Source organism: Streptomyces sp. NPDC001933, assembly GCF_042890955.1.
In the GTDB taxonomy this organism is placed as follows: domain Bacteria; phylum Actinomycetota; class Actinomycetes; order Streptomycetales; family Streptomycetaceae; genus Streptomyces.
This window is the reverse complement of sequence record NZ_JBIASS010000012.1, coordinates 56,622-169,509: the sequence shown is the minus strand read 5'-3', so window position 1 is coordinate 169,509 and position 112,888 is coordinate 56,622. Positions and strand designations below refer to the sequence as shown.

The window sequence follows — 112,888 nt, the reverse complement described above, 5'->3', positions numbered from 1 at the left end:
GGCCGACCTCACCCATCTGGCCGAACTGGCCGAGCAGGGCATCGTCTCGGTCCATGTGGAGCGGGTCTTCCCACTGGAACAGGCGGCGGACGCCTACCGGCTCAGCGAGCAGGGGCACACCCGCGGAAAGATCGTCGTCACCGTCCCCTGGGAGGTCCCGGACCTCTGACGGCCCCCTGCCCGCTCCCTGCGACCGGTCCTCAGAACAGCATGGCCGCGGCGAACACCGCGAGCGCCACCGTGCACGCCGCCGCCGTCAGCGCACCGCGCGCCGACAGCGGTCGCGGCCGGGCCGTGCCCATCCCGAGCACCCGCAGATGCGCCACCCGCAGGAAGCCCAGCCAGGCCAGCGCGCTCAGCGACACCGCCACGACCGCGGCCGGGCCCACCCCGCCGTGCAGCGCCTGCTTGACCGCCAGCAGCGCCACCACCGTGCACGACAGCGTCGTACGCCGCCAGGCCAGCCGGGTCCGCTCGGGCTGAAGGCCGGGATCACGGTCCACGGAGGTCACCGGCCCTCCCAGCCGAAGAGGACCACCACCACCATCGCCACGGCGACGACCCCGACCGCCAGTGCGAGCAGCGTCGGGAACCGCGAGACCGGCAGGTCCTCGCCGCGCCGCATCGCCCGCTCGCACCGCACCCAGTGGTTGACCGCCCGCAGCGCGCAGAGCACACCGGCCGCCAGCAGCGCGAGCGCCAGACCGGCGCGGATCCCCCACGCCAGTTCCGGCAGGAACTGGTCGACCGCGAACCCGCCGCCGATCAGCGCCAGAGCCGTCCGGATCCAGGCGAGGAAGGTGCGCTCGTTGGCGAGCGAGAACCGGTAGTCGGGGGTGTCGCCCTCTTCGCGGATCCGCTGCGGCGCGAACCACAGCCGCAGGCTCTGTACGAATTCGTTCACGTGTGAACCTTATCTGCCGCGTCGCTGCTCCACCGGTGTCCGCCGTCCGGCTCAGGAAGCGGCCGCCCCGCCCGCCCGGAAGGCGCGCAGCCGGTGGTACGCCTCCACGCCGTCCGGCACCCACTCCCAGTCGCCGATCCGCCGCGCCAGCTCGTCATCGGTGAGGAATGCGTACCAGTCGACCTCCTCCACCTGCGGGTCCACCGGCAGCTCGCACCGTACCTGGTAGACGTACGACCACCAGGAGTGCTCGGGGGTCTCGTACAGGAACTTGAAGAGCGGCTCCGGCCGGGGAAGCCCGGACACCCCCAGCTCCTCCTCGGCCTCCCGCAGCGCCGCCTCGTCGTACGACTCACCGGCGCCGACCACCCCGCCGACGAACATGTCGTAGTGGGACGGGAAGACCAGCTTGCCCGGGGTCCTGCGGTGGACGAAGAGCCGGCCCTCCGCGTCCCGGACCTCGATGAAGGCACAGCGATGGCGAAGGCCCCGCGCGGTGGCCTCACCGCGCGGGGCCTGCCCCACGACCACGTCGTTCTCGTCGACGATGTCCAGGATCTCGTCAGAAGGAGTCATGCCCCTCATCCAACAGCAGACCCGCTGTGGATGATCACTGACCCATGACGTACTTGACGGTCGGGCCGGTGGTCCAGCCGCCGTCCACGGCCAGCTCGGCACCGGTGATGTACGAGGCGGCGTCCGAGAGCAGGAAGGCGACCGCCTCCGCGATCTCCGAGGCCTCGCCGACCCGGCCCATCGGGGTGTTCGGGTAGTTGCCCTCGCCCTGCTGGATGCCGACGGACGCGGTCATCGGCGTGTAGACCATGCCCGGGTGCACCGAGTTCACCCGGATCCTCGCCGTGCCCAGCTCCACGGCGCCGACCTTCGTCAGACCGCGCACGCCCCACTTCGAGGCGCCGTAGCTGGAGGTCAGGGCGAGGCCCATCAGACCGGCGGCCGAGGAGATGTTGACGATCGAACCGCCACCGTTCTCCTTCATCACCGGGATCACCGTCTTCATGCCGATGAAGACGGCCGTCAGGTTGATGTCGATGACCTTGCGGAAGTGCTCGACGCTCTCGCTCTCCAGCATCTGGCCGGTGGATACGCCGGCGTTGTTGACCAGGCCGTCGATCCGCCCGAACTCGGCGACGGCGAACTCCGCGACCTGCTGCCAGCCCTCCTCGGAGGTCACGTCGTGGTGCATGAAGCGGGCCTTCGCCCCCAGCTCCGCGGCGGTGGCGGCGCCCTCCTCGTCGAGCACGTCGGTGATCACCACATTGGCGCCGCCGGCCACCGCGAGACGGGCGGCCTCGGCGCCCAGGCCCCGGGCGCCGCCGGTGATGATGACGGTCTTGTCGGTGAGGTTGCTCTTGTCGGTCATGTCGCTTCCTTCGTGCGGTACAGATGCCAAGTGGTGCGGTTGGTCACGCGTTGCCCGGCGCGGGGGCGCACAGGAACGCGGTGGTGGTCTCGACGAGATCGGCGAGGAAGAGCTCGTCGCCGGTCAGCGATTCGATGCCGTCGAGACGCTGGTGGGCGCGGTCGGCCAGTGCCGCGCCGATCAAGGTGAGCGCCAGATCGAGGCGCTCCAGGCGCACGGGGCCGGGCAGTTCTTCCAGTCGCTCCCCCATGCGGCCGATCAGCCGTCCGTAGGCGGTGCCGTCCAGGGCGGGGTGCAGCCGGCCGGTCCGCAGCCCGGTCTCATGGGTGAGCTGGGCCGAGATCCGCAGGCAGCGGCGGCCCCGGTCGTCGGCGAGCAGGCTCGCCTCGGCCGCGATCAGCGCGGCGAGCAGCTCCCGTACGCCGCAGTCCTCGCCCAGCTCGTCGAGCAGGGGGGCCAGCACCTGTTCGGTACGGGCCTGGCGGCCCGCCATCACCGCGTCGAGCAGCCCGGCCCGGGAACCGAAGTGGTACTGGACCGCGGAAGGGTTGTTCTGCCCGGCCAGCCGGACGATGTCCCGCAGCTGGGCGCCGTCGGTGCCCTGCGCCGCGAAGACCTCCTCGGCCGCGCGGATCAGCTTCTCCCTGGTCTCCTGACCGGATGTTCGCGCCATGGCGCCATCCTAATGCTGGGCATTATTAAAAACCAGTGGAGGGTGCCGCCGACCGGCCGGACCTCGCTCAGTTCGGCTGCAGGCTCTTCTCGCGGCGCCCGCCCACCGGCCCCTCCGGCATCGCCGGATGCAGCCCGAGCAGCACGATCCCGACGACGATCGCCACCAGGCCGACCGCCTGCCAGGCCAGCGCGGCGGCGTCGGTACGCAGCTGGTCGCCGAGGAACCCGACCCCGCAGGCGATCCCGGCCAGTGGCTGGGCGGCGGTCAGCGGCGGCAGCGAGACCCGGAGCGGGCCCGTCTCGAAGGCGCTCTGCACCAGCAGCAGCCCGGTCACCCCCAGCGCCACCACCGCGTACGGCTGCCACCCCGTCACCAGCGTCGCCAATCCCTCGTCGGACAGCCGCTGGCCGCTGACCCGGGTGAGCGCGTCCTGCAGTCCGTACAGCAGCCCGGCCGCCACCGCGAGCAGTGCGGGGGCGGCCCCGGACTCGGAGCGTCTGGCGAAGGCGGTGAGCAGCAGTGCGGTGCCCACGACGACGCCGATCACCAGCCAGTGCCGCAGTGGGCTGGTCACCGCCTGGCCGCCCTGCGGCTGGCCCGCCAGCAGGAAGGCGGTGACCCCGCCGGCCAGCAGCCAGAGACCGGCCCAGCCCTGATGGCCGAGCCGCTGACCGGTGCGATGGCGGGACAGGACCATCGCGAAGAACAGATTGGTCGCGAGGAGGGGTTCGACGACGGACACCTCGCCCTTGCCCAGGGCCAGGGCGCCCAGCACCATGCCGCAGACCATCAGCCCGATCCCGGCCAGCCAGCTCGGCACCCGCATCAGGTCCAGCAGCAGCCGGGGCGAGAGGTAGTCGCTCCGCGGGGCGTGCGAGGCGGCGGCCTGCTGCAGGACGAAGCCGAATCCCAGGCAGCAGGCGGCGCTCACGGCGAGAACGAGGACCAGCACCGACACGCTTCTACCTCAAGTCAGGCCAGAAGTGGGTGATTTGTCTCGACCATAACGCCTCGGTCCCAGGGGTGCGGCCGGAGCGCCGCCGACCGGGCGGTTGACGCCGCAGCGGCAGGTGCCGAAGATCTGACGCACGAGTAACTTCAGGCGCCGCGACGGTGCCGGAGCCGGACCCGTTGCCGTGACCGGATCGCCCCGACAAGGATGGAACCCATGGCGTACGACGCTGATGTGATCGTGATCGGGGCAGGGCTCGCCGGCCTGGTGGCCACCGCCGAGCTGGTCGACGCGGGCCGCTCGGTGATCCTGCTCGACCAGGAGCCCGAGCAGTCGATCGGCGGCCAGGCGCACTGGTCCTTCGGCGGCCTCTTCCTCGTCGACTCGCCCGAGCAGCGCCGGATGCGGGTCAAGGACAGCCATGAGCTGGCCCTCCAGGACTGGCTCGGCACGGCGGGTTTCGACCGCGAGGAGGACCACTGGCCGCGGAAGTGGGCCGAGGCGTACGTCGACTTCGCGGCCGGTGAGAAGCGCTCCTGGCTGCACGCCCAGGGACTGCGGATCTTCCCCGTCGTCGGCTGGGCCGAGCGCGGCGGCTACGACGCGAACGGCCACGGCAACTCCGTACCCCGTTTCCACATCACCTGGGGCACCGGTCCCGGCATCGTCGCCCCCTTCGAGCGCCGGGTCCGCGCGGGCGTCGCCAAGGGCCTCGTGCGGTTCTGCTTCCGCCACCGGGTCACCGGCCTCGGTCGCACCGCGGGCGCCGTCGACACCGTGACCGGTGAGGTGCTGGAGCCGAGCGCGGCGGCCCGGGGCACCGCGAGCAGCCGGGTGGCCACCGGCACGTTCGAGCTGCGGGCCCAGGCGGTGATCGTCACCTCCGGCGGCATCGGCGGCAACCACGACCTCGTGCGCAAGCAGTGGCCCGCACGGCTGGGCACCCCGCCCGCGAAGATGCTCTCCGGCGTCCCCGCCCATGTCGACGGGCTGATGCTCGGCATCGCCGAGGAGGCCGGTGCCCACCACATCAACCGCGACCGGATGTGGCACTACACCGAGGGCATCGAGAACTGGAACCCGATCTGGGCCAGGCACGGCATCCGGATCCTGCCCGGACCGTCCTCGCTCTGGCTGGACGCCACCGGCAAGCGCCTCCCGGTCCCGCTCTTCCCGGGCTTCGACACCCTGGGCACCCTCGAACACATCATGAGGTCCGGCCACGACCACACCTGGTTCGTCCTCGACAAGAAGATCATCGGCAAGGAGTTCGCGCTCTCCGGCTCCGAGCAGAACCCGGACCTCACCGGAAAGTCGATCCGCGACGTCATAGGCCGGGCCCGCGCCGACGTACCGGCCCCGGTGAAGGCGTTCATGGACAACGGCGCGGACTTCGTCGTCGAGAGGGACCTCTCCGCACTCGTCCGGGGCATGAACGCGCTCACCGGCGAACCGCTGATCGACGAGGCCGAACTGCGCCGCGAGATCACCGCACGCGACCGCGAGGTCGCCAACCCCTTCACCAAGGACCTCCAGATCACCGCGATCCACGGGGCCCGCGCCTACCTCGGCGACAAACTGATCCGCACCGCCGCGCCGCACCGCATCCTCGACCCCAAGGCCGGCCCGCTGATCGCCGTACGGCTGAACATCCTGACCCGCAAGTCGCTCGGCGGCCTGGAGACGGACCTGTCCTCCCGGGTGCTGACCGAGGACGGCACCCCGCTGGACGGTGTGTACGCGGCGGGGGAGGCGGCCGGCTTCGGCGGCGGCGGGGTGCACGGCTACCGGTCGCTGGAAGGGACCTTCCTCGGCGGCTGCATCTTCTCCGGCCGCGCGGCCGGCCGCGCGGCGGCGAAGGCCGTCGGCTAGGGAGGCGGTCGGCTGGAAGGGCGGCCGGCCGGAGGGCCTACCGCTCCTCCGCCCCCACGACGGGGTCCAGCAGCTCGACGACCCGGAACCGTTCGGCGACCACCATGGTGTCGTCGTCGACGGTGAAATCCGGGTCGCCGAGCGCCTCCCGCATCTCCTCGCCGTGCCAGAACCTCTCGTGCCCCGCACGCCACTGGGCGACCGAGGTGTCGCCCTCGCCCTCGTCGATCACATGCTGGAGGTCGACGTCTCCCAGACGCAGCACCCGTACCTCCGTCACCTCCAGCACCGCGGTCTCCCGGCCGTCCGAGTCGATCAGCGCGGAGCGCTCACCCACCGGAGGCAGCTCCTCCTTCTCCGCCTCGTACTCCGCGAGCAGCCCGGTCGTCGAGACCTTCGTACCGGCGAGCACCGCCCCCACCAGCTGATCGCGCAGCGGTCCGGGGAAGGCGAGCAGGAAGGGCTTGAGGGGTTCACGGTTCGACATGGCGACAAGTCTGACATGCCCCCGGAGCGCGGCGCCGGGCCGAGCGCCGGGCCGGGTCGGCCAACTCCGCCCCGGTCGGCCTGAGTTGGCAGCAGCTCCCGGCGGGCGGCACCCCGCCTCTGGCGACCGGCGGCCGCAACTGGTCGAATGGCCGGGTGAACAGTCGCCCTCCCGACGCCGAAGGCGCCCCCGTGGGCCGCCGTCTGGTCCTGGCCATGCTCGGCCTGGGCGCCGCCGGAGTCGTAGCGGCGCCCGCGCTGCAACGCACGCTGGAATCCGGTCTCGGCGCGGTCGCTGACAAGGACCCCACCGGCCTGACCGGGCTGCTGCCCAACGGCGGCGGCTTCCGCTACTACTCCGTCACCTCCTCCGTGCCGGAGAAGAGCGCGGACGACTACCGGCTGACCGTGGACGGTCTGGTCGACCGCCCGGCCACGTACACCCTGGACGGCCTGAAGGCCCTGCCGCAGACCCGCATGGTCCGTGACGTCCAGTGCGTCACCGGCTGGCGGGTGCCCGGGACGCCCTTCGAAGGGGTCCGGCTCTCCGCGCTGCTGGACGCGGCGGGGGTACGGCCCGGGGCGAAGGCCGTCCGCTTCACCTGCTTCGACGGCGCCTACAGCGAGAGCCTCACCCTCGCCCAGGCCCGCCGCGCCGACGTACTGGTCGCGCTGCGCCTGCGGGACAGCCCGCTGACCCACGCGCACGGCGGGCCGGTCCGGCTCTACGTGGCCCCGATGTACTTCTACAAGTCGGCGAAATGGCTCTCCGGGATCACCGTCACCGACTCCGTGCGACCCGGCTACTGGGAGGAGCTCGGCTATGACGTCGATGCCTGGGTCGGCCGGTCCAACGGCCGCGACGACGCCCCCACCGTCTGACCGCGTCCAGCGCTTCACCCGTGCGGAGCGCTGGGTGCACCGGACCACGGCGGCGCTGATGCTGGTGTGCGTGGCGGGCGCGGCCTGTCTGTACGTGCCCCAGCTCGCCGAGCTCGTCGGCCGCCGCCGTCTCGTGGTCACCGTGCACGAGTGGTCCGGGGTGCTGACCCCGGTGCCCGTCCTGGCCGGCCTGCTGTCCCGGGCTCTGCGGGCCGACCTGTCCCGGCTCAACCGCTTCGGGCCGCACGACCGGCAGTGGCTGCGGGCGGTGCGCCGCCGCGATCACCGGCCGGAATCCCGGCCGGCCGGGAAGTTCAACGCCGGACAGAAGCTGTACGCGGCATGGATCGCGGGCGCGACGCTGGTGATGGCCGGCACCGGCGTACTGATGTGGTTCACCGGCCTCGCCCCTCTGCCGTGGCGCACCGGCGCGACCTTCGTCCACGACTGGCTGGCGCTCGCGGTCGGCATCGTGCTGGCCGGACACATGGCAATGGCGCTCGCCGACCCGGAGGCACGCCGTGGCATGCGCACCGGGTCGGTCGAGCGCCATTGGGCACGGTCACAGCATGCGCTGTGGGGGGAGGACCGTGCGGGCGGCCGCGCGCTAGAGGACTAGCGACAGCAGCAGGATGAAGGCCAGCGAGACCACGGAGATGATCGTCTCCATCACCGACCAGGTCTTCACCGTCTGTCCGACGTCCATGCCGAAGTATTCCTTCACCAGCCAGAATCCGGCGTCATTGACATGGCTGAAGAAGAGCGAGCCCGCGCCGACGGCGAGGACCAGCAGGGCGGCGTGGGACGTCGACATGTCGGCGGCCAGCGGGGCGACCAGACCGGCCGCCGAGATGGTGGCCACGGTCGCCGAACCGGTCGCCAGCCGGATCGCGACGGCGATCAGCCAGCCCAGCAGCAGCGCCGGTATCGACCAGTCCTCGGAGAAGTCCAGGATCATCTGGCCCACACCGGCGTCGATCAGGGTCTGCTTGAAACCGCCGCCCGCGCCCACGATCAGCAGCACACCGGCGATCGGGGCCAGGGACTTCTCGACGGTGGTGGAGAGCCGGCCCTTGGAGAACCCGGCCGCCCGGCCCAGCGTGAACATGCCGACTATGACGGCCGCGAGCAGCGCGATCAGCGGCGAGCCGATCACATCGGTGACCTTCTGCAGGCCCTGCTCGGGGTCGTCCACCACGATGTCGACCAGGGCCTTGACCAGCATCAGTACGACCGGCAGCAGGATCGTCGCCAGAGTGGCGCCGAAGCTGGGACGACGGTCCAGGTCCTCCGAAGGACGCTGCGGAATCATCTTCTCCGGAGCCTTGATGTCCACCCAGCGCGCGGCGTAGCGGGAGAAGACCGGCCCGGCGATGATCACGGTCGGGATCGCGACCAGCACACCCAGCGCCAGCGTGACCCCGAGGTTGGCGCCGAGGGCGTCGATCGCCACCAGCGGGCCGGGGTGCGGCGGGATCAGGCCGTGCATCACGGAGAGGCCGGCCAGCGCCGGGATACCGATCCGCATCAGGGAGAAGTTGCCGCGCTTGGCGACGAGCAGCACCACCGGGATCAGCAGCACGATGCCGACCTCGAAGAAGAGCGGCAGACCGATGATCGAGGCGATCAGGACCATCGCCCACGGCATGGAGCGCCTGCTCGCCTTGGCCAGGATGGTGTCGACGATCTGGTCGGCGCCGCCGGAGTCGGCCAGCAGCTTGCCCAGGATCGCGCCGAGTGCGATCAGCACACCGACGCCCGCGACGGTCGAGCCGAGGCCGGCGGTGAAGCTGGCGATCGTCTTGGCCGGAGCGGCACCGGCGAACGAGCCGAGTGCCAGCGAGCCGATGGTCAGCGCGAGGAACGCATGCATCTTGAACTTGGTGATGAGCAGAACGATGACGGCGATGCCCGCCAGAACGGCGACGCCCAGCTGCGCGTTGCCTGCCGAAGTGATCGGTTCGACGGCGTCCGCTGCCAACATCTCGACGCTGAGACTGGTCACGGTGGTGATCCTTAGCTATCGAGCCGGCGCAACGCGGCGACGGCTCGTTCGGTGATTTCTTCAGGGGTGCCGGACACGTCGACCGAGACACCGGCCTCGTCCTCCTGCAGCGGCTGCAGGGTGGCGAACTGCGAGTCGAGCAGCGCGGTGGGCATGAAGTGCCCCTTGCGCTCCGCCATGCGCTGCTCGATCAGAGCCCGGTCGCCGGTCAGGTGGAGGAAGACCGCACCGGGGGCCTCGGCGCGCAGCCGGTCGCGGTAGGCCCGCTTGAGCGCCGAGCTGCTCACCACTCCGCCGAGCCCGGCCCGGCTGTGCGCCCACTGGCCGATCGCGTCGAGCCAGGGCCATCGGTCGGAGTCGTCCAGCGGGATGCCGGCCGACATCTTGGCGATGTTCGCCGCGGGATGGAAGTCATCGCCCTCTGCGTACGGAACGCCGAGTCCGGCGGCGAGCAGGGGGCCGATCGTGGTCTTGCCGGTCCCTGCTACGCCCATCACCACGACGACGTGGGGGGTGCTCATTGGTGGTGCCTCGCAGTCTTGTTCGACGTCTTCCTCGACATCGGTCCGTCGCGCTACTGAAACCCATACGTACGACTTATTCAAGATTCTGTGACGTAAACGTCGTACTTTTTGTTCCTGAGGGGCGCCCCGTAGGCTGTGCTCATGACCACACAGGGCGCCGGGCTGCATACACATGTGCTGGACACCCTGGGTCTGGAGATCGCCGCCGGGGTGCACCCGCCGGGACAGGTGCTGCGCACCGACGAGCTGGCCCAGCGCTTCGACGTCTCGCGCACCGTCGTACGGGAAGTGATCCGCGTCCTGGAGTCCATGCACCTGGTCGAGTCCCGGCGCCGGGTCGGCGTGACGGTGCGGCCGACCGAGGCGTGGAACGTCTACGATCCGCAGGTCATCCGGTGGCGGCTGGCCGGTGCCGACCGCCCGCGCCAGCTGCGTTCCCTGACCGTGCTGCGTTCGGCGATCGAACCGGTCGCGGCCGGCCTCGCCGCCCGCAACGCCACCCCGGAGCAGTGCGCGGCCCTCACCGAGTGCGCGCTCGGCATGGTCGCCACCTCGCGCGGCCAGCAGTTGGAGGGCTATCTGGAGCACGACATCGCGTTCCACCGGATCGTGCTCAACGCCTCCGGCAACGAGATGTTCGCGCGACTCGGCGACGTCGTCGCCGAGGTCCTGGCGGGCCGCACCCATCACCAGGTGATGTTCGAGGACCCCGACCCGGCCGCGGTCACCCTCCACGTCCGGCTCGCCGAGGCGGTGCGCGAGGGCGACGCCGTGGAGGCGGAGCGGCTCACGAAGGAGATCGCGGTGGGCGCCCTGCACGAGCTGGACGTACTCGCCCCCTGAGCCACGGCTCCCCGGACGCACGGCGGCCCCGCGTCCCCGGGCACACGGCGGCCCCCGCGGAGCGATTCCGCGGGGGCCGCCGGTTCAGCCGGTACGCGTGGTCAGCCGCTGTGTCCGTGGTGGCCGCCGTGCCCGGCGCCGTGGTCGAACTTCACCGCCTCGGGCGGCATCACGACGAACGGCCGCATCATGCCCATGTCCTCGTGCTCCAGCAGATGGCAGTGGTACATGAACCGCCCGTACGCCCCGTCGAACTTCCCGAGCACCTTCACCAACTGCCCGGCAGGCACCCGGAAGACGTCCTTCCAGCCCTGCTCGTTCGGTGCAGTCGGGATCGCGGTGCCATGGTCGAACGCCACGGGGGAGCGGGTTCCGCCGAGCGCCGGGTCGAAGCCGTCGAGCTCGTACGCCTCCCGGCCCATCACCTGGAAGTCCGCCAGATGGATGTGCATGGGATGCGTCGGACCGCCCAGGTTGAGGAACGACCACTGCTCGAAGGCGCCTTCGCCCACCGTGAAGCCGAGCCCGTCGTTGAAGGTCCGCGCGATCCTGCGGTACGTACGCACCGTGCCGTCCTCGCCCCGGACCTGGATGACACCGTCCGAGGGCACCTGCACCTCGGCGGCGTCCTCGACCTCCGCCATCTCCCAGATCTCCGGGTGACCGCCGCCGCCGACCGTGCCGGGCACCGTCAGCACCACGAGCCGGTGCCCGTGTTCCACCTGGCCGTGCTCGTACCGCCGGAAGGAACCGGACAGCACCTCGGGCAGCTCGAAACCGTCCCGCTGCCCCGTCTCCCGTACCCGGAACTCCATCACCTGCGGGTACGGCACGTTCGTGGCCGGGTCCGGCACCCCCGGCGCGAGCCTGCCCCGGTTGACCAGCCGGACCCGGCGGCCGGCCAGCGCCGAGAAGTCGATCAGCAGATCCATCCGCTCGGCCGGGGCGATCGTCAGCTGCGGCAGCACCTCGTCGAAGTCGACCGGCACCGGGCGCGGCAACAGCCCGCCGTCACTGCCGATCTGCCGGATCACGCCCGGGACCGGGTTGTTGTCCTCGTCGACCAGCACCAGGTCGTAGATCCGCGCGTTGGACGCGTTGACCAGCCGGAAGCGGTACCACGCGTCGTCCACGTCCAGATGGGGCCAGATCCGGCCGTTGACCGTCGTGTACGGACCGAAGAACGGCAGCGACACCGGCTTCCCGGTCTCCGGATCGGCCTCCACGAGCACCGTCGTCTTGTGCAGCAGCCGCCCGTTGAGCCGGCCGTCCTCGTCGGTGTCCAGATTGCGGTCGGCCAGGATCAGCGGCAACTCCCGGTCGCCGGACGGCAGACCGAGCGCGTCCTCCTCGTCGTCCCTGATCAGATAGGTGCCGACGAGCCCGGCGTACACGTTCCACCGGGTGATGTTCATGGCATGGTCGTGGTACCACCACTGGGCGGCCTGGTGGTCGTTCGGGTACTCCGAGAGCTGCGCGTCGCCGAAGCCGACCGCGTTGTCCGCCCAGCCGTCGTTGCCGCCGCCGGTCTGCGCGCCGTGCAGATGCGTCACGGTCCAGGCGGGCAGCGCGGCGACATCCGGGTTCGGCTCGACGCCGTCGCGTCCGGGCCGGTTGTGCGGCGCCGGTTCGCCCTGCTTGACCGGGCCGACCTCCACCGCCGTGACCGGGTACTCGCTGCCCTTGGGGATGCGGTTGGTCCAGGCGATCCTGACCCGCTCCCCGCGCCGCACCTCGATGGTCGGTCCCGGCACCGTGCCGTTGTACCCCCACATCAGGGTCGGCGGCAGCTGCGAGTGCAGCCGCACCCAGGTGGGCGACAGGGCGATCTCCGTCTCGCGGAGCACGTCACCGGTCTGCGGGCGCAGCACCGGCGGGACGGGCAACGCGTCGGTGTACGGCACGAGTCCGCCGACCGGCGCCACGGGCGCCGCCGCTCCGGAAACCCGTCCCGGTCCGTCGGTGCGCCGGCCTGTCTGCCCCGTCTTCTCAGTGATCTCGGCGAGCTCGGCGAGTTCGGCGAATTCGGCGATTTCCGTCAAGGTACTTCCCCCATGATCAGTGATTCCACTGCTGGTGGACCGCACGACCCCTGCCCCCGCAGGTACTGATTCGGCGGCCCCTGTGTATCGAAGGACCGCCCGGAAAGCACGCCAGTTCAGTGATATGCGTAATCTGACCGAAACCGGTACGGCCCGCAGGGCGGTCGGCAGTCGTTTCCCGCCAACGCGGCGCGCCGCCGTGACACCCTCGCGGGGCGTACGGTTGTTCGCGATCGATCTTCGCAAAGAGACGGAAACAGGGAGACCACGGTATGTCGCAGCAGGTGCAAGGGGTCATCGCACCGGGGAAGAACGAGCCGGTACGGATCGAGACGATCGTGATCCCGGACCCGGGCCCCGGCGAGGCCGTGGTGAAGATCCAGGCGTGCGGCGTCTGCCACACCGACCTCCACTACAAGCAGGGCGCAATCAACGACGACTTCCCCTTCCTGCTCGGCCACGAGGCCGCGGGCGTGGTGGAGTCCGTCGGCGAGGGCGTCACGGACGTCGCCCCCGGCGACTTCGTCATCCTCAACTGGCGTGCCGTGTGCGGCCAGTGCCGCGCCTGTCTGCGCGGCCGCCCCTGGTACTGCTTCGACACCCACAACGCGAAGCAGAAGATGACCCTGCTCGACGGTACGGAGCTGTCGCCGGCCCTCGGCATCGGCGCGTTCGCCGAGAAGACCCTGGTCGCCGCCGGTCAGTGCACCAAGGTCGACCCGGAGGTCTCCCCGGCCGTCGCCGGTCTGCTCGGCTGCGGCGTGATGGCGGGCATCGGAGCCGCCATCAACACCGGACAGGTCGGCCGCGGCGACTCGGTCGCCGTCATCGGCTGCGGCGGTGTCGGTGACGCGGCGATCGCCGGCGCCCGGCTGGCCGGCGCGGCGAAGATCATCGCCGTGGACATCGACGACCGCAAGCTGGAGACGGCGAAGACGATGGGCGCCACGCACACCGTCAACTCCCGCTCCACCGACCCGGTCGAGGCGATCCGCTCGCTGACCGGCGGCAACGGCGCGGACGTCGTCATCGAGGCGGTCGGCCGCCCGGAGACGTACAAGCAGGCCTTCTACGCCCGCGACCTCGCCGGCACCGTGGTCCTGGTCGGCGTCCCCACGCCGGAGATGCAGCTGGAGCTGCCGCTGATCGACGTCTTCGGGCGCGGCGGCTCGCTCAAGTCCTCCTGGTACGGCGACTGCCTGCCCTCGCGCGACTTCCCGATGCTCATCGACCTGCACCAGCAGGGCCGGATCGACCTCGGCGCGTTCGTCACCGAGACCATCGGACTCGGCGACGTCGAGCAGGCATTCGCCCGGATGCACGACGGCGACGTGCTGCGCTCGGTGGTGGTCTTCTGATGGCCGCCCGCATCGACCACCTCGTCACCTCCGGCACCTTCGCCCTCGACGGCGGGGAGTGGGACGTCGACAACAATGTCTGGATCGTCGGCGACGACACCGAGGCGATCGTCATCGACGCCGCCCATGACGCCGCTGCCATCGAGGCCGCGCTGAACGGCCGTACGCTGCGCGCCATCGTCTGCACGCACGCGCACAACGACCACATCGACGCCGCCCCGGCCCTCGCCGAAGCGACCGGAGCGCCGGTCCTGCTGCACCCCGACGACCTGCCGCTGTGGAAGCAGACCCATCCGGACCGCCTCCCGGACGGCGAACTGGCCGACGGCCAGGAGCTGGAGATCGCCGGAACGGTGCTCAAGGTCCTGCACACCCCCGGTCACGCCCCGGGCGCCGTCTGCCTCCACGCCCCCGGGCTGTCCACCGTCTTCACCGGGGACACGCTCTTCCAGGGCGGGCCCGGAGCCACCGGACGGTCCTTCTCCCACTTCCCGACCATCGTCGAGTCGATCAGGGACCGGCTGCTCACCCTCCCGCCGGAGACCACCGTCCGTACCGGACACGGCGAGTCCACCACCATCGGCGCGGAGGCCCCGCAGCTGGACGAGTGGATCGCCCGCGGCCACTGAGGACCGCGGTCATCGAGAACCGCGGTCACTGACAACCGCGGCCACCGAGAAATCGCGCACGCTCACCGGTCCGGCCACGCGGAGAGCCGCAGCCCGCTCTCGAAGCGGCGCGGTTCGCCCGTGACCGGATCGGTGAACTCCAGCACCCGGGCCAGGAGTTGGAGCGGATGCGCGAAGTCGTCCGGTGCCCCTTCCGCCTCGACCACCGGATAGACCGGGTCGTGGACGATCGGCAGCCCCAGGCTGTTCATATGGACCCGCAGCTGATGGGTCCGCCCGGTGGCGGGCAGCAGCCGGTAGCGGCCAAGACCCGCCCGGTGCTCCAGCAGCTCGATCCGGCTCTCGCTGTTCGGCTCACCCGGCTCCTCGCGGGCGGCGATGACCCCGCGCTCCTTCACGATCCGGCTGCGCACGGTGCGGGGGAAGGCCCGCTCGGGGTCGTACGGCGCCACCGCCTCGTACTCCTTGCGCACCAGACGGTCCCGGAACATCGTCTGGTACGCGCCCCGCTCCCCGGGCCGTACGACGAACAGCACGAGACCCGCGGTCAGCCGGTCCAGCCGGTGCGCCGGCTGGAGCGAGGGCAGGTCCAGTTCGCGGCGCAGCCGGGCCACCGCGGTCTCGGTGATGTGCCGGCCGCGCGGCGTCGTCGCCAGGAAGTGCGGCTTGTCGGCGACGACGAGATGCTCGTCGCGGTGGACGACCCCGACCGGGAACGGCACCGGTTCCTCCGGCGCGAAATCCCGGTGGAACCAGATGTACCGGCCCGTCTCGTACGGCTCGTCGGCGGACACCGGTCCCCGCACCGAGACGAACCGGCCCTCGGCGAACATGGCGTCCACCCGCCGCACCCCGATCGCGTCCGAGAACCGCGCCAGCAGGTGATCACGCACCGTCGGCCACGCCCCGTCCGGATCCTCCGGGAGCCGCAGCCGGACCGGATCGATCCCGTCCCGCTGCGGCAGCGGCGCCGCCGGGGGCTTCGCACGCCCCCTCATCGGGGAACGCCGACCACTACGGCGGTGCTCATGGTGCCGGCTCCTCGCTCCGTAGCCCGGGATGTCCGCACATTATCGCCGGTCACCGGGCCGGCGCCCTCAGGCGCCCGGCAGCGTCACCTTCTCCGGACCGCAGCCGATGAGCTCGGCCCCGTCGAGCCGGCCGTACAGCGCACCCAGCACCGGTTCGGGATGCGGCCGGTACACATGAGCGGGTCCAGCGGGGCGTCGGCCACACAACGCGAAAGAGCCGATCAGGATTGCTCCTGATCGGCTCTTTCGCATTGTGTCCGAGGGGGGACTTGAACCCCCACGCCCGATAAAGGGCACTAGCACCTCAAGCTAGCGCGTCTGCCATTCCGCCACCCGGACTAGGTGTCTGTCTCGCGGGCTCCCGCCCGTTCCGACGTGGAAAACAATAGCAAACATTCGGGGGTGCTCGATCACGCCCTGGGACCGTGTGAAGGGCGCATGACGAGGGGCGGGTGCCCTTGGGCGTGCGGGCCGGGCGCGGGAGGATGAGGGGGAGCACCACAGCGACGGTGGAAGGAAGCAGCGTGAGCGAGACCAGCACGGCTCGGACCGGCTCCGGCGAGGACGAGGTCGTGGACCTCTGTCGTGAGCTGATCCAGATCGACACCAGCAACTACGGAGACCATTCGGGACCGGGGGAGCGGGGCGCGGCCGAGTACGTCGCGGAGAAGCTCGCCGAGGTCGGGCTGGAGCCCCAGATCTTCGAGTCCCACAAGGGCCGCGCCTCGACCGTGGCCCGGATCGAGGGCGAGGACCCTTCCAGGCCCGCGCTGCTCATCCACGGTCACACCGACGTGGTTCCGGCCAATGCCCACGACTGGACCCACCACCCGTTCTCCGGCGAGGTCGCGGACGGCTGCGTGTGGGGCCGGGGCGCGGTCGACATGAAGGACATGGACGCGATGACCCTCGCGGTCGTCCGCGACCGGATGCGCAGCGGCCGCAAGCCCCCGCGCGACATCGTGCTGGCCTTCGTCGCGGACGAGGAGGCGGGCGGCACGTACGGCGCGCGGTACCTCGTGGACAAGCACCCCGGCCTCTTCGAGGGGGTCACCGAGGCGATCGGCGAGGTCGGCGGCTTCTCCTTCACGGTGAACGAGAAGCTGCGGCTCTACCTCGTCGAGACGGCCCAGAAGGGCATGCACTGGATGCGGCTCACCGTGGACGGCACCGCCGGCCACGGCTCGATGACCAACGACGACAACGCGATCACCGAGCTCTGCGAGGCGGTCGGACGGCTCGGGCGGCACAAGTGGCCGGTCCGGGTGACCAAGACCGTGCGGTCCTTCCTCGACGAGCTGTCCGACGCGCTCGGCACCCCGCTCGACCCGGAGGACATGGAGGCCACGCTCGCCAAGCTGGGCGGCATCGCCAAGATGGTCGGCGCCACGCTCCGCAACTCCGCGGCCCCCACCATGCTGGGTGCCGGCTACAAGGTGAACGTCATCCCCGGCCAGGCCATCGCCCATGTCGACGGCCGGTTCCTGCCCGGTTACGAGGAGGAGTTCCTGGCCGATCTGGACCGGATCCTCGGCCCGCGCGTGAAGCGCGAGGACGTGCACGGCGACAAGGCGCTGGAGACCAGCTTCGACGGCTCGCTCGTCGACGCGATGCAGGTCGCCCTGAAGGCGGAGGACCCGATCGCCCGTGCCGTGCCGTACATGCTCTCCGGCGGCACCGACGCCAAGTCCTTCGACGACCTGGGCATCCGCTGCTTCGGATTCGCCCCGCTGAAGCTGCCCCCGGAGCTCGACTTCGCGGGCATGTTCCACGGTGTTGACGAGCGCGTGCCGGTGGACGGTCTGAAGTTCGGCGTGCGGGTGCTCGACCGTTTCATCGACAACTGCTGACGCCTTGCCGGTGTTTCGCCGACTTCCCGCACCAACAATCGCCAGCGTGTGCGTATTTGACCGGAACGGGTGAAAGGGGGTGCACGCTCGTAGCCCGATTACCTCTTCCTCGTTACAGGTGATGCGGTCCGCGGCTGGGACCGCATTGCCAACTAGGAGGAATAATGATCAAGAAGGTCGTCGCTGCTGCGGCTGTCACTGGTGGTCTGGTGCTCGCTGGTGCGGGCATGGCCGTCGCGGACTCCGGTGCCCAGGGCGCCGCAGTCGGCAGCCCCGGCGTGATCTCGGGCAACAACATCCAGGTGCCCGTCCACGTGCCGGTGAACGTGTGCGGCAACACGATCTCCGTGATCGGGCTGCTGAACCCCGCCTTTGGCAACACCTGCGTCAACGCCTGACGTCGTGCGTCAACCCGTAAGGGTTTGAATCCGGTCGGCCCCGGAGTGCACACCATGCACTCCGGGGCCGCTGGGTACTCCGCCCCCGCACGAACGAGTCCGGGGGTTTTCCGGAAGGTAGAAGGCAGGAAACAATCTATGCGACAGGTCACGCGCAAAGGCCTGATCACCATGGCGGCGGCGGGCGGGGCGCTCGCGCTGAGTGGCGGTTACGCGCACGCGGACGCGGGAGCGTCCGGCGAAGCGACGAATTCCCCGGGGGTGCTGTCTGGGAATTCGGTACAGATCCCGGTCCATGTACCGGTCAACGTGTGCGGCAACTCCGTGGACGTCGTGGCACTGCTCAACCCGGCGTTCGGAAACACCTGCGGAAACGGTTCGCAGGACGACTCCCAGGGCAGGCACGTCTCCGGCAGCCGCGTCTCCGGCGACCTCGCCCAGGCGAGTCGGCCCGGCACGGGCAAGCACCGGGCCCCGATCGGCGTCGCGCCGACGGCCAAGGGAGGGGCGACGGCCCAGGGCGTCACGACGGGCTCGCCGGGGGTGCTGTCCGGCAACAACATCCAGGCGCCCATCGACATCCCCGTGAACGCCTGCGGGAACAGCATCACCATCGGCGGTCTGCTCAACCCCACCCTCGGCAACGACTGCGAGAACGGCCCGGACGCCGTCACGCCGCCCATCGGCACCCCGCCCCCGGTCACCCCGGTCACCGAACCTCCGGCTCCCGGACCGCGGACCGTGCCGAACGCGCCCGGGACCCGGAACGTCGCAAACGTCGCGCAGCTCGCACACACCGGATCGGGCGGGCTCGACCTGCTGATCCCGGCGAGTGCGGGCCTGCTGCTGGCAGGTGCGGGCACGGTGCTCTACCGCCGCGCCCGGACGTCCGCGTAACGGACCGGGACGGCGAGCGAGCAGAACGAAAGGAGCGGGCCCCGCGGATGCCGGGCCCGCTCCGGCTTACCAGGTGGCCCGGAGCTGGCGGATGATCCGCCGCCGCAGGCGCACCCTTCGGCTGCCGTCGCGACGCAGCGTCAGCCGGTCCAACTCCCAGTGACCGTACTCGGCATGGTCGGTCAGCAGGCGGGCTGTCTCCTTCCGGGAAACCCCGCGCGGCACGTACACATCGACAAATTCGTATTCCGGCATCGCATCTATTGTGCGGGCAGAGCCCGTGTACGGATAGCGTCTGCACTATGTCTGATGCTGCGCAGCCCACTGCTGCCGAGGTACGCGCCGCCGCCGAGGCGGTCAAAGCCGCGCTCGACCACCACCTCGCGGCCGTCGAACGCCGGACCGGGGACGACGACGTGGCCGTCTATGACGCGTTCAACGCACTGGCCGCTGCCGCCGAGTTCTACGACGAGTTGCTCTACGACCGGTACGACGAAGTCACTCCTTTCGAGATCCCGGGTGCGGAGGATTCGCTGCCTCCGTACACCGGCCCCGAGGAGCCGAACGCACTCAGTGTGCTGATCCGGCGCGACTACGCGGTGGTGGAGCCGCCGAGGCTGCTCGCACAGGCGCAGCGGATCGCCGACCTCGACCAGGACGAGCGCAGCGGGAGTGCCGCGGTGGTCGGCTCCAGCGTCCACGCGGCGCTCGGCGTGCTCTTCGGGGAGTACGAACCCGACGAGATCGCCTCCCGGCACACGGAGTTCGGGCTGGAGGAGGGGGACTCCACGCTCTGGGTCACGGCTGCCGAGGAGCTCCCCGAGGCGGGGGAGTGGCTCGGTGCGCCCTTCGACGACGCGGATCCACAACTGGTGGTCTGCCGCTTCGACGTCAGCGCCGTCTTCGACGAGGACGAACCGGACGAGGAACCGGCCCGCCTGGACCCCGTCTGACCCTGCCGTCGGGCGGCGGGCCTGCTGATCCGTCGGCCGGACGGGCTCTGCGTCGAGCCCGTCCGGCCCTGTCGTCCCCGACGGGACCCGGTCAGCGGGCCGGGGTCTCCAGCAGGGTGCGCAGCCGCGTCGTGCGGTCCTGGGCCGGGGGCTGGGCGACCGCGCGCGGCAGCGCCTGATCCACCCCGTGCACCACGGACAGATGGCGCTCGCCGCGGCTGAAGGCGGTGTACACCCAGGAGCGGCTCAGTCCCTGCGCCGCGTCGCCCGGCAGCACGACGACCACCGCGGGCCACCGCATCCCGGCCGCCTGGTGGGCGCTGAGGGCCCAGCCGTGGCGTACGGAGGACTCCACCCGCTCCTGGGCCACGACGACCTCCGTGCCCGCACAGTCCAGATGCAGGCCCTCGGCGTCCGCCGAGACGACCACCCCCGGTTCGGCCCTGCCCGGTGCCGGGACGTGGACGACCCGGTCTCCCGGGTCGAAGCCGCCGAACCGGCCGGGCCCGGGGTTGAGCCGCTGCTTCAGCGCCGCGTTCAGCGCCCGGGTGCCCGCCGAGCCGCCGTGGCCGACGGTGATCACCTGGGTGTCGGACGACGGTACGCCGATGGCGCGCGGCACCGAGTCGGCCACCAACTGCACGGTGCGGTGCACCGCCTCGCCCGCATCGCGCACGGGGACGATCACCACCTCCTTGCCGGGCGCCTCGACCTGGTTCAGCTCGCCGATGCCGATGCCGGAGACCAGCTCGCCGATGGGGCCCGGATCCGGCGTACGGGAGACGATCTGCGGGCACGCGCGGGCCGCCAGCACATCCGCGAACACCCGCCCCGCACCGGCCGATCCCAGCACCCCGGGATCGCCGCTGAACACCAGGCGGGTGCCGTCGGCCAGCGACTCGACCAGGATCGCGGCGGTCTCCACGTCCAGCTGCGGGGCGTCCAGCACGACGAGCAGGTCGACGGAGACGGCGCCTTCCTCGTCGCGCCCCGGGCCCTGCTCGCCGGAGAGCAGACCGGCGAGGGTGACGGCCGTCTCCGGGTCACCGGTCGCCGCGGCCAGCCGGCGCCTGCCGTCGGTGCTGTGCGTGGCGCCCAGGGCGCGCAGCCCGAGAGCGCGGGCCGCGGTGATCAGGGCGGCGGGCTCGGCCCTGGCGGCCTCGCCCCCGGTGTGTGCCACCAGGCCGTGGGCCGCGACCGCGCGGATCAGCTCGGCCGCCGACGGGGAGCTCGCGGCCGAGGCCGCCTCCGTCCAGTCGGCGTCCTTCTCGCAGGCGTTGACCAGCCGGGCCAGGCCGTCGGCGAGGCTCTCCTCGGCGAGTGCGTAGCGGTCGAGGCCGAGCAGCACCTGCACCGGCTCCTGCCCGGCCCGCTCGGCGCCCGCGCCGGGTTCCTCGCCGGATTCCGCAGGTGCCCCGGCCCCCTGCCCGTCGTGGTCCTGCCCGTCCTGTCCGTCGTCCTGGAAGACCAGGACGACGCCCTCGGCGACGGCGTGCTGCACGGCAGCGTCGGGATCGGTCACCGAACGCTCGGCGAGCGCGGCCCGTACCTCCGACGCGTCCAGCGCCGTGTGGCCCCGGAGCGCGGCCCGCTCCAGCAGCCAGCCGACGAGGGCGGCGGTCCGCCGCTCGTCGTCCGGACCGCACTCGGCACCGAGCAGGGCCCGCGCGAACCCGTCCGCCTGCTCGGGCCTGACCCCCGGCACGGCCAGCAGCTGCCAGGGGTCCACGCGCAGGGCGTCGGCCGCCTGCGCCCCGAGGGCCTCGGTCGCCGGTCCCGCCAGCGCCGCCGGAGCCCCGCCCTCGGCCAGCACGGCGGCGGTCGCGGCGACGGCCTCCGGCGAGGCGCTCTGCGGCGCCCGTGCCGGTTCGGGGGCGCGGGGGCGGGCCGGAGCGGGCTCGGGTGCGGTCCGGCGGGGAGCGGCGGGTGCGGGCGAGTCGAAGAACGAGGTGGCCGACTGCTCGCCGCTCTCCACCGCGCGCACGGCCGCCAGCAGGTCCGCCGCCTTTCCGCTCAGCTTCCCCCCGGCGGCGATGGGGCCCGCCTTCTCGGCCTTGCGCTTCTCGATCCGCTCCCTGAGCTCACGCTGGGCGGCGAGCTCGGCCTCGGCCTCGGAGAGCTGCGCGGGTCCGGCGTCCGCCCCGTCCCCGGCGCCGTCGGCCGTGTCCTCCGCGGCCTCGGCCGGCTCGGCCGGTCCGTCGTCCGTCGTCCCGTCCGCGGAGCCGTCGGGGTCGTCGGAGTCGTCGGCCCCGGACGGCCCGTCGTCCCTCGCGCCGTTCGCGGCTCCGGCCGGTTCGCCGTCCGCCGCATCGTCGGTTCCGCCGTTCGTCGCTTCGGCCGGTCCGCCGGTGCCGGGGGCCGGCTCCGTGTCGCCCGCCCCGGTGGGCCCGGGGGCACCGCCCTCCGTCTCCGCCCCGTCCCCGGCGGACGGGGCGGGCACGTCGGCGGAGGGGGGCGCGACGACGACGGCGTCGTCGTCGGCCGGGGAGCCGGGGGTTTCCCCCCGGGGAAGCGCAGTCACAGCGTGCTCCAGTCCTGGTCGGGATAGCGGTGCACGGGCGCCGACACATCGTCGAGCGCCTGGCAGATCTCGTCAGGAAGACTAAGCGCCTCCACTGACAACGCCTCCGTGAGCTGCTGCGCATTGCGCGCGCCGACGATCGGGGCCACCACGCCGGGCCGGTCCCGCACCCAGGCGAGAGCCACCTGGAGCGGCGTCGTGGCCAGCCCGTCCGCCGCCGTCGCCACCGCGTCCACCACGCGGCTCGCGGCCTCGTCGAGATACGGCTCGACGAACGGGGCCAGCAGCTCCGAGGCACCGCGCGAGTCGGCGGGAGTGCCCGACCGGTACTTCCCGGTGAGGACCCCGCGGCCCAGCGGGGAGGAGGGCAGCAGCCCGACACCGAGATCGAGGGCGGCGGGCAGCACCTCCCGCTCCACCCCCCGCTGCAACAGCGAGTACTCCATCTGTGTGCTCGCCAGCCGGGTGCGCACCCCGGGCGAGGCGAGCTGCCAGGTCGCCGCCTTGGCCAGCTGCCAGCCGCAGAAGTTCGACACCCCCGCGTACCGGGCACGCCCGCTGGACACCGCCAGGTCCACTGCCTGAAGGGTCTCCTCCAGCGGGGTCCCCGGGTCGAAGGCGTGGATCTGCCACAGATCCACGTGGTCCGTGCCGAGCCGTTCCAGGGAGGCGTCCAGCGCGGCTAGCAGATGCCCGCGCGATCCGTCGAACCTGCGGTAGGGATCGGCCACGCTGCCGGCCTTCGTCGCGATGACCAGATCGTGCCGTGGCACCAGGCCCCCGACGAGCTGCCCGAGCAGATACTCGGCCTCCCCACCGCCGTACACATCGGCCGTGTCGACCAGCGTGCCGCCCGCCTCCCAGAAGGCCTTCAGCTGTTCGGCGGCGTCGTGCTCATCGGTGTCCCGGCCCCAGGTGAGGGTGCCGAGCCCGATCCGGGACACTCGAAGGCCGGTGCGGCCGAGATGCCTCTGCTCCATGGGCGCTGAGATTACTGGCCAGAACCCGACTCGGCGGAAGCCTGTGGACAACGCGGCGTCAAGTCGCCCCTGCCGGATCGCGCCGCCGCGCGCTAGAGTCCGGAGCTCAGAGACGTTACTGATCGGTAAGGGGAGCGGCTATGCGGCTCGGCATCAATCTCGGTTACTGGGGCGCGGGAATGGACGGCGACAATCTCGCCGTCGCCCAGGAGGCCGACCGGCTCGGATACGACGTCTGCTGGGCGGCCGAGGCGTACGGCTCCGACGCGCCGACCGTGCTCTCCTGGGTCGCCGCCCGGACCGAGTCCATCGACGTCGGCTCCGCGATCATGCAGATCCCGGCCCGCCAGCCGGCCATGACGGCGATGACCGCCGCCACCCTCGACTCGCTCTCCGGCGGCCGCTTCCGGCTCGGCCTCGGCGTGTCGGGACCGCAGGTCTCCGAGGGCTGGTACGGCGTCAAGTTCGACAAGCCGCTGGCCCGCACCCGGGAGTACGTCGAGATCGTCCGCAGGGCCATGTCCCGCGAGCGGCTCTCCTACGAGGGACAGCACTGGACGCTGCCGCTGCCGGACGGTCCGGGCAAGCCCATCAAGCTGACCGTCCACCCGCAGCGCGAGCACATCCCGCTCTACATCGCCGCGATCGGCCCGAAGAACCTGGAACAGACCGGCGAGATCGCCGACGGTGCGCTGCTGATCTTCCCCTCCGCCGAGCACCTGGAGGACACGGCGCTGAAGTACCTGCGGGCGGGCCGGGAGAAGGCCGGTCTGACCATGGAGGGCTTCGACGTCTGCCCGACCCTGCCGCTCGCCGTCGGCGACGACGTCAACGGCCTCGCGGACATGTTCCGTCCGTACACCGCCCTGTACGTGGGCGGCATGGGCAGCCGGAAGCAGAACTTCTACAACCAGCTCGCGCAGCGCATGGGCTACGAGAAGGAAGCCGCCGAGATCCAGGACAAGTACCTGTCCGGCGACAAGAGCGGCGCCGCCGCCGCCGTACCGCACCAGCTGATCGACCAGACCACGCTGCTCGGTCCGGTCGAGCGGATCGCCGAGCGGATGCAGGCCTACGCCGCCGCGGGTGTCACGACACTGACCCTCGCCCCGGCCGGATTCACGCTGGAGGAGCGGCTCACGGCCCTGCGGGCCGGTACGGACGCGCTGGAGCGCTCCGGGCTCGCGTAGAGCGTCCGGCAGTAGGCAGCGCGACGCCGCGGAGGTCTGCTGCTGGACGCTCCAAGGCCCCGGAAGGCAGCACTACGGCCGTGGTGGGGGCTCGGGGGCTCCCCGCCACGGCCGTTACGCATATCAACGCGCGCACGGCAGTGCGGTTACGCCGGGCCGCACACCCATCCGGCGTAGCCGGGGCTCGTTCCTGTTGCCCGCGTGGGTGTGCCGCACTTGACTGTCGCTCGGTGGATGCGGCACGGAGGTGGCAGCGATGCTTTCGGCAAGGAACCTGTTCCAGGAGATTCTCGACGACGACGAGTCGTTCCGGCTGTTCTGTTCCATCGCGGCCGGCGGGGAGGCCCAGGGCGGCTGGGAGAACGGCCGTATCGCCGCCCTGGTGCCCGAGAGCCAGCGCGCCCTGGCGCCCAAGATCGCACGGCACGGTGCCGACGAGGACAAGCACGGCCGGATCTTCAACGCGCTGCTGAAGAGGCGCGGGCTCCAGCCGTCGGAGGTCCCGCCCGAGACCGACTACACGATGCTGCTGGAGAAGCACGGCATCGGCCTCGCCCACGAGCAGCTGCGGGGCGAGGAACGGCTCTCCGAGCGCGACATCATCACCTACCTCGCCCACAGCCGGGTCACCGAGCAGCGCGCCTCCGAGCAGATGGCCCTGCTGCGCAAGTACTTCGCCGACCACCCCGACCTCGGCCGCGCCGTGAAAATGATCTCGAACGACGAGGACAACCACCTGGCGTACTGCCACGAGGAACTGCTCCGCCTCGCACGGGCCGGACACGGCCGCACCATCCAGCGCACCCTGCGCGAGTGCGCGCTCGCCGAGATCCGGGTCTACCGCGACGTCAGCCTCGCCGTGATGGACCACATGGGCCGCATCCTGGGCTGGCCCCGGGGCAGGTCGGCGGTGCTGGCCGCCGGCATCCATGCCGTCTACGCGTACGAACGGCTCGTCGGGTGGCGGCGCATGGTGAGCCTGGAACAGCCCGAGCGGCGCGACGCGCTGGGCGGTCCCGCCACGCCGGAGCCCGAATTCGTCTGAACCGGGCGGGGCGTCCGCCCGTGCGTCAGAGCCAGCCGCGGCGCTTGAACTGCCGGTACAGCCCGAAGACCACGGCGGCCATCAGCGCGATCACCGCCGGATAGGCCCACACCCAGCGGAGTTCCGGCATGTGGTCGAAGTTCATGCCGTAGATCCCCGCCACCATCGTCGGCACGGCGGCCATCGCCGCCCAGGCCGAGATCTTGCGCATGTCGTCGTTCTGCCGCACGCCCACCTGGGCCAGATGGGCCGAGAGGATGTCGGAGAGCAGCCGGTCCATCCCCTCCACGTACTCGTTGGCGCGCGTCAGATGGTCGCTGACGTCCCGGAAGAACGGCTGCGAGTGTTCGTGGACGAACGGCACGTCCGCGCTCGCCAGCCGGGCCATGGGGGAGCTCAGCGGTCCGGCCGCCCGGCGGAACTCCAGGATCTGCCGCTTGAAGGTGTAGATGCGGGAGGCGGTGCTCTTGGTGTCACCGACGCCGGTCGGCGCGAACACCTCGGCCTCCAGCTCCTCCAGGTCGACCTGGAGCTCGCCCGCGACCTCTATGTAGTGGTCGACGACGGCGTCGCTGATCGCGTACAGCACCGCCGTCGGCCCGTGCTTGAGCACCTCCGGCTCGGCCTCCAGACGGCGGCGCACCGCGGCGAGCGGCGCGCCCTCCCCGTGCCGGACCGTCACGACGAACGAATCGCCGATGAAGGCCATCAGCTCGTCGGTGGTGACGGTGTCGCTGCTCTGCTCGTACACCACCGGCTTGATGACCGCGAAGAGCGAGTCGTCGTACACCTCCAGCTTGGGGCGCTGGTGTGCGCTCAGGGCGTCCTCCACCGCCAGCGGATGCAGGCCGAACTCGCTGCTGACGAGGTCGAACTCCTTCTCCGTCGGCTCGTGCAGCCCGATCCAGAGGAACGCGTCGCCGGTGGCCCGTGCCTCTTCGAGGGCATCGGAGAGGTCGGCGGGGCCGTCGGTGCGGCGCCCGTCCCGGTAGATGGCACAGTCCACGATCACGGCGCGCATTCTTCCCTGCCGCGGTCCTGGGCGCACCTCATCGGCATCGGCGGCCTGAGGGCAGCCCTTAGGCTGGCCCGTATGCCGACCCTGATCCTCGTACGCCACGGACGCTCCACCGCCAACACCGCCGGGGTGCTCGCGGGCCGCACCCCCGGGGTCGCGCTCGACGAGCGCGGTGCCGAGCAGGCCGCGGCGCTTCCCGGACGGCTCGCCGGGCTGCCCCTGGCCGCCGCCGTCAGCAGCCCGCTCCAGCGCTGCCGGGAGACCCTGCGGCCGCTGCTCGCCGCCCGTCCGGAGCTGGAGCTGCACACCGAGGACCGGATCAGTGAGTGCGACTACGGCGACTGGTCGGGGCGCAAGCTCGCGGAACTCGCCGACGAACCCCTGATGGGTGTAGTGCAGCAGCACCCGTCGGCCGCGGCGTTCCCCGGCGGTGAGTCGATGCGCGGCATGCAGGCGCGCGCGGTCGACGCCGTACGGGACTGGAACGCCCGCATCGAAGCCGGGCACGGCGACGACGCGATGTACGTGATGTGTTCGCACGGCGACATCATCAAGGCCCTGGTGGCCGATGCGCTCGGCATGCATCTCGACCTCTTCCAGCGGATCCACGCAGACCCCTGCTCGGTCACCGCGATCCGCTACACCAGGCTGCGGCCCTTCCTGCTGAGACTCGGCGACACCGGGGATCTGGCGTCGCTGGCGCCGCGCGAACACCCGCGCGCGGCGGACTCGGACTCGGACGCGGCGGTCGGGGGCGGCGCTGGGGCACCGTGATCGCTTCGCGCAGTAGGGTGGACGCTCCGTAGGCGCCTTGCCCGGGGAATGTCCCGGGCCCCGGCCGCCCCTCAACCACCGTCGAGTTCAAGGGAGACAGGACGTGTCCCGTCAGGTGTTCCTCTACGACCCCCCGGACCGCTTCGTGGCCGGTACGGTCGGGTTGCCTGGACGTCGTACGTTCTTCCTGCAGGCATCCTCAGGCGGACGTGTCACCAGCGTGGCCCTGGAGAAGACCCAGGTCGCCGCGCTCGCCGAGCGGATCGACGAACTGCTCGACGAGGTGGTGCGGCGGACCGGCGGGAATTCCCCGGTGCCCGCCGTGGCGCCGATGGACGTCACCGACACCGCGCCCCTGGACGTCCCCGTCGAGGAGGAGTTCCGGGTCGGCACGATGGCGCTCGCCTGGGACGGCGAGGAACAGCGCATGATCGTCGAGGCGCAGGCGCTGGTCGAACTGGACGTGGAATCCGACGAGGATCTCGCCGAGGCCGAGGAACGGCTGCTCCAGGACGAGGAGAACGGACCGCCGATGCTCCGGGTCCGTCTCAGCGGCGCGCAGGCACGGGCCTTCGCCAAGCGCGCCCTGGACGTCGTGAACGCCGGACGTCCGCCGTGCCCGCTGTGCAGCCTGCCGCTCGACCCGGAAGGACACGTATGCCCGCGCCAGAACGGATACCGTCGCGGAGCCTGACCGGCACCGAACTGGTCGATCTGCTCACCGAGGGCGAGCTCACCGTTCTCGGACAGATCCGCGGCGCTTCCAACGCGGTGCTCTATTGCACGGTCGCGCGCGACGGCGAGGAAGCGGCCTGCGTCTACAAGCCGGTGGCCGGCGAGCAGCCCCTGTGGGACTTCCCGGACGGCACGCTCGCCGCGCGCGAGGTGGCCGCGTACGAGATCTCCGAGGCGACCGGCTGGGGCCTGGTGCCGCCCACCGTGCTGCGGGACGGCCCGTACGGCGAGGGCATGTGCCAGCTGTGGATCGACGCGGCACCCCAGCGCGACGAGAACGGCGCGGACGGCGCGGACGGCGAGGCGGGCGAGCCGCCGCTGCTGGCGCTCGTCGAGGACGAGGAGCCGGGGGAGGGCTGGAAGGCCGTCGCCCACGCCGAGGTCGGTGAGGGCAGGACGGCCCTGCTGGTCCACGCGGACGACGCCCGGCTGCGGCGGCTGGCCGTCCTCGACGCGGTGATCAACAACGGCGACCGCAAGGGCGGCCATCTGCTGCCCGCACCCGGCGGCCGGCTCTACGGCATAGACCACGGTGTGACATTCAACGCCGACGACAAGTTGCGCACGCTGCTCTGGGGCTGGGCGGGGGAGCCGCTGACGGCTGAGGCCGTCGAGGTCGTGGAACGGCTGGGCGCGGAACTCGCGCCGGGAACCCCGCTCGTCACCCGGCTGGCCGAGCTGATCACCGAGGTCGAGATCGAGGCGTTGCGGGGCCGTGTGGCGGGGCTCAGGGCGACCGGCAGGCACCCGGAGCCGAGCGGGCAGTGGCCGTCGATACCCTGGCCTCCGGTCTGAGCGGAGCAGCGGAAACGGGGTGGCGGGGCGCGGACCGGGGTGACCGGGCCGTCTCCCGAAGCAGATGGAACCGCCCGGCGCAAGAGTGCCTCTTCGGTCAAGATCCGGCATCCGGTTCGTATCCGGAACATGCATCCGGTTACGCTCGTGACATGCATGCCTGGCCCGCTTCTGAGGTCCCCGCCCTGCCTGGCAAGGGCCGCGACCTTCGGATCCACGACACCGCGACCGGCGGACGGATCACCCTTGACCCCGGTCCCGTCGCCCGCATCTACGTCTGCGGCATCACGCCGTACGACGCGACCCACATGGGTCATGCGGCGACCTACAACGCGTTCGACCTCGTTCAGCGCGTGTGGCTCGACACCAAGCGGCAGGTTCACTATGTCCAGAACGTGACCGACGTGGACGACCCGCTCCTGGAGCGGGCCGTGCGCGACGGCCAGGACTGGACCGAGCTCGCCGAGCGCGAGACGGCCCTGTTCCGCGAGGACATGACCGCCCTGCGCATGCTTCCGCCGAAGCACTACATCGGTGCCGTGGAGGCGATACCCGGCATCGTCCCGCTGGTGGAACGGCTCCGCGACGCCGGCGCCGCCTACGAACTCGACGGCGACGTGTACTTCTCCGTCGAGACCGACCCGCACTTCGGCGAGGTCTCCAACCTCGACGCCGAGGCGATGCGGCTGCTCTCCGCCGAACGCGGCGGCGACCCGGAGCGCCCCGGAAAGAAGAACCCGCTCGACCCGATGCTCTGGATGGCCGCCCGCGAGGGCGAGCCGAGCTGGGACGGTGGCTCGCTCGGCCCCGGCCGGCCCGGCTGGCACATCGAGTGCGTCGCCATCGCCCTGGACCACCTCGGCATGGGCTTCGACGTCCAGGGCGGCGGGTCCGACCTCGCCTTCCCGCACCACGAGATGGGCGCCTCGCACGCCCAGGTGCTCACCGGTGAGCACCCCTTCGCCCAGGCCTATGTGCACGCCGGAATGGTCGGCCTGGACGGCGAGAAGATGTCAAAGTCCAGGGGCAACCTGGTCTTCGTCTCGCAGCTGCGCCGCGACGGCGTGGACCCGGCAGCGATCCGGCTGGCGCTGCTGTCGCACCACTACCGGTCCGACTGGGAGTGGACGGACCAGGTGCTCGCCGACGCGGTGGCGCGGCTGGCCCGGTGGCGGGCCGCCGTCTCCCGGCCCGACGGACTGTCAGCCGATGCCCTGGTCGAGGAGGTCCGCGAGGCCCTCGCCGACGACCTGGACGCGCCGGCCGCGCTGGCCGCCGTGGACCGCTGGGCCGAGCGGCAGAACGCCGAGGGCGGTACGGACGAGGGCGCGCCCGGCCTCGTCTCGCGCACCGTCGACGCACTGCTGGGTGTCGCTCTGTAGCGCCGCGCAGGGTGGCAACCCGCTGATATCCACCGGACGTTCCGGACGAACCGGCCTTGGACTTCTCGACGAAGTTCAGGGCCGGTTCCGTTTTGTCCGTGGTCAAATGCTCGATGCTGCGCTAAAAGCGCTCTATGCAATCATCAACGCGCATCAGAACGGCGGCAGTTGCAGCCTTGCTGGGGTTGCTCGCCGTCCTCTCGGGACCAGGTGCGGCCCAGGCCGGTGCCGCCGAGCCGGACACCACGGTCGGCGACCTCACCGGGTTCTCCGCCGACGGATCCGTCTACCACCTGAAGGCCGGAGCCGCCGAGGCCCGGGTCAGCTTCGTCTCCGACGAGACCTTCCGCATCGAACTCGCCCCGGACGGCACGTTCTCGGACCCGACGGGCGACGACATCGTCCTGCGGCAGGGCACCCCGCCGCACACCCGGTGGAAGGAGCGGAGCGACCGCTACGAACTCTCCACCTCCGACGTCACCCTGAGGGCCTACAAATCTCCCCTGCGCTTCGCCCTGTACCGGGCGGACGGCAGCCAGGTCTGGTCCGAGGCCAAGGGGCTGAGCTGGAACGACGGGAAGACCACCCAGACGCTGGCCCGCGGCGCGGACGAGCAGTTCTACGGCGCCGGCATGCAGAACGGCCGGGGCAACACCTCGCACCGCGGCAAGACCGTCGAGGTCGGCGTCGACTACAACTGGAACGACGGCGGCCACCCCAACTCGGTGCCGTTCTACCTCTCCTCGGCCGGCTACGGCGTCTTCCGCAACACCTACGCGCCGAACACCTACGCCTTCAACGACCCGGTGACCACCAGCGCGAAGGAGCAGCGCTTCGACGCGTACTACTTCGCGGGCGACAGCGCCAAGGACGTCATCGGGCAGTACACGAAGCTCACCGGCAAGCCCTTCCTGCCGCCGGTGTACGGGATGGAGATCGGCGACGCCGACTGCTACCTCCACAACGCCAACCGCGGTGAGCGCCACACCCTGGACGCCCTGAAGGTCGCCGACGGCTACGTCGAGAACGACATGCCGAACGGCTGGATGCTCGTCAACGACGGCTACGGCTGCGGTCACGAGGACCTCGCCGAGACCGCGAAGGGCCTCCAGGACCGCGACATGCAGCTCGGCCTGTGGACCCAGGACGGCATCGAGAAGATCTCCGAGCAGGTGAAGGCCGGTCAGCGGGTCGCCAAGCTGGACGTCGCCTGGATCGGCGCCGGCTACAAGTTCGCCCTGGACGGCTGCAAGGACGCGTACAAGGGCATCGAGGACAACAGCGACGCCCGCGGCTTCACCTACGCCCCCGAGAGCTGGTCGGGCGCGCAGCGCTGCGGTGTGCAGTGGTCCGGCGACCAGTCCGGCACCTGGGACTACATCCGCTGGCAGATCCCGACCTACGCGGGCGCCACGATGTCCGGTCTCGCCTACACCACCGGCGACGTCGACGGCATCTTCGGCGGCAGCGCCAAGACGTACACCCGTGACCTCCAGTGGAAGATGTTCCTGGGGACCACGATGACGATGGACGGCTGGGCGGCCAGCGACAAGCAGCCCTTCCGGTACGGGGAGCCGTACACCACCATCAACCGCGACTACCTCAAGCTCAAGGAGTCGCTGCTGCCCTACCAGTACTCCTACGCCCACGAGGCGACGAAGACCGGCGTCGGCATGGTCCGCCCGCTCGTCCTCGAATACCCGGACGACCCCAAGGCGGCGACGGACGCGGCGAAGTACGAGTTCATGTCCGGCGAGGACTTCCTCGTCGCCCCGGTCTACCAGGACAGCACCGAACGCGACGGCATCTACCTGCCGAAGGGTACCTGGACCGACTACTGGAGCGGCCGGACCTACGAGGGGCCGGTCACCCTCGACGACTACAGCGCCCCGCTCGACACCCTGCCGCTGTTCGTCAAGGGCGGTGCCAGCGTGCCGATGTGGCCCGGAATCCGCTCGTACAAGGACCGCACCGCCGGCTCCCCGCTCGCCTGGGACATCTACCCGCAGGGCAAGTCGTCCTTCACGCTGTACGAGGACGACGGCGTCACCCGGCAGCACCGCGACGGCAAGTACGCCACCCAGCGGGCCGACGTGGACGCGCCGGTCCGGGGCGCGGGCGACGTGACCGTGCGGATCGGCGCGAGCAAGGGGGAGTTCAGCGGCAAGCAGGGCAAGCGCCCGTACGAGTTCAGCGTGCACACCGGTTCCGCCCCGAGCGCGGTCGAGCTCGGCGGGAAGCTGCCCCGGCTGGACTCCGCCGCCGCGTACAAGGCCGCGAAGCAGGGCTGGTGGTACGACCGGGACGACCGCGGCGGCGTCGTGAAGATCAAGACCGCGCCGCTCTCCACCGCCGGGGCGTTCTCCGTGAAGCTGAAGCACACCAGCGCGGTCGGCGGGCGGACCGCCGCGGCGAACGCCGTGGTCTCCGCGCCGCCCGGCCAGGAGGTCGGCGCCGGGGCCGAGGGCACCGTCACCGTCGACGTCACCGCGGGCACGGCCGATGTGACGGACGCCCAGGTCGGTCTGGACGTCCCGGAGGGCTGGCAGGTCGCGGGGCCCGCGAAGGTGGACCGGATCCCGGCGGGCACCACCCGGCGGGTCGAGGTCTCCGTCACCCCCGCGAAGGACGCCACGGCGGGAGAGGCACGGATCACCGCCCTCGTCCGCTACCGGTCGGCCGGTGAATCCCGCACCGCCACCCAGCGGTTCGCCGCCGGAGTGATGCCACCGCCGCCCACCGGTGAGGCCTGGGCGAGCGATCTGGTGTGGCTGAAGTCCACCAACGGCTACGGACCGGCCGAACGCGACCGCAGCAACGGCGAGTCGGGCGCCACCGACGGGCACCCGCTGACCCTCGCCGGGAAGACGTACGAGAAGGGGATCGGCACCCACGCCGACTCCCACATCGAGGTCTATCTCGGCGGGCGCTGCACCGCGTTCACCGCGGACGCGGGGATCGACGACGAGATCAACGGCTACGGCGAAGTGGCCTTCTCCGTCGAGGCGGACGGCAAGGTGCTGTGGACCTCCCCGAAGGTGACCGGGGCCTCGGCGACCGTGCCGGTCGACGTGAAGCTCGACGGTGCGCGCCATGTGCACCTGAAGGTCACGGACACCAACGGCTCCAAGACCGGTGACCACGGGGACTGGGCCGGAGCCCGGTTCACCTGTTCCTGAATGGACCGGACAGCACGGGAGCGCCGGGCGGTCACGTACCCGCCCGGCGCTCCACCGGTCCCGTCAGTCCTCCGGGGAGTCCTCCGGCGGACCCTGCGGCCCCTCGCCGTCTCCGCCGTCACCCTCCCGGCCGGCCGGTGGCTGCCGGCCGGGTCCGTCCGCGGGCGGCGCGCCGGGGCCCGTGTCGCCCCCGGTCTCGGGGCGGACCGGCTTCGGCGGCCGGGTGCGGCCGCTGGAGGTGTCGCGCAGGTACGAGGTGTCGCCGCTCTCCGTCGCGTGCCCGCCCGGTGCCTGGCCCGGACCGATGTCCCTGCGGCGCAGATACCGCTCGAACTCCCGGGCGATGGCCTCGCCGCTCGCCTCGGGCAGCTCGGCGGTGTCCCGGGCCTCCTCCAGCGTCTGCACGTACTCGGCCACTTCGCTGTCCTCGGCGGCCAGCTGGTCGACGCCGAGCTGCCAGGCGCGCGCGTCCTCGGGCAGTTCGCCCAGCGGGATGCGCAGACCGATGAGGTCCTCCAGCCGGTTCAGCAGCGCGAGCGTGGCCTTCGGGTTGGGCGGCTGCGACACGTAGTGAGGCACCGCCGCCCACAGGCTCACCGCGGGCACGCCCGCGTGCGTGCAGGCCTCCTGGAGGATGCCGACGATGCCCGTCGGCCCCTCGTACTTGGTCTCCTCCAGGTCCATGGTCCGCGCCAGGTCCGGGTCGGAGGTGACTCCGCTGACCGGCACCGGCCGGGTGTGCGGGGTGTCGCCGAGCAGGGCGCCCAGGATCACCACCATCTCCACTCCCAGCTCATGGGCGAAACCCAGGATCTCGTTGCAGAACGAGCGCCAGCGCATGGATGGTTCGATACCCCGGACCAGGACGAGATCGCGGGGCTTGTCCCCGCCGACGCGGACCACGGAGAGCCGGGTGGTCGGCCAGGTGATCTTGCGTACCCCGCCGTCCAGCCAGAGCGTCGGCCGGTTGACCTGGAAGTCGTAGTAGTCCTCGGCGTCCAGCGCCGCGAACACCTCGCCCTTCCACTCCCGGTCCAGGTGTGCGACCGCCGTGGAGGCGGCGTCCCCTGCGTCGTTCCAACCCTCGAACGCGGCCACCATGACCGGGTCGATCAGCTCGGGAACCCCCTCGAGCTCGATCACCCAGGCCTCCTTCCGAAGTTCCCTTGTGTACCCATCAACCTTACGGCTTCCGGCCACTTGCGCCGCAGCCTGAGCACACAGCCGGGCGAACCCGGCCCGCACGGGCGTATCACCGGTCGAATCGGGGCATCAGACCCGGGATACATCCGAGCTGTGATGGGCAGATTTCGTTCAGGCGCTGGACGTTGAGGTCTTCGTGGCGCTATACATCGGATGACCAGAACAGAGGTCCGATGTTATTCCCCTGGGGGCGCACATGAGTCAGACCGTCACGGATTTCGAGGTCCACGACATCCGTTTTCCGACCTCGGAACAACTGGACGGCTCGGACGCCATGAACCCCGATCCCGACTACTCGGCTGCCTACGTCGTACTGCACACCGATGTCCAGGACCGCACGGGCGGACCGGACAGCGGCAGCGGCGGCATCGAGGGACATGGCTTCTGTTTCACCATCGGGCGCGGCAACGAGGTGATGGCCGCCGCCATCGACACGCTGCGCCCCTATCTGGTGGGGCGCCCGGTGCCCCGCACCGCGGCCGATCTCGCCGCACTGCACCGCGAGCTCACCCATGACTCGCAACTGCGCTGGCTCGGCCCGGAGAAGGGCGTGATGCACATGGCGGCCGGCGCGGTCGTCAACGCCGCCTGGGACCTGGCCGCCAAACTCGCGGGCAGGCCGGTCTGGGAGTTCCTCGCCGGGATGACGCCCGAGGAGCTCGTCTCCCTCGTCGACTTCCGCTACCTCACCGACGCCCTCACCCCCGACGAGGCCCTGGAGATCCTGCGGGCCGCCGAACCCGGCCGGGCCGAGCGCGCCGAGCGGCTGCGCGCCGAGGGGTACCCGGCGTACACCACCTCGCCCGGCTGGCTGGGCTACAGCGACGACAAGCTGGTCGGGCTCGCGAAGGAGGCCGTCGCCGACGGCTTCACCCAGATCAAGCTGAAGGTCGGCGGCAGCCTGAGCGACGACGTCCGCAGACTCGCCCTGGCCCGCGAGGCCGTCGGGCCGGACATCCGGATCGCCGTCGACGCCAACCAGCGCTGGGACGTCCGGGACGCGGTCGAGTGGATGACCGCGCTCGCGCCGTACGACCCGCACTGGATCGAGGAACCGACCAGCCCCGACGACATCCTCGGCCACGCCGCCGTCCGCGCGGGCCAGCCGGTCAAGGTCGCCACCGGCGAACACGTCGCCAACCGGGTCGTGTTCAAGCAGCTGCTCCAGGCCGGGGCGGTCGACTTCGTCCAGATCGACGCGGCCCGCGTCGCGGGCGTCAACGAGAACCTGGCGATCCTGCTGCTCGCCGCCAAGTACGGCGTGCCGGTCTGCCCGCACGCGGGCGGGGTAGGACTCTGCGAGCTGGTGCAGCACCTCTCGATGTTCGACTACGTGGCGGTCTCCGGCAGTTGGGACAACCGTGTGATCGAGTACGTCGACCATCTCCACGAACACTTCGCCGATCCCACCGTGATCGAGTCGGGCCGCTACACCGCGCCGAGCTCCCCGGGCTTCTCCGCGCGGATGCTTCCCGAGTCGATCGACGCACACCGCTATCCGGAGGGCGCCGTATGGCAGTCCCGCCGCACCACCGAGGAGGCCGGCCGATGACCGCGACGAGCGACTTCGAAGGAATGGGAGCCCTGGTCACGGGCGGCGCCTCCGGCATCGGGGCCGCCGTCGCGACCATGCTGCTGGCGCGCGGCGCCCGGGTGGCCGTACTGGACCGGGAGACCGCGGGCGCCCCCGAGGGCGTCCTCGCCGTCAAGGCCGACGTCACCGACGACGACGCGGTGCGCGAGGCGGTCGACCGGGCCGCCGCCGAACTGGGCGCACTGCACACCGTCGTCTCCAACGCCGGCATCGGATCCGTCGGCACCGTCGAGGACAACACCGACGAGGAGTGGACCCGGGTACTGGACATCAACGTCCTCGGCATGGTCCGCACCGCCCGGCACGCCCTGCCACATCTGCGGCGCGCGGCGGCCGGCCGCCCCGGCGCCGTCTCGATCACCCAGACCTGCTCCATCGCGGCGACCGCCGGGCTGCCGCAGCGCGCCCTGTACAGCGCGAGCAAGGGCGCGGTGCTCTCGCTGACCCTGGCGATGGCCGCGGACCACGTCCGCGAGGGCATCCGGGTCAACTGCGTCAACCCCGGTACGGCGGACACCCCGTGGATCGGCCGGCTCCTCGGCCAGGCCGACGACCCGGCCGCCGAGCGGGCCGCGCTCAACGCCCGCCAGCCGCTGGGACGGCTGGTGTCGGCCGATGAGGTGGCCGCCGCGATCGTCTACCTCGCGAGCCCCGCCGCCGCCTCGGTCACCGGTACGGCGCTGGCCGTCGACGGTGGCATGCAGGGGCTGCGCCTGCGCCCCGCCGAGAGCTGACCGGGGGAGCGCGGCCCGAGCCGCGTCATGGGCCGCGCTCCCCGCGCACGATGCACCTCCGCTTTGCCGACAGAGCTCCGAGCCGGTACTCACAAAGGAACGGGACACCAATGAGAGTGCGTACGACGAGTGCGGCGGCCTGCGCCGTACTGCTGGCAGTCACCGCCCTCGCGGGCTGCAACCGCGAGTCGACCGCCGACGGCGCGGGCGGCGGGAAGGTCGGGATCGACCTGCCGCGCAGCGACAGCGACTTCTGGAACTCGTACCAGAACTACGTGGAGAAGGGCGTCGAGGCCGGCGAGGTCAAGGCGCTGCCGCTGACCAACTCGCAGAACGACATCGGCAAGCTGGTCGCCAACGTCCAGACCTTCACCGACCAGGGCGCCAAGGCCGTGGTGATGGCACCGCAGGACACCGGTGCGATCGCCGAGTCGCTCAACACGCTGAACGAGAAGAAGATCCCGGTCGTCAGCGTCGACACCCGCCCCGACAAGGGCAACATCTACATGGTGGTGCGCGCCGACAACAAGGCGTACGGGACCAACGCCTGCAAGTACCTCGGCGAGCAGCTCAAGGGCAAGGGCAAGGTCGTCGAGTTCCAGGGCGACCTCTCCTCGATCAACGGCCGCGACCGGTCCGAGGCGTTCAAGGCCTGCATGGACAAGGACTTCCCCGGCATCAAGGTCTTCGAGCTGGCCACCGACTGGAAGGGCGACGTCGCCTCCGCCAAGCTCCAGGCCACCCTGGCCGCCAACCCCGACATCAACGGCATCTACATGCAGGCCGGCGGTGTCTTCCTGCAGCCCACCCTCGCCCTGCTGGAGCAGAAGAAGCTGCTGAAGCCGGCCGGTACGCCGGGGCACATCACGATCATCTCCAACGACGGCATCCCCGAGGAGTTCGACGCCATCAAGGCCGGGAAGATCGACGCGACGATCTCCCAGCCCGCCGACCTGTACGCGAAGTACGCGCTGTACTACGCCAAGGCGGCCCTGGACGGCAAGACCTTCAAGGAAGGCCCCACCGACCACGACTCCAACATCATCAAGATCCCGAACGGCTTCGAGGACCAGCTCCCCGCGCCGCTGGTGACCAAGGACAACGTCGACGACCCGAAGCTGTGGGCCAACCAGCTGGAGAAGAAGAGCTAGCCATGGACCAGGCACCACCTGCCGTACAGGCGGAAGGCGTTGTCAAACGCTTCGGGCCCACCGTGGCGCTCGACGGGGTCCGGCTCACCGTGCAGCCGGGTGAGTCGCACGCCCTGGTCGGGCGCAACGGCGCCGGAAAGTCGACCCTGGTCAGTGTCCTGACCGGACTCCACAAGGCGGACGCGGGAACGGTCGCCTTCGGCGGTGAGCCCGCGCCCGCCTTCGGGGACACCGCGGCCTGGCAGTCGAAGATCGCCTGCGTCTACCAGAAATCCATGGTCGTCCCGGATCTGACCGTCGCGGAGAACCTCTTCCTCAACCGCTTCGACGACAAGGCCCGCTGGATCAGCTGGGGCAGGCTCCGCAGCCGCGCGCAGCGGCTGCTGGCCGAGTACGGCGTCGAGGTCGACCCCAGCACCCGGGCACGCGATCTCGCCGTCGAGCAGCGGCAGTTCGTCGAGATCGCCAGGGCGCTCTCCTTCGGCGCCCGGCTGATCGTGCTGGACGAGCCGACCGCCCAGCTCGACGCCCGGGGCATCGGGAGGCTCTTCGACAAGCTGCGGGAACTGCAGAGCCAGGGAGTGGCGTTCCTCTTCATCTCCCACCACCTCCAGGAGGTGTACGAGCTGTGCACGGCGGTCACCGTCTACCGTGACGCCCGCCATGTGCTGACCGCCCCGGTCGCCGACATCGCCAAAGCGGAGCTGGTGGCGGCGATGACCGGCGAGCAGTCCGCCGGTGCCACCGCCTGGCACGCGGGCGGCAGCGGTGCCGCGGCACGGGACGGATCGGCCGACCCTGTGCTGCGTACCGAAGGGCTCACCGTCCAGGGCCAGTTCGAACCACTGGACCTGGAGGTCCGCCCCGGTGAGGTGCTCGGCCTGGCCGGATCGGCGGCGAGCGGCAACACGGCCCTGGGCGAGACCCTGGCCGGCATGCGGAAGGCGGGCGGCGGCACCGTCCGGGTGCACGGCAGGGCCGTGCGCTCCGGCAGCGTGCCGCACGCGCTGGACGCCGGGATCGGCTACATCCCCGAGGACCGGCACGACCAGGGCCTCGTCCTGGAACGCAGCGTCGCCGAGAACGCCACGCTCACGGTCACCGACCAGCTCGGCCCGTGGGGGACCGTACTGCCCTCCCGTACCAGGGAGTTCGCGCGCTCGATGATCGCCTCGCTGGACATCAAGACACAGGGGCCCGAGCAGCCCGTCTCCGGACTTTCCGGCGGCAACCAGCAGAAGGTGGTGGTGGCCAGGGCGCTGGCCCGTGAACCCAGCGTGCTGGTGGCGGTGCGGCCCACCGCGGGCGTGGACATCAAGTCCAAGGACTCGCTGCTCGGAGTCGTACGGCGGGTCGCCGACGAGGGGAACGCCGCAGTGATCATCTCGGACGAGCTGGACGATCTGCGGGTCTGCGACCGGGTGCTGGCCCTGTTCCACGGACGCGTGGTCGCGACATTCGCAAGCGGGTGGAACGACGGGGAGCTCGTCGCCGCCATGGAAGGTGTGGGGGAAAGGGAATGACCGGCACGGTACGGCCCCTGACGGCCGACGGCATCGACAGCGGACCGAAGGGCTCCCCGGCCGGCGAAAGGCCGCTGGACCGGCTCAAGCTGATCAGGTGGAGCGACTTCTCGCTGGTACCGGTGATCCTGGTGCTGATGGTGATCGGGTTCATCGTCTCGCCGGTGTTCCTGACCTCCGAGAACCTGATCAGCGTCGTCCAGCAGTCCTCCGAGCTGAGCCTGCTGGTGCTGGGCCAGGCGCTGATCCTGATCTGCGGGCGGATGGACCTGTCGCTGGAGTCGACGATCGGCATCGCGCCGGTCGTCGCGATGTGGCTGGTGCTGCCTGCCGAGGGCGGCCGCTTCGCGGGCCTGGGACTGCTGCCCACCTGGTCGGCGATCCCGCTCTGCCTGCTGGTCGGCCTGGTCATCGGCGCGGTCAACGGCTTCCTGATGCTGAAGCTGAGGGTCAACGGCTTCATCGCCACGCTCGGCATGCTCACCATGCTGCGCGGCCTGCACATCGGCATCACCGAGGGCAAGTCCATCACCGACGTCCCGGAGTCCTTCCGCTACCTCGGCAAGAGCGAGTGGCTCGGCGCACCGGCCGCCGTCTGGATCTGCCTCGCGCTGTTCGCCGTCGGCGGCGCCGCGCTGGCCTGGCTGCGCCACGGCCGCTCGCTCTACGCCATCGGCGGCAACCCGGAAGCGGCGCGCGCCGCGGGCATCCGGGTGGACCGGGTCACCTGGATCGTGCTGGCCGTCGGCGGCCTGCTGGCGGCCTTCGCGGGCATCCTCTACACCGGTCACTACGGATCGGTCGCGGCGACCCAGGGCAACGGCTGGATCTTCCAGGTGTTCGCCGCCGCGGTCATCGGCGGCATCAGCCTCAAGGGCGGCCGCGGCACGCTGTTCGGGGCGCTGACCGGTGTGCTGACGCTCCAGCTGGTGGTCAATGTGATGACCCTCGGCGGTGTCCCGGCGCTGTGGAACCAGTTCCTCAACGGCGCGATCATCATCGTCGCCCTGGTCATCTCCCGCTTCGCGAGCGGCGAGAAGCAGGACTGAAGCCCGCTGCCCGAACGCCGGACGGTGCAGATCCAGCCCGTCCGGCGTTCGAGGCCCGGGGTCCGGTCCGGAGCCCCGGGTCCGTCCTGCCCCGCGCTACAGCGACGACCGCAACCACTGCTCCACGCTCGCCACATGCACCGTCGCCCAGGCCCGCGCGGCCTCCGCGTCCCGGTCCCGCAGCGCCGACACGATCGCCCGGTGCTCGTGGAGCGTCCGGGTGACCGCGTCCTCCTGCGTCAGGCCGCGCCAGACCCGCGCCCGGGTCGTCGGCCCCGACAGCCCGTCGAGCAGCGAGCAGAGCACCGAGTTCCCGGACGACTGCACGATGCCCCGGTGGAACTCCAGATCACTGGCGACCAGCTCCTCCACCGAGGGCTGCGCCCCCAGCGCGTCCAACTGCGAGCTGAGCGCGTCCAGTTGGGCCTCGCTGATCCGGGTGGCGGCCATCGCCGTCGCGGCGGGCTCCAGGATCCTGCGGACCGCGAGGAACTCCAGCACCGTGTCGTCGCGGTGGAAGTCCACCACGAAGCTCAGTGCCTCCAGGAGCAGCTGCGGATCGAGGCTGGTCACATAGGTGCCGTCGCCCTGGCGCACATCGAGAATGCGGATCAGCGAAAGAGCCCGCACCGCCTCCCGGAGCGAGTTGCGGGAGAGCCCGAGCTCCGCCGCGAGTTCGCTCTCCTTGGGGAGCCGGTCGCCGGGGCGCAGCGCACCCGAGACGATCATTCCCTTGATCTTCTCGATCGCCTCGTCGGTGACAGCCATGACGGTCCTCCTGGATCCGGACTGGAATCAGAACTGGAATCAGAACTGGAATCAGAACTGGGTTCAGACATCCGATGTATCCCTTCATTATGCGGGTCGGAGGAGACGGATGAACCAGGTCTGCCGCAGGTCGTCCAGGGTGCGGCCGGAAGGACTGTGCCACGTTCGCCTCGCACAGCTCCTTGTAGCGCTCCACGGCCTGCTGCGAACTGCCGGCGACCAGCAGCCCGCCCGAGCCCGCGGCCACATGCGCGTGGGCCGTAACTCGCCCTCCCGGTCGACGCTCCCCTCGCTCCAGAGCCGCCGCAGGTCGGCCGGCCGTGCCGTTCCGGACACGCGGGAAGGGGCGGCCTCCCCGCAGGAGCCGCCCCCTAGACCTACGTCCCCGTACGTACGTCCCCGTCAGTCCCGGTCGCCGAGCATCGATTCGACGCCCGCCCGGATCTCGTCCGTCGCCAGGCCCCGGATCGTCAGCGTGGTGCGGCGGCGCAGCACGTCGTCCGCCGTCTCGGCCCACTCGTGGTCACGGGCGTAGGCGACCTGCGCCCAGATCTCCGGCGCGTCCGGGTGGATGCGCTCGGCCAGCGCGGGGTTCTCGTTCGCCATCCGGGCGATGTCGAAGGAGAGCGAACCGTAGTGCGTGGCGAGGTGCCGCGCGGTGTCGGCCGACATCCGGGGACCCGGCGCGGCGCCGTCGATCAGCAGCCGGTGCGCCACCGCGTTCGGGTTGGCGATGCCGGGCAGCGGGAGCTTCTTCGGCAGCCGCGAGATCGGCTCCATGTCCTCCGCGAGCGGGTGCCCGGGGAGCGCGGCCAGCTTGTTCATCACGGTACGGCCGATGTGGCGGAACGTCGTCCACTTGCCGCCCGCGACCGACAGCATCCCGCCGCGCCCCTCCGTCACGACCGTCTCGCGCTTGGCCTTGGACGTGTCGCCGGGGCCGCCCGGCAGCACCCGAAGGCCGGCGAAGGAGTAAGTGATCAGATCGCGCGAGAGCTGCTGGTCCCGGATGGAGAACGCCGCCTCGTCGAGGATCTGTGCGGTGTCCTTCTCGTTGACCGCGACGTCCGCGGGATCACCCTCGTACGCCTCGTCCGTCGTGCCGAGCAGCAGCATGTCCTCCCACGGCAGGGCGAACGTGATGCGGTACTTGTCGATCGGGGTGGCCAGCGCGGCCTTCCACGGGCGGGTGCGCTTCAGGACGAGGTGCGCGCCCTTGGACAGGCGTATGGAAGGCGCCGCGTCCGGGTTCTCCATCCTGCGCAGGTGGTCGACCCACGGCCCGGTGGCGTTCAGCACGAGACGGGCGTTGACCCCGAACTCGGTGCCGTCCAGGCGGTCCTCGAGGTCGGCGCCGGTCACCCGGCCCCTGGTGAACCGCAGCCCGGTCACCGCCGCGTGGTTGAGCACGACCGCACCTGCGTCGACGGCCGCGCGCACCGTCATCAGCGCCATCCGGGCGTCGTTCATCTGGTCGTCGCCGTAGACCGCGACGGCCTTCAGGTTGTCCGTACGCAGCTCCGGCACGTCGCGCCGGGCCTTCGCCGGGCTGATGACATGCCCGACGCCGTCACCGAACGCGGAGAGCGCCGAGTAGGCGAACACTCCCGCTCCGAGCTTGGCCGCGCCGTGCGGGCCGCCCTTGTAGACCGGCAGGTAGAAGGTGAGCGGATTGGCCAGGTGGGGGGCCACCTGGCGGGACACCGCACGGCGCTCGAAGTGGTTCTCCGCGACCAGCTTCACCGCGCCGGTCTGCAGGTAGCGCAGACCGCCGTGGAGCAGCTTGGAAGAGGCGGAGGAAGTGGCGCCGGCGAAGTCGCCGGCGTCCACCAGAGCCACCCGCAGCCCGGACTGCGCGGCGTGCCAGGCGGTGGAGATGCCCAGGATGCCGCCACCGATCACCAGGAGGTCGTACGCAGCCTTGGACAGCTGTTCCCGGGTTTCGGCACGGCTCGGGAGGGAGCCGGAGGCCAGGTGGGTCCCGAGGGCCGGGACACTCTGCAGGGTGGTCATGGTTGTTACTCCTCGTCTTCGATCCAGCCCATGGTCCGTTCCACGGCCTTGAGCCAGCTCTTGTACTCGCGGTCGCGGGTGTCCGCGTCCATGCGGGGGGTCCACTCGGCGGCCCGGCGCCAGTTGGCGCGCAGCGCGTCGGTGTCCGGCCAGAAGCCGACGGCCAGACCGGCGGCGTAGGCGGCGCCGAGGCAGGTGGTCTCGGCGACCATGGGCCGCACCACGGGCGCGTCCAGGAAGTCGGCGAGCGTCTGCATCAGCAGGTTGTTGGAGGTCATGCCGCCGTCGACCTTCAGGGCGGTCAGCTCGACCCCCGAGTCCTTGGTCATGGCGTCGGTGATCTCGCGGGTCTGCCAGGCGGTGGCCTCAAGGACGGCACGGGCGATGTGCGCCTTGGTGACGTACCTGGTCAGACCGGCGATGACACCGCGGGCGTCGGAGCGCCAGTACGGGGCGAACAGACCGGAGAACGCGGGCACGAAGTACGCGCCGCCGTTGTCCTCGACCGAGGAGGCCAGCGTCTCGATCTCGGCCGCGGACTTGATCAGGCCCATCTGGTCGCGCATCCACTGCACCAGCGAACCGGTGACGGCGATGGAGCCCTCCAGGGCGTAGACCGGCTTCTGGTCGCCGATCCGGTACCCGACGGTCGTCAGCAGCCCGTTGTACGAGTTGACGGGCGTCTCACCGGTGTTCATCAGCATGAAGGTGCCGGTGCCGTACGTGGACTTGGCCTCGCCCTCGGAGAAGCAGGTCTGGCCGAAGAGGGCCGCCTGCTGGTCACCGAGCGCGGACGCCACCGGGACCCCGTCGAGCACGCCGCCCTTGGCGTTGCCGTACACCTCGGCGGAGGAACGGATCTCGGGGAGCACCGCGGCCGGGATCTCCATCGACTGGAGGATCCGCTCGTCCCACTGCATCTCGTGCAGGTTCATCAGGAGGGTGCGCGAGGCGTTGGTGACGTCGGTGACGTGGACGCCGCCGTCGGTGCCGCCGGTCAGGTTCCAGATGACCCAGGAGTCCATGGTGCCGAAGAGGATGTCGCCGCGCTCGGCGCGCTCGCGCAGCCCCTCGACGTTGTCGAGCAGCCAGCGGACCTTGGGGCCGGCGAAGTACGAGGCGAGCGGCAGCCCGGTCTCACGGCGGAAACGGTCCTGCCCGACGTTGCGGCCGAGCTCCTTGCAGAGCGCGTCCGTCCGGGTGTCCTGCCAGACGAGGGCGTTGTGGACCGGCTCACCGGTGTTCCTGTCCCAGAGCAGCGTGGTCTCGCGCTGGTTGGTGATGCCGATCGCCTTCACGTCGGCGGCGGTGATGCCCGCCTTGACGATGGCGCCGGCCACGACCTCCTGGACGTTCTCCCAGATCTCGGTCGCGTTGTGCTCGACCCAGCCCGGCTTCGGGAAGATCTGCTCGTGCTCCTTCTGGTCGACGGAGACGATCCGGCCGTCCTTGTCGAAGACGATGCAGCGGCTGGAGGTGGTGCCCTGGTCGATGGCCGCGATGAACGGGCCGGTGGTGTGTGCGTCGGTCACGGTGTGCTCCCGGAAGTCTGTGTGGTCGTGAGGGTTACGGCTCTGGGCGCCAAGGCTCAGGCGAAGGCGACGTTGTAGAGCCCGCCCGCGATCGCGCCGCCGATGAACGGTCCGGCGACCGGGATCCACGCGTAGCCCCAGTCGGAACCGCCCTTGTTCGGCAACGGCAGCAGCGCGTGCACGATACGCGGACCGAGGTCGCGAACCGGGTTGATCGCGTAGCCCGTCGGGCCGCCGAGCGAGAGACCGATACCGACGACCACCAGAGCGGTGACCAGCGCGCCGAGCGTGCCCAGACCGTTGCCCTCGTTGTTCAGGCCCTGGGTGAGGATCGCCAGGACGAGCACGACGGTGGCAATGATCTCGGTGACCAGGTTCTGCACGGCGTGGCGGATCTCGGGACCGGTGGAGAAGATGCCCAGGACCGGTCCGGCCTTCGGGGCGGCGGCCTTGTCGACCATGCCCTCTTCACCCGTGTGGGCGGCCAGGATCTCCGGATCTGTGAGGTGCGCCCGGAACTGCCCGTAGTACGTCAGCCAGACCAGCACCGCGCCGATCATCGCGCCGAGCAGCTGGGAGCCGAGGTACAGCGGAACGTCGCTCCACTCGGTGCCGCCCTCGATCGCGAGACCGATCGTGACCGCCGGGTTCAGGTGCGCGCCGGAAACGCCACCGGCCAGATACGCGCCGGTCAGCACGGCGAAACCCCACCCGAAGGTGATGGCCAGCCAGCCGGCGTTCTGCGCCTTGGAGCGCTTGAGAGTGACGGCGGCACAGACACCGCCGCCGAGCAGGATGAGCACGGCGGTACCTATGGTCTCGCCGATGAAGATGTCGGAGCTGGACACCCGCGACTCCTTTGTCCTTCGTCCAGGGAAGCCGAACCCCGGGTCCCTCCGGTGGTCCGCGCCCTCGTGGGAGGGCGTTTTCCGGCCCTTGGCGCTGTCACACCCTAACGCCGTTTCCGTTTGGTGTTCGACAATGCCGACCGATGAACGGCAATGCTTCCCCCAGGTGAATCGGGCGTCAAGGGTTGTGTGGCCTATAACTCGATCGTTACCGGGTGGCGCGGCGCCGCAGCGCTCAGAAGCGCCCGGCGCCCAGGTCCCTGGAGACCGCACGGGCGCAGTCGCGCACCGCGGCGATCAGCTCGGGGCGCAGCTCCCCGTCCGCGCACACCCGCTCCACCGCACCGGTCACGGCCACCGCGCCGACCGGCATCCGCCGCCGGTCGTGGATCGGGGCGGCCACCGCGGCCACGCCCTCCCAGGTCTCCTCCACGTCGGCCGCCCAGCCGCGCGCCCGGATCAGGTCGAGCATCGCCTCGAACTCCTCCGCACCGGTGACGGTGCGCGGCGTGAAGGACTGCCGCTCGGCCTCCATGGCCTCGGTGTGCGCCACCGGGTCGTACGCCGAGAGCACCTTGCCCAGGGCCGTGGAGTGCAGCGGCTGCATGGCCCCGACCTCCAGGACCTGCCGGCTGTCGTCGGGGCGGAACACGTGGTGGACGATGAGGACGCCCTGCTGGTGCAGCACACCCAGATGGGCGCTCTCGCCGCTGGAGCGGGCCAGGTCGTCCGTCCAGACCAGCGCGCGGGCCCGCAGCTCGTGGACGTCCAGATAGCTGTTGCCCAGGCGCAGCAGCTCGGCGCCCAGCTGATAGCGGCCGGACGCGGCGTCCTGCTCGACGAAGCCCTCGTGCTGGAGCGTGCGCAGGATGCCGTGCGCGGTGCCCTTGGCCAGGCCCAGTGAAGAGGCGATGTCGGAGAGCCCCAGCCGACGCTCGCCACCTGCCAGCAGGCGCAGCATCGCCGCCGCCCGCTCCAGCGACTGGATGTTCTTGGCCATCGCGCCGTACTCCTCCACCTCGGTTCGACAATGCTGAACATTATCGGTCGATGCCGACCCCTGCTCGATCGCGCGGCAAAACCGCGACACCGCTGCGAACCGGACATCCCCCCGCACAGCATGCAGTCCGTTCCGTGGGACGGAGTGACAGCCCCGGGCGTCGCCCGGCTACGCTGGCCTGGTGCGCCTTCCACCGAAGACGCAAAGCCGACAGCCGTCGCATCCCAGGGAGTACATCCATGGCCTCGTCGCCGACCCCTTCCGCCGACAGCCGGAACCGAGCCGAAGCCCTCCGCGAGGCGCTCGCCACCCGCGTGGTGGTGGCCGACGGTGCCATGGGCACCATGCTCCAGGCCCAGGACCCGACCCTTGAGGACTTCCAGAACCTCGAAGGGTGCAACGAGATCCTGAACGTCACGCGCCCGGACATCGTGCGTTCGGTGCACGAGGAGTACTTCGCCGCCGGCGTCGACTGCGTCGAGACGAACACCTTCGGCGCGAATCTCGCGGCCCTGGGCGAGTACGACATTCCCGAGCGGGTCTTCGAGCTCTCGGAGTCCGGTGCGCGGATCGCCCGAGAGGTCGCCGACGAGTTCACCGCGTCGACGGGACAGCAGCGGTGGGTGCTCGGCTCGATGGGCCCCGGTACGAAACTGCCGACGCTGGGCCACGCCCCGTACACCAAGCTCCGCGACGCCTACCAGCAGAACGCCGAGGGCATGATCGCGGGCGGCGCCGACGCCCTCCTGGTCGAGACGACCCAGGACCTGCTCCAGACCAAGGCCTCCGTCATCGGCGCCCGCCGCGCCCTGGAGGCCACCGGGGCCAACCTCCCCGTGATCTGCTCCGTCACCGTCGAGACGACCGGCACCATGCTGCTCGGCTCCGAGATCGGCGCGGCGCTCACCGCCCTGGAACCGCTCGGCATCGACCTCATCGGCCTGAACTGCGCCACCGGCCCCGCCGAGATGAGCGAGCACCTGCGCTACCTCGCCCGGCACTCCCGCATCCCGCTGTCCTGCATGCCCAACGCCGGTCTCCCCGTGCTCGGCAAGGACGGCGCGCACTACCCGCTGTCCCCGTCCGAGCTCGCCGACGCCCAGGAGACCTTCGTCCGGGAGTACGGCCTCTCACTGGTCGGCGGCTGCTGCGGCACGACTCCGGAGCACCTGCGCCAGGTCGTCGAGCGGGTCCGCGGCGTGGCCGTCACCCCCCGCACCCCGCACCCCGAGCCGGGCGCCGCCTCCCTCTACCAGACGGTCCCGTTCCGCCAGGACACCTCGTACCTCGCGATCGGTGAGCGTACGAACGCCAACGGGTCGAAGAAGTTCCGCGAGGCCATGCTCGAAGCCCGCTGGGACGACTGCGTGGAGATGGCCCGCGACCAGATCCGCGAGGGCGCGCACATGCTCGACCTCTGCGTCGACTACGTGGGCCGCGACGGCGTGGCGGACATGGAGGAGCTGGCCGGCCGCTTCGCGACCGCGTCCACCCTCCCGGTCGTGCTGGACTCGACGGAGCTGCCCGTGCTGCGGGCAGGTCTGGAGAAGCTGGGCGGGCGTGCCGTTCTGAACTCGGTGAACTACGAGGACGGCGATGGTCCGGAGTCCCGGTTCGCCAAGGTCACGGCGCTGGCCGTGGAGCACGGTGCCGCGCTGATCGCGCTGACGATCGACGAGGAGGGCCAGGCCCGCACCGTCGAGCACAAGGTCGCCGTCGCCGAGCGGCTGATCGCGGACCTCACCGGCAACTGGGGCATCCAGGAGTCGGACATCCTCATCGACACCCTGACCTTCACCATCTGCACCGGCCAGGAGGAGTCGCGGGGCGACGGCATCGCCACGATCGGGGCGATCCGTGAGCTGAAGAAGCGCCACCCCGACGTGCAGACCACCCTGGGCCTGTCGAACATCTCCTTCGGCCTCAACCCGGCGGCCCGGGTCGTGCTGAACTCGGTCTTCCTGGACGAGTGCGTCAAGGCCGGCCTCGATTCCGCGATCGTGCACGCATCGAAGATCCTGCCCATCGCCCGCCTGGAGGAGGAGCAGGTCAAGGTCGCGCTCGACCTGATCCACGACCGCCGCGCCGAGGGCTACGACCCGCTCCAGAAGCTCATGGAGCTGTTCGAGGGGGTCAGCACGAAGTCGATGAAGGCGGGCAAGGCCGAGGAGCTGCTGGCCCTGCCGCTGGACGAGCGGCTCCAGCGCCGCATCATCGACGGCGAGAAGAACGGCCTGGAGGCCGACCTCGACGAGGCGCTCACCACCACGCCCGCCCTGGACATCGTGAACAACACCCTCCTGGAGGGCATGAAGGTCGTCGGTGAGCTGTTCGGTTCCGGACAGATGCAGCTGCCGTTCGTGCTGCAGTCCGCCGAGGTGATGAAGACCGCGGTGGCCTATCTCGAACCGCACATGGAGAAGTCGGACGCCGAGGGCAAGGGCACCATCGTCCTGGCCACGGTCCGCGGCGACGTCCATGACATCGGCAAGAACCTCGTCGACATCATCCTGTCCAACAACGGCTACAACGTCGTCAACCTCGGGATCAAGCAGCCCGTCTCCGCGATCCTGGAGGCCGCCGAGGAACACCGCGCCGACGTCATCGGCATGTCCGGTCTCCTGGTCAAGTCGACCGTGATCATGAAGGAGAACCTCCAGGAGCTGAACCAGCGCAAGCTGGCCGCGGACTTCCCCGTCATCCTCGGCGGCGCCGCGCTGACCCGCTCCTATGTCGAGCAGGACCTCCACGAGATCTACGAGGGCGAGGTCCGCTACGCCCGCGACGCGTTCGAGGGCCTGCGGCTGATGGACGCGCTGATCGCGGTCAAGCGCGGGGTCCCGGGCGCGGTCCTGCCCGAGCTCAAGCAGCGCCGGGTGCCCAAGCGCGACACCGCGGTCCTGGAGGTCGACGAGCCGCAGGAGGGCGTGCGCTCCGACGTCGCGGTCGACAACCCCGTCCCCACCCCGCCGTTCTGGGGCACCCGCGTGGTCAAGGGCATCCAGCTCAAGGAGTACGCCTCCTGGCTCGACGAGGGCGCCCTCTTCAAGGGCCAGTGGGGGCTCAAGCAGGCCCGCACCGGCGACGGACCCACGTACGAGGAGCTGGTGGAGACCGAGGGCCGCCCGCACCTGCGCGGCTGGCTCGACAAGCTCCACACCGAGAACCTCCTGGAAGCGGCCGTCGTCCACGGCTACTTCCCGTGCGTGTCCAAGGGCGACGACCTGATCCTGCTCCACGAGGACGGCTCGGAGCGGACCCGATTCACCTTCCCGCGCCAGCGCCGCGGCCGCCGCCTGTGCCTCGCGGACTTCTTCCGCCCCGAGGAATCCGGCGAGACCGATGTGATCGGCCTCCAGGTCGTCACCGTCGGCTCCAGGATCGGCGCCGAGACCGCGAAGCTCTTCGAGGCCAACTCCTACCGCGACTACCTCGAACTCCACGGCCTGTCCGTCCAGCTCGCCGAGGCCCTCGCCGAGTACTGGCACGCCCGGGTCCGCGCAGAGCTGGGCTTCGGCGGCGAGGACCCGACCGACGTCGAGGACATGTTCGCCCTGAAGTACCGGGGCGCGCGCTTCTCCCTCGGCTACGGGGCCTGCCCCGACCTGGAGGACCGCGCGAAGATCGCCGAGCTGCTCCAGCCGGAGCGGATCGGGGTGCATCTCTCGGAGGAGTTCCAGCTGCATCCGGAGCAGTCCACCGACGCGATCGTCATCCACCACCCGGAGGCGAAGTACTTCAACGCGCGGTAAGACGCAGTTCAACGCGCGGTAGCACGACAAGTCGTACACTTGTCGGCCCAGTGCAGGCCGGTCGCCCTTCCCACGGGAAATGGCGGCCGGCCTTCTCGTCCCTTACGGAAGGTGTGCCGGATGACCAGCACCGTCCCCGCGTCCCTGACCCGCACGGCCGAAGGCGCCGCGCTCCAGGCCGTCCTCCTCGACATGGACGGCACCCTCGTCGACACCGAGGGGTTCTGGTGGGACGCGGAGGTGGAGGTCTTCGCCGAGCTCGGGCACCAGCTCGACGAAGCCTGGCGGGACGTGGTGGTCGGCGGGCCGATGACCCGCAGCGCCGGCTACCTCATGGACGTCACCGGTGCGGACATCACCCTCGACGAGCTGACCGTGCTGCTCAACGACCGCTTCGAGGAGCGCATCGGCCGCGGTGTGCCGCTGATGCCCGGCGCGGCCCGGCTGCTGGCCGAACTGGTCAGGCACGACATTCCCACGGCCCTGGTCTCCGCCTCGCACCGGCGGATCATCGACCGGGTACTGGAGTCGGTGGGCCGCCACCACTTCGCCCTCACCGTCGCGGGCGACGAGGTCTCCCGTACGAAGCCGCACCCGGAGCCGTACCTCTTCGCCGCCTCCGGCTTCGGCGCGGATCCCGAGTACTGCGCGGTCATCGAGGACACCGCGACCGGTGTCGCGGCCGCCGAGGCGGCGGGCTGCCGGGTGGTCGCCGTACCGTCCGTCGCCCCCATCGCCCCCGCGTCCGGCCGGGTGGTCGTGCGTTCGCTCGAAGAAGTCGACCTCGCTTTCCTCCGGGGCCTGGTCACGGGAAAGCGTTGATCCGCATACCGAGAGTATTTCTGTGAATGAATAGAAAAGCTCTCGGCGGCGGATGGTGCATTTTCTGTCGTCCGTACGTGGGCAAGCCGGTGATCGAATAGTGGATTCGAACGGTTCCGGGCGTGAGCTTTGTCACCGGAAAAGCGGTCCGGAGGCTTTTCAAGATCCCCCGGTGCGTCCGTTTTGGGGCGCTTTGATGTCCTGGTTCATCCGGATATCTGCGGAACATTCCTGGTGCGGGGAAAAGGCTCGCCGTTATTCCCCGCACTACCCGATTCCGCGCCGGTAGTTCTCCGGTCCGGCATTGCCGACGACGCCTACTAATGTCGCTTTCTCCATGCCCGGATGAGGGAGAGCGTCCAAGATGTACCGCAAGACTCTGGTGCTGCCGGCCGTCGTCGGCCTGCTCGCGCCCGTACTCGCCGCCTGCGGCGCGTCGGGTGACGGGGGCGATGGCAAGGACGCCGTCGTCGTCGGCGCCACGGACCAGTTCGTCGCCTCCAAGGACAACCCCGCGCCGCTCGATCCCGCCATCGGCTACGAAGCCGGCGTGTGGAACGTGCTCCGGCAGACCGTGCAGACCCTGATGCATGTGCCGCGCGGCGGCGGCCTGCCGGTGCCCGAAGCGGCCGAGAGCTGCGCCTTCACGGACACCCAGAACGAGAGCTACCGCTGCAAGCTGCGCAGCGGCCTGGAGTTCGCCGACGGCAAGCCGGTCACCGCCGACGACGTGAAGTACTCCCTGGACCGGGTCATCGGCATCCACGCGGCCAACGGGCCGGTCGCCCTGCTCGACAACATCGACACGGTCGAGACGAAGGGCGAACGGGAGGTCGTCTTCCATCTGCGCACATCGGACGCCACGTTCCCGTACAAGCTCGCCACCCCCGTCGCCGGGATCGTGCCGCGGAGCGCGTACCCGGCGAAGTCCGCACGGACCGGGTTCCGGGTGGACGGCTCCGGCCCGTACACCATGAAGGCGGAAGTTCGGCACAACAAGGCCGTCAAGATCCACTTCACCAGGAACCCCCGCTACAAGGGGGACCTGAAGGTGCGCAACGACAAGGTCGAGCTGGACCTCTTCCCCGACGCGGCCGCGATGGGGAAGGCGTTCGACAGCAAGAAGATCGACATGATGGCCCGCACGATGACGCCCGCACAGGCCCAGGAGCTGCTGGAGGAGCCCGAGAGCGGCGTCAAGCTCACCGAGATGCCCGGCCTCGCCATCCACTATCTCGGCTTCGACACCAAGGACCCGGCCGTCAAGGACAAGGCGGTCCGTCAGGCCATGGCCCAGGTCATCGACCGGGGCGAGATCGCGGGCAGGGTGTACGGCACCACGGCCGAGCCGCTGTACTCGCTGATCCCCTCCAGCATCGCCGGGCACACCAACTCGTTCTACAACAAGTACGGCGAGCCCAGCACCGCGAAGGCCGCGGCGATCCTGCGCTCGGCGGGCATCCACACTCCGGTGAAGCTCACCCTGCACTACACGACCGACCACTTCGGCGTCGGCACCGCCGCCGAGTTCCGGGCCCTGAAGAAGCAGTTCAACGACACCGGGCTGTTCGACGTCACCGTCAAGGGCACCCCCTGGGAGGAATTCCGCCCCGCCCAGGTCCGCGGCGACTACGCCGTCTACGGCATGGGCTGGTTCCCCGACTTCCCGGATCCCGACAACTTCACGGCGCCGTTCCTCGACCGGAACAACTTCCTCAACTCGCCCTACCAGTCGGCCCTGGCGCAGAAGACGCTCATCCCGCAGTCCCGCCGCGAGACCGACCGCAGCGCCGCGGCCAAGACCTTCCAGCGGCTCCAGGACGTCGTCGCCACCGACGTACCCGTACTGCCGATCTGGCAGGGCAAGCAGTACGTCGCCTCCCGCGAGGGCCTGACCGGCGTCGAATGGGCGGTCAACGCCTCCGCCGACCTCCAGCTGTGGGAACTGGCGGAAGACCCGCGCTGAGCCAGGAGGTGCCCCGGACCCGTCAGGCCGGGGCACCCGCCGCTCAGGTCACTGGGCGCCGGGGCGGACCAGGCCGCTCTCGTACGCGTACACCGCGGCCTGCACCCGGTCGCGCAGCCCGAGCTTGGTCAGCACATGGCCGACATGCGTCTTGACCGTCGTCTCGCTGACGAACAGATCCGCGGCGATCTCCGCGTTCGACAGGCCGCGGGCCACCAGCTTCAGCACCTCGACCTCGCGGTCGGTCAGCGTGTGCAGGGTGTCGGGCAACGGCTCCTCGCCGGACGGCAGATGGTCCGCGTACTTGTCGAGGAGCCTGCGGGTGATGCTCGGGGCGAGCATCGCCTCGCCCGCCGCGACCACCCGGATGGCCTGCACCAGCTCATTGGCCGGGGCGTCCTTCAGCAGGAAGCCGCTGGCACCGGCGCGCAGCGCCTCCACCACGTACTCGTCGAGATCGAACGTGGTCAGCACCAGCACCTTCGCCGGGCCGTCGCGGCCCGGTCCGGTGATCTGGCGGGTCGCCTCGACGCCGTCCATCCGCGGCATCCGGATGTCCATCAACACCACGTCGGGCTGCAACGCCCGCACCTGGTCGAGAGCCTGGAGACCGTCACCGGCCTCACCCACCACCGCGAGATCGCCCTCCGCCTCCAGGATCATCCGGAAGCCGGTGCGCAGCAGGGGCTGGTCGTCGACCAGTAGGACGCGGATAGCCACAGGGTCTCCTTCAGGGTCCTTCGGGGGCCGCAGGCCGGCCGGCCTCAGCACGGACCGGATCCATTCTGCCCTGCACATCCTGCTCCGCCCCGGCCGGGCGGGCCGTCAACGGATAGACCGGGGGAGTGCCACCGAATTCGGGACAGACCGACCGGTGGTCGCACCAGCCGCAGAGCTTCGTCGGCCGGGGCCGCCACTCGCCCGTCTCCGTGGCCAGCCGGATCGCGTCCCACAGCGCCAGCAGCTTGCGCTCCACCCGCTCCAGGTCCGCCACCACAGGGTCGTACGTCAGGATGTCCCCGCTGCCGAGGTAGACCAGCTGGAGCCGGCGCGGCACCACACCCTTCAGCCGCCAGATCACCAGGGCGTAGAACTTCATCTGGAAGAGCGCGCCCTCCGCGTACTCCGGGCGCGGCGCCTTCCCCGTCTTGTAGTCGACGATCCGGACCTCGCCCGTCGGCGCCACGTCGATCCGGTCGATCACCCCGCGCAGCCGCAGCCCCGACTCCAGCTCCGTCTCGACGAACAGCTCCCGCTCGGCGGGTTCCAGGCGCGTCGGATCCTCCAGCGAGAACCACCGCTCCACCAGGCTCTCCGCCTCCGAGAGCCAGCGGGTCAGGCGCTCGCCCCCGGCATCCTCGGCGAACAGCTCCGACAGCTCCGGCCTGGACTCCAGCAGCCGGTCCCACTGGGCGGGGATCAGCGCCGTGGCCCGGCCCGCCGTGCGCTCCACCGCGGGGTTGTCGAACAGCCGCTCCAGCACCGCATGGACCAGCGTGCCCCGGGTAGCCGCCTCGCTGGGCTTCTCCGGCAGTTTGTCGATGACCCGGAAGCGGTACAGCAGCGGACACTGCATGAAATCGCTCGCCCGCGACGGAGACAGGGACGAAGGCGGCTGTGCGGGCCGCGGCAGGGAGGTCATGTCGAAGACCCTACGGCCCGCCACTGACAGCTGGCGGCATACCATCGACCACACAGCCTCGAACACTGCATGATCGTGCCGTAGGGCACCGACCGAAGGGACCCCGTGGACGAGAGCGGCGACAGCGGGCGGCCGCAGCCCGGTGCAGGGGGAACAACCCCCGGACCCGGCCCCGACAAGGACGAACCGCAGCGCCCCGAAGAGCCCGGAGGCGGCCTTCTCATGGGCCGCCCCTTCGGCGTGCCGGTGTACGTCGCGCCCAGCTGGTTCCTCGTGGCCGCGCTGATCACCTGGGTCTTCGGCGGCCAGCTCGAACGGGTGCTGCCCGAGCTCGGCTCGGCGCGCTATCTGGTCTCCCTCTTCTTCGCGATCGCCTTCTACGCCTCCGTGCTCGTCCACGAACTCGCCCACACCGTCGTGGCACTGCGCTACAAGCTGCCGGTGCGCCGCATCCAGCTCCAGTTCTTCGGCGGCGTCTCCGAGATCGAGAAGGAGTCCGAGACCCCGGGCCGCGAATTCCTGCTCGCCTTCGTCGGACCGCTGCTCTCCCTGGTGCTCGCGGGCCTCTTCTACATCGGGATGATGTTCGTCGAGCCCGGCACCGTGCCCGGTGTCCTGCTCGCCGGCCTGATGATCTCCAACCTCCTGGTGGCCGCCTTCAACCTCCTGCCGGGCCTCCCGCTGGACGGCGGACGCATGCTCCGCGCAGTCGTCTGGAAGGTCACCGGAAAGCCGATGAGCGGCACCGTGGCCGCCGCCTGGGTCGGCCGCGCCCTCGCCGTCATCACCCTGATCGGCCTGCCGCTGCTCACCCACACCGGGACCTTCGGCAACGACCCCGGCGACCTCAGCGGCATGGACACCATCACCGACGCGCTGCTCGCCGCCATCCTCGCCGCGATCATCTGGACCGGGGCGGGCAACAGCCTGCGCATGGCCCGCCTGCGCGAACACCTCCCCGAACTGCGCGCCCGCACCCTCACCCGGCGTGCCGTCCCGGTGGAGTCCGCCACCCCGCTCTCCGAGGCCCTGCGCCGGGCCAACGAAGCGGGCGCCCGCGCCCTCGTCGTCGTCGACGGCCACGGCGAACCGAAGGGCATCGTCCGGGAGACGGCCATCGTGGGCGTGCCGGAACACCGCCGCCCCTGGGTCGCCGTCAGCGGTCTCGCCCAGGACCTCACCGAAGGCATGAAGGTCTCCGCCGAGCTGTCCGGCGAAGCCCTCCTGGACCGGCTCAAGGCCAGCCCGGCCACCGAGTACCTCGTCCTGGAGGAGACCGGCGAGATCTACGGCGTCCTCTCCACCGCGGATGTCGAACGCGCGTTCGTCGCCGCTCTGGCCAGGCCCGCGGCCTGACCGCCCGCCCCCGCCCCGGGCTCGCGGTCGGAGCCCGGGGAATCACCGGTACGCTGGTCACATGTCTGAACCGACCGGTGCCGCCCGCCGACGCGGGCCCTTCAAGGTCGGGGACCAGGTCCAGCTCACCGATCCCAAGGGACGCCACTACACCTTCACGCTCGAAGCCGGAAAGAACTTCCACACCCACAAGGGTTCTTTCCCGCACGACGAGCTGATCGGTGCCCCCGAGGGCAGTGTTGTCCGAACCACGGGAAACGTCGCCTATCTCGCGCTGCGCCCCCTGCTCCCCGACTACGTCCTGTCCATGCCCCGCGGCGCCGCCGTGGTCTACCCCAAGGACGCGGGGCAGATCCTGGCCTTCGCCGACATCTTCCCCGGCGCCCGCGTCGTGGAGGCCGGCGTCGGCTCCGGCTCGCTCTCCACCTTCCTGCTGCGCGCCATCGGCGACCAGGGCATGCTGCACTCCTACGAGCGCCGCGAGGACTTCGCCGAGATCGCCCAGCAGAACGTGGAACGCTACTTCGGCGAACCGCACCCGGCCTGGCAGCTCACCGTCGGAGACCTCCAGGACAACCTCTCGGACACCGACGTCGACCGCGTCGTCCTCGACATGCTCGCCCCCTGGGAGTGCCTGGAGGCCGTCTCCAAGGCGCTGGTGCCCGGCGGCATCCTCTGCGCGTACGTCGCCACCACCACCCAGCTCGCACGGACCGTCGAGTCCATCCGTGAGATCGGCTGCTTCGCCGAGCCGCAGCCCTGGGAATCGATGATTCGCAACTGGCACGTCGAGGGCCTGGCCGTCCGCCCGGACCACCGCATGATCGGCCACACCGGCTTCCTCGTCACCGCCCGCCGCCTGGCCGACGGTGTGGAGGCCCCGCTGCGCCGCCGCCGCCCCGCCAAGGGCGCCTACGGCGAGGACTACGACGGTCCCGGCAGCCAGAGTGGCGGCTCCTCCCGCGGCTGACCCGCGCAACGCACCGGCGCCGCCGTCGAGTTCCCGGACCGACCCGGGAACTCGACGGCGGCGCCCTTTCGTTGCCGGTTCGAGGACACCGTCCTCGAACGCGCCGTGATCCGTGCCGACCCCACCGTTCCGCCGTTCTGTGAGGTGTGGCACGATGCTGGCCACCCCATGCCGCCGCGGCAGCCCCACCGGTGGCGCCGCCCACCCGGGCGTCCTCGATCCACAGGAACCACAGGAGACATCCCGCGTGCAGCCCTCCGAGCTCCCGGACCTCGCGCACACCGACACCAAGCCGCTGCACTGGCTCGCCACGGCGGCGGCCATGGCCGCAGTGGTCGCGGCCGCCGGCCTGCTCCAGCCGGACCCCTCGGCCTCGGCCTCCACCCCCCACCGCACCACGGCGCAGCACGGCACCACGACCGTCACCGCCCCCGACCCGGCGCAGGCGGACTTCCCCCTGGAATGCGGCGGACTGGAGAACACCGTGGCCAAGCAGGCCAGCGGCGACCTCGACGGTGACGGCCGCCCCGAGACCGTCGCGGTGGTCCACTGCGCGGCCGGCTCAGGCACCCCGCCCAGCGGCGTCTACGTCCTCACACGCGGAAGCGGGGCCGCACCGCGGGTCGTGGCGACCCTGGTGGACCCCGCCCAGGCGATGAGCATCAGCGATTTCGCGGTGCGTGACGGAATCATTTCGGCCACCCTGCTCGGCTACTCCTCCGACGAGGTGGCGCGATGCTGCCCCGACCAGCAGGAGCGGGTCACCTGGCAGTGGAAGGGCGGCGCGTTCGTCCGCGACACCCAGGCCGCCCCCGGCAACGCCTGACCGGTCACCGCGCGTGACCGGAGACCCGCGACCGCCGGGTCAGGCGGCCTCGGGGCCGTAGACCTCGACGCTGTCCGAGACGCGACGGACGTGGATGCAGTCCCCCGGGCACTCCTTGGCCGAATCGACCACGTCCTGGAGGAGCGGCAGCGGAACGGGCGTCGTCGCGCCCGGGTCCTGCAGCAGCTCGTCGTCGGCGCTCTTCACATAGGCCAGACCGTCGATGTCCAGCTCGAACACCTCGGGTGCGTACTGGACGCAGATACCGTCGCCCGTGCAGAGGTCCTGGTCGATCCAGACTTCCAGGTCCTGCGCGTCGCCACCGATGGGAGCGTCCTGCTGCACGGTCATTTCTCCTGCCGTTTCCTGCGTTATCCGAACCAAAAGAAGCCAGCCCTGACGGGTGTTGAACGGTTCGACGATACAACCGGCAGCTTTCCGATGTTGAAGGGTGGGTATTCCCCTGACACGAGGGGGAACGCAAGGGTGAAGATCGGACACGCCCCGCAGTCTTTGTGATCTAGGGGTTTCAATCATCACCCACCCAGGTAGGGTCAGGAAGCGTCCAGCTCCCCTTGGAGGAGGTGAGGACCGTGGCAGCCCACGACGACGACATCAACCGCGGCATCCGGCCCGGGCGGGGGTCCGAAGACCCAGCCGGCCAGGTCGCCTATCTCGAGCAGGAAATCGCCGTCCTGCGACGTAAGCTCGCCGACTCTCCGCGCCATACGAGGATTCTCGAAGAGCGGATCGTCGAGTTGCAGACCAACCTGGCAGGCGTGTCCGCACAGAACGAGCGGCTCGCCAACACACTGCGCGAGGCCCGCGACCAGATCGTGGCCCTCAAGGAAGAAGTCGACCGGCTCGCACAGCCGCCGGCCGGTTTCGGTGTGTTTCTTCAGGGCAATGAGGACGGCACCTGCGACATCTTCACCGGAGGCCGAAAGCTCCGGGTGAACGTCAGCCCCAGTGTCGAGCTCGACGACCTCCGGCGCGGCCAGGAAGTCATGCTCAACGAAGCGCTCAACGTGGTCGACGCCATGGAATTCGAGCGGGCCGGGGACATCGTCACCCTCAAGGAGATCCTTGAGGACGGCGAGCGGGCCCTGGTCATCGGGCACACCGACGAGGAACGGGTGGTGCGGCTCGCCGAGCCGCTGCTGGACATCACCATCCGCCCCGGCGACGCCCTCCTGCTCGAACCCAGGTCCGGCTACGTCTACGAAGTGGTCCCCAAGAGCGAGGTCGAAGAGCTCGTCCTCGAAGAGGTACCGGACATCGACTACGACAAGATCGGCGGCCTGGGCGACCAGATCGAACTGATCCGGGACGCGGTCGAACTCCCCTACCTCCACCCCGACCTCTTCAAGGAACACGAACTGCGCCCGCCGAAGGGCATCCTGCTCTACGGTCCCCCCGGCTGCGGCAAGACACTCATCGCCAAGGCCGTCGCCAACTCCCTTGCCAAGAAGGTCGCCGAGGTCACCGGCCAGCCGGCGGGCAAGAGCTACTTCCTCAACATCAAGGGTCCGGAGCTCCTCAACAAGTACGTCGGCGAGACCGAGCGGCACATCCGCCTGGTCTTCCAGCGTGCCCGTGAGAAGGCGAGCGAGGGCACCCCCGTCATCGTCTTCTTCGACGAGATGGAGTCGCTCTTCCGTACCCGCGGATCCGGTGTCAGCTCGGACGTGGAGAACACCATCGTCCCCCAGCTGCTCGCCGAGATCGACGGCGTCGAGGGCCTGGAGAACGTCATTGTCATCGGCGCCTCCAACCGCGAGGACATGATCGACCCCGCGATCCTGCGACCCGGCCGCCTCGATGTGAAGATCAAGATCGAGCGCCCGGACGCGGAGGCCGCGAAGGACATCTTCGCGAAGTACCTCACGCCTTCGCTGCCGCTGCACGCCGACGACCTCGCGGAGCACACCGGCTCCAAGGATGCCGCCGCGCACGCCATGATCCAGTCGGTCGTCGAGCGGATGTACACCGAGTCCGAGGAGAACCGCTTCCTCGAGGTCACGTACGCCAACGGCGACAAGGAAGTCCTGTACTTCAAGGACTTCAACTCCGGCGCGATGATCCAGAACATCGTCGACCGGGCCAAGAAGATGGCCATCAAGGCCTTCCTCGACCAGGGCCAGAAGGGCCTTCGCGTCTCCCATCTCCTCCAGGCGTGTGTGGACGAGTTCAAGGAGAACGAGGACCTGCCGAACACCACCAACCCGGACGACTGGGCCAGGATCTCCGGCAAGAAGGGCGAGCGGATCGTCTTCATCCGCACGCTCGTCACCGGAAAGCAGGGCGCGGACACCGGTCGCTCCATCGACACGGTGGCGAACACCGGTCAGTACCTGTAGAACGCAGTCAGGCTGCGGATGCCCGGCCGGGCATCCGCAGCCGGTTGCTTTCGGTCCCGATCGCGCGACACCGCAGCAATGACGTAATTGATCTCCCCACCAGCACAGAGGCGCTCTAGGCTCTTGCGTACCGCCCGGTCGCGCAGTGCGTGGACGGGCAGTGCACGCGCACCGACAAGCAGCGGTACTTGAGCGCCGCCCCTCAAAAGGGAGCGCCGCCGGGCAAGGAGGGCCGCATGACCGTACGGCGAGTAATGGGCATCGAGACGGAGTACGGGATCTCCGTCCCCGGCCACCCCAACGCCAATGCCATGCTCACCTCGTCCCAGATCGTCAACGCCTACGCAGCGGCGATGCACCGGGCGCGCCGCGCCCGCTGGGACTTCGAGGAGGAGAATCCGCTGCGGGACGCGCGAGGTTTCGACCTCGCCCGCGAGACCGCGGACTCCAGCCAGCTCACCGACGAGGACATCGGCCTCGCCAATGTCATCCTCACCAATGGGGCCCGCCTCTACGTCGACCACGCGCACCCGGAGTACAGCTCCCCGGAAGTCACCAATCCGCGGGACGCGGTCCTCTGGGACAAGGCCGGCGAACGCATCATGGCCGAGGCCGCCGAGCGCGCGGCCCAGCTCCCCGGCGCCCAGCCGATCCACCTCTACAAGAACAACACCGACAACAAGGGCGCCTCGTACGGCACGCACGAGAACTACCTGATGAAGCGGGAGACCCCGTTCTCCGACATCGTGCGCCATCTGACGCCGTTCTTCGTCTCCCGCCAGGTGGTCACCGGGGCGGGGCGCGTGGGAATCGGCCAGGACGGCCACGAGCACGGCTTCCAGATCAGCCAGCGCGCCGATTACTTCGAGGTCGAGGTCGGGCTGGAGACCACGCTCAAGCGCCCCATCATCAACACCCGCGACGAACCCCATTCCGACGCCGAGAAGTACCGCCGGCTCCATGTGATCATCGGTGACGCGAACCTCTCGGAGATCTCCACCTATCTCAAGCTCGGCACCACCGCACTGGTCCTCTCCATGATCGAGGACGGCTTCATCAACGTCGATCTCGCGGTCGACCAGCCGGTGCGCACCCTGCACCACGTCTCCCACGACCCGACCCTGAAGCACCTCATCACGCTGCGCAGCGGCCGTACGCTCACCGCGGTGCAACTGCAGATGGAGTACTTCGAGCTGGGCCGCAAGTACGTCGAGGAGCGGTACGGGGCGGATGCCGACGAGCAGACCAAGGACATCCTGATCCGCTGGGAGGACACCCTCAACCGGCTGGAGAACGACCCGATGAGCCTGTCGGGCGAGCTCGACTGGATCGCCAAGCGGGAGCTCATGGAGGGCTACCGCCGCCGCGACAGCCTGGACTGGGACGCGGCACGCCTGCACCTGGTGGATCTCCAGTACGCCGATGTGAGGGCCGAGAAGGGCCTCTACAACCGTCTGGCGGCCCGCGGGAAGATGAAGCGGCTGCTGGACGAGAACGAGGTCGAGCAGGCCCGTACGAAGCCCCCGGAGGACACCAGGGCCTATTTCCGGGGCCGCTGCCTGGAGCAGTACGCCGACGACGTGGCGGCGGCCTCCTGGGACTCGGTCATCTTCGACCTGCCCGGTCATGACTCACTGCAACGGGTACCCACCCTGGAACCGCTGCGCGGTACCCGCAATCACGTCAAGGAGCTGCTGGACCGCTGCCGCACGGCGGAGGAGCTGGTCCAGGTCCTGTCGGGCGGCTGAAAAGGCCGGGATCGGGGAATCATCGGGATGACCCCCGGACGTTGAGGGAAAGTACCGGGCCGATGTCGGAGCCCGTGGGTAGGGTCTGATCAAGTGCTTCGAACCGAGCGGGGTGAGCTATATGGCGACCAAGGACACCGGCGGCGGACAGCAGAAGGCGACGCGTTCCACCGAGGAGGTCGAGGAGCAGGCGCAGGACGCGCAGGTCTCCGAGGACCTCAAGGACCGCCAGGAGAAGCTGAGCGACGACGTCGACTCGGTTCTGGACGAGATCGATGATGTGCTCGAGGAGAACGCCGAGGACTTCGTGCGTTCCTTCGTTCAAAAGGGTGGACAGTAGTTCACGGATGTGAACGCGGGGGAGTGGAGAGCGGTGCGCGCGGTACGGGCCGGTTCGGCCCGTACCGCGCGGGCGCAAACGGCACCGCGAGCCGTGCAGCTGCCCCCGCGGTTCATGTGGATCACCGCCACGGGGCGGGTAGGGTCCGTGGCGTAACCGCATCAACTGCAAATCGGCCATCGGCAAGTTGGGAGACGATCCTGACGCCTTGCTCAGGGCCGTCGCTTACCTGGAGGGAAACGCGTGGAAGCCAACACTCGTAGCACCGGGCGTCTACCAGCTGCCTTCCTGACGCCGGGATCCTCTTCGTTCATGGATTTCCTGTCCGACCAGTCGCCCGGGATGCTCCCCGGCAACCGGAACCTGCCGCCCCTCCAGGGGGCCATCGAGGCGCCGCACGGGACGACGATCGTCGCGGTGACGTTCGCCGGCGGGGTGGTGCTGGCCGGTGACCGGCGAGCGACCATGGGCAATGTGATCGCCCAGCGTGACATCGAGAAGGTCTTCCCGGCCGACGAGTACTCGGCGGTGGGCATCGCCGGCACGGCCGGACTGGCCGTGGAGATGGTCAAGCTCTTCCAGCTGGAGCTGGAGCACTTCGAGAAGGTCGAAGGCGCCCAGCTCTCCCTGGAGGGCAAGGCGAACCGGCTCTCCACGATGATCCGCAGCAATCTGGCGATGGCCATGCAGGGCCTCGCCGTCGTGCCGCTCTTCGCCGGTTTCGACATCGACCGCGAGAAGGGCCGGATCTTCTCGTACGACGTCACCGGAGGCCGTTCCGAGGAGCACGGGTACGCGGCCACCGGCTCAGGGTCGGTCTTCGCCCGGAGCTCGATGAAGAAGCTCTACCACGGGGAGCTGACGGAGCAGGAGGCCCTCACCCTGGTCGTGCAGGCGCTGTACGACGCCGCGGACGACGACTCGGCGACCGGTGGCCCCGATGTGGCCCGGCGGATCTACCCGATCGTCACCGTCATCACCGACGAAGGCTTCCGGAGGCTGGACGAGGTGGAGTCCTCCGAGATCGCGCGCTCGGTCCTGGAGCGCCGGCTGGAGCAGCCCGACGGCCCGCGTGCCGCGCTGCTCTGACCTCCGTTCCGCTGCTTCTCCGATGCTCTCGTCACTGACAGAAAGGGACGGATAACCGGTGTCGACGCCGTTCTATGTCTCACCTCAGCAGGCCATGGCCGACCGGGCGGAATACGCCCGGAAGGGCATCGCCCGTGGTCGCAGCCTGGTTGTGCTGCAGTATGCCGACGGCATTGTGTTCGTCGGCGAGAACCCGTCCCGCGCGCTGCACAAGTTCAGCGAGATCTACGACCGGATCGGTTTCGCCGCCGCCGGCAAGTACAACGAGTACGAGAATCTCCGAATCGGCGGCGTGCGCTACGCCGATCTGCGCGGATACACCTACGACCGTGACGATGTGACGGCCCGTGGGCTGGCCAACGTGTACGCGCAGACGCTGGGCACCATTTTCTCCAGTGCGGCCGAGAAGCCGTACGAGGTGGAGCTGGTGGTCGCCGAAGTGGGCACCGACCCGGAGGGCGACCAGATCTACCGGCTGCCGCACGACGGCTCGATCGTCGACGAGCACGGCTCGGTGGCGGTCGGCGGCAACGCCGAGCAGATCAGCACCTTCCTGGACCAGCGCCACCGCGACGGGATGACGCTCGCCGAGGCGCTCAAGCTGGCGGTGCAGGCGCTGTCGCGCGATCCCAACGGCAGCGAGCGGGAGATCCCCGCCGAGCGGCTGGAGGTCGCGGTCCTGGACCGTACGCGGCCCCAGCAGCGCAAGTTCAAGCGGATCGTCGGCAGGCAGCTGGCGCGGCTGCTGGAGGCGGACGGCGGCGCCGCGCCGACGGACGCCCCGTCCGACACCGAGGAGGGCGAGGGCAACGGGTCCGCCGCCGCTCCCGACGCATCGAAGCCCACCGACTCCGGTGGTGACGTGGAGTAGTCCGTCGAAGGGCGGTCCACCGCTGTGACCGTGCCCCGGTCCGCCGCTCCCGGCGGGCCGGGGCACGGTCATGCCCGCGGGGCGTCCGGGGGCGGGGGCGCCGAGGAACCGCGGGCCACCAGCTGCACCGGGAGGCTGCCGGTCTCGGCCGGCCGGTCGTCCAGGACCGCCAGCAGGGCGGCCATGCCGCGCTCCCCGACCTGCTCGGCGGGCAGCCGCACGGTGGTGAGCTCCGGCTCGACGGCCGTGGCCAGGGCCAGATCGTCGAACCCGGTGACGGACAGGTCGTCGGGCACCCGCAGGCCCAGTCTGCGGGCGGCCTTGCAGGCACCCGCGGCGAGGATGTCGTCGTCGCAGACGAGGGCGGTGGGCCGGGGGCCCGGGGCGGCGAGCGTGTGCTCCGCCGCGACGCGGCCCGCGTGGACGTCGAGCGCCGCCGTGACGGTCCGCACGGAGGTGCCGGGCACCGCCCGCAGGGCCTCGTGGAGCGCCCTGCCGCGTACCGCGAAGGTCCAGGAGTCGACCGCCGACGCCAGATGGACGAAGCGGCGGTGGCCGAGGGCGAGGAGGTGCTCCGCGACCTGTCGCATGCCGTCGGCGATGTCCAGGTTGACGCGGGCCGCGACACCGGCGTCCGCCGGATCGCTGTCGAGCATCACCAGCGGCAGTCCCGCGCCGCGCAGCGCGTCGAGCGCCCCGGCGGCCATGGAGGAGGCGATCACGCCGTCCAGGGAAGCGCTCGCGGAGGCGAAGGGGTCCCGGGCCGGGCCGGTGCCGTCGGGGGACGGGTACAGGACGACGCCGAAGCCGTGCTCGGCGGCGACCCCGGCGGCGCCGGTGTAGACGCGTGCGAAGAACTCGTTGGTGAGCGCGGGGACGACCAGCAGTGCCGTCCTGGTGCGGCCCAGGCGCAGGTTGCGGGCGGCGAGGTTGGGCCGGTAGCCGAGTTCGTGGGCGGTGCGGCGCACGCGCTCGGCGGTGGCCTCGGAGACCCGGCCGCGCCATTTGCCGCCGAGCACGAGGGAGACGGTGGCCTGCGAGACGCCTGCGGCCCGCGCGACGTCGCGGCTGGTGGGCCGGGTCGGGGCGGGCTGTGGTGCGCTGGTCACTCGGGCCTCCGGGCCGGTCGGGGCAGGCGCCGTGAGGTGGACCTGCGGACTGGGCACATGGTACGTATGAACCTCGACGTTATACGTAAAACCTCTGGGCGCCGGAAGAACGCCCGAGGGAGAGGGGCGACAGGACATGGCCGCGGGATATCTGGACATCCTCCGGGCGCGGCATGCCGCCCGCCTGCTGGCGGGAACCCTGGTGGGGCGACTGCCGAGCGGCACCGCCCACATCGCGATCGTGCTCTTCACCAGGGCCGAGGGCGGCAGCTACACCCTCGCCGGCGCGCTCGCGGCCGTGTACGGACTGTCCACCGCGGTCGGGCAGCCGCTGCTGGGCCGCGCCGTGGACCTGTACGGCCAGCCGCGCGTCCAGCTCCCGGCCGCCGTGGTGTCGGCGCTGGGAATGGCCCTGCTGGCCCTGGTGGGCCTGGAATCGCTGCCGCTGGCCTACGGGGCGGTGGTGGTGGCCGGGGTCTTCACACCGCCGCTGGAGGGCGGTCTGCGGGCCCTGTGGCCGAGCGTGCTGGGCGGTGAGGACCGGGTGCACCGGGCGTACGCCATGGACGCCGTCGCCCAGGAGGTCATGTTCACCGTGGGCCCGCTGCTGGTGACGGTGCTGGTCTCGCTGTGGTCGCCCGCCGCGGCCCTGCTCGTCATCAACGCGATAGGCGTCCTGGGGGCGCTCTCCGTAGTCCTCTCCGAGCCCTCCCGGGCCTGGCGCTCCGCACCCCGCGAGGCGCACTGGCTGGGCGCGCTGCGCTCACCGGGGCTGCTGGCGCTGCTCGGGTCGTTCTTCTTCGTCGGACTCGCGCTGGGCTCGATCACGGTGGCCGGTGTGGCCTACGCCGACGACCACGGCCGGGAGTCGGTGTACGGCTGGCTGATGGCCGCGCTCGGGCTGGGCGCGCTGATCGGCGGCGCGGTCTACGGGGCACGGCAGTGGGCCGGGGCGCCGGAGCGCCGGCTGCGGGTCATCGTCGCGCTGCTGGCGCTGGGCTATCTGCCGTTGATGCTGACCCCGGGAGTGGTCGCCATGACCGCACTGGCGGCAGTGGCCGGAGTCTTTCTGGCGCCCGCGATCGCCTGCTCCTTCATCGTGGTCGACCGGCACGCGCCCCGGGGCACCGTGACCGAGGCGTTCTCCTGGCTGGTGACGACCTTCGGGGTCGGCGCGGCGGTGGGAACGGCCGTGGCGGGCCCGGCCGTCGAGCTGGGCGGCACCTCGTGGAGCTTCGCGGTGGCGGGGGCCGGTGGGGTGGCGGCGCTGGTCGTCCTGCTGGCGACGGGAAGGGTACTCGCAGTTCCCGGGCGTACGGCCGTTTCCGTACGGGGATCAGAAAATGATCGAAACGGTGCTGTCGAACCCGGTTTCAGCTCAGGCCATCAGGCGTAATGTTCAGTCATGGACCGCCGCATTTTCGGGCTGGAGAACGAGTACGGCGTCACGTGCACGTTCAGGGGACAGCGCCGACTGTCCCCTGATGAAGTGGCGCGCTACCTCTTCCGCCGTGTTGTGTCATGGGGCCGCAGCAGCAATGTCTTTCTGCGGAACGGCGCCCGCCTCTACCTCGACGTGGGATCGCATCCGGAATATGCAACCCCCGAATGCGACAACCTGACCGAGCTGGTCACCCACGACAAGGCCGGCGAGCGCATTCTCGAAGGCCTGCTCGTCGACGCCGAACGCCGCCTGCACGAGGAGGGAATCGCGGGCGACGTCTATCTCTTCAAGAACAACACCGACTCGGCGGGAAACTCCTACGGATGCCATGAGAACTACCTCGTGGCACGGCACGGAGAATTCTCCCGGCTCGCGGACATCCTCATTCCCTTCCTCGTCACGAGGCAACTGATCTGCGGCGCGGGCAAGGTGCTGCAGACCCCCAGGGGCGCGGTCTACTGCGTCAGCCAGCGTGCCGAGCACATCTGGGAGGGCGTCAGTTCCGCGACCACGCGTTCCCGCCCGATCATCAATACGCGTGACGAACCGCACGCCGACGCGGAGCGGTACCGCCGCCTCCACGTCATCGTCGGTGACTCCAACATGTCCGAGACGACCATGCTGCTCAAGGTCGGCGCGACCGACCTAGTGCTCCGCATGATCGAAGCGGGCACGGTGATGCGGGATCTGACGCTGGAGAACCCGATCCGGGCGATCCGCGAGGTCAGCCACGACACCACCGGGCAGCGCAAGGTGCGCCTGGCCAGTGGCCGCGAGGCGTCCGCCATCGAGGTGCAGCGCGAGTACTACGAGAAGGCCGTCGACTTCGTCGACCGCCGTGGCATCCGCACCGGAACCGTCGCCCAGGTCCTGGAGCTCTGGGGCCGCACGCTCGACGCGATCGAGGCCGAGGACCTCGACCGGATCGAGACCGAGATCGACTGGGTGATGAAGTACAAGCTCATCGAGCGGTACCGGGCCAAGCACAACATGACCATGTCGCATCCGCGGGTCGCCCAGATAGACCTCGCGTACCACGACATCCACCGTCGTCGCGGCCTGTACTACCTGCTGGAGCGCAAGGGGCAGGCCGCCCGTATCTGCAACGACCTGAAGATCTTCGAGGGCAAGTCCGTGCCCCCGCAGACCACCAGGGCGCGGCTGCGCGGCGACTTCATCCGCAGGGCGCAGGAACAGCGGCGGGACTTCACCGTCGACTGGGTCCACCTCAAGCTCAACGACCAGGCGCAGCGCACCGTGTTGTGCAAGGACCCGTTCCGTTCGGTCGACGACCGGGTGGAGAAATTGATCGCGGGTATGTGAGTCGGCACGGCACGGATCCCGGCCACCGACGCGACGCGGGCCCCGTACGCTCCTCGTACGGGGCCCTGCGTACGCCCTAGAGTGTCGGGGACTCATCCAACTGTGCCGTCTGAGATCTGAGGAACAAGTGCGCCGACTTGCCGGCCTTCTCGTCGTCCCCCTGTTGCTGCTGACAGCGGCCTGCGGTGGCGAAAAGGGCTCCGATTCCGATTCCGTTTCTGCTTCCGCCGCGACGAAGGACGGGTTCCCCGCTATCACCGCGGGCGCGAAATTCGGTGAGAAGCCGACCCTGGCCAAGGGCACGGGGAACCCGCCCAAGGAGCTGAAGACCAAGGTCGTCAGCCAGGGCGACGGCGCCACGCTCAAGAACGGCGACGCGATCCAGGTCAACTACCTCGGTCAGTCCTGGGATTCCGACAAGCCGTTCGACAACAGCTTCGACCGCAAGCAGCCGTTCGACCTGACCCTCGGCGCCGGCATGGTCATCCAGGGCTGGGACAAGGGCCTCGTCGGCCAGAAGGTCGGCAGCAGGGTCCAGCTGGTCATCCCGCCGGACCTCGCGTACGGCGACCAGGGCCAGGGCGACATCAAGCCCAAGGCCACGCTCGTCTTCGTCGTCGACGTCCTGAAGGCGACGCAGATCCCTGCCTCGGCCAAGGGCACCGAGGTCGCCCAGGACAACATCGACCTCCCGAAGGTCGGCACCAACACGGACGGCAAGGCCCCCAAGGTCACCATCCCGACCAAGACCGACCCGCCGACGAAGCTCGTCTCCAACTACATCCTGGAGTCCAAGGGCGAGGTCGTGAAGGACACCGACAGCGTCGTCGTGAACTACGTCGGAATGACGTGGAAGGACGGCAAGACCTTCGACAGCACCTACGCGGCGGGCAAGACGCAGACCTTCCCGCTCGCCCAGGTGACCCTGAAGGGGCTGAAGGACGGTCTGGTCGGCAAGAAGATCGGCAGCCGGGTGCTGCTCGTCATCCCGCCGGACCAGGGCTTCGGTGACAAGGCGCAGCAGACCATCCCCGCCAAGTCCACGCTGGTCTTCGCCGTGGACCTCCTGACGAAGATGTAAGACTGTCCCGGTTGTCCAGCAGTTCATCAGTAAGAGGAGCAAGTCAGTGAGCATCGAGAAGCCCGAGATCGACTTCCCGGGTGGCGAGCCGCCGGCCGATCTGGAGATCAAGGACATCTGGGAGGGCGACGGCCCGGTGGCCGAGAAGGGTGCCACCGTCTCCGTCCACTACGTGGGCGTGGCCTTCTCCACCGGCGAGGAGTTCGACGCCTCCTGGAACCGCGGCACCCCGCTGCAGTTCCAGCTCGGCGCCGGCCAGGTCATCGCCGGCTGGGACCAGGGTGTCCAGGGCATGAAGGTCGGCGGCCGTCGCCAGCTGACCATTCCCGCGCACCTCGCGTACGGCGACCGCGGCGCCGGTGGCGGCCGCATCGCGCCCGGCGAGACGCTGATCTTCGTCTGCGACCTGGTCGCCGTCTGATCCGCACCCGTGCGATACGAGGGCCCGTGCCGCCAGGCACGGGCCCTCGCTTTTGTCCCGACAGCGCGTAGCGGTACGGTCGAGCGTCGTAGAGCGAAACAGAAAGGGCGTCGATGGCGATTGCCAAGGCCGAGCGGCTGATGAACCTGGCGCTGTGTCTGCTGGGGACCCGCCGCCCGCTCAGCAAGCGCGAGCTGCGCGGCTCCATCGAGGCCTACCTGGAGGCGGGCTCCGACGACGCCTTCAACCGGATGTTCGAGCGCGACAAGGACGATCTGCGCGAGCTCGGTCTGATCATCGAGACCGTGGAGAACCTGGACGGCGAGACGGGATATCTCGCCCGCCGCGACAGCAACCGGCTGCCCCCGATCACGCTGGACGCCGAGGAGGCCGCGGCGCTCGGGCTGGCCGCCAAGGTCTGGCAGCAGGCACGGCTGGCCGGTGCGGCCAGCGGTGCGCTCCAGAAGCTGCGGGCCGCCGGCATGCCGGAGGCCGAGGACGCGTACGAGGTGCACAGCGCCCTCGAACCGCGCATCCCCGTCCACGAGGCGGCGTTCGAGCCGCTGATGCTGGCCTGCCGCGACCGCCGCCCGGTCACCTTCGACTACCGCAAGGGCAACGCCGCCACGCCGGAACAGCGCCAGGTCGAGCCATGGACCCTGGAGTGCTGGCGCGGACACTGGTACCTGGCCGGCTGGGACCGGGACCGAGGTGCCGAGCGGGTGTTCCGGCTCTCCCGGATCACCGGCCGGGTCCGCTCCCGGGCCGGGGCGTTCACCGCCGCGGTGCCCGACGTCGTGACCGTACGCGAGACGGTCGAGAGCTGGGCGGGGGAGACGGCGACCCGGACCGCGCTGATCAGGCTGCGCACCGGGGCCGGCTACCCGCTGCGCTCGCGCGCCGTGTCGGTCCGGGAACTCGGGAACGGGTGGGACGAGTTGGAGATTCCGTACGGACACGGCCTGGACGCCTGGCTCGTCGAGTTCGGCCCGGACGTCGTCGTACAGGCACCCGCCGATCTGCGGGCCGATGTGGTGGACCGGCTGCGCGCCGTGGCCAAGGACTGAGAGAGGGACGGCAACCCATGGCCACGAACGCGATCGACCAGACCCGCCGGATGCTCTCCCTGGTGACGTATCTGCGCGAGCGCCCCGGCGCCCATGTCCAGGACGTCGCCCGCGCCTTCGGGATCACCGAGGACGAGCTGATCTCGGACCTCGACGTGCTGCCCATGTGCGGGACGAGCTTCCGCGGCGGGGACCTGCTGGACATCGACACCGACGGCGACCGCATCTGGTGGCACAACCCGGACGACGTCGCCGAGCCGCTGCGTCTCGCCGCCGACGAGGCGACGGCCCTGCTGGTCGCCGCCCGTGCCGTGGCAACGCTTCCGGGGCTGCGCGAGAGCGACCGGCAGGCGCTGCTGCGGGCCACCGCGAAGCTGGAGACCGCGGCCGGTGAGGTGGGGGCGGCGAGCTCGCGGCTCTCGGTCACCTTCGAGTCCGAGGGCGGCGTCTTCGCCGATGTCGACCGGGCGATCTCCGAGCGGCGCCGGCTCTGGCTGCGCTACTACTCGCCCGCGCGCGACGAGCTCACCGAGCGCGAGGTGGACCCGATCCGGCTGTTCGCCGTGGGGCACACGTACATGGAGGCCTGGTGCAGGTCGTCCGAGGACCGGCGTACGTTCCGGCTGGACCGGGTCGCCGAGATCCGGCTGCTGGACGAGCCCGCCGCACCGCCCGAGCTGGAACTGCGGGACCTGTCCGAGGGGCTCGTCCAGCCGGCCGCGGAGGACCCGGAAGTCGTCGTCGAGGTGGGCCCCGGCGGACGCTGGGTCGCCGAGTACTACCCGCACGACAGCGCACAGGAGCTGCCCGACGGCGGGCTGCGGATCACCCTGCGCACCCCCGACCCGGCCTCGCTGCGCAGGCTCGCGCTGCGGCTGGGCGGCGAAGGCCGCATCGTCTCCCCGCCGGAGCTGGCGCGCAGCGCACAGCAGGCGGCCCGTGCGGCGCTCGCCGCGTACGACGAACCGGCCTGAGCGGAAACCTGAGGGAGATATGAGCAATATGTCTGTGGTGTCAGGTGTTCCGACTGTGGTGGTGCCCGAGTCCGTACGGTTCAAGGCCGCCTGCCCGGACTGCCGCGAACGGTTCGAACTGGCCGCGGGCGCCATTCGCCTCGCGGTGGGTGCGAGCCGCCGGACGACGTTCTACTCCTTCACCTGCCCGCAGTGCGGTGCGGCCGTCCGCAAGCCCGCGGGGGAGCGGATAGTCGAACTCCTCACCAGGGGCGGGGTGCGGACGCTGCGTCTGCACGCCGGCCTCTAGACCCTTTCCATGCTGTCGGCCCCCCAGGGGGTGTCTGACAAATGCCTGCGGCGTCATCCATTTAGTCAGACACCCCCTAGACACATCGAGGCTCAGCCCATGTTCTGGCCCATGCTCGCCATCGCCCTGGGGTTCCTGGGGATCGCCGTTCTCGGCGTGCTGGCCGTCAAGGTCTTCATCGAGGCCCAGCGGCTCGGGCGTCAGGTGACGCGTACCACCCAGCGCATCAACCGGGCCGCCGAGGACCTCGAAAGGGCGGCGACCGACCTCGCCGCCGCCGGCGAGGCGCTGCGTTAGCCGTACCGCCTCCGCTGCCCCGATCTGCCGTGTGAGCAGGGCGGATGGATCGGAGCGGGCGCGGCCTCCAGTTTCCCGGTTTCGAGGGGTACGCTGCTGAAGGCGGCCCGGAGAGCGAGGCGTGGGCCGTAATCGCAAGGATGCGTGGGTATTGCCTTGCGTTTACTCCTGCGGGATACGATCGCTGACAGTACGAAGGTCGGACGTCCGTCCGAGGTTCGATCCGCCCCACCCCTGCTGCCTCGGTGAGAAGGTACATACATATGTTCGGAAGGCTCGGCGCTCCCGAGATCATCCTGATCCTCGTCGTCATTGTTCTGCTGTTCGGCGCGAAGAAGCTTCCTGACATGGCTCGCTCGCTCGGCAAGTCGGCCCGCATCCTCAAGAGCGAGGCCAAGGCCATGAAGTCCGAGGGCAGCCCTTCGGCGACCCCGGCCGAGCCGGCCGCCAACGACGCCGCCCAGGACCAGACCGCCCAGCGCACCATCAAGGCGGCCCCCGGCGACGTGAGCAGCTCGCGTCCGGTCGCGGAGCCGACCGACTCGACCAAGCGCTGACAACAACCGGGCCGACGCAGGCGCCCTGATTCGTGAGGGCCTGCTGCACGAGATGAGGACGTGGGTTGCTCAAGTCTGCCCGCAAGCAGGAGACGGACCCAGAGGGCCGCATGCCCTTGGTGGAGCACCTGCGTGAGCTGCGTAACCGGCTGGCGAAGGGCCTGTTGGGAATCGTCGTCGTCACGATTGTGGCCGCGTTTTTCTACAAGGAGATCATCGAGTTCTTCACCAACCCGGTGCTGAAGTCGGTCGGGTGTGCCTCCAGCTTCGCCGAACTCGCCAAGCAGAACGACGCCACCTGCGCGCGTATCGTCCTGAACGGTCTGCTCACCCCGTTCACCCTCGCCCTCAAGGTCTCCTTGATGGCGGGCGTGGTCCTTTCGTCGCCGGTCTGGCTCTACCAGTTGTGGGCCTTCGTCGCCCCGGGCCTGCACAAGCAGGAGAAGAAGTACTCGCTGGCCTTCGTCGGCGCGGGATTCCCCCTCTTTCTCGCCGGTGGCTTCTTCGCGTACATGACGCTGCCCACGATGGCGCGGGTGCTTCTGGAATTCTCGCCGGCCGACCTCGACAACCAGTTGCCGCTGGACGAGCTGCTCGATCTGATCACACGCATGGTGGTGGTCTTCGGGCTCTCCTTCGAGCTGCCGCTGCTGCTCGTCATGCTGAACTTCGGCGGGGTCATCACCGGCAAGCGGATGCTCGGCTGGTGGCGGGCCATGATCATGGGCATCACGCTCTTCGCGGCGGTGGCCACGCCCAGCACCGACCCGGTGAGCATGCTGGGGCTCGCCGGACCGATCTGGGTGCTCTACTTCGTGGCCACGGCGATCTCGCTCCTCAACGACCGTCGCAAGGCGCAACTCGTGGCGGGCGGACCTGCCGACGACGAGGCCTCGGAGCTGGACCTCACCCCCGAGGACATCGGTGAGATCGAATCGGTCTCCTCCAGCCGGGCGTTGCCCGCACAGGCGAGTTCGGACCGGGACCGAGTGAACGGTTACGACGACATCACCTGACCTTGTAGGGTCCCCGGGTGACCAGCGAGATCACCCTCTTCGTCAATCCCACCGCAGGACGCGGCCGGGGCGCGCACGCCGCGCAGCCGGCCGCTTCCGCGTTGCGGGACGCCGGATTCTCCGTGCGCACGGTTCTCGGCGAGGACGCCGACGACGCCCTGCGGCGGGCCCGTGAGGCCGTCGCGGGCGGGACCGGAGCGCTGATAGCCGTGGGCGGGGACGGCATGATGTCCCTCGCCCTGCAGGCCGTCGCGGGGACGACGACCCCGCTCGGGGTCGTCGCGGTCGGCACCGGCAACGACTTCGCCCGCGCGCTCGGGCTGCCGATACGGGATCCGGCCGCCGCCGGACGGCTGGCCGCCGAGGCGCTCAAGGGCGGCGGCGTCCGCGAGATCGACCTCGGACGGGTCGGCGAGCGGTGGTTCGGTTCGGTGCTCGCCTCCGGCTTCGACTCCCGGGTCAACGACCGCGGGAACCGCATGCGATGGGTCGGCGGACGGTTCAAGTACGACCTCGCGATCCTCGCCGAACTCGCCGCGTTCAAGCCCATCGCGTACCGAGTCAGGCTGGACGACGGACCGGTCAGGGAGATCGAGGCGACGCTCATCGCGGTCGGCAACGGGTCGACGTACGGCGGGGGCATGCGGATCTGTGCGGACGCGAAGATGGACGACGGGTTGTTCGACGTGACCGTCGTCGGGGACTGCAGCCGTACCACCCTGCTCAAGGTGTTCCCCCGGGTCTACAAGGGAACGCATCTCAGCCACCCCAAGGTCACCGTGCACCGGGTTTCCTCGATCGAGCTGGCCGCAGCGGGTGTCACCGCCTACGCGGACGGTGAACCGCTCGGGGCCCTGCCGCTCACGGCGCGCTGCGTTCCCGGTGCGGTGCGGGTGCTCACGCCGGGTTCTTCCGGCGGGATTTAAAGATCGAGCCTGGTGTCAGAGGTGGCGGGTAGGCTCGAAAGCACGATGACAGAGGACCTCTCACCAGCTGAGCGATACCAGGCTTCTCGGATCCGCGCCGCCGAGCAGGCCACCGCACTCGCGCCCTTCCGCGAGCTGTACGAATTCGATCTGGACCCCTACCAGATCGAGGCCTGTGAGGCCCTGGAGGCAGGCAAGGGAGTGCTCGTCGCCGCCCCGACCGGTTCGGGCAAGACGATCGTCGGCGAGTTCGCCGTGCACCTCGCCCTCGAACAGGGCCGCAAGTGCTTCTACACCACGCCCATCAAGGCCCTTTCCAACCAGAAGTTCGCCGATCTGGTCAAGCGTTACGGGCCGGAGAAGGTCGGCCTGCTGACCGGCGACAACAGCGTCAACGCCGATGCCCCGGTGGTCGTCATGACCACCGAGGTGCTGCGGAACATGCTGTACGCGGGCTCGCAGGCGCTGCGGGGCCTCGGGTACGTGGTGATGGACGAGGTGCACTATCTCTCCGACCGCTTCCGGGGCGCCGTCTGGGAGGAAGTGATCATTCACCTCCCGGATTCCGTGACGCTCGTGTCACTGTCGGCGACCGTGTCCAACGCCGAGGAGTTCGGCGACTGGCTGGACACCGTCCGCGGTGACACCGAAGTGATCGTCTCCGAGAGCCGGCCCGTGCCGCTCTGGCAGCACGTCCTGGCCGGCCGCCGGATGTACGACCTCTTCGAGGAGGAGACCGACCACGGCGGCCGCGGCGCCGGACGCCGCGAGGTCAACCCCGACCTCGTCCGGCTCGCCCGGATGGAGAACCAGCGGGGCTACAACCCGCGTGAGCGCCGTCGCGGCAAGATGGTCCGCGAGGCGGACCGGGAGCGCGAGCGGCGCCAGCGCAGCCGGATCTGGACCCCGGCCAGGCCCGAGGTCATCGACCGGCTGGACGCCGAAGGGCTGCTCCCCGCCATCACGTTCATCTTCAGCCGGGCCGGCTGCGAGGCCGCCGTGCAGCAGTGCCTGCACGCCGGACTGCGGCTCAACGACGAGGAGAAGCGGCGCCTGGTCCGCGAGATCGTCGAGGAGCGGACCGCCTCCATCCCCGGCGAGGACCTCCACGTCCTGGGCTACTACGAGTGGCTCGAAGGACTTGAGCGGGGCATCGCCGCGCACCACGCGGGCATGCTGCCGACGTTCAAGGAAGTCGTCGAGGAGCTGTTCGTCCGAGGGCTCGTGAAGGCCGTCTTCGCCACGGAGACGCTCGCCCTCGGCATCAACATGCCCGCACGCTCGGTGGTGCTGGAGAAGCTCGTCAAGTGGAACGGCGAGCAGCACGCCGACATCACCCCCGGCGAGTACACCCAGCTGACCGGGCGGGCCGGGCGGCGCGGCATCGACGTCGAGGGCCACGCGGTGGTGCTGTGGCAGCGCGGCATGGACCCGGGGGCGCTGGCCGGACTCGCCGGTACGCGCACGTATCCGCTGCGGTCCAGCTTCCGGCCCTCGTACAACATGGCCGTCAACCTGGTGCAGCAGTTCGGGCGGCACCGCTCGCGCGAGCTGCTGGAGACCTCCTTCGCGCAGTTCCAGGCCGACCGGTCGGTGGTCGGCATCTCCCGGCAGGTCCAGAAGAACGAAGAGGGGCTGGAGGGCTACCGGGAGGGCATGACCTGCCACCTCGGTGACTTCGAGGAGTACGCGCGGCTGCGCCGCGACCTCAAGGACCGGGAGACCGAGCTGGCCAAGCAGGGCGCGACGCAGCGGCGGGCCGAGGCGGCGGCGTCCCTGGAGCGGCTCAAGCCCGGCGATGTCATCCATGTGCCCACCGGCAAGTTCGCCGGGCTGGCGCTGGTGCTCGACCCGGGTCTGCCCGCCGGGCGGACCAATGGGCACGGCCATCGCGGGCTCGAATACCACGACGGGCCGCGGCCGTTGGTGCTCACGGCCGAGCGCCAGGTCAAGCGGCTCGCCTCGATCGACTTCCCGGTCCCGGTGGAGGCGCTGGAGCGGATGCGGGTGCCGAAGTCGTTCAATCCGCGCTCCCCGCAGTCCCGCCGCGACCTGGCCTCCGCGCTGCGTACCAAGGCCGGACACATAGTTCCGGAGCGGCACCGCAAGAGCCGGTCCGTCGCGGCCGACGACCGGGCGATCGCCCGCTACCGGGCGGAGCTGCGCGCGCACCCCTGCCACGGGTGCGACGAGCGAGAGGACCACGCGCGTTGGGCCGAGCGGTATCACCGGCTGCAGCGCGACACGAGGCAGCTGGAGCGGCGGATCGAGGGGCGGACGAACACGATCGCCCGCACCTTCGACCGGATCGTCGCGCTGCTCACCGAGCTCGACTACCTGCGGGGCAATGAGGTCACCGAGCACGGGCGCCGGCTCGCGCGGCTCTACGGTGAGCTCGATCTGCTGGCGAGCGAGTGCCTGCGGGCGGGTGTGTGGGAGGGGTTGAACCCTGCCGAACTCGCGGCCTGCGTCTCGGCGTTGGTGTACGAGGCGCGGCAGGCGGATGACGCGGTGGCGCCGAAGCTGCCGTCGGGGCCCGCGAAGACCGCAATGGGAGAGATGGTCCGGATCTGGGGCCGGCTCGACGCCCTGGAAGAGGACTTCAAGATCAACCAGGCGGAGGGGGTCGGGCAGCGCGAACCCGATCTCGGCTTCGCCTGGGCGGTCTACATGTGGGCGTCGGGGCGGACGCTGGACGAGGTGCTGGGCGAGGCGGAAATGCCGGCCGGGGACTTCGTGCGGTGGTGCAAGCAGGTGATCGACGTGCTGGGGCAGATCGCGGCTGCGGCGCCGCGGGACGGGAGTTCCGTGGCCCGGAATGCGCACAAGGCGGTGGATGCGGTGTTGCGGGGGGTTGTGGCGTACAGCTCTGTGGGGTGAGGTGTCCGCGGGGTGCGGTGAGTTGAGGTGCGGGGCGGGGCGGGGGTGTTCCCCTGCCCCGCCCCTTCCCGTGACCGGGGGCTCTGCCCCCGGACCCCCGCTCCTCAAACGCCGGCGGGACTGGGTGTGGCCGGAGAGGGCTGGGAGTGGCCGGAGAAGCTGGATGTGTTGGCCGCGTCTCGTTTGGCTACTTCCTCGCGGACCAGCGGGATGACGTGGCGGCCGAAGTCGATCGCGTCGTCCAGGAGGTCGTAGCCGCGGGCCGAGAAGATGTCCACGCCCAGGTCGTAGTAGTCCAGCAGGGCCTGTGCCACCGTCTCGGGGGTTCCCACCAGGGCCGTCGAGTTGCCGGCGCCGCCGGTCTCCGCCGCGGTCGGTGTCCACAGGGCGCGGTCGTGGCGGTCGTTCGCGGCGGCCACCGCAAGGAGGCGCCGGGAGCCCGTGTTCTCGGGGGCCTTCCGTGGTGTGCCCGACTTGTGGGACCTGATCCGGGCCAGGGTGCGGTGGGCCTTCTCCCAGGCCAGTTCCTCGGTGGGCGCGATGATCGGGCGGAAGGCGACCTGGATCCGCGGCACGTCCGTACGGCCCGCCGCCCTCGCGGCCTCCTTCACCGAGGCGATCTGCTCCGCGGTCTGGGCCAGCGGCTCGCCCCACAGGCAGTAGATGTCGGCCTCGGCGCCCCCGGCCGCGTACGCCGCCGCCGAGGAACCGCCGAACGAGACCTGCGGATGCGGCTGCTGCACGGGGAAGGTGTCGCTCACGAAGTCGTTGAAGCGGTAGTGCGTGCCCTCATGGTCGAAGGGCTCGTGCGAGGTCCAGGCCCGCTTGATGATCCGGATGGCCTCACGGGTGCGCGCGTACCGCTCGTCCTTGGTGAGGAAGTCGCCCTCGCGCTGCTGCTCGTGGTCATTGCCCCCGGTGATGAAGTGCACGGCGAGGCGGCCGTCGCTGATCCGGTCCAGGGTCGCGAAGGTCTTGGCGGCGAACGTCGGGTACGAGACGTTGGGGCGGTGCGCCACCAGGATCTGGAGCTTTTCGGTGCGGCCCGCGACATAGGCGGCGGCCGGGGACGGGTCGGGGGAGCCGGAACCGTAGGCGAACAGCACCCGGTCCCAGCCGTGGTCCTCGTGCGCGCGGGCCAGCTTGAGGGTGTACTCCTTGTCGAAGGACGCCCCGGAACGGGCTGTCACCTCGGAACCTTCGTTCGTTGCTGCGATGCCGAGAAACTCGACGGGCATGGCGAAGCCTCATCTCGTGCTGCGGAGAAGTGGAGAACCGGTCGTGGGAAGCGCTGACGTGGGAACGGTCAGCGGCAACACGAGGCGGACCACACTCGACCGAAGTCGATGTGGTCACGGGTGACCAGCCGCAGCTGAGGGCGCATCCGTCCAGTGGAACAGGTGTGTTGGTGAGCGGTCAACCGGTTCCCGGGAGTAAGGGGCGGGCGGGTCCGGCGAGTTCGGTGATGCGGGCCAGGCGTTCATCGGTGTGTGCCGGGCCGATCAGCATCACGCCGTACGGCAGCCCGTCCACCTCACCGGCGGGGGCCGCCACCGCGCACTGGTCGAACAGGTTGGTGGAGCCGGTGAACCGGGCGAGGCGGGCGTTGACGGCCCGCGGGTCCGCCATGGCCTCGGCGAGCGTGGGGTGTTCCGGCACGGTGGGCAGCAGGAGGGCGTCCGCGTCGCCGAATGCGGCCGTCGCGGCGGCACGGAGGCCGGCCAGCCGGGCCCGGTCGGCGAAGAGCCGGTGCGCCGGGATGTCGCGGGCCGCGGTGATGATCGCCGCCACCGTTGGGTCGAGGCCGGGTGCGTCGGGCGCGCCGTCGATGAACGCGCCGACCGCGGCATAGCGCTCGGCGACGAATGCGGAGTCGTACAGCATCGCGGCCGCCTCGGTGAACGGCGTCGGATCGACCGGCCGGAGCACCGCTCCCGCCGCACGGAGCCGGGCGGCCGTCGACTCGTACGCCGCCGCCCAGTTCGGGGCGGCTTCCAGTTGACCGGTGGGCGGGACCGCGATCCGCCAGGGGCCCGGGGCACGGGAGCGGTCGGGGTGCGGGGCGGGGGTGACCATCAGGGCCATCGCCCGTTCGGCCTCGGGGAGCGTACGGGCGAAGACGGTGACGCAGTCCAGGCTCGCGCAAGCGGGGACCACGCCGTCGGTCGGTACGAGACCGCGGGTCGGTTTCAGCCCGAAGACGCCGTTGAACGCGGCGGGGACACGGCCGGAGCCCGCGGTGTCGGTGCCCAGGGCGATGTCCACGATGCCCAGGGCCACGGCGACCGCCGAGCCGGAGCTGGAGCCGCCGCCGATCCGGTCGGGATCGTACGCGCAGGCCACCGCGCCGTACGGGGAACAGGTGCCGGTCAGGCCGGTGGCGAACTGGTCCATGTTGGTCGTGCCGATCACCAGGGCACCGGCGGCGCGCAGCCGGGCCACCGCCGGGGCGTCGGAGCCCGGTTCGTACGCGTACGAGGGGCAGCCCGCGGTGGTGGGGAGGCCGGCCACGTCGATGTTTCCCTTGACGGCCAGCAGGCGGCCCGCCAGGGGGAGCCGCTCGCCCGAGGCCAGGCGGGCGTCGAGCCGTGCGGCCTCCGCCTCCACGTCGTGCCGGGGGCGCAGATCGATCCAGAGCTCGGGGCGCTCCACCGCGTCGATACGGGCATGGGCGTCCCGGACGCGGTCGAGGACGCGGGAGGTTGTCGCCATGGTCGGTCCTCGGATTCTTGTCCTGCCTCATTGTGCCGTCGGGGCGTCGGGCGCGCCGCCGGCGGTCGTCGCCGGCTCGGTCGGGTGAGCGGACAGGCCCGCGCGGCAGGCCAGTTGGAGCGCGAGGCGGACATCCGGCTCGTTCAGGTCGGCGCCGGTCAGCTGGACGACCTTGCGGATGCGGGCGCCCACCGCGTTCCTGTGCAGATGGAGCGCGTCCGCGGCGCGGGCGGGCGAGTTGTTGTGGTCCAGGTACCCCTGGAGCGTGCGCAGCAGTGGCTCGGCGCGTTCCGGGCCCAGCGCCAGTACCGGGGCGAGGAGTTCGCTGACCGCCTCGCGCGCCGTGTCGGAGGCGTACCACTCCAGCAGCATCCGGTCCAGGCCCACCGCGTCGTGCGCCGCCACCGCGGCCCCCGCACCGCGCGGCACCGCGGCACGGGCCTCCCGGGCGGAGGTACGGATGCCCAGCGGGCCCCGGTGCGGCGAGCCCACGCCGCACCGCAGACCGGCCTCCGGGCGCAGTCCGGCCAGCCGGTCCACCACCCGGCGGGCGCGGGCCAGGGTGGCGCGCCGCCCGTTCGTCCCCGGGTCCGCGGGCCAGGTGCTGAGCAGCACGAGGGCGTCGTCGACCAACGCGGCGTTCCACTGGACGGAGTCGGCGGACTGCGGGGACGAGGCGGAGGGGGCGGACGGGGCGGTGGTGGTGCCGGGGCCGGTCGTCGGCCCGTCCCAGGTCCGCAGCAGGGTCAGTGCCTGGGACATCACCGCGTCCAGGGCCTTCGGCCGGTTCGAGGCGTCCAGACCGCCCGCTTCGACCCGCAGCGCGATGTGCCAGCCGTCCACCGGCAGCGCGAGCGCCCGGCCCCGGGCGGCCAGCCGGGCGGCCTGGTCCTGCGGGGCCACCAGCAGTTCGGCGAGCAGCCGGCCCCGGGAGCGCACCGGAACGTCGCCGTGCCCGCCGCCCGCCGCGGCGAGCGCCGCCAGCGCGAGGACCGAGCGCACCGCCGTACCCGCGTGGCCGGGGCGGGCCGGGGCCGCCAGCCGGATCTCGCCGTCCGGGCCCGCGGCGGCCGCGCCCTCCTCGCCCGGACCCGCGGCGCGCAGCTCCACGGGCACGCCCAGGGCGCGGCCGGCCGCCGCGGCCACCCGGTCGGGGTCGCCCGCGACCGCCGTCACCTCCCGCGCCGCGGCCTCGACCCGGGCCAGCGCGTCCGCCGCAGACCCGGCCACCGCCCGCTCCACGGCCACCACGAGAGCCGCGAGGTCCCCCTCGGCGTACAGCACCGCGACCCGGCCCCGCTCGGCTAGCGCCCGTGCCGTGGCCGTGACCTCGGCGGGCAGCCCGTGCGGGGCCTCGGTCACGCCCGTCAGGACGAGAGCTGCGGCTCCCGCCGCGGCCGCGTCCCGCACCGCCACGTCCAGCAGATGCCCCGGCACCGGGGCCAGCAGCACGGCGACCGTCCCGGCGGGGATGGCGGCGAGCCGGTCCGGGCGCGGCTCCAGCCGCACCCCGGTGACCTCCACCGCGTCGAGCGGGCCCACCAGCGGGCGGACCGCTTCGAGTCCGGGGGAGGAGAGGAGTTCCAGGATGTTCGCCATCCCTCCAGTGTGCTGCCGATGTGCCACGAGCACACCCGGCCGCCGAATCACGGGCCGATGGCCCATGGGGGGCGCGATCCGTCTCCGTACGCTGGGATTCATGCACGTGGACGCCGGAGCACTCGCCGACTTCGCGCGGGGCTGTGCCGTCCTGGGATCAGGGGGCGGCGGACCCGCCGATGTGACCCTTCCCGTCGCCGGACAGGCGATCGAGGAGTGCGGTCCGGTGCCCGTCGTCGACCCGGCGGCGCTTCCCGCCGACGCGCTCGTCATGCCGGTGGGGCTGGTCGGATCGCCCGCCGTCGCCGCCGAACGGATCGGCGGCCGGAACGAGCCCGCGCGGCTGCGGGAACGCTTCGAGGCGCTGCACGGCGCACCGGTCGCCGCGGTGATGAGCAGCGAGATCGGCGGCCTCAACGGCTGCGTCGCCGTCGCCTGGGCGGCCCGGCTGGGGCTGCCGCTGCTCGACGCCGACTCGATGGGCCGGGCCTTTCCCCGGATGGACCAGAACGTCCTGGAGCTGGCCGGGCTGCGTCCGGGACCGGCCGTCCTCGCCGACGAGCACGGTCACACCGTCGTGGTCGACGACGTGGACGGCGCGCACCTCGAACAGTTCGCCCGCGCCGCCGTCGTCGCCTTCGGCGGGCGCGCCGCGTCCACCGACTACCCGCTCACCGCCGGGCAGGCGGCCCGGCACGCCGTCCTCGGATCGGTCACCCGCGCCCTGGCGCTGGGCCGCGGCGAAGGACCGGCCCCGCTGCTGACCGGCAAGGTCTCCTCCGTCCGGAGGTACGCCACCGAGGGCGCCGACAGCGACGACGCCACGGGTGTCCTGCTGGAGGGCGGCGGCCCCGACGCGGGCCGGCTGGTGCTCGTCGAGGCCCGCAGCGAATTCGTCGCGGCCCTGGAGGACGGCACCCCGCTCGCCGTCGTACCGGACGTCATCGCCCTGGTCGACGTGACGACCGGCTGGGCCGTCCCGGTCGAGGAGGTCCGCTACGGACTGCGCGTCCACCTCGTCACGCTCCCCTCGGACCCCGCCTGGTACACCCCCGAGGGCCTGCGGCTCGCCGGGCCCGCAGCATTCGGTCTGGCCGGCCTCGCCTGCGCCGCCGACGGGTTCCGGGCTCCGGGAGGCACCTCATGATCCTCGGCGTGGATGTCGGGCCCACCAACACCGATGCCGTGCTCCTCGACGGCGACCGGGCGGTGCGGGCCGTCAAGGTGCCCTCGCTGGCCGGGGACGCCGTCGGATCGCTCGCCGCCGCCGTCCGCGCGCTCCCTGCCGGGCTGCGCGGCCGGGCCACCCAGCTCGCCGTGGGCCTGCGGGTCGCCGCCCGAGCGGTCAGGGAACGACACGGGCTCGCCCGGGTCGGCGTGCTGCGGGTCGGCGGCCCGGCCGCCGACGCCGTGCGGCCGCTGTTCGGCTGGCCCGAGGCGCTGCGCGACGCCGTGTGCGCCGGCACCGCGAACGTGCGGGGCGGCGGTGGTCTGGCGCCCCGTGACACCACGCCGCTCGACCGGGACGCGGTCGCCCGGTTCGGCGCCTCGCTTGCCGGACGCGCCGAGGCGTTCGCAGTCACCGCCGTGTTCTCGCCCGTCGACGGGGGCCAGGAGCGGGAGGCCGCCGAGATCCTGCGCGCCGAGACGGGCCCCGACACGACCGTCCTGCTCTCCAGCGACGTCGGCACCCTCGACCTGCTGGCCCGCGAGAACGCCACGGTCCTCGACGCGGCCCTGTCCGTGCTCGTGGCCCGGGTCGCCGACGAACTGACCGCCACCCTGCCCCGGCTCGGCCTCGCCCCCGGCGCCGCCGTCCTCGTCACCCGCAGCGACGGCACGCTGATGAGCCTGGAGTACCTGCGCCGCCAGCCCGGACTCAGCCTGGGCAGCGGACCCGCCTGCACCATCCGCGGCGCCGGACTCCTGGCCGGCCTCCAGGACGCCGTGGTCGCCGACATCGGTGAACGCCGCGCCCGGGTCGGTGCGCTGACCGGCGGCTACCCCCAGGAGGCCGGCCCCGGGGAACGCATCGGCGGTGTCCCGGTCAGCGTGCGCTTCCCCGACCTGATCACCGTGCGCGCCGACGCCCACCGCGAACTCGCCGAGGCCGCCGACCGGATGCGCCCCGCCGCCGGACTCCTCCCGCTGATCCTGGTCGGCGGCGGTGCGGGCGGCGTACCCGCGAAGGTGCTGGCCGGGTTCGACGTCGTACGGCCCGGACACGGCGGCGTCGCCGGGGCGTTCGGCGCGGCGGCCAGCCCGGTCGGCGGCCAGTACGACCGGATCGTCCGCCGGGGACCCGGGCGACGGCTCGACGCCGTACGGGACGAGGTACGCGACCTGGCCCGGGCCGGCGCCGTACGGGCCGGGGCCGATCCCAGGCGCGTACGCACCCACGCGGAACCGGACCTTCCGGTGCCGTACCTGCCCGGGGCGGTGCTCCTGCGGGCCCGTGCCGTAGGACCGCCCCTCCCGCTCTGAACCCCCGCTCCCCGCCCCACCGCAGCAGGCCGGTGCCGTGCTGCTGCGCCCTCCTGCCCGCTCACCCGCTCACCCGAGGATCCGTCCCCATGACCCAGCAGTTCGATGTGCACCAAGAACCATCCACGCAGACACAGCAGACACAGGCGCAGACATCGGCGCAGACGCAGCAGGACGAGGACTACCCGCTGGAGCGGGTGCCGCGCGCGGCCCGCTACTCCTGGTTCAACGTCGCCGTGCAGCGCTTCGGCCAGCTCTCCGACCTGACGCAGTTCCTGCTCGGTGCCGCGCTCGGCGCCGGACTCTCCTTCTGGGGCGCCTTCTGGGCGTTCACGCTCGGCTCGGTGATCCTGGAGATCGTCTGCATATTCGTCGGCATCGCCGGCATGCGGGAGGGCCTGTCCACCTCGATGCTGGTCCGCTGGACCGGTTTCGGCCGTTACGGCTCCACCCTCATCGGACTCGTCATCGCGGTCAGCCTGTTCGGCTGGTTCGGTGTGCAGACGGCGGTGTTCGCGGCCGGGCTGCACTCCATCGTGCCCGCGCTGCCGGTCTGGGCCTGGTGCCTGATCTGCGGGCTCGGCGTCACCGCACTCGTCCTGCGCGGCTTCCGCGCCATGGGCTGGACCGCCTTCGTCACCGTTCCCGCCTTCCTCGGCCTCGCGGGCTGGGCGATGATGGTCGAGTTCTCCCGGCACAACGTCGGCGACCTGGTGGCCTCGGCACCGTTCGGCGCCCACATGTCCATCGCCACCGGCGCGACCATCGTCGCCGGCTCGTACATCGTCGGCGCGGTCACCACCCCCGACATGACCCGCTTCAACCGCAACACCGGCGACGTCGTCAAGCAGACGGTCGTGGGCATCAGCCTCGGCGAGTACGTGCTGGGCCTCGGCGGGGTGCTGCTCGCCTACGCGGTGAAGTCCTCCGACCTGATCGCGATCATCACGTCCTCCTCCGGTGTCATCGGCGTCATCGTCCTGGTCTCCGCCACCGTGAAGATCAACAACTGGAACCTGTACTCCTCCTCGCTCGGCCTGATCGGCGCGGTCGAGGCGCTCTTCAAGGTCCGGCTCAACCGGGTCGGCACGACCGTCACGATCGGTGTCCTCGGCAGCCTCGCCGCGGCCGCCGGAATCCTCGACCGGTTCACCGACTTCCTCACGGTGCTCGGCGTCCTCACCCCGCCGGTCGCCGGAATCATGGTCGCCGAGTACTTCGTGGTGAAGAAGTGGCGCCCGCAGCTGGACGCCTCGCGCGCCGCCGGCCGGCTGCCCGAGACCGAACCCAGCTGGGTGCCCGCGACCATCGCCCTGTGGGCCGCCGCCTCCCTGTTCGGCTGGCTCGGCGACCACTACCAGTGGTGGGGCATCCCGGCGCTCAACTCCCTGCTGCTGGCCGGGCTCGGCTATGTCGTCCTCGGCAAGCTCGGCCTGGTGCGCGGCGCCCGCGACCTGCCGTTCGAACAGCCCGCACGTCCCGCGGCGGCGATCGAGGCGGAATCGGGCACGGCCTGGTCGTCGAAGGCCATCGCCTGACCCGTATGCCCGCCCCGACACCCCAACCCCCTACGAAAGACAGACACACCATGCGCATCGGAATCGACGTCGGAGGCACCAACACCGACGCCGCCCTTCTGGGGGACGACGACCGGATCATCGCCACCGCGAAGACCCCCACCACCTCCGACGTCACCTCCGGCGTGACCGCGGCGATCCGGGCCCTGGACCCGCCGATGGAATCGGTCACCGCCGTGATGATCGGCACGACCCACTTCCTCAACGCGCTGATCGAGGGCGCCCGGCTCGCCCCCGTCGCCGCGGTACGCCTCGGCCTGCCCGCCACCGCCGCCCTGCCGCCGATGACCGACTGGCCGGAGCGCCAGCGGGCGGCCGTCGGCGGGCACGGCTATCTCTGCCACGGCGGGCGGGAGTTCGACGGACGGCCGCTGTCGCCGCTCGACCCCGAGGAGCTGAAGCGCACCGCCGCCGACATCGCCGCGCGCGGACTGACCTCGGTGGCCGTCTCCTCGGTGTTCTCCCCGGTCGCCGAGGAGGACGAGCGCCGGGCCGCCGAGATCCTGGCCGCCGAACTGGGCCCCGGCGTGCACTTCTCGCTCTCGCACGAGCTCGGCCGGGTCGGGCTGCTGGCCCGCGAGAACGCCACGATCATCAACGCGGCCCTGCGCGACCTGGCGACCGTGATCGTGGAGTCGTTCGCCAAGTCGCTCGCCGAGGTGTCGCTGACCGCCCCGTTCTTCCTGTCGCAGAACGACGGCACCCTGATGGACGTGGACTTCGCCCGCGCCTACCCGGTGGCCACTTTCGCCTCCGGGCCCACCAACTCGATGCGCGGCGCCGCCTTCCTGTCCGGCCTCGGGGACTGCGCGGTCGTCGACGTCGGCGGCACCACCGCGGACGTCGGCATCCTGGCCGGCGGCTTCCCGCGCGAGGCGGCGGGCGAGAGCGAGGCCGCGGGCATCCGGACCAACTTCCGTATCCCCGACGTCCTCTCGCTCGGCATCGGCGGCGGCTCCCTGGTGTCGCCCGACGGCGAGACCGGTCCCCGCTCGGTCGGATTCCGGCTCACCGAGGAGGCGCTGGTCTTCGGCGGCGACACCCTGACGGCCACCGATCTCGCGGTCGCCGCGGGCCGCGCCGACATCGGTGACCGCTCCCGGGTCGCCCACCTGGACCCGGAGTTCACCGCCCGCGCGCTCGACCGGATCGCGGAGCGGCTGGCGGAGACCGTGGACCGGATGCGTACCTCGGCGGGGGCGTTGCCGGTCGTCGCGGTCGGCGGCGGCAGCGTGCTGGTGCCCGCGGCCCTGCCCGGCTTCGACGATGTGCGCCGCCCCGGCCACTTCGACGTCGCCAACGCGGTGGGCGCCGCCATCGCCCAGGTCGGCGGAGAGGTGGACCGGGTCTTCCAGGTCCCGGGGGGGCGCCGGGACGCGGTGCTCGCCGAGGCCCGCGAGGAGGCGGTGGGCCGGGCCGAGAGCGCGGGCGCCAGGCCCGGCACGGTCCGCGTCGTCGACGTGGAGGAGGTCCCGCTGGCCTACCTGCCCGGCGGCGCGACCCGTATCCGCGTCAAGGCGGTCGGCGACCTCGACCTGAACGGCATCGGTACCACCCACGCCCCGGCCGGGGCGCGCGACATCCATGGAGCAGCGTCACATGCGTGAGATCAACCTCGACAACCTGGACGACATCGCGCGCGGCGCGGGCATCCTCGGCACCGGCGGGGGCGGCGACCCGTACATCGGCAAGCTGCTGGCCCGCGAGGCCATCCGCAAGTACGGCCCGGTGCGGCTCGTCGCCTTCGACGAGGTGCCGGACGACGCGACGGTGGTCCCCGTCTCCGGGATGGGGGCACCGACGGTGCTGCTGGAACGCGTCCCCGCCGGGGGCGAGGAAGTGGCCGCGCTGCGCGCCCTGGAGAAGCACATCGGCCGGGCCGCCACCCACATCGCACCGATCGAGGTCGGCGGCGTCAACTCCATGCTGCCCATCGCCTGCGCCGCCGAGGCCGGGCTGCCGCTGGTGGACGGCGACGCCATGGGCCGCGCCTTCCCCGAGGCGCAGATGGTGCTGCCCGGCCTGATCGGGGTGGCCAACACCCCGATGGCGCTCGCCGACGACAAGGGCAACAGCATCATCGTCGACGCCGTCTCCAACCACGCCGCCGAGCGCATCGCGCGGGCGGTCTGCGTGGAGCTGGGCTGCCAGATCTCCAGCGCCGACACCGTGATGCGCGGCGACCAGCTCACCGACGGGCTCGTCCCCGCCACGCTGACGCTCGCCGAGCGGCTGGGCGCAGCGGTGCGCGAGGCGCGGGCGGCGCACACCGACCCGGTGCTCGCGGCCCGGACCATGCTGTCCGGAACCCATCTGCTGACCGGCAAGGTGATCGACGTCAGCCGCCGCACCGAGGGCGGCTTCGCCCGGGGCAGCGCCCGGATCGAGGGCATCGGCGACGACGCGGGCCGGGTGCTCGAACTCGGCTTCCAGAACGAGCATCTGCTGGCCACCCGCGACGGCGAGACGGTCGCCACCACGCCCGACCTGATCTGCGTGCTGGACACCGACACCGGCGATCCGGTGACCACGGAGGGGCTGCGCTACGGCCTGCGCGTCAGCGTCCTCGCGGCGCCCTGCGACCCCCGCTGGACCACCCCGGGCGGCCTGGCGCTCGCCGGGCCGCGGTACTTCGGGTACGACGTGGACTACCTGCCGTTCCGCGAGAGCTGACCCACGGGCCGGTCCGCTCCGGCGCCCGGCCGGTCCGCACGGAGCGGGCCGGCCGGGCATTCCCTTCCGCCGGACGATCCCTCGTCTCAGACCGTCCGCTTGCCGCTCTTCATGGACACGGCGACGCAGGCCAGGCCCAGCAGTATGGTCAGGCCGCCGATGATGACGTTGTTGAGGACGATGCCGAGGTCGGGGCTGCTGCCGACGATCCACGTCGCGAGGATCGTCCAGATCCCCATCGCGCAGATGGCCCAGCTCAGGCCGTACATGCGTTCCGGCATCACGGTGAACCCGAGGCCCAGCGCGGCGATCGCGAGACCCATGATCAGGTTGTGCGTCGCGAGTGTGGGCTGACTTGCCGTGAAGTGCAGCACCCACGGCGAGATGGCGCAGTAGAGACCGACGAGGAACACCGGTGCGTCCACCAGGGCCACATCGCGGCCACCGAGCATGCGGGCATAACGATCGCGCATTTCGGAGACATCGGGGTGACTGGCGATGTCACGGCCGGTGTGCGAGATGTTTGACATGGGGTTCGTCTCCTTCGCTCCCGGCAGACCGTCGACCACCGCAGCGACCGACCGCGCCAGTTGTGCGCGTTGAGCGGCCTGCTCTGCCATTCTGCGCTTATACCGCCCTTATGTGTAGATTCAGGACTCGCGGAAATCCGTGGGAACCGCACGCGGTGACGCACTGTCCAGCCGCCCGGCCAGGGCCACCAGTCCGGGCGTCCGCAGCACCCGGTCCCCGTACCCCGGAAGCGGTACGTGCAGCGGCTCGGTCCAGCGCGGGGGGATCGCGCCGAAGCCGTGCACCGCACCCGCCAGGGCGCCGGTCACGGCGGCGACCGTGTCGGTGTCCCCGCCCACGTCCACGGCGGCGGCCAGGGCGTTCTCGTACGAATCCGTGGTGCGCAGCGCCCACAGCGCGGTGCCCAGGCACGGCCAGACCGCACCGTTGAACTCCGTCGCCGCCTCCGGGCGCCAGCCGGGCGCGAGGACGGTGGCCCAGCGGCCCCGGTGATCCTCGTGCACGCTCTCCAGGACGTCCGGGACGGCGGAGAGCGGATCGCCGCCGTCCAGCGCCACCCGGATCAGCTCGTGGAGCACGGCGGTGCCCTCCCAGGCGGCCCGGTCGCCGTGGGTCAGGGCGGCGATCCGGCGGGCGGCGTCCATGGTCGCCGCACGGCCCCGGGCCGCGAAGTACACGGCGGAGGTGGCCGCCCGCATCAGCGAACCGTTGCCCGCCGCACGTCCGCTCACCTGGAAGTGCAGCGCCGCCGCGAGGTCCCACGCCTCACCGCTCGTCAGGACCTCCTCGGTCTGGAGCCCGATGTCCTTCGGGTCGCCCGCCGCCCACCTGCGGAACCGGCCGAACATGTCGGGAAGGTCCAGGCCGCCCCGCTCCAGCAGGGACTCCGCGACCAGCACGGCCATCTGCGTGTCGTCCGTGGCCTCGCCGGGGTCCCAGCCGCCGCCCCCGCACATCGTGCCGACGCCGTCGGGGAAGCGCGCCGTGTACACACCGGCGGGCCCGAACTCGAAGGGCGCGCCCAGCGCGTCACCCACCGCCGAACCCACGACGGCACCCGCCACCCGGTCCTGCCGGTCCACCATGCCAGGACGTCTCATCCGGTCAGCGTACGGAGCGCGAGCTCCTGCTGTACGTCGTAGGGGTGTGCCCGGCTGTACTTCGTGGGGGTACCCGGGCTCAGGACACGTCGACCACCACCGAGTGCCAGCCGGTCGCACCGTCGGGCACGGTGCCCGTACGGATGCCGGTCTGGGTGGCGCCGGTTCCGTCGGTGGCGCGGACCTCCAGGGTGTGACGGCCGGATGCGGCGGGCCACTCCCACACCCACTGGCGCCAGGTGTCGCGGGTGCCGGCGGCGGCCAGGCGGGCGGTGTGCCACTTCCCGCCGTCCACCCGGACCTCGACCCGGGAGATGCCGCGGTGCTGGGCCCAGGCGACCCCGGCCACCGGCACGATGCCGGCCTTCGGGGAGGCGGACGTGCGGGGGGTGTCGATCCGGGACTCGGTCTTGACCGGCGCCTGCTGGGCCCAGCCGCGCCGGACCCAGTAGGCGTCGTAGGCGGCGAACGTGGTCAGCTCGATGTCCTCGATCCACTTGCAGGCCGACACGTATCCGTACAGGCCGGGGACGACCATCCGGACCGGGAAGCCGTGCTCGAAGGGCAGCGGCTCACCGTTCATGCCGAAGGCGAGCATCGCGTCGCGCCCGTCCATGACCGTTTCGACCGGTGTGCCGATCGTCATGCCGTCGACGGAACGCGCCACGATCTGGTCGGCGGGGCCGCCCTCGGACGGGGGACGTACTCCCACTTCGCGCAGCAGGTCGGCCAGTCGCACCCCGAGCCACCTGGCGTTGCCGACCAGGGGTCCGCCGACCTCGTTGGACACGCAGGCCAGGGTGACGTCGCGTTCGACGACCTCCCTTCGCAGCAGGTCGTGCAGGCCGACGGTGACGGGCCGCGCCACACCACGGCCGTGGATCCTCAGCCGCCAGGCGCCGGCATCGACGCGTGGCACGACCAGCGCCGTGTCCACCCGGTAGAAGTCCTCGTCCGGGGTGATGAACGGGGTCAGCCCCCGGATCCTCAGATCGGCTCCGGCCGGCACCGCCGGGGCGGCGGACCGCGGGGCCGGGAGGACCAGGTCATGACGGGAGGCGGAGGCCCCCGCCTGGACGGAGGAGGTGAGCCGGCGGCCCAGGAGTCCCGCCCCGGCGGAGACCGCCGCCGTGGCGGTGGCCGCGACCACGAAGCCGCGGCGGTCGAATCCGCCGTCCGCGGGACCGGCACCGGGCGCCGGTGCAAGCCGTCCGGCCAGGAGATACAGCACTGCTACTGCTACCGCGGCACCCACCACCGACGGCAGCGCGTCGGCCGGCACGCCCTCCGGACGCCCTGCCGCCGCCACCGCCCCGACCAGGCCGAAGACCAGGACGGCGGCCGACCCCAGCCGTCGGTGACGTAGCGCCAGCACCCCGATCGCCATGGCGAAGAGCGCCAGGAGGACCAGGATCCCGAGCCGGAGCGCCAGCTTGTCGGCGGTGCCGAAGTTCCGTACGGCGAAGTCCCGCACGGCCGGGGGAGTGCGGTCGATCACCGCACCTCCCACCGCCGTGACCGGGCCCGCCTCGGGACGTACGAGGGCCGCGGCCAGCTCGGCGACCGCCAGGGCGCAGAACCCGGCGATCAGACCGCTGAGCGCGGCGAGGGCGGTGCGCGTCGCGCCCGGTCGAGGGGGCCGGGCGGTTCCGGCGGGCTGTGCATCGTCTCGGTCTTCACTCACGACCGGGATTCGTCGCCCGGCGCCGGGCGGATTGGTCCCTCACCCGATCGGTCGCGGGCCGTTACAGGCCGCGGGCCCGTTCGAACCGGGCGCGTGCCTCGGCCAGGCCGACGAGCGGATCCGGGTAGTCGATCGCGGCCCGGCGCGGCCCGGTGAGCTTCCACGGCTCATGGATCTCGCCGTCCGCCAGCTCCGCGAGCTCCGGCACCCAGCGGCGCACATAGGCGCCGCGCGGATCGAACCGCTTGCCCTGGACGACCGGATTCAGGAGCCGGTTGGGCCGGGTGTCGGTACCGGTGCCCGCCATCCACTGCCAGTTGAGCTGATTGTTCGCCACATCGCCGTCGACCAGCAGGTCCAGGAAGTGCCGGGCACCCACCCGCCAGTCGGCGTACAGCGTCTTGGTGAGGAAGCCGGCCACGAGCATCCGGCCCCGGTTGTGCATCCAGCCCTCGTACGCCAGCTGCCGCATCGCCGCGTCGACCAGCGGATAGCCGGTGCGCCCCGTGCGCCAGGCCCGGATCTCGTCCTCGTCGCACCGCCAGCGGTCGTGCCGGGTGCGGTAGTCCTCCCGGGCTGCGTCCGGCCGTGCGGCGAGCACCTGGTGGTGGAAGTCCCGCCACGCCAGCTGCCGTACGAACGCGTCGGCGCCCGGTCCGCCCCGCTGCCTCGCCCGGTTGATCACTTCGGCCGCCGAGAGAGAGCCGAAGTGGAGGTGGGGGGAGAGCCTGGAGGTCGCGTCACCGGCCAGATCGTCGTGGCCGCTCTCGTAGCCGGCCAGCGGGCCGTGCAGCCAGGACGACAGCAGCCGGCGTCCGGTCGACTCGCCGCCCCTCGCTAGCCCGGGGGAGACGCCGGCCACCGCCGCCCGCTCCGGCAACGGTCCCGGCACCACTGCGTCCGGCAGCCGCACCGCCCGTGGCGCGGCCAGTGTTCCCCGTACCCCCGCCTCCTGCCAACGGCGCAGGTACGGCGTGAACACCGCGTAGTGGTCACGGCCCGCCGGGACGACCCGGCCCGGGGCGACCGCGGTGACCACCGCGTCGTGGACGTGCACGGCGCAGCCGACCGCCGCCAGCGCCGTACGGAGCCGGCTCTCGCGTTGCGTCGCGTACCCGCTCACCCCGCCGGCGACGTGCAGACTCCGCGCTCCGGTCTCCACGGCCACGGCACGGGCGACGGCCACCACGTCGCCGTCCCGGACCACGAGCCGTCCGCCGCGGTGGCGCAGCGCCGCGTCGAGATCGGCGAGGCAGTCGGCGAGGAAGGCCAGCCGGTTCGGAGCGTCGAAGCCGGTCCGGTGGATGCCCCGATCGCGCACGAACAGCGGAACGACGGCATCCGCCTCCCGTACCGCGGCCCGCAGCACCGGGTTGTCGTGCACCCGCAGGTCGGAGGTGAACAGTGCGACGGAGACAGTCATGGAGTGTGTCCTTCCCGGTCATGGAGGTGTGCGCTTCCGGGGGCGGCCCGGTGTCGGCCCGGGGGCGGCCCGGTGTGGCCCCGATATCGGCCCGGTGCCGGTCATTCGCTCGTCCCGAGGCAGTCGCGCAGCCGGGTCAGCCCGTCGCGCAGCCGTGTCTTGACCGTCCCGAGCGGCACGGAGAGCAGCTCCGACACCTCGCGGTGGGTCAACCCCCGGTAGTACGCGAGGGTCACGGACTGGCGCTGAACCTCGGAGAGCCGCCCCACGCAGCGGCGGACCTGTTCGTGCTCCAGCCTGGCCTCCACCTGCTCGGTGACCTGGTCGTAGGCGGGCGTACGGTCCAGCAGCGCCGCCGCGCGCTCACGGGCCGCCGACGCCTCGGCCGAGCGCACCCGGTCCACGGCCCGGCGGTGGGCGAGGGTCAGCACCCAGCTCATCGCGCTGCCGCGGGCGGGCCGGAAGCGGGGGGCCGACCGCCACACCTCGACCAGGACCTCCTGCGCGACCTCCTCCGCCTGGGCCGGATCCCGGAGCACGTTCCGTACCAGCCCGAGGACGGGCCCGCTCACGGCGGCGTACACCGCGGCGAAGGCCTCCTGATCGCCCCGGGCGACCAGCCCCAGCAACTCCTGGAGGTCGGGCCCTGCCGCCGACGCTCCGCCGATGCGCGCGGCTTCCTTCACACGGGCTCCCTCTCTGGCGGACCGGTGCGCGAGATCCTTCCACGCCTCCCGGAAATCGCGATACATCTTGGTTGACGCGTCCGGGTGAACGCGATATGTTCGCCCGCGAGTATTCGATGACGAGTCGATCCGGGGCAGGGGTGGTGGGGGCAGTGGCCAAGCGGCGCAAGCTCAGCAATCCGCTGGCGCTGACGGTCATGGTGCTGCTCGCCGAGCGCTCCATGCATCCGTACGAGATCGCCCAGACGCTTCGGCGGCGCGGCAAGGAACACAGCGTCAAGATCAACTTCGGCTCGCTCTACACCGTCGTCCAGAACCTGGAGAAGCACGGGTACGTGGAGGTGGCCGGCGTCCAGCGGCAGGGCAACCGCCCCGAGCGCACGCTCTACGGCATCACCGAGGCCGGGCGGGCGGAGATGGTGGACTGGCTCTCCGATCTGCTCGCCGTCCCCGCCGCCGAGTACCCGGTCTTCGAGACGGCGCTGGCGCTGCTGCCGGTGCTGCCGCCGCAGGAAGTGGCGGAGCTGCTGGAGACCCGGGCGGCGGCGCTGGCGATCCAGTCGGCGGCCCTGCGGGGTGTCCTCGGCCAGTTGGGGGAGAAGCTGCCCCGCATCTTCGTCATCGAGACCGAGTACCAGCTCCACATGATCGACGCACAGCTGGAGTGGATCAAGAACTTCCGCAACGAACTCACCGACGAGACGATCAGCGGCATCGAGGAGTGGAAATCCTTCCACGAGACCGGTGCGATCCCGTCGGACTGGCAGGACCTGGACGAGAAGGAGATCGTCCTGGACCCGGAGCGGAAGGGCCGGACAGAGGACCCAGAGTGAGAAAAGACCCCGACGGGAGCTGTTGGAGCAGCGACCGCCGGGGTCTCGAACCCCGGACCGGTCACGCCGTGGAGGCGAACCGGGCGATCGAGGTGCGGCACACCAAGGATAGCCCGGCGCTCTTCACGCGGATTCGGCTCGGCATGCCCGAGTGCTCGGTGCGCCCGAGCACCCCGCCGAACCACAGGAGAGCTCTGTCATGAGCACCCGTGCGCCCGCAGCGGCGCGGAACAGCACCCGTGCGCCCGCGGTAGCGGCGCGAAACCTGATCAAGACCTATCCCGGCGATGTCACCGCCCTGCGCGGCATGGACCTCGGCATCGAGGCCGGCACGGTCTTCGGACTGCTCGGCCCCAACGGCGCCGGCAAGTCCACCACCGTGAAGATCCTCACCACCCTGGCCCGCCCCGACTCCGGCACCGCGACCGTCGCCGGACACGACGTACTGCGCCACCCCGACCGGGTCCGGCGCGCCATCGGCGTCGTCGCCCAGAAGTCCGGCGCCGACCCGGTCGCCACCGGCCGGGAGAACCTCCTGCTCCAGGGCAGGCTGTACGGGATGCGAGGCGCGGACGTCCGGCGCCGCGCCGATGAGCTGCTGGACCGCTTCGACCTCGCCGACGCAGGGAACCGCCGGGTCCAGGGCTACTCCGGAGGGATGCAGCGACGCCTCGATGTGGCGCTCGGCCTGGTCCACCGTCCCGAGGTGCTCTTTCTCGACGAACCCACCACCGGACTCGACCCCGAGGCCCGTACCGCGATGTGGGACGAGATCGCCCGGCTGGCCGGCGACGACGGGCTGACCATCGTCCTGACCACGCACTACCTGGACGAGGCCGACCGGCTCGCCGAGCGCATCGCGATCGTCGACCGCGGCCGGACCGTCGTCGAGGGCACTCCCGACGAACTCAAGGGCGAACTCCGGGGCGACGCCGTCCACCTGGAGCTGCGTACCGGCGGCGACACCGCGGTGATCACCGCCGCGCTCACCGGACTGCCCGGTGTGCACGAGGTGCTGGTCGACGGCCGCCGGGTGAGCGTACGCGCCGAGGACGGCGCCGCGGCCGTACCCGTCCTGCTCACCGCCCTGGAGCGGGCCGGAGCGGCGGTCGCCGCCGCCACCGTGGCCCGCCCCTCCCTCGACGACGTCTATCTGCGCTACGCAGGACGCCGTTTCTCCGAAGCCGAGGCCGAGGCCGACGGCGCGGACGTCCGGCGGGCCCCCGTCCTCACCCCTGCCGGAGGCGGCCGATGAGCGGTCAAGCACTCGTCCAGACCTGGTACATGACCCAGCGTCAGCTCACGGCGATCATCCGGCAGCCGGTCTTTCTGGTGATCTCCCTGATCCAGCCGGTGATCTGGCTGTTCCTGTTCGGCAACCTCTTCAAGAAGGTCGTGGAACTCGGCGGCTTCGGCACCACGTCCTATCTGGACTACCTGATCCCGGGCATCGTGGTGATGAGCGCGCTCGGGTCGAGCATGTGGGCCGGGATGGGCACCCTGGAGGAGATCGAGCGCGGCACGCTCAACCGCTTCCTGACGACACCGGTCAGCCGCAACGCGCTGATGAACGCCAACGTCGTGCAGAACGGCATCAGTACCGCCGTGCAGTCCGTCGTCATCGTGCTGCTCGGCCGGGCCGCCGGGGCCTCCTACCCGGGCGGCGCGGGCGGACTGCTGATCCTGGTGGTCGCCTCGGTCCTGCTCGGCACGGTCTTCGGCGCGCTCTCCAACGCCCTGGGCATGCTGGTCCGCCGGCGAGAGTCGATCATCGGCATCAACACCTTTCTGCTGCTGCCGCTGACCTTCCTCTCCTCCTCCTTCATGGCCCCGGGCCAGATGCCGTCCTGGATGCGTCACGTCGCCGACTTCAACCCGGTCGACTGGGCGATGGTGGCGGGCCGTTCCGCGCTGACCGCCGCCCCGGACTGGGGCGTGGTGGCCGGCCGCGGGGGAGCCCTGCTGCTTCTCGCGGTGGTGGCGGTCGCGCTGTCGACCCGCACGTTCCGCTCGTACCAGAAGTCCGTCTGACGGGCGCGCCTACGACAGCTTCGTACCGCCGACCCGGTCCGGGACCGCACTCCCGGGCCGGGTCCTCGGCTTCAGCGCCGCCCTCATCGCGAGGAAGACCAGCAGCCCGAACGGCGACAGCAGAATCGTCAGCACCAGCAACGGCCCCATCACCAGCGGCGAGATCCCCAGCCGCCGCCCCTCCAGGTACATCCACTGGCCCAGCAGCAGATCCCAGGCGATCACCTGCGCCCAGATCGCCCCGGCCCCGTTCGCCAGCGCCATCAGATCTCGGAAGGTGTCGATGTCGGGGCTGCGCACCGCGTCCCAGAGCTCGGGAAAGACGGGCACGGCCATGATCAGGTAGAGCGCCAGTACCGGCAGGACGGTGAGCGGCGAGGCGGCGACGCGCGCCGTGGGACGCCAGTTGGGCGCCAGGATCATGAGCAGCCAGAACGGAGCTGCCAGGAAGAACGAGATCTCGAAGAGCGCACCGGTCATGACGCGAACTCCTTCTGGGCGGAAGCGGATTCGGAGCCGGAGACGGCGTCGGTGTCGGAACCGGCGTCGGATTCGGGGCTCGTGCCTGTTCGCTGCCCTGCGGGAGCCGGCCTCAGTGCCCCCAGCGTGCCGACGGTGCTCGCTACCACGATCAGCGCGGCGGCACCGAGCGTCGCACCGTCGGGGTGGATCAGCGGCTGGCCGCGCAGCGCCTGCCAGGTGACCAGCGCGACGACCGCCGCGTACGCCCCCGAGGCCACCAGTACCAGCCGCAGCCGGACCCGCGGGTCGCGCAGCCGCGGGAAGCGCGGGGCCAGGGCGACCAGCGCGAGCAGGAAGAGCGGCAGCAGCTGGAGCGCGTGCATTCCGATGAAGTGCGGGATGCGCAGATCGCCGCCGGTAGTGGACCAGCCGGTCAGCGGCATCGACGGGCCGCCGTCCGGTACGCCGACGGAGTGCGCGCCGATCACATCGGCGGTGTCCAGGTTCCCGGCCGCCCGCTGCTCGCGGGTGGGCTGGGTCATCAGGAAGCCGAATCCGGCGCCCACCAGGGCGAGCAGTACACCCGAGCGGATCGCCCAGGCGGAGGCGCGGTCGGCGATCCGGGCGCGCAGCAGCAGGATCGCGATGACCAGGGTGCTGGTCCACAGGATGACGACGGTGACGGCCATCGCGTTGAACAGCGACTCGTCGAACGGTGTGGCGTGGTTGAAGTGGCTCCGCTTCCCGCGGATCACCTGCCCGGTGATGATCGCCATCTCGACCAGGCTGGACAGCGCGACAACGGTCCCGGCCCACCAGCCGATCCGTCGGCCACGGGTGACCAGCGTCAGCATCCAGGCGAGGGCGAGTGCGTACACGACGAACGAGACCGCGAACTTGAACGGTTTGAACCATATCGCCGCGCCCGCGAGGACCCGGTCGTCGGCTATGAGGCCGATGGCCGAGACGGCCGTCATGACGGCCATCACCGCGGCGAAGAGGACTAACGGGCGATGCCAGGAACGCCAGGAGGACATGAGGACCCCTCAGAGATTATGGATAGTGGCACTTCCCGCTATCCGATAGTGGAACTATCTATGATGGGTCGGGGGATTGGCAAGCGCGGAAGTCGGCAAGCGCGGAAGGAAGAACACGCAGTGCGCATCGGCGAGTTGAGCAGCAGGTCCGGGGTCCCGGTACCGACGATCAAGTTCTATGTACGTGAAGGGCTGCTGCCGGCAGGGCAGTTGACCAGTCCGAACCAGGCGAGTTACGACTCCGGGCACGAGCGCAGGCTGCGGCTGATCCGCGCCCTGCTGGATGTCGGCGGGCTCTCGCTGGCCGCCATCGGCGATGTGCTGCGGGTGGTCGAGGACCCGGCGCAGCCGGTGCACAAGGTGCTGAACGCCGCGGCGAAGCGCCTCACCCCGCTGCACGAGGACGAGGCGGGGCCCGAACTGGAGGACGCCCGCGACGAGGTGGCGGAGCTGGTGGAGCGGCGGGGCTGGCGGGTCGAGGCGCACGGTCCGGCGGGCGAGTCCCTGGCCGGGGTGATCGTCGCGCTGCGGCGGGCGGGGCACGGGGGCTTCGTCGAGCTGCTCGACGACTACGCGGCCGCCGCCGAACCGGTCGCGCGGGCCGACCTCGACTACGTGGGGCGGCGGGTGGCGCGCGAGGACCTGGTGGAGAGCGTGGTGGTGGGGACGGTGCTGGGCGAGGCGATGTTCAGCGCGCTGCGACGGCTCGCGCATGTGGACGCGTCCGCGCGCGCCTACGACGGGGGCGGCGCCAGGGACGGCGGTCCGGACGGCGAGGGTGTGGAAAGCACGGAGGTGCCGGGCGCCGGTGGGTGAGCCGGGGGCCCGGACGCGGGTATGCCCCGGCCGGGGGCCGGGGCATACCTGTGCGATCCGGTGTTACGCGGCGCCTTCCTGCTCGCGCTCCACCTGTGCGTTCCACTCGCGCTTGACCGAGCGCCAGGCGTCGTCGTTCTGGCCGAGCCGCCAGTAGCCCGAGATCGACAGCCGGGAGAGCGGTATCCCGCGCTCCAGGCGCAGATGGCGGCGGATCTCCTTCACGAAGCCCGCCTCGCCGTGGACGAACGCCTGGACCTCGCCCGCGGGGAAATCGAGCCCCTTCACCGCGGCGGTCAGCGCCTCGCCGACCGGGCGCTCCCCGCGGTGCAGCCAGGTCACCCCGACACCGTCCGGCGTCACGATCTTCTGCTCCTCGGCGGCGTCCGCCACCTCGATGAACGCGTGCACCACCGCACCCGCCGGCATCCGCTCCAGGGCCGCCGCGACGGCCGGCAGCGCGCTCTCGTCGCCCGCCAGCAGGTGCCAGTCCGCCGAGGCGTCCGGGCCGTAGCCGCCGCCCGGACCGAGGAAGGTCACCCGGTCGCCCGGGGCCGCCCGCAGCGCCCAGGGCCCTGCGAGGCCCTCGTCGCCGTGGACCACGAAGTCGATCGCCAGCTCACGGGTGGCCGGATCCCAGGAGCGCACCGTGTACGTACGAGTCGTGGGCCACAGCTCGCGCGGCTGCTCCTCGCGGATGCGGGCCATGTCGAAGGGGTGCGCGTAGTCGGCGCCCTCGGGGGCGAAGCAGAGTTTGACGTAGTGGTCGGTGAACCCGGCGAGCTCGAAGCCGGCGAGGCCCTCACCGCCGAGCACCACGCGCACCATGTGCGGGGTGATCCGCTCGGTGCGCAGCACCTCGGCCCCCTGCGCCTGGGGCGCCTGCCGCGCCGGTCGTTCTGCCACGAGGTTCTCCCTGCTCCGATTGCTTAGGCTTACCTAAGCTAGCACCTCAGCCCTGGAGAGTGGAGAGCAGGCGCTGCACCGCTCCGCCCAGCCCCCACCGCTTGGCGAGGGCTTCCAGGGCAGCGGGATCGCGCGGCCCGGCGGGCAGCGTGGGATCGAATTCCGGCAGCGGTACGTCACCGGCGACCCGGACCACCTTCGGCGCGACGGCCACGTAGTCCCGCGCCTCGTCGAGCCGCTTGCGCTGCGACGGCGTCAGCCTGGCCTTCGGGTCGTCGACGGCGGCCATGATCCCGGCCAGGTCACCGAAGGCGTCCAGCAGCTTCGCCGCGGTCTTCTCGCCGATGCCCGGGACGCCCGGCAGCCCGTCGCTGGGGTCGCCGCGCAGCAGGGCGAGATCGACGTAGCCGGAGCCGTCCACGCCGTACTTCTCCCGCAGCCACGCCTCGTCCGTCAGCTGGAGCGAGCCGACGCCCTTCAGTGGGTAGAGCACCCGGACCCCGCGCGCGTCGTCGACCAGCTGGTAGAGGTCCCGGTCGCCGGTGACGATGTCCACGGGGCCGGTGGCCAGGCCGGTGAGCGTGCCGATCACGTCGTCCGCCTCGTAGTCCGCGACGCCGACGCGGGCGATGCCGAGCGCGTCGAGCACGTCCTCGATGACGGGCACCTGCGGGGCCAGCGTGTCGGGGGTCTCCTCCTCGTCGGGCAGCCCCTCGGCGGTCTCCACCGCGACCCGGTGCGCCTTGTACGTCGGGATCAGCTCGACCCGCCAGTGGGGCCGCCAGTCCGCGTCCATGCAGGCGACCAGGTCGTCCGGCCGGTGGTCCTGCACCAGGCGCCCGATGAAGTCGAGCAGGCCGCGCACGGCGTTGACCGGTGTCCCGTCCGGGGCGCACACCGAGTCGGGGACCCCGAAGTAGGCGCGGTAGTAGAGGGAAGCGGTGTCGAGGAGCATCAGGCGTCGCGTCACACCCCGATGATGCCGCACCCCACTGACACCGGCCGCCCCGGACGCCGGGCGCGGAGAACTCCGGGGTGACTTCTGGGTGGCTTCGGGGTGAAGGAGCGGGCAATGGCGATCGCCGCTCAGATGTGACCTGGATCACTCTTGTGTTTGCTATGTGTAAGCGGGGGCAGGCGCGCAGCCGGAGCGGATCACGTACCGGTTTCAACCAGTGCACGTGCCATGCGGGCCGAACCCGCGTCGCTCCACGGTCTGCCGGAGGGGGTTGGCAGACCGTTTTTCGGTTCAACCCGCGAGGTGTATGTGTCAAGGCTGCAAGCTGAACGCTTGTACAAAGTGTTCGGCAGACGACCCGATCAAGCCGTGCAGAAGCTCGAAGGCGGCGCAGACCGCGACGAGCTGCGCGCCGACGGAACGACCGCAGCGGTGATCGACGCCTCGTTCACCGTGGAGCCGGGACAGATCTTCGTCGTGATGGGTCTGTCCGGGTCCGGGAAGTCCACGTTGCTGCGCATGCTCAACGGACTCCTGGAGCCCACTGCCGGGCGCGTGCTGTTCGACGGCCAGGACCTGACCGCCCTGAGCCCCGCCGAGCTGCGCCATGTCCGGTCCACCAAGATCAGCATGGTGTTCCAGCACTTCGCGCTCTTCCCCCACCGCAGTGTGCTGGAGAACGCCGCGTACGGCCTGGAAGTGCAGGGCGTGCCCCGCGCCGAGCGCGAGAAGCGCGCCGCCGAGGCCCTGGAGCTGACCGGCCTGGCCGGCTGGGAGAAGTCCTGGCCCGACGAGCTGTCCGGCGGCATGCAGCAGCGTGTCGGTCTGGCCCGCGCCCTGGCCACCGACGCCGACCTGCTGCTGATGGACGAGTCCTTCAGCGCGCTCGATCCGCTGATCCGCCGCGACATGCAGGACCAGCTGCTCGAACTGCAGAAGCGGCTGAAGAAGACCATCGTCTTCATCACCCACGACCTCAACGAGGCCATGCGCCTCGGCGACCGCATCGCCGTGATGCGCGACGGGAAGATCGTCCAGCTCGGCACCGCCGAGGACATCCTCGTCACGCCGGCCAACGACTACGTCGCCTCCTTCACCCAGGACGTCGACCGGACCCGGGTGCTGACCGCGGGCGCCATCATGGCCGAACCGCACACCGTCATGGGCACCAGCACGGACGACGGCAAGGAGCTGCGCACCGCCGCCGACGTGCTCGCGGCCGCCCCGGCCACCGTCACCGAGTCCACGCCGATCATCGAGCTCTTCACACCGTGCTCGCAGAGCGGGGTCGCCGTCGCCGTGACCGACGCCGAGGGCAAGCTCATCGGCGTCGTCCCGCGCGCCCGGCTGCTCGCCGTCCTCGGTGAGCCGATGACCCCCGCCGAGGCCCCGAAGGACGTCCGGACCAGCACGACCCTCGCGAAGAACACGAAGAAGGTGGCCAGTGTTTAGGCTTCCTCTCGGTGACTGGGTCGACTCCGCCGTCGACTGGCTCCAGACCCATCTCGCCTGGCTGTTCGACGCGATCAGCTCCATAGTCAGCAACATGTTCGACGGCATAGCCGCCGTTCTCTCCGCCCCTGCCCCGCTGCTCTTCGCGGGCATGGTCGCGGTCATCGCCTGGTGGCTGCGCGGTCTGCTCGCCGGTGTGCTCGCCTTCGTGGGCTTCGCCGTAATCGACTCCGTCGAGCTGTGGGACGAGGCGATGGACACCCTCACCCTGGTGCTCGTCGCCACCATCATCGCGCTGGTGCTGGCCGTACCGCTGGGCATCTGGGCGTCCCGCTCCAAGACCGTCAGCGCGGTGACCCGGCCGGTCCTGGACTTCATGCAGACCATGCCCGCCATGGTCTACCTGATCCCCGGCGTCATCTTCTTCGGCGTCGGCGTGGTGCCCGGCATCATCGCCACCATCATCTTCTCGCTGCCCCCGGGCGTCCGGATGACCGAGCTCGGCATCCGCCAGGTCGACGGCGAGCTCGTCGAGGCGGCCGAGGCCTTCGGCACCACCAGGCGCAACACCCTGCTGCGGGTCCAGCTGCCGCTCGCCCTGCCCACGATCATGGCGGGCATCAACCAGGTCATCATGCTGGGCCTGTCCATGGTGGTCATCGCCGGCATGGTCGGCGGCGGCGGCCTCGGCGGCGCCGTCTACCGCGCCATCGGCAACGTGGACGTCGGCCTCGGCTTCGAGGCGGGCATCTCCATCGTCATCGTGGCGATGTACCTGGACCGGATGACCGGCGCGCTCGGCCGCGAGGTCTCCCCGCTCGCCCGTCGCGCGCTCGCCAAGGCGCAGGCGATGGCCGGCGGCTTCAAGATCTGGAACCACCGCCCGCAGCCCGTCGTCGCGGTCTCCGGCGTCGTCGTCCTCGCGCTCGTCGCGGGCGCCCTGGGCGTCTTCGGCTCCTCCGGCTCGGACGATGCCAAGAACACCGCCGAGGGTTCGGACATCGGCGCGGGCAAGAAGATCAGCATGGGTTACATCCCGTGGGACGAGGGCATCGCCTCCACCTTCCTCTGGAAGGAGATGCTGGAACGGCGCGGCTTCGAGGTCGACGTCAAGCAGTACGAGGCCGGCGCGCTCTACACGGGTATGGCCAACGGCCAGATCGACTTCGAGACCGACTCCTGGCTCCCGGTCACCCACGCCAGCTACTGGAAGAAGTACCAGGACCGCCTGGAGGACATGGGCTCCTGGTACGGCCCCACCTCGCTGGAGCTGGCCGTCCCCTCGTACATGAAGGACGTCAAGTCCCTCGCCGACCTCAAGGGCAAGGGCTCGCAGTTCAAGGACCGGATCGTCGGCATCGAGCCGAGCGCCGGTGAGATGGGCCTGCTCAAGGACAAGATCCTGCCGGGCTACGGCCTGGACAAGGAGTACAAGGTCGTCGACGGGTCCACGCCGTCGATGCTGGCCGAGCTGAAGCGCGCGTACGCCAAGAAGGAACCGATCGTCGTTCCGCTCTGGTCGCCGCACTGGGCCTACAACCAGTTCGAGCTCACCAAGCTCAAGGACCCCAAGAACCTCTGGGGCAAGGGCGACGGCATCCACACCCTGGCCCGCAAGGGCTTCTCCGCCGACAACCCCGAGGTCGGCAGCTGGCTCAAGAACTTCGAGATGACCGAGGACCAGCTCACCGGCCTCGAGGCGCAGATCCAGAAGTCCGGCGCCGGCAAGGAGCAGGAGGCGGTCCGCACCTGGCTGAAGGCCAACCCGGGCGTCGCCGACAAGTGGACCCCGGTCGCCAAGGCCGCGCCCGCCAAGGAAACGAACGGCAAGGACGAGCGCGACCGCGCCGTCGAGATGGCCTGGTTCCCCTGGGAGGAGGACATCGCCGCCACGTACCTGTGGAAGGCCGTCCTGGAGGAGCGCGGCTACAAGATCAACCTCAAGCAGTTCGAGGTCGGCCCGATGTACACCGCGATGTCGCGCGGCCAGATCGACGTGCAGTTCGACGGCTGGCTGCCGTACACCCAGAAGAACTACTGGGAGAAGTACGGCTCGCAGCTGAGCGACCTCGGCTCGTGGTACGGCCCGACGTCCATCGAGGTCGCGGTGCCCTCCTACGTGAAGGACGTCAAGTCCCTCGCCGACCTCAAGGGCAAGGGCTCGCAGTTCAAGGGCCGGATCGTCGGCATCGAGCCGGGCACCGCCACGATGGAGAACCTCAAGACGAACGTGCTGCCGGCCTACGGCCTGGACAAGGAGTACAAGGTCGTCGACTCCTCGACGCCCGGCATGCTCGCCGAGCTGAAGCGCGCGTACGCCAAGAAGGAGCCCATCGCGGTGCTGCTCTGGACCCCGCACTGGGCGTACAGCGAGTACGGCATGACCAAGCTGAAGGACCCCGAGAAGGCCTTCGGCGACGGTGACCGGCTGCACACCATCGCGTCCAAGGAGTTCCCGAAGAACTACCCGCAGCTGACGAAGTGGTTCAAGGACTTCAAGCTGAGCGAGGACCAGCTCGCCGGTCTGGAGAACCAGATCCAGAAGCACGGCGCGGGGCACGAGGAAGAGGCCGTGAAGGTCTGGATGGAGAAGAACCCGGGCATCGCGGACAAGATGGCTCCGCAGTAGGGATTCCCGAGGACTTCCCGTAGGTTCCGAAGGACCGGAAAGGGTGGGCACCGCCGTCGGCGGGCCCGCCCTTTCGGGGTTTTCGGACGTTCGTCATCCGGCCGACCTTGCGCAACCGTGTGCGTAATGTGCTGGCAGCCGGAAGGATGGCGAGTCGGGAGGGAGCCGGACATGGACGAGAAGGAAGCACTCCGCGTGGGCGCCGCGGTCCGCCGAAGGCGCAGAACCCTGGGGCTCACGCTGGCCGCGGTCGCCGGCCGCAGTGGTCTGTCCGTGCCGTTCCTCAGCCAGATCGAGAACGAGCGGGCCCGGCCCAGCGCCCGGTCCCTGGACCGGGTCGCCGAAGCCCTGGAGACCACCACGGCACGGCTGCGCGCCGCCGCGGACTCGGCACGCGCCGTCGATGTCGTACGGGCGGCCGAGCACGACGGCGTACGCAGGGTGGTGCGCGGACGCCACCAGCTCAGCGCCCTGGAGTTCACCGGGGAGATCGACCTCGCGCGCGAGTTCCAGCACCGCAACGACGAGGTGATGTACGTGGTGCGGGGCGCCGCCGAGGTGGAGGCCGAGGGGCAGGCGTACCGGCTGGAACAGGGCGACACCCTCTTCCTGTCCGGCGGGGTGCGGCACCGCTGGCGGGCCACCGTGCCCGGCACGAGACTGCTGGTCGTCGCGGTCGCCGAGCACATCGACGCCACTTACGACCCGCGCCGCTGAGAGGGGCCCGTCGTGCGCGTCGTCTCCCTGGTCCCCTCGCTCACCGAGGCCGTCGCCGTCACGGCGCCCGGCCTGCTGGTCGGCGCCACCGACTGGTGCACCCACCCGGCCGGGCTGGCCGCGGCCCGGATCGGCGGCACCAAGAATCCCGATGTTCCGGCCGTCCTCGCGCTCCGGCCCGATCTGGTCGTCGCCAACGAGGAGGAGAACCGCGAGCCCGACCTCGCCGCGCTCCGGGCCGCCGGGACCGAGGTGCTCGTCACGGAGATCCGCACCCTCGACCAGGCCTTCGAGGAACTGGAACGGGTCCTGGTCACCGCCTGCGGGCTGGCCAGGCCGCGCTGGCTGGACGAGGCCGAGGCGGCCTGGGCCGCGCTGCCGCCGCCCCGAGCGCCGCGCCGCGCGATCATCCCGGTCTGGCGCAGGCCCTGGATGGTGCTGGGCCGCGACACCTTCGCCGGGGACCTGCTGGCCCGGCTGGGCGTCGAGAACGTGTACGCCGGCCACGCCGAGCGCTACCCCCGCATCCCGCTCGACGTGCTCGGTGCGGCGGGCGCCGATCTGGTCGTCCTGCCCGACGAGCCGTACCGCTTCACCGCCGACGACGGGCCCGAGGCCTTCCCCGCACTGCCCGCCGCACTCGTCGACGGGCGGTACCTCACGTGGTACGGGCCGTCACTGGTGCGGGCGCCTGCGGTGCTGCGAGCAGCGCTCCGCTGAACAGCCCGCGCAGCGTCCGGACCCCGGCCACCGCCCAGGCCGCCACCAGCAGGACGTACAGCGCGACGGCCAGCCAGGTGTACGCGGTGAGCCCGGTGTGCCGGGCCAGACCGGCGGCGCCGGTGACACACGTACCGATGGGGAAGGTGAAGCCCCACCACGTCATGCCGAAGGTCATGCCGTTGCGCGCCGCCCGCACCACCATCGCGACGGCCAGCGCCAGCCACATCAGCGCGAACCCCATCACCGGCACCCCGTACAGCACGGCGAACACTCCGAGTCCCGAGGCGTACGGTTCCCCGATCGCACCCTGCGCCACATCGGCGAGCTGATTGACCGCGGTCGTCGACTGGCCCAGCGGGCCGAGGACCAGGAACAGCGTGGGGGTCAGCGCAAGCGGCAGCGGCCCCTGGTGGACGAGCCGGGCGAAGATCAGCGGCAGCATCACCAGCGTGGCCAGCAGACTCAGACCGAACATCGCGTAGCAGGCCAGCAGCATCGCCTCCTGCCACTGCCCGGCCGGCAGCTCCGGCACCAGCAGCGGACCGAGAGCCGCGGAGACCATCGGCGCCACCACCGGAAGCAGCCACACCGGTGACGCGTTGCCGGGCTCGATCCGGTGGCGTACGACCATCAGATACGGGATCGCGACCGCGGCGGCCAGCCCGATCAGCGTGCCCGCCGAGTACAGCACCACGTCCAGGGCGAGCGCCGCCCGGTGCCCGATCAGATCCTGCCCGACCACCATCGTCGAACCGCCGACCGCGAGCAGGGCCATCGACAGACAGCCATAGAACGGGGCGACGGCAGGGTCGAGCAGATGGCTGCGGGCCTGGTCGCGGTGGGCGATCCAGTGCCCGGTCCGGGCCGCGAGCACCGCGGCGAGCGCGACCACCGCGAGCACCCACACCACCGTGCAGGCGGCCCGCAGCCCCGGCACGTCCACCGGCAGCGCGACGCCCGCGCTCGCGACGATCGAGGTGCCCATCACGGCCGCGTACCAGTTGGGGCCGAGGTATCGCAGGGCGGGCAGCCGCTCGGCGGCCGGAAGCGGGGTCGAGGACCGCTGCGCCTGCCGGGTCTGCTGCGTCTGACGTGCCTGCTGCGTCTGTCGCGTCTGCTGGGTCTGCGGAAAGGTGGCCATGCCACGATTTTCGCGGCGGGGGCCGGGCCCCACCAGGGAGTCCGTCCCTATGAGGTCATAAGGTGGATTTATGGCCGGTGAAGCGCATGTCCCCCTCTCCCACCGCATCCCCGACCTCGGAGCGCTGGAACTCCTGCTCGCCGTGGCCCGGCACGGCAGCCTGGGGCGCGCGGCCCGTGACGTCGGCGTCACCCAGCCCGCCGCCAGCAGCCGGATCCGGTCCATGGAACGCCAGCTCGGCGTGGCCCTGCTGGACCGTTCACCGCGCGGCTCCCGGCTCACCGACGCGGGCGCGCTGGTCACCGACTGGGCGCGCCGGATCATCGAGGCTGCCGAGGCGTTCGACGCGGGCGCGCAGGCGCTGCGCGACCGGCGGGACTCCAGGCTGCGGGTCGCCGCCTCCATGACCATCGCCGAGTACCTGCTGCCCGGCTGGCTGATAGCGCTGCGCGCCGAACGGCCGGACACGGCGGTCTCGCTGCTGGCCGGAAACTCGGCGGCGGTGGCGGGCCGCCTCCTGGTCGGCGAGGCCGACCTCGGATTCGTGGAGGGCCTCTCCGTGCCGGAAGGGCTCGACGGCACGGTCATCGCCCACGACCGCCTCGTCGTCGTGGTCGCCCCGTCCCATGCCTGGGCCCGCCGCCCGGCCCCCCTCACCCCGCAGGAACTGGCCGTGACCCCGCTGATCCTGCGCGAACACGGCTCCGGCACCCGCCAGGTCCTGGACGCGGCCCTCGCCGTGCACGGCGGCCTCGCCCAGCCGCTGCTCGAACTCTCCTCCACGACCGCGGTGAAGGGGGCGGCGGAGAGCGGTGCCGGGCCGTGCGTCCTGAGCGAACTGGCGCTCGGCGAGGAACTGTCCTCGCGCCGGCTGGTCAAGGTCCCGGTCGCCGGAGTACGCCTGCGGCGCCAGCTGCGCGCGGTCTGGCCCTCGGGCCACCGCCCGACGGGCCCGGCCCGCGACCTGCTGTCACTGACGGGACGGGACACCTGAGACCCCCGGGTCCTCACGTCCTGGCCCCACGCCCCGGCCCCTCGCGCCGCGGCGAAGACGCTGGTGAAAGCGCTGGCAGGCGCCCCGCTCCGTGACGAAGAATGCACGGATGAACGCGATCGCTCCACCCGCCACCGGAGTCCGGCACCACTGGGCCGACCTCCCCGAACCCGTCCGCGACGCCGTCGAGGACATCCTCGGCGGCCGGGTCGTCGAGGCGCGGAGCCAGAGCGGCGGGTTCTCGCCGGGGGTCGCCGCCCGCGTCCGCCTCGCGGACGGCCGACGTGCCTTCGTCAAGGCGGTGAGCGCCGAGACGAACCCCGGCAGCCCCGGCCTGCACCGCGCCGAGGCCCGCCACACCGCGGCGCTCCCGCCCGGCATCCCCGCGCCCCGGCTGCTCGGTTCGTACGACGACGGCACCCGGGTCGCCCTCGTCCTCCAGGACATCGACGGCCGCCAGCCCCGCGTCCCCTGGGACGCCACCGAGCTGGACCGGGTCCTGACGGCGGTCGGCGAACTGGGCGCGGCCCTGACCCCGGCACCGATCGACGCACCTGCCGCGGCCGACCGCAAGGCCGGGATGTTCAGCGGCTGGCGTGCCCTGCTGGCCGACGGGGACACCGACCGCCTCGACCCGTGGGCGGCGCGCAACCTCGCCCTGCTCGCGGAACTGGAGTCGGGCTGGGCAAAACCGGCCACCGGGGACAGCCTCGCCCACAGCGACCTGCGGGCCGACAACATCCTGCTCACCGACGACCGGGTGGTCTTCGTCGACTGGCCCCACGCGCTGCGCGCCGCTCCCTGGTTCGACCTGCTGACGATGCTGCCGTGCGTGGCGGCGCAGGGCGGCCCCGACCCGGAGGCCGTCTTCACCGCGCACCCGCTGGGCCGGGACGCCGACCCGGCGGGAGTGACGGCGGTGCTCGCCGCGCTGACCGGCTACTTCGTGGCGGGATCACTGAAGCCGGCCCCGCCCGGTCTCCCGACGCTACGGGCCTTCCAGGGGGCCCAGGGCGCGGCGGCGCTGCGATGGCTGCGCGGCAGGCTCGGGAAAGTCGCTCCCCGAGGCGGCCCCCTCCACGGCCGCAATGGTGGAGATGGAGACCTTTACGCCCTGCCGGGGGCCGCAGCGGACGAAGTGCGCCAATCCCTTCCCGCTCAGGTCAAGAACCCGCGCAACAGTGCGGCCGTACCCGCGCAGTGCTCGCGCATGACCGCGCGCGCGGCCTCCCCGTCCCCGTCGAGGACCGCCTCGACCAGGCTGGTGTGCTGGTGCTGCGAATGCTCCAGGTTGCGCACCAGCAGCGGTATGCAGTCCAGCAGGTCGTTCAGGGTGGCCCGGACGGCCGCGTACTGCGTGGTCAGCGACGCGGACCCGGAGAGCTCGGCCAGGGTCAGATGGAGCAGGGTGTCGCGCCTGCGGTAGTCGTGCAGCGGGGCCTCGTGAGTCGCCGTCAGGGCGGCGCGCAGCCGGTCCGCGCCCTCGTCGTCGAGCCCCTGCGCGGCGCACAGCTCGGCCGCCCCGGCCTCCAGCACCTCGCGGAAGCGCAGCACGTCCTCGATGTCGACGGACGCGATCCTCCGGCGCAGCTCGTCCTCGCCGGGGCTGCCGGTGCGCCGCAGCACGAACGTACCGCCGTACCGGCCGCGCCTGCTCTCCACCAGGCCCTGGTCCTGGAGGACCTTCAGCACCTCGCGCAGGGTGACCCGGCTGATCCCCAGCAGCTCGGCGAGATCGCGCTCGGCCGGCAGCCGGCCACCGCCCGGCACCAGCCCGAGCCTGATCACCTGGAGGATCTGCTCCAGCGCCTCCTCGAAGCCGTTCCCCGCCCGGACGGGCCGCAGTACGGGCATCAGGCGGTCGATGTACTCGCTTTCCCCGGCCACGCCCCGTTCCCCTTCCAGGCCGATGGCCGGCCAGTAATGGTTGAACTCCACACCTTAAGCTTCGCAGCTTGAGTCTTCGGCTGAATTGGACAGTCCGACAATCGACGGGTCGGTGCCGGTGGCCGAACCCTAAGGTGTGGGGATGAGCAACGCGACACCGCCCGGCTGGTATCCGGACGCCGCGACACCGGGCACCGACCGCTGGTGGGACGGTACGGCGTGGACCGCGCACACCCGCCCGGCCGCCGCGCCGCAGGCGTTCGGCCCGCCCGAGCCGGTCGCCACGGCACCCGGCAACGGATCCGCCGCATCCGGCCGGAGCAGCACCCACATCGTCGCGCTCGCCGTGGCCGGGCTGATCGTCGTGGGCGCCGCGGTCACCGGCGCCGTCCTGCTCGGCAGGGACGACGACGGTACGCGGCCCGAGGCCGGGCCGAGCGTCTCCCCGCCCTCGCCCACCGCCGCCACGGCCACCCCGTCGCCCAGCGGTTCACCGGCCGAGGACGACCCGAAGGTCCTCGTCGACCAGCTCAACGGCATCACCCTGCCGATCCCCGACGGCTGGGAGAAGCCCGCCAGGACCGTCGACCAGGTCCTCACCATGCGTACCGTCGACTCCTACGACTGCCCCGGCAGCTCCTCCGACTTCTGCTACCACGCCACGGTCACCAGCCGCGTCGCGAGCGCCACCGGCATCACCTCCGCCGAGAAGCTCGCAGAGCAGGACATCGCCACCGCCGCCGACGGCGCCTACGAGAAGAACATCGTCGGCAACCGGACCCACGGCGGCATCACCTCCCACAAGGTGCTCGACTCCGGGTCCGTGAGCGTCGCCGGACGGGCCGGCCACCAGGTGCGCTGGCGGGTCGACACGGCCAAGGGGCCCGGCGGTTATGTGCAGTCGCTCGTCTTCCCGTCCCCGACCGGCAGCGAGTCGCTGGTCATCGTGCGGTACGCCTTCGACGCGGGCCCCGACGGACCGCCGCTCCAGCTCATGGACACCATCACCAAGGGGATCCGGCCGATCGGCGACAGCGCGACGAGCGGCGGCGCGGGCAGCTCGATCGAGCACTGAGCGGCTGCCCGGCGGGCCGTCCGGCTCAGAGGAACGTACGGCCCTCGCCCCGGTACGTCGGCACCGTCGCGGTCACCCGGTCGCCCTCTATCAGCTGCAACTCATCGAAGCGCTCGCACAGTTCACCGGCCTTCGCGTGCCGGAACCACACCTTGTCGCCGATCAGCAGATCGTCGGCCGGGGCGCCGAGCAGCGGGGTCTGCACCTCGCCGGGCCCCTCCTGCGGGTCGTAGCGCAGCCCCTCCGGCAGATACGGGACGGGCAGCCGGTCCGGGCCCGCCGGGCCGGACGCCGGATAGCCGCCGCCGAGGACCGTCACGACCCCCACACCGGGCCGGCGCACCACGGGCTGGGCGAACAGCGCCGCCGGACGGGCCGTGAACGACGTGTAGTTGTCGAACAGCCTCGGTACGTAGAGCCCCGAACCGGCCGCGATCTCGGTCACCGCACGCTCGGCCGCGGTGTGCTGCACACTGCCCGTGCCGCCGCCGTTCACGAACTCCAGGTCCGGCGCCACCGCCCGTACCGCGCGCACCACCTCGGCCCGCCGGACGGCCAGCTCCCTGCGGCCCGCGGCCTGCATCAGCCGGACCGCCCGGGAGCGCAGCGGCTTGCCCGCGACGGAGTCCCCGACCCCGGCGATATGGCCCTCGTACGCCATCAGGCCCACCAGCCGGAATCCCGGCCGCCGCGCCACCGAGCGTGCCAGCTCCGCCAGTTGGGCGGGGGAGCGCAGCGGCGAACGCAGGGCGCCGATCCTGACCCGGCCGCCGAGCAGCTGGAGCGAGGTGTCCAGCTCCAGGCAGACCCGGATCTCCTCGCTCCCGCCCGCCCGCGCCGCGTCGATCAGCTCCAACTGCGCATGGTCGTCGACCATCAGCGTCACCGCGGCGGCCAGCTTCGGATCGGCGG

Annotated in this window: 100 protein-coding genes, 1 tRNA gene and 4 pseudogenes (2 of these 105 only partly in view); 63 read left to right on the top strand and 42 right to left on the bottom strand. The window is 71.1% G+C overall.

Translation table 11 applies throughout. The features are described from left to right. Positions 1 to 169, top strand: partial view of an NADP-dependent oxidoreductase gene (locus ACFYY7_RS27565; protein WP_388665431.1) — the end only. The gene continues 776 nt to the left of window position 1, outside the view; the window shows 169 of its 945 coding nt (coding positions 777-945); its start codon lies beyond the left edge, outside the window; the stop codon is at positions 167 to 169. A gap of 31 nt (positions 170 to 200) precedes the next feature. On the opposite strand, the gene ACFYY7_RS27560 is transcribed toward ACFYY7_RS27565, so the two are convergent. The 6 genes from ACFYY7_RS27560 to ACFYY7_RS27535 form a co-directional block, all read right to left on the bottom strand. Beyond that, positions 201 to 512: a DUF202 domain-containing protein gene (locus ACFYY7_RS27560; RefSeq protein WP_351252529.1), complete on the bottom strand. Its 312-nt coding sequence runs from the start codon at positions 510 to 512 to the stop codon at positions 201 to 203. Beyond that, on the bottom strand, positions 509 to 904 hold the full coding sequence (locus tag ACFYY7_RS27555; protein ID WP_266736131.1) for a YidH family protein: 396 nt from the start codon (positions 902 to 904) through the stop codon (positions 509 to 511). The genes ACFYY7_RS27560 and ACFYY7_RS27555 overlap by 4 nt, the downstream gene beginning before the upstream one ends. A 51-nt stretch (positions 905 to 955) precedes the next feature. Beyond that, positions 956 to 1,480 carry an NUDIX domain-containing protein gene (locus tag ACFYY7_RS27550; RefSeq protein WP_388665429.1) on the bottom strand — a complete coding sequence of 175 codons (525 nt, stop codon included), beginning with the start codon at positions 1,478 to 1,480 and terminating at the stop codon, positions 956 to 958. Positions 1,481 to 1,514: 34 nt separating this feature from the next. Further along, positions 1,515 to 2,288 (bottom strand): glucose 1-dehydrogenase, encoded by a 774-nt coding sequence (locus tag ACFYY7_RS27545; protein WP_388665427.1) that lies wholly within the window; start codon positions 2,286 to 2,288, stop codon positions 1,515 to 1,517. A 43-nt stretch (positions 2,289 to 2,331) separates the two neighbouring features. Then, positions 2,332 to 2,961 carry a TetR/AcrR family transcriptional regulator gene (locus ACFYY7_RS27540; protein WP_388665425.1) on the bottom strand — a complete coding sequence of 210 codons (630 nt, stop codon included), beginning with the start codon at positions 2,959 to 2,961 and terminating at the stop codon, positions 2,332 to 2,334. A 67-nt stretch (positions 2,962 to 3,028) separates the two neighbouring features. Beyond that, complete coding sequence (locus tag ACFYY7_RS27535) at positions 3,029 to 3,922, bottom strand: DMT family transporter (protein WP_388665423.1); 894 nt, start codon at positions 3,920 to 3,922, stop codon at positions 3,029 to 3,031. A 210-nt stretch (positions 3,923 to 4,132) separates the two neighbouring features. Here ACFYY7_RS27535 and ACFYY7_RS27530 point away from each other — a divergent pair, with 210 nt between their 5' ends. Continuing rightward, entirely contained in the window at positions 4,133 to 5,788 is a 1,656-nt protein-coding gene (locus ACFYY7_RS27530) for an FAD-binding dehydrogenase (RefSeq protein WP_388665422.1), read from the top strand. Positions 5,789 to 5,825: 37 nt separating this feature from the next. Here the strand turns inward: ACFYY7_RS27530 and ACFYY7_RS27525 are convergent, their stop codons facing one another. After that, a complete protein-coding gene (locus tag ACFYY7_RS27525) occupies positions 5,826 to 6,275 on the bottom strand; it encodes an ASCH domain-containing protein (protein ID WP_266736125.1) in 450 nt (149 codons plus the stop codon). Positions 6,276 to 6,490: 215 nt separating this feature from the next. Here ACFYY7_RS27525 and ACFYY7_RS27520 point away from each other — a divergent pair, with 215 nt between their 5' ends. Both ACFYY7_RS27520 and ACFYY7_RS27515 read left to right on the top strand, forming a co-directional pair. Continuing rightward, on the top strand, positions 6,491 to 7,156 hold the full coding sequence (locus ACFYY7_RS27520; RefSeq protein ID WP_388665623.1) for a molybdopterin-dependent oxidoreductase: 666 nt from the start codon (positions 6,491 to 6,493) through the stop codon (positions 7,154 to 7,156). Then, complete coding sequence (locus ACFYY7_RS27515) at positions 7,107 to 7,775, top strand: cytochrome b/b6 domain-containing protein (RefSeq protein ID WP_388665621.1); 669 nt, start codon at positions 7,107 to 7,109, stop codon at positions 7,773 to 7,775. Before ACFYY7_RS27520 ends, ACFYY7_RS27515 begins: the two co-directional genes overlap by 50 nt. Here ACFYY7_RS27515 and ACFYY7_RS27510 read toward each other — a convergent pair. Together ACFYY7_RS27510 and ACFYY7_RS27505 are read right to left on the bottom strand one after the other, a co-directional pair. After that, positions 7,764 to 9,161: a GntP family permease gene (locus ACFYY7_RS27510; protein WP_388665420.1), complete on the bottom strand. Its 1,398-nt coding sequence runs from the start codon at positions 9,159 to 9,161 to the stop codon at positions 7,764 to 7,766. The genes ACFYY7_RS27515 and ACFYY7_RS27510 overlap by 12 nt on opposite strands. Positions 9,162 to 9,172: 11 nt before the next feature. Next, positions 9,173 to 9,682: a gluconokinase gene (locus tag ACFYY7_RS27505; protein ID WP_376319885.1), complete on the bottom strand. Its 510-nt coding sequence runs from the start codon at positions 9,680 to 9,682 to the stop codon at positions 9,173 to 9,175. Between the two features lie 144 nt (positions 9,683 to 9,826). Here ACFYY7_RS27505 and ACFYY7_RS27500 point away from each other — a divergent pair, with 144 nt between their 5' ends. Beyond that, positions 9,827 to 10,528 (top strand): FadR/GntR family transcriptional regulator, encoded by a 702-nt coding sequence (locus ACFYY7_RS27500; protein ID WP_266736119.1) that lies wholly within the window; start codon positions 9,827 to 9,829, stop codon positions 10,526 to 10,528. Positions 10,529 to 10,629: 101 nt separating this feature from the next. On the opposite strand, the gene phsA is transcribed toward ACFYY7_RS27500, so the two are convergent. Next, the gene (gene phsA / locus ACFYY7_RS27495) at positions 10,630 to 12,453 is read right to left on the bottom strand and encodes an O-aminophenol oxidase PhsA (protein WP_388665619.1); all 1,824 of its coding nucleotides are present in this window, start codon (positions 12,451 to 12,453) and stop codon (positions 10,630 to 10,632) included. A 389-nt stretch (positions 12,454 to 12,842) separates the two neighbouring features. Between phsA and ACFYY7_RS27490 the strand changes: the two genes are divergently transcribed. Both ACFYY7_RS27490 and ACFYY7_RS27485 read left to right on the top strand, forming a co-directional pair. Further along, positions 12,843 to 13,928 (top strand): S-(hydroxymethyl)mycothiol dehydrogenase, encoded by a 1,086-nt coding sequence (locus ACFYY7_RS27490; protein ID WP_388665417.1) that lies wholly within the window; start codon positions 12,843 to 12,845, stop codon positions 13,926 to 13,928. Continuing rightward, positions 13,928 to 14,557 (top strand): MBL fold metallo-hydrolase, encoded by a 630-nt coding sequence (locus tag ACFYY7_RS27485; RefSeq protein ID WP_388665415.1) that lies wholly within the window; start codon positions 13,928 to 13,930, stop codon positions 14,555 to 14,557. Before ACFYY7_RS27490 ends, ACFYY7_RS27485 begins: the two co-directional genes overlap by 1 nt. Positions 14,558 to 14,619: 62 nt before the next feature. On the opposite strand, the gene ACFYY7_RS27480 is transcribed toward ACFYY7_RS27485, so the two are convergent. Then, a complete protein-coding gene (locus ACFYY7_RS27480) occupies positions 14,620 to 15,555 on the bottom strand; it encodes an RluA family pseudouridine synthase (RefSeq protein WP_388665413.1) in 936 nt (311 codons plus the stop codon). 287 nt (positions 15,556 to 15,842) lie between these two features. Continuing rightward, positions 15,843 to 15,927, bottom strand: a tRNA-Leu gene (locus ACFYY7_RS27475). Between the two features lie 185 nt (positions 15,928 to 16,112). Here ACFYY7_RS27475 and ACFYY7_RS27470 point away from each other — a divergent pair. The 3 genes from ACFYY7_RS27470 to ACFYY7_RS27460 all read left to right on the top strand — a co-directional run bounded on the left by ACFYY7_RS27470 (position 16,113) and on the right by ACFYY7_RS27460 (position 18,733). After that, on the top strand, positions 16,113 to 17,438 hold the full coding sequence (locus ACFYY7_RS27470; RefSeq protein ID WP_388665411.1) for a M20/M25/M40 family metallo-hydrolase: 1,326 nt from the start codon (positions 16,113 to 16,115) through the stop codon (positions 17,436 to 17,438). 164 nt (positions 17,439 to 17,602) lie between these two features. Next, entirely contained in the window at positions 17,603 to 17,836 is a 234-nt protein-coding gene (chpH, locus tag ACFYY7_RS27465) for a chaplin ChpH (protein WP_266736113.1), read from the top strand. Positions 17,837 to 17,974: 138 nt separating this feature from the next. Continuing rightward, on the top strand, positions 17,975 to 18,733 hold the full coding sequence (locus ACFYY7_RS27460; RefSeq protein WP_388665409.1) for a chaplin: 759 nt from the start codon (positions 17,975 to 17,977) through the stop codon (positions 18,731 to 18,733). Positions 18,734 to 18,799: 66 nt separating this feature from the next. Here the strand turns inward: ACFYY7_RS27460 and ACFYY7_RS27455 are convergent, their stop codons facing one another. Continuing rightward, entirely contained in the window at positions 18,800 to 18,988 is a 189-nt protein-coding gene (locus ACFYY7_RS27455; protein ID WP_030918345.1) for a DUF5703 family protein, read from the bottom strand. 47 nt (positions 18,989 to 19,035) lie between these two features. Between ACFYY7_RS27455 and ACFYY7_RS27450 the strand changes: the two genes are divergently transcribed. Continuing rightward, positions 19,036 to 19,686 carry a hypothetical protein gene (locus ACFYY7_RS27450; protein WP_266736111.1) on the top strand — a complete coding sequence of 217 codons (651 nt, stop codon included), beginning with the start codon at positions 19,036 to 19,038 and terminating at the stop codon, positions 19,684 to 19,686. 91 nt (positions 19,687 to 19,777) lie between these two features. Here ACFYY7_RS27450 and ACFYY7_RS27445 read toward each other — a convergent pair whose 3' ends face one another. Both ACFYY7_RS27445 and ACFYY7_RS27440 read right to left on the bottom strand, forming a co-directional pair. Continuing rightward, on the bottom strand, positions 19,778 to 22,207 hold the full coding sequence (locus ACFYY7_RS27445) for a helix-hairpin-helix domain-containing protein (RefSeq protein WP_388665406.1): 2,430 nt from the start codon (positions 22,205 to 22,207) through the stop codon (positions 19,778 to 19,780). Continuing rightward, on the bottom strand, positions 22,204 to 23,187 hold the full coding sequence (locus ACFYY7_RS27440; RefSeq protein ID WP_266736107.1) for an aldo/keto reductase: 984 nt from the start codon (positions 23,185 to 23,187) through the stop codon (positions 22,204 to 22,206). The genes ACFYY7_RS27445 and ACFYY7_RS27440 overlap by 4 nt, the downstream gene beginning before the upstream one ends. Positions 23,188 to 23,327: 140 nt before the next feature. Between ACFYY7_RS27440 and ACFYY7_RS27435 the strand changes: the two genes are divergently transcribed. Together ACFYY7_RS27435 and ACFYY7_RS27430 are read left to right on the top strand one after the other, a co-directional pair. Beyond that, complete coding sequence (locus ACFYY7_RS27435) at positions 23,328 to 24,377, top strand: LLM class F420-dependent oxidoreductase (RefSeq protein ID WP_351252512.1); 1,050 nt, start codon at positions 23,328 to 23,330, stop codon at positions 24,375 to 24,377. A gap of 256 nt (positions 24,378 to 24,633) precedes the next feature. Beyond that, on the top strand, positions 24,634 to 25,422 hold the full coding sequence (locus tag ACFYY7_RS27430) for a ferritin-like domain-containing protein (RefSeq protein WP_388665404.1): 789 nt from the start codon (positions 24,634 to 24,636) through the stop codon (positions 25,420 to 25,422). Between the two features lie 25 nt (positions 25,423 to 25,447). Here ACFYY7_RS27430 and corA read toward each other — a convergent pair whose 3' ends face one another. Beyond that, entirely contained in the window at positions 25,448 to 26,443 is a 996-nt protein-coding gene (corA, locus tag ACFYY7_RS27425; protein WP_388665403.1) for a magnesium/cobalt transporter CorA, read from the bottom strand. A 72-nt stretch (positions 26,444 to 26,515) separates the two neighbouring features. Between corA and ACFYY7_RS27420 the strand changes: the two genes are divergently transcribed. The 5 genes from ACFYY7_RS27420 (at position 26,516) to ACFYY7_RS27400 (ending at position 33,305) form a co-directional block, all read left to right on the top strand. Beyond that, on the top strand, positions 26,516 to 27,214 hold the full coding sequence (locus tag ACFYY7_RS27420) for a histidine phosphatase family protein (protein WP_388665401.1): 699 nt from the start codon (positions 26,516 to 26,518) through the stop codon (positions 27,212 to 27,214). A gap of 103 nt (positions 27,215 to 27,317) precedes the next feature. Next, on the top strand, positions 27,318 to 27,908 hold the full coding sequence (locus ACFYY7_RS27415) for a DUF3090 domain-containing protein (protein WP_124718684.1): 591 nt from the start codon (positions 27,318 to 27,320) through the stop codon (positions 27,906 to 27,908). After that, the gene (locus tag ACFYY7_RS27410) at positions 27,872 to 28,744 is read left to right on the top strand and encodes an SCO1664 family protein (RefSeq protein WP_388665399.1); all 873 of its coding nucleotides are present in this window, start codon (positions 27,872 to 27,874) and stop codon (positions 28,742 to 28,744) included. Before ACFYY7_RS27415 ends, ACFYY7_RS27410 begins: the two co-directional genes overlap by 37 nt. A gap of 152 nt (positions 28,745 to 28,896) precedes the next feature. Further along, positions 28,897 to 30,126, top strand: coding sequence for a cysteine--1-D-myo-inosityl 2-amino-2-deoxy-alpha-D-glucopyranoside ligase (mshC, locus tag ACFYY7_RS27405; protein WP_356081009.1), 1,230 nt, complete (start codon positions 28,897 to 28,899; stop codon positions 30,124 to 30,126). A gap of 134 nt (positions 30,127 to 30,260) precedes the next feature. After that, on the top strand, positions 30,261 to 33,305 hold the full coding sequence (locus tag ACFYY7_RS27400; protein WP_388665397.1) for an NPCBM/NEW2 domain-containing protein: 3,045 nt from the start codon (positions 30,261 to 30,263) through the stop codon (positions 33,303 to 33,305). A gap of 63 nt (positions 33,306 to 33,368) precedes the next feature. Here ACFYY7_RS27400 and ACFYY7_RS27395 read toward each other — a convergent pair whose 3' ends face one another. Continuing rightward, positions 33,369 to 34,448, bottom strand: a complete 1,080-nt coding sequence (locus ACFYY7_RS27395; RefSeq protein WP_388665395.1) for a PAC2 family protein — start codon at positions 34,446 to 34,448, stop codon at positions 33,369 to 33,371. Between the two features lie 256 nt (positions 34,449 to 34,704). On the opposite strand from ACFYY7_RS27395, the gene ACFYY7_RS27390 reads away from it, so the two are divergent. The 5 genes from ACFYY7_RS27390 (at position 34,705) to ACFYY7_RS27370 (ending at position 40,559) form a co-directional block, all read left to right on the top strand. Further along, the gene (locus ACFYY7_RS27390) at positions 34,705 to 36,060 is read left to right on the top strand and encodes an L-fuconate dehydratase (RefSeq protein ID WP_388665393.1); all 1,356 of its coding nucleotides are present in this window, start codon (positions 34,705 to 34,707) and stop codon (positions 36,058 to 36,060) included. Continuing rightward, entirely contained in the window at positions 36,057 to 36,836 is a 780-nt protein-coding gene (locus ACFYY7_RS27385; RefSeq protein WP_388665391.1) for an SDR family NAD(P)-dependent oxidoreductase, read from the top strand. Before ACFYY7_RS27390 ends, ACFYY7_RS27385 begins: the two co-directional genes overlap by 4 nt. Positions 36,837 to 36,946: 110 nt before the next feature. Then, the gene (locus ACFYY7_RS27380; protein WP_266736092.1) at positions 36,947 to 37,987 is read left to right on the top strand and encodes a sugar ABC transporter substrate-binding protein; all 1,041 of its coding nucleotides are present in this window, start codon (positions 36,947 to 36,949) and stop codon (positions 37,985 to 37,987) included. A gap of 2 nt (positions 37,988 to 37,989) precedes the next feature. Further along, positions 37,990 to 39,510, top strand: a complete 1,521-nt coding sequence (locus ACFYY7_RS27375; RefSeq protein ID WP_266736091.1) for a sugar ABC transporter ATP-binding protein — start codon at positions 37,990 to 37,992, stop codon at positions 39,508 to 39,510. Beyond that, the gene (locus ACFYY7_RS27370; RefSeq protein WP_266736089.1) at positions 39,507 to 40,559 is read left to right on the top strand and encodes an ABC transporter permease; all 1,053 of its coding nucleotides are present in this window, start codon (positions 39,507 to 39,509) and stop codon (positions 40,557 to 40,559) included. The genes ACFYY7_RS27375 and ACFYY7_RS27370 overlap by 4 nt, the downstream gene beginning before the upstream one ends. A 96-nt stretch (positions 40,560 to 40,655) precedes the next feature. On the opposite strand, the gene ACFYY7_RS27365 is transcribed toward ACFYY7_RS27370, so the two are convergent. From ACFYY7_RS27365 to ACFYY7_RS27340, 6 genes and pseudogenes are all read right to left on the bottom strand, one after another. Next, entirely contained in the window at positions 40,656 to 41,327 is a 672-nt protein-coding gene (locus tag ACFYY7_RS27365; protein ID WP_266736088.1) for a FadR/GntR family transcriptional regulator, read from the bottom strand. 139 nt (positions 41,328 to 41,466) lie between these two features. After that, positions 41,467 to 41,586 (bottom strand): annotated as a pseudogene (locus ACFYY7_RS27360) (LLM class flavin-dependent oxidoreductase); the annotation flags it as partial. 143 nt (positions 41,587 to 41,729) lie between these two features. After that, positions 41,730 to 43,340: an FAD-dependent oxidoreductase gene (locus ACFYY7_RS27355; RefSeq protein ID WP_388665388.1), complete on the bottom strand. Its 1,611-nt coding sequence runs from the start codon at positions 43,338 to 43,340 to the stop codon at positions 41,730 to 41,732. 5 nt (positions 43,341 to 43,345) lie between these two features. Further along, positions 43,346 to 44,872 (bottom strand): glycerol kinase GlpK, encoded by a 1,527-nt coding sequence (gene glpK, locus ACFYY7_RS27350; protein WP_388665386.1) that lies wholly within the window; start codon positions 44,870 to 44,872, stop codon positions 43,346 to 43,348. A gap of 56 nt (positions 44,873 to 44,928) precedes the next feature. Next, positions 44,929 to 45,720: an MIP/aquaporin family protein gene (locus ACFYY7_RS27345; protein ID WP_388665384.1), complete on the bottom strand. Its 792-nt coding sequence runs from the start codon at positions 45,718 to 45,720 to the stop codon at positions 44,929 to 44,931. A 235-nt stretch (positions 45,721 to 45,955) separates the two neighbouring features. Then, positions 45,956 to 46,720 (bottom strand): IclR family transcriptional regulator, encoded by a 765-nt coding sequence (locus ACFYY7_RS27340; protein WP_356081036.1) that lies wholly within the window; start codon positions 46,718 to 46,720, stop codon positions 45,956 to 45,958. Positions 46,721 to 46,959: 239 nt separating this feature from the next. Here ACFYY7_RS27340 and metH point away from each other — a divergent pair, with 239 nt between their 5' ends. The 3 genes from metH to ACFYY7_RS27325 all read left to right on the top strand — a co-directional run bounded on the left by metH (position 46,960) and on the right by ACFYY7_RS27325 (position 53,260). After that, positions 46,960 to 50,472 carry a methionine synthase gene (metH, locus tag ACFYY7_RS27335; protein WP_388665382.1) on the top strand — a complete coding sequence of 1,171 codons (3,513 nt, stop codon included), beginning with the start codon at positions 46,960 to 46,962 and terminating at the stop codon, positions 50,470 to 50,472. A 120-nt stretch (positions 50,473 to 50,592) separates the two neighbouring features. Beyond that, complete coding sequence (locus ACFYY7_RS27330) at positions 50,593 to 51,294, top strand: HAD family phosphatase (protein WP_356081042.1); 702 nt, start codon at positions 50,593 to 50,595, stop codon at positions 51,292 to 51,294. 364 nt (positions 51,295 to 51,658) lie between these two features. Further along, complete coding sequence (locus ACFYY7_RS27325) at positions 51,659 to 53,260, top strand: ABC transporter substrate-binding protein (RefSeq protein WP_388665379.1); 1,602 nt, start codon at positions 51,659 to 51,661, stop codon at positions 53,258 to 53,260. A 48-nt stretch (positions 53,261 to 53,308) separates the two neighbouring features. Here ACFYY7_RS27325 and ACFYY7_RS27320 read toward each other — a convergent pair whose 3' ends face one another. Together ACFYY7_RS27320 and ACFYY7_RS27315 are read right to left on the bottom strand one after the other, a co-directional pair. Then, a complete protein-coding gene (locus tag ACFYY7_RS27320; protein WP_266736078.1) occupies positions 53,309 to 53,980 on the bottom strand; it encodes a response regulator transcription factor in 672 nt (223 codons plus the stop codon). A 10-nt stretch (positions 53,981 to 53,990) separates the two neighbouring features. Then, positions 53,991 to 54,836 carry a RecB family exonuclease gene (locus ACFYY7_RS27315; protein ID WP_388665617.1) on the bottom strand — a complete coding sequence of 282 codons (846 nt, stop codon included), beginning with the start codon at positions 54,834 to 54,836 and terminating at the stop codon, positions 53,991 to 53,993. Positions 54,837 to 55,007: 171 nt separating this feature from the next. Here ACFYY7_RS27315 and ACFYY7_RS27310 point away from each other — a divergent pair, with 171 nt between their 5' ends. The 3 genes from ACFYY7_RS27310 (at position 55,008) to ACFYY7_RS27300 (ending at position 58,054) form a co-directional block, all read left to right on the top strand. Beyond that, positions 55,008 to 56,258 carry a site-2 protease family protein gene (locus ACFYY7_RS27310; RefSeq protein WP_266736074.1) on the top strand — a complete coding sequence of 417 codons (1,251 nt, stop codon included), beginning with the start codon at positions 55,008 to 55,010 and terminating at the stop codon, positions 56,256 to 56,258. 61 nt (positions 56,259 to 56,319) lie between these two features. Next, a complete protein-coding gene (locus ACFYY7_RS27305; RefSeq protein WP_351252494.1) occupies positions 56,320 to 57,228 on the top strand; it encodes a tRNA (adenine-N1)-methyltransferase in 909 nt (302 codons plus the stop codon). Between the two features lie 247 nt (positions 57,229 to 57,475). Then, positions 57,476 to 58,054 (top strand): hypothetical protein, encoded by a 579-nt coding sequence (locus ACFYY7_RS27300; RefSeq protein ID WP_388665616.1) that lies wholly within the window; start codon positions 57,476 to 57,478, stop codon positions 58,052 to 58,054. A 39-nt stretch (positions 58,055 to 58,093) separates the two neighbouring features. Here the strand turns inward: ACFYY7_RS27300 and ACFYY7_RS27295 are convergent, their stop codons facing one another. Beyond that, positions 58,094 to 58,405, bottom strand: a complete 312-nt coding sequence (locus tag ACFYY7_RS27295) for a ferredoxin (RefSeq protein ID WP_266736069.1) — start codon at positions 58,403 to 58,405, stop codon at positions 58,094 to 58,096. 242 nt (positions 58,406 to 58,647) lie between these two features. Between ACFYY7_RS27295 and arc the strand changes: the two genes are divergently transcribed. The 6 genes and pseudogenes from arc (at position 58,648) to prcA (ending at position 64,462) form a co-directional block, all read left to right on the top strand. Next, the gene (gene arc / locus ACFYY7_RS27290; RefSeq protein ID WP_388665378.1) at positions 58,648 to 60,414 is read left to right on the top strand and encodes a proteasome ATPase; all 1,767 of its coding nucleotides are present in this window, start codon (positions 58,648 to 58,650) and stop codon (positions 60,412 to 60,414) included. A gap of 236 nt (positions 60,415 to 60,650) precedes the next feature. Next, positions 60,651 to 62,162 carry a depupylase/deamidase Dop gene (dop, locus tag ACFYY7_RS27285; protein ID WP_383714224.1) on the top strand — a complete coding sequence of 504 codons (1,512 nt, stop codon included), beginning with the start codon at positions 60,651 to 60,653 and terminating at the stop codon, positions 62,160 to 62,162. A 121-nt stretch (positions 62,163 to 62,283) separates the two neighbouring features. Further along, positions 62,284 to 62,502: a ubiquitin-like protein Pup gene (locus ACFYY7_RS27280; protein ID WP_124718707.1), complete on the top strand. Its 219-nt coding sequence runs from the start codon at positions 62,284 to 62,286 to the stop codon at positions 62,500 to 62,502. Between the two features lie 101 nt (positions 62,503 to 62,603). After that, positions 62,604 to 62,794 (top strand): annotated as a pseudogene (locus ACFYY7_RS27275) (endonuclease domain-containing protein); the annotation flags it as partial. Then, a complete protein-coding gene (gene prcB / locus ACFYY7_RS27270) occupies positions 62,746 to 63,591 on the top strand; it encodes a proteasome subunit beta (protein ID WP_388665376.1) in 846 nt (281 codons plus the stop codon). The pseudogene ACFYY7_RS27275 and the gene prcB, both read left to right, overlap by 49 nt. A gap of 58 nt (positions 63,592 to 63,649) precedes the next feature. Then, complete coding sequence (prcA, locus tag ACFYY7_RS27265) at positions 63,650 to 64,462, top strand: proteasome subunit alpha (protein WP_388665374.1); 813 nt, start codon at positions 63,650 to 63,652, stop codon at positions 64,460 to 64,462. 68 nt (positions 64,463 to 64,530) lie between these two features. On the opposite strand, the gene ACFYY7_RS27260 is transcribed toward prcA, so the two are convergent. Further along, complete coding sequence (locus tag ACFYY7_RS27260; RefSeq protein WP_388665372.1) at positions 64,531 to 65,571, bottom strand: LacI family DNA-binding transcriptional regulator; 1,041 nt, start codon at positions 65,569 to 65,571, stop codon at positions 64,531 to 64,533. Positions 65,572 to 65,707: 136 nt separating this feature from the next. Here ACFYY7_RS27260 and ACFYY7_RS27255 point away from each other — a divergent pair, with 136 nt between their 5' ends. From ACFYY7_RS27255 to ACFYY7_RS27200, 12 genes are all read left to right on the top strand, one after another. Beyond that, on the top strand, positions 65,708 to 66,967 hold the full coding sequence (locus ACFYY7_RS27255) for an MFS transporter (RefSeq protein WP_388665370.1): 1,260 nt from the start codon (positions 65,708 to 65,710) through the stop codon (positions 66,965 to 66,967). 9 nt (positions 66,968 to 66,976) lie between these two features. Then, positions 66,977 to 68,338: a Pup--protein ligase gene (pafA, locus tag ACFYY7_RS27250; protein ID WP_266421641.1), complete on the top strand. Its 1,362-nt coding sequence runs from the start codon at positions 66,977 to 66,979 to the stop codon at positions 68,336 to 68,338. 127 nt (positions 68,339 to 68,465) lie between these two features. Continuing rightward, positions 68,466 to 69,419, top strand: coding sequence for an FKBP-type peptidyl-prolyl cis-trans isomerase (locus tag ACFYY7_RS27245; protein ID WP_388665368.1), 954 nt, complete (start codon positions 68,466 to 68,468; stop codon positions 69,417 to 69,419). Between the two features lie 46 nt (positions 69,420 to 69,465). Further along, a complete protein-coding gene (locus ACFYY7_RS27240) occupies positions 69,466 to 69,840 on the top strand; it encodes an FKBP-type peptidyl-prolyl cis-trans isomerase (RefSeq protein ID WP_124718714.1) in 375 nt (124 codons plus the stop codon). Positions 69,841 to 69,953: 113 nt separating this feature from the next. Next, positions 69,954 to 70,907, top strand: a complete 954-nt coding sequence (locus ACFYY7_RS27235) for a helix-turn-helix transcriptional regulator (RefSeq protein ID WP_388665366.1) — start codon at positions 69,954 to 69,956, stop codon at positions 70,905 to 70,907. A 17-nt stretch (positions 70,908 to 70,924) separates the two neighbouring features. Next, positions 70,925 to 71,881, top strand: coding sequence for a YafY family protein (locus ACFYY7_RS27230; protein WP_124718716.1), 957 nt, complete (start codon positions 70,925 to 70,927; stop codon positions 71,879 to 71,881). Positions 71,882 to 71,900: 19 nt separating this feature from the next. Next, the gene (locus ACFYY7_RS27225) at positions 71,901 to 72,170 is read left to right on the top strand and encodes a hypothetical protein (RefSeq protein ID WP_266736057.1); all 270 of its coding nucleotides are present in this window, start codon (positions 71,901 to 71,903) and stop codon (positions 72,168 to 72,170) included. Between the two features lie 99 nt (positions 72,171 to 72,269). Continuing rightward, complete coding sequence (locus tag ACFYY7_RS27220) at positions 72,270 to 72,467, top strand: hypothetical protein (RefSeq protein ID WP_388665364.1); 198 nt, start codon at positions 72,270 to 72,272, stop codon at positions 72,465 to 72,467. A gap of 263 nt (positions 72,468 to 72,730) precedes the next feature. Continuing rightward, positions 72,731 to 73,024 (top strand): Sec-independent protein translocase subunit TatA, encoded by a 294-nt coding sequence (tatA, locus tag ACFYY7_RS27215; protein ID WP_266736054.1) that lies wholly within the window; start codon positions 72,731 to 72,733, stop codon positions 73,022 to 73,024. 65 nt (positions 73,025 to 73,089) lie between these two features. Beyond that, on the top strand, positions 73,090 to 74,040 hold the full coding sequence (tatC, locus tag ACFYY7_RS27210) for a twin-arginine translocase subunit TatC (RefSeq protein WP_388665362.1): 951 nt from the start codon (positions 73,090 to 73,092) through the stop codon (positions 74,038 to 74,040). A 17-nt stretch (positions 74,041 to 74,057) separates the two neighbouring features. Beyond that, complete coding sequence (locus ACFYY7_RS27205; protein ID WP_388665360.1) at positions 74,058 to 74,966, top strand: diacylglycerol kinase; 909 nt, start codon at positions 74,058 to 74,060, stop codon at positions 74,964 to 74,966. A 45-nt stretch (positions 74,967 to 75,011) separates the two neighbouring features. Further along, positions 75,012 to 77,846, top strand: coding sequence for an RNA helicase (locus ACFYY7_RS27200; RefSeq protein WP_266736049.1), 2,835 nt, complete (start codon positions 75,012 to 75,014; stop codon positions 77,844 to 77,846). 104 nt (positions 77,847 to 77,950) lie between these two features. Here the strand turns inward: ACFYY7_RS27200 and ACFYY7_RS27195 are convergent, their stop codons facing one another. The 3 genes and pseudogenes from ACFYY7_RS27195 to ACFYY7_RS27185 all read right to left on the bottom strand — a co-directional run bounded on the left by ACFYY7_RS27195 (position 77,951) and on the right by ACFYY7_RS27185 (position 82,157). Continuing rightward, positions 77,951 to 79,084 (bottom strand): LLM class flavin-dependent oxidoreductase, encoded by a 1,134-nt coding sequence (locus ACFYY7_RS27195; RefSeq protein WP_388665358.1) that lies wholly within the window; start codon positions 79,082 to 79,084, stop codon positions 77,951 to 77,953. 208 nt (positions 79,085 to 79,292) lie between these two features. Continuing rightward, positions 79,293 to 80,558, bottom strand: a pseudogene (locus tag ACFYY7_RS27190) (allophanate hydrolase); the annotation flags it as partial. 27 nt (positions 80,559 to 80,585) lie between these two features. Further along, positions 80,586 to 82,157: a PucR family transcriptional regulator gene (locus ACFYY7_RS27185; protein ID WP_388665356.1), complete on the bottom strand. Its 1,572-nt coding sequence runs from the start codon at positions 82,155 to 82,157 to the stop codon at positions 80,586 to 80,588. Between the two features lie 100 nt (positions 82,158 to 82,257). On the opposite strand from ACFYY7_RS27185, the gene ACFYY7_RS27180 reads away from it, so the two are divergent. From ACFYY7_RS27180 to ACFYY7_RS27160, 5 genes are all read left to right on the top strand, one after another. Further along, entirely contained in the window at positions 82,258 to 83,304 is a 1,047-nt protein-coding gene (locus tag ACFYY7_RS27180; RefSeq protein WP_388665354.1) for a DUF917 domain-containing protein, read from the top strand. Then, entirely contained in the window at positions 83,301 to 84,641 is a 1,341-nt protein-coding gene (locus ACFYY7_RS27175) for a hydantoinase/oxoprolinase N-terminal domain-containing protein (protein ID WP_388665352.1), read from the top strand. The genes ACFYY7_RS27180 and ACFYY7_RS27175 overlap by 4 nt, the downstream gene beginning before the upstream one ends. Positions 84,642 to 84,730: 89 nt before the next feature. Next, on the top strand, positions 84,731 to 86,179 hold the full coding sequence (locus ACFYY7_RS27170) for a purine-cytosine permease family protein (protein ID WP_388665351.1): 1,449 nt from the start codon (positions 84,731 to 84,733) through the stop codon (positions 86,177 to 86,179). Positions 86,180 to 86,229: 50 nt separating this feature from the next. Further along, positions 86,230 to 87,825 (top strand): hydantoinase/oxoprolinase N-terminal domain-containing protein, encoded by a 1,596-nt coding sequence (locus ACFYY7_RS27165; protein ID WP_388665349.1) that lies wholly within the window; start codon positions 86,230 to 86,232, stop codon positions 87,823 to 87,825. Next, positions 87,818 to 88,891, top strand: coding sequence for a DUF917 domain-containing protein (locus ACFYY7_RS27160; protein WP_358948830.1), 1,074 nt, complete (start codon positions 87,818 to 87,820; stop codon positions 88,889 to 88,891). The genes ACFYY7_RS27165 and ACFYY7_RS27160 overlap by 8 nt, the downstream gene beginning before the upstream one ends. 86 nt (positions 88,892 to 88,977) lie before the next feature. On the opposite strand, the gene ACFYY7_RS27155 is transcribed toward ACFYY7_RS27160, so the two are convergent. The 5 genes from ACFYY7_RS27155 to sigK form a co-directional block, all read right to left on the bottom strand. Further along, positions 88,978 to 89,421, bottom strand: a complete 444-nt coding sequence (locus tag ACFYY7_RS27155; RefSeq protein WP_388665615.1) for an SPW repeat protein — start codon at positions 89,419 to 89,421, stop codon at positions 88,978 to 88,980. A 120-nt stretch (positions 89,422 to 89,541) separates the two neighbouring features. Next, the gene (locus tag ACFYY7_RS27150) at positions 89,542 to 90,522 is read right to left on the bottom strand and encodes an ADP-ribosylglycohydrolase family protein (protein WP_388665347.1); all 981 of its coding nucleotides are present in this window, start codon (positions 90,520 to 90,522) and stop codon (positions 89,542 to 89,544) included. Positions 90,523 to 90,601: 79 nt separating this feature from the next. Then, complete coding sequence (locus ACFYY7_RS27145) at positions 90,602 to 92,206, bottom strand: molybdopterin-dependent oxidoreductase (RefSeq protein WP_388665345.1); 1,605 nt, start codon at positions 92,204 to 92,206, stop codon at positions 90,602 to 90,604. Between the two features lie 61 nt (positions 92,207 to 92,267). Beyond that, entirely contained in the window at positions 92,268 to 93,629 is a 1,362-nt protein-coding gene (locus ACFYY7_RS27140; RefSeq protein WP_388665343.1) for a cryptochrome/photolyase family protein, read from the bottom strand. A gap of 101 nt (positions 93,630 to 93,730) precedes the next feature. Next, complete coding sequence (gene sigK, locus ACFYY7_RS27135) at positions 93,731 to 94,315, bottom strand: ECF RNA polymerase sigma factor SigK (RefSeq protein ID WP_388665341.1); 585 nt, start codon at positions 94,313 to 94,315, stop codon at positions 93,731 to 93,733. Positions 94,316 to 94,431: 116 nt separating this feature from the next. Here sigK and ACFYY7_RS27130 point away from each other — a divergent pair, with 116 nt between their 5' ends. From ACFYY7_RS27130 to ACFYY7_RS27120, 3 genes are all read left to right on the top strand, one after another. Further along, positions 94,432 to 95,148 carry a PadR family transcriptional regulator gene (locus ACFYY7_RS27130; RefSeq protein ID WP_388665339.1) on the top strand — a complete coding sequence of 239 codons (717 nt, stop codon included), beginning with the start codon at positions 94,432 to 94,434 and terminating at the stop codon, positions 95,146 to 95,148. 199 nt (positions 95,149 to 95,347) lie between these two features. Continuing rightward, on the top strand, positions 95,348 to 96,403 hold the full coding sequence (locus ACFYY7_RS27125) for an ATP-binding cassette domain-containing protein (RefSeq protein ID WP_388665337.1): 1,056 nt from the start codon (positions 95,348 to 95,350) through the stop codon (positions 96,401 to 96,403). Next, positions 96,400 to 97,179, top strand: coding sequence for an ABC transporter permease (locus ACFYY7_RS27120; RefSeq protein WP_388665335.1), 780 nt, complete (start codon positions 96,400 to 96,402; stop codon positions 97,177 to 97,179). The genes ACFYY7_RS27125 and ACFYY7_RS27120 overlap by 4 nt, the downstream gene beginning before the upstream one ends. Before the next feature lie 9 nt (positions 97,180 to 97,188). On the opposite strand, the gene ACFYY7_RS27115 is transcribed toward ACFYY7_RS27120, so the two are convergent. Both ACFYY7_RS27115 and ACFYY7_RS27110 read right to left on the bottom strand, forming a co-directional pair. Continuing rightward, complete coding sequence (locus ACFYY7_RS27115) at positions 97,189 to 97,659, bottom strand: ABA4-like family protein (RefSeq protein WP_388665333.1); 471 nt, start codon at positions 97,657 to 97,659, stop codon at positions 97,189 to 97,191. After that, positions 97,656 to 98,627 (bottom strand): hypothetical protein, encoded by a 972-nt coding sequence (locus tag ACFYY7_RS27110; protein WP_388665331.1) that lies wholly within the window; start codon positions 98,625 to 98,627, stop codon positions 97,656 to 97,658. Before ACFYY7_RS27110 ends, ACFYY7_RS27115 begins: the two co-directional genes overlap by 4 nt. Positions 98,628 to 98,798: 171 nt before the next feature. Here ACFYY7_RS27110 and ACFYY7_RS27105 point away from each other — a divergent pair, with 171 nt between their 5' ends. After that, positions 98,799 to 99,494 carry a MerR family transcriptional regulator gene (locus tag ACFYY7_RS27105; RefSeq protein WP_388665329.1) on the top strand — a complete coding sequence of 232 codons (696 nt, stop codon included), beginning with the start codon at positions 98,799 to 98,801 and terminating at the stop codon, positions 99,492 to 99,494. 63 nt (positions 99,495 to 99,557) lie between these two features. Here ACFYY7_RS27105 and ACFYY7_RS27100 read toward each other — a convergent pair whose 3' ends face one another. After that, positions 99,558 to 100,400, bottom strand: coding sequence for a siderophore-interacting protein (locus ACFYY7_RS27100; protein WP_388665327.1), 843 nt, complete (start codon positions 100,398 to 100,400; stop codon positions 99,558 to 99,560). A gap of 46 nt (positions 100,401 to 100,446) precedes the next feature. Then, complete coding sequence (locus ACFYY7_RS27095; RefSeq protein WP_388665613.1) at positions 100,447 to 101,355, bottom strand: 5'-3' exonuclease H3TH domain-containing protein; 909 nt, start codon at positions 101,353 to 101,355, stop codon at positions 100,447 to 100,449. A 372-nt stretch (positions 101,356 to 101,727) separates the two neighbouring features. Between ACFYY7_RS27095 and ACFYY7_RS27090 the strand changes: the two genes are divergently transcribed. From ACFYY7_RS27090 to ACFYY7_RS27075, 4 genes are all read left to right on the top strand, one after another. Next, a complete protein-coding gene (locus ACFYY7_RS27090) occupies positions 101,728 to 102,810 on the top strand; it encodes a glycine betaine/L-proline ABC transporter ATP-binding protein (RefSeq protein ID WP_388665325.1) in 1,083 nt (360 codons plus the stop codon). After that, complete coding sequence (locus tag ACFYY7_RS27085) at positions 102,803 to 105,439, top strand: ABC transporter permease/substrate binding protein (RefSeq protein WP_388665324.1); 2,637 nt, start codon at positions 102,803 to 102,805, stop codon at positions 105,437 to 105,439. The genes ACFYY7_RS27090 and ACFYY7_RS27085 overlap by 8 nt, the downstream gene beginning before the upstream one ends. Before the next feature lie 171 nt (positions 105,440 to 105,610). Continuing rightward, positions 105,611 to 106,156, top strand: a complete 546-nt coding sequence (locus tag ACFYY7_RS27080) for an XRE family transcriptional regulator (protein ID WP_358948808.1) — start codon at positions 105,611 to 105,613, stop codon at positions 106,154 to 106,156. Positions 106,157 to 106,168: 12 nt separating this feature from the next. After that, positions 106,169 to 106,876, top strand: a complete 708-nt coding sequence (locus ACFYY7_RS27075) for a helical backbone metal receptor (protein ID WP_388665322.1) — start codon at positions 106,169 to 106,171, stop codon at positions 106,874 to 106,876. Here the strand turns inward: ACFYY7_RS27075 and ACFYY7_RS27070 are convergent. Next, on the bottom strand, positions 106,815 to 108,020 hold the full coding sequence (locus ACFYY7_RS27070) for a TDT family transporter (RefSeq protein WP_388665320.1): 1,206 nt from the start codon (positions 108,018 to 108,020) through the stop codon (positions 106,815 to 106,817). The two genes, ACFYY7_RS27075 and ACFYY7_RS27070, sit on opposite strands and share 62 nt — an antisense overlap. 70 nt (positions 108,021 to 108,090) lie before the next feature. On the opposite strand from ACFYY7_RS27070, the gene ACFYY7_RS27065 reads away from it, so the two are divergent. After that, the gene (locus ACFYY7_RS27065) at positions 108,091 to 109,014 is read left to right on the top strand and encodes a LysR family transcriptional regulator (protein WP_388665318.1); all 924 of its coding nucleotides are present in this window, start codon (positions 108,091 to 108,093) and stop codon (positions 109,012 to 109,014) included. Positions 109,015 to 109,123: 109 nt separating this feature from the next. Next, positions 109,124 to 110,062, top strand: a pseudogene (locus ACFYY7_RS27060) (aminoglycoside phosphotransferase family protein); the annotation flags it as partial. 110 nt (positions 110,063 to 110,172) lie between these two features. On the opposite strand, the gene ACFYY7_RS27055 reads toward ACFYY7_RS27060, so the two are convergent. Then, complete coding sequence (locus tag ACFYY7_RS27055; RefSeq protein ID WP_376309365.1) at positions 110,173 to 110,868, bottom strand: FadR/GntR family transcriptional regulator; 696 nt, start codon at positions 110,866 to 110,868, stop codon at positions 110,173 to 110,175. A gap of 175 nt (positions 110,869 to 111,043) precedes the next feature. Between ACFYY7_RS27055 and ACFYY7_RS27050 the strand changes: the two genes are divergently transcribed. Further along, on the top strand, positions 111,044 to 111,976 hold the full coding sequence (locus tag ACFYY7_RS27050; RefSeq protein ID WP_388665316.1) for a DUF2510 domain-containing protein: 933 nt from the start codon (positions 111,044 to 111,046) through the stop codon (positions 111,974 to 111,976). A gap of 25 nt (positions 111,977 to 112,001) precedes the next feature. On the opposite strand, the gene ACFYY7_RS27045 is transcribed toward ACFYY7_RS27050, so the two are convergent. Then, a protein-coding gene (locus ACFYY7_RS27045; RefSeq protein ID WP_388665314.1) for an amino acid deaminase/aldolase crosses the window boundary here: on the bottom strand, positions 112,002 to 112,888 show its 3' portion. 316 nt of this gene lie beyond the right edge of the window; only the last 887 of its 1,203 coding nucleotides appear in the window; the start codon falls outside the window, past its right edge; it ends in the stop codon at positions 112,002 to 112,004.

Bases quoted from the DNA above. Each gene is read 5' to 3' on its own strand.
- ACFYY7_RS27550 (WP_388665429.1), bottom strand. From the start codon at position 1,480: ATGACTCCTTCTGACGAGATCCTGGACATCGTCGACGAGAACGACGTG.
- ACFYY7_RS27545 (WP_388665427.1), bottom strand. From the start codon at position 2,288: ATGACCGACAAGAGCAACCTCACCGACAAGACCGTCATCATCACCGGC.
- ACFYY7_RS27540 (WP_388665425.1), bottom strand. From the start codon at position 2,961: ATGGCGCGAACATCCGGTCAGGAGACCAGGGAGAAGCTGATCCGCGCG.
- ACFYY7_RS27530 (WP_388665422.1), top strand. From the start codon at position 4,133: ATGGCGTACGACGCTGATGTGATCGTGATCGGGGCAGGGCTCGCCGGC.
- ACFYY7_RS27525 (WP_266736125.1), bottom strand. From the start codon at position 6,275: ATGTCGAACCGTGAACCCCTCAAGCCCTTCCTGCTCGCCTTCCCCGGA.
- ACFYY7_RS27520 (WP_388665623.1), top strand. From the start codon at position 6,491: ATGCTCGGCCTGGGCGCCGCCGGAGTCGTAGCGGCGCCCGCGCTGCAA.
- ACFYY7_RS27515 (WP_388665621.1), top strand. From the start codon at position 7,107: ATGCCTGGGTCGGCCGGTCCAACGGCCGCGACGACGCCCCCACCGTCT.
- ACFYY7_RS27505 (WP_376319885.1), bottom strand. From the start codon at position 9,682: ATGAGCACCCCCCACGTCGTCGTGGTGATGGGCGTAGCAGGGACCGGC.
- ACFYY7_RS27500 (WP_266736119.1), top strand. From the start codon at position 9,827: ATGACCACACAGGGCGCCGGGCTGCATACACATGTGCTGGACACCCTG.
- ACFYY7_RS27490 (WP_388665417.1), top strand. From the start codon at position 12,843: ATGTCGCAGCAGGTGCAAGGGGTCATCGCACCGGGGAAGAACGAGCCG.
- ACFYY7_RS27485 (WP_388665415.1), top strand. From the start codon at position 13,928: ATGGCCGCCCGCATCGACCACCTCGTCACCTCCGGCACCTTCGCCCTC.
- ACFYY7_RS27480 (WP_388665413.1), bottom strand. From the start codon at position 15,555: ATGAGGGGGCGTGCGAAGCCCCCGGCGGCGCCGCTGCCGCAGCGGGAC.
- chpH (WP_266736113.1), top strand. From the start codon at position 17,603: ATGATCAAGAAGGTCGTCGCTGCTGCGGCTGTCACTGGTGGTCTGGTG.
- ACFYY7_RS27460 (WP_388665409.1), top strand. From the start codon at position 17,975: ATGCGACAGGTCACGCGCAAAGGCCTGATCACCATGGCGGCGGCGGGC.
- ACFYY7_RS27455 (WP_030918345.1), bottom strand. From the start codon at position 18,988: ATGCCGGAATACGAATTTGTCGATGTGTACGTGCCGCGCGGGGTTTCC.
- ACFYY7_RS27450 (WP_266736111.1), top strand. From the start codon at position 19,036: ATGTCTGATGCTGCGCAGCCCACTGCTGCCGAGGTACGCGCCGCCGCC.
- ACFYY7_RS27440 (WP_266736107.1), bottom strand. From the start codon at position 23,187: ATGGAGCAGAGGCATCTCGGCCGCACCGGCCTTCGAGTGTCCCGGATC.
- ACFYY7_RS27435 (WP_351252512.1), top strand. From the start codon at position 23,328: ATGCGGCTCGGCATCAATCTCGGTTACTGGGGCGCGGGAATGGACGGC.
- ACFYY7_RS27430 (WP_388665404.1), top strand. From the start codon at position 24,634: ATGCTTTCGGCAAGGAACCTGTTCCAGGAGATTCTCGACGACGACGAG.
- corA (WP_388665403.1), bottom strand. From the start codon at position 26,443: ATGCGCGCCGTGATCGTGGACTGTGCCATCTACCGGGACGGGCGCCGC.
- ACFYY7_RS27420 (WP_388665401.1), top strand. From the start codon at position 26,516: ATGCCGACCCTGATCCTCGTACGCCACGGACGCTCCACCGCCAACACC.
- ACFYY7_RS27410 (WP_388665399.1), top strand. From the start codon at position 27,872: ATGCCCGCGCCAGAACGGATACCGTCGCGGAGCCTGACCGGCACCGAA.
- mshC (WP_356081009.1), top strand. From the start codon at position 28,897: ATGCATGCCTGGCCCGCTTCTGAGGTCCCCGCCCTGCCTGGCAAGGGC.
- ACFYY7_RS27400 (WP_388665397.1), top strand. From the start codon at position 30,261: ATGCAATCATCAACGCGCATCAGAACGGCGGCAGTTGCAGCCTTGCTG.
- ACFYY7_RS27390 (WP_388665393.1), top strand. From the start codon at position 34,705: ATGAGTCAGACCGTCACGGATTTCGAGGTCCACGACATCCGTTTTCCG.
- ACFYY7_RS27385 (WP_388665391.1), top strand. From the start codon at position 36,057: ATGACCGCGACGAGCGACTTCGAAGGAATGGGAGCCCTGGTCACGGGC.
- ACFYY7_RS27380 (WP_266736092.1), top strand. From the start codon at position 36,947: ATGAGAGTGCGTACGACGAGTGCGGCGGCCTGCGCCGTACTGCTGGCA.
- ACFYY7_RS27375 (WP_266736091.1), top strand. From the start codon at position 37,990: ATGGACCAGGCACCACCTGCCGTACAGGCGGAAGGCGTTGTCAAACGC.
- ACFYY7_RS27370 (WP_266736089.1), top strand. From the start codon at position 39,507: ATGACCGGCACGGTACGGCCCCTGACGGCCGACGGCATCGACAGCGGA.
- ACFYY7_RS27365 (WP_266736088.1), bottom strand. From the start codon at position 41,327: ATGGCTGTCACCGACGAGGCGATCGAGAAGATCAAGGGAATGATCGTC.
- ACFYY7_RS27355 (WP_388665388.1), bottom strand. From the start codon at position 43,340: ATGACCACCCTGCAGAGTGTCCCGGCCCTCGGGACCCACCTGGCCTCC.
- ACFYY7_RS27340 (WP_356081036.1), bottom strand. From the start codon at position 46,720: ATGGCCAAGAACATCCAGTCGCTGGAGCGGGCGGCGGCGATGCTGCGC.
- metH (WP_388665382.1), top strand. From the start codon at position 46,960: ATGGCCTCGTCGCCGACCCCTTCCGCCGACAGCCGGAACCGAGCCGAA.
- ACFYY7_RS27330 (WP_356081042.1), top strand. From the start codon at position 50,593: ATGACCAGCACCGTCCCCGCGTCCCTGACCCGCACGGCCGAAGGCGCC.
- ACFYY7_RS27325 (WP_388665379.1), top strand. From the start codon at position 51,659: ATGTACCGCAAGACTCTGGTGCTGCCGGCCGTCGTCGGCCTGCTCGCG.
- ACFYY7_RS27315 (WP_388665617.1), bottom strand. From the start codon at position 54,836: ATGCAGTGTCCGCTGCTGTACCGCTTCCGGGTCATCGACAAACTGCCG.
- ACFYY7_RS27305 (WP_351252494.1), top strand. From the start codon at position 56,320: ATGTCTGAACCGACCGGTGCCGCCCGCCGACGCGGGCCCTTCAAGGTC.
- ACFYY7_RS27295 (WP_266736069.1), bottom strand. From the start codon at position 58,405: ATGACCGTGCAGCAGGACGCTCCCATCGGTGGCGACGCGCAGGACCTG.
- dop (WP_383714224.1), top strand. From the start codon at position 60,651: ATGACCGTACGGCGAGTAATGGGCATCGAGACGGAGTACGGGATCTCC.
- ACFYY7_RS27280 (WP_124718707.1), top strand. From the start codon at position 62,284: ATGGCGACCAAGGACACCGGCGGCGGACAGCAGAAGGCGACGCGTTCC.
- ACFYY7_RS27255 (WP_388665370.1), top strand. From the start codon at position 65,708: ATGGCCGCGGGATATCTGGACATCCTCCGGGCGCGGCATGCCGCCCGC.
- pafA (WP_266421641.1), top strand. From the start codon at position 66,977: ATGGACCGCCGCATTTTCGGGCTGGAGAACGAGTACGGCGTCACGTGC.
- ACFYY7_RS27235 (WP_388665366.1), top strand. From the start codon at position 69,954: ATGGCGATTGCCAAGGCCGAGCGGCTGATGAACCTGGCGCTGTGTCTG.
- ACFYY7_RS27230 (WP_124718716.1), top strand. From the start codon at position 70,925: ATGGCCACGAACGCGATCGACCAGACCCGCCGGATGCTCTCCCTGGTG.
- ACFYY7_RS27225 (WP_266736057.1), top strand. From the start codon at position 71,901: ATGAGCAATATGTCTGTGGTGTCAGGTGTTCCGACTGTGGTGGTGCCC.
- ACFYY7_RS27220 (WP_388665364.1), top strand. From the start codon at position 72,270: ATGTTCTGGCCCATGCTCGCCATCGCCCTGGGGTTCCTGGGGATCGCC.
- tatA (WP_266736054.1), top strand. From the start codon at position 72,731: ATGTTCGGAAGGCTCGGCGCTCCCGAGATCATCCTGATCCTCGTCGTC.
- ACFYY7_RS27200 (WP_266736049.1), top strand. From the start codon at position 75,012: ATGACAGAGGACCTCTCACCAGCTGAGCGATACCAGGCTTCTCGGATC.
- ACFYY7_RS27195 (WP_388665358.1), bottom strand. From the start codon at position 79,084: ATGCCCGTCGAGTTTCTCGGCATCGCAGCAACGAACGAAGGTTCCGAG.
- ACFYY7_RS27185 (WP_388665356.1), bottom strand. From the start codon at position 82,157: ATGGCGAACATCCTGGAACTCCTCTCCTCCCCCGGACTCGAAGCGGTC.
- ACFYY7_RS27180 (WP_388665354.1), top strand. From the start codon at position 82,258: ATGCACGTGGACGCCGGAGCACTCGCCGACTTCGCGCGGGGCTGTGCC.
- ACFYY7_RS27175 (WP_388665352.1), top strand. From the start codon at position 83,301: ATGATCCTCGGCGTGGATGTCGGGCCCACCAACACCGATGCCGTGCTC.
- ACFYY7_RS27170 (WP_388665351.1), top strand. From the start codon at position 84,731: ATGACCCAGCAGTTCGATGTGCACCAAGAACCATCCACGCAGACACAG.
- ACFYY7_RS27165 (WP_388665349.1), top strand. From the start codon at position 86,230: ATGCGCATCGGAATCGACGTCGGAGGCACCAACACCGACGCCGCCCTT.
- ACFYY7_RS27160 (WP_358948830.1), top strand. From the start codon at position 87,818: ATGCGTGAGATCAACCTCGACAACCTGGACGACATCGCGCGCGGCGCG.
- ACFYY7_RS27155 (WP_388665615.1), bottom strand. From the start codon at position 89,421: ATGTCAAACATCTCGCACACCGGCCGTGACATCGCCAGTCACCCCGAT.
- ACFYY7_RS27150 (WP_388665347.1), bottom strand. From the start codon at position 90,522: ATGAGACGTCCTGGCATGGTGGACCGGCAGGACCGGGTGGCGGGTGCC.
- ACFYY7_RS27140 (WP_388665343.1), bottom strand. From the start codon at position 93,629: ATGACTGTCTCCGTCGCACTGTTCACCTCCGACCTGCGGGTGCACGAC.
- ACFYY7_RS27130 (WP_388665339.1), top strand. From the start codon at position 94,432: ATGACGAGTCGATCCGGGGCAGGGGTGGTGGGGGCAGTGGCCAAGCGG.
- ACFYY7_RS27125 (WP_388665337.1), top strand. From the start codon at position 95,348: ATGAGCACCCGTGCGCCCGCAGCGGCGCGGAACAGCACCCGTGCGCCC.
- ACFYY7_RS27120 (WP_388665335.1), top strand. From the start codon at position 96,400: ATGAGCGGTCAAGCACTCGTCCAGACCTGGTACATGACCCAGCGTCAG.
- ACFYY7_RS27115 (WP_388665333.1), bottom strand. From the start codon at position 97,659: ATGACCGGTGCGCTCTTCGAGATCTCGTTCTTCCTGGCAGCTCCGTTC.
- ACFYY7_RS27110 (WP_388665331.1), bottom strand. From the start codon at position 98,627: ATGGCCGTCATGACGGCCGTCTCGGCCATCGGCCTCATAGCCGACGAC.
- ACFYY7_RS27095 (WP_388665613.1), bottom strand. From the start codon at position 101,355: ATGCTCCTCGACACCGCTTCCCTCTACTACCGCGCCTACTTCGGGGTC.
- ACFYY7_RS27080 (WP_358948808.1), top strand. From the start codon at position 105,611: ATGGACGAGAAGGAAGCACTCCGCGTGGGCGCCGCGGTCCGCCGAAGG.
- ACFYY7_RS27070 (WP_388665320.1), bottom strand. From the start codon at position 108,020: ATGGCCACCTTTCCGCAGACCCAGCAGACGCGACAGACGCAGCAGGCA.
- ACFYY7_RS27065 (WP_388665318.1), top strand. From the start codon at position 108,091: ATGGCCGGTGAAGCGCATGTCCCCCTCTCCCACCGCATCCCCGACCTC.
- ACFYY7_RS27055 (WP_376309365.1), bottom strand. From the start codon at position 110,868: ATGCCCGTACTGCGGCCCGTCCGGGCGGGGAACGGCTTCGAGGAGGCG.
- ACFYY7_RS27050 (WP_388665316.1), top strand. From the start codon at position 111,044: ATGAGCAACGCGACACCGCCCGGCTGGTATCCGGACGCCGCGACACCG.